Source organism: Ensifer sp. NPDC090286 (genome assembly GCF_044769565.1).
Taxonomy (GTDB): domain Bacteria; phylum Pseudomonadota; class Alphaproteobacteria; order Rhizobiales; family Rhizobiaceae; genus Ensifer.
Genome location: NZ_JBIVYF010000002.1, coordinates 913,246 through 1,026,865 on the forward strand (window position 1 = coordinate 913,246; position 113,620 = coordinate 1,026,865).

At 63.0% G+C, this 113,620-nt stretch carries 101 protein-coding genes (2 of these 101 running past the window's edge); 38 read left to right on the top strand and 63 right to left on the bottom strand.

The window, feature by feature from the left end:
• Positions 1-338: the 5' portion of a ribokinase gene (locus ACIQUG_RS14370; protein WP_402322670.1), read on the bottom strand. It extends 562 nt beyond the left edge of the window; 338 of the gene's 900 nt are visible here — the first part of the coding sequence; it begins with the start codon at positions 336-338; its stop codon lies off the left edge, out of view.
• A 25-nt stretch (positions 339-363) separates the two neighbouring features.
• Between ACIQUG_RS14370 and ACIQUG_RS14375 the strand changes: the two genes are divergently transcribed.
• From ACIQUG_RS14375 to ACIQUG_RS14410, 8 genes are all read left to right on the top strand, one after another.
• Positions 364-1,206, top strand: a complete 843-nt coding sequence (locus ACIQUG_RS14375) for a BtpA/SgcQ family protein (protein WP_043621188.1) — start codon at positions 364-366, stop codon at positions 1,204-1,206.
• 2 nt (positions 1,207-1,208) lie between these two features.
• Positions 1,209-1,856, top strand: coding sequence for a TenA family protein (locus ACIQUG_RS14380; protein ID WP_402322674.1), 648 nt, complete (start codon positions 1,209-1,211; stop codon positions 1,854-1,856).
• A gap of 24 nt (positions 1,857-1,880) precedes the next feature.
• Positions 1,881-3,131, top strand: coding sequence for a Zn-dependent hydrolase (locus tag ACIQUG_RS14385; protein ID WP_402322677.1), 1,251 nt, complete (start codon positions 1,881-1,883; stop codon positions 3,129-3,131).
• Between the two features lie 140 nt (positions 3,132-3,271).
• Positions 3,272-3,802 (top strand): sigma-70 family RNA polymerase sigma factor, encoded by a 531-nt coding sequence (locus ACIQUG_RS14390; protein ID WP_402322680.1) that lies wholly within the window; start codon positions 3,272-3,274, stop codon positions 3,800-3,802.
• Complete coding sequence (locus tag ACIQUG_RS14395) at positions 3,795-4,556, top strand: anti-sigma factor (RefSeq protein WP_043621197.1); 762 nt, start codon at positions 3,795-3,797, stop codon at positions 4,554-4,556. The genes ACIQUG_RS14390 and ACIQUG_RS14395 overlap by 8 nt, the downstream gene beginning before the upstream one ends.
• A gap of 10 nt (positions 4,557-4,566) precedes the next feature.
• The gene (locus ACIQUG_RS14400) at positions 4,567-5,283 is read left to right on the top strand and encodes a Bax inhibitor-1/YccA family protein (protein ID WP_043621199.1); all 717 of its coding nucleotides are present in this window, start codon (positions 4,567-4,569) and stop codon (positions 5,281-5,283) included.
• Between the two features lie 27 nt (positions 5,284-5,310).
• Positions 5,311-5,877, top strand: a complete 567-nt coding sequence (locus tag ACIQUG_RS14405) for a DUF2076 domain-containing protein (protein ID WP_402322684.1) — start codon at positions 5,311-5,313, stop codon at positions 5,875-5,877.
• A 398-nt stretch (positions 5,878-6,275) separates the two neighbouring features.
• Positions 6,276-7,856, top strand: a complete 1,581-nt coding sequence (locus tag ACIQUG_RS14410) for a TerC family protein (protein WP_402322687.1) — start codon at positions 6,276-6,278, stop codon at positions 7,854-7,856.
• Between the two features lie 69 nt (positions 7,857-7,925).
• Here the strand turns inward: ACIQUG_RS14410 and ACIQUG_RS14415 are convergent, their stop codons facing one another.
• A complete protein-coding gene (locus ACIQUG_RS14415) occupies positions 7,926-8,939 on the bottom strand; it encodes a 2Fe-2S iron-sulfur cluster-binding protein (RefSeq protein ID WP_402322690.1) in 1,014 nt (337 codons plus the stop codon).
• Between the two features lie 483 nt (positions 8,940-9,422).
• On the opposite strand from ACIQUG_RS14415, the gene ACIQUG_RS14420 reads away from it, so the two are divergent.
• Positions 9,423-10,685 (top strand): efflux RND transporter periplasmic adaptor subunit, encoded by a 1,263-nt coding sequence (locus ACIQUG_RS14420; RefSeq protein ID WP_402322693.1) that lies wholly within the window; start codon positions 9,423-9,425, stop codon positions 10,683-10,685.
• A complete protein-coding gene (locus tag ACIQUG_RS14425; protein ID WP_402322696.1) occupies positions 10,682-13,861 on the top strand; it encodes an efflux RND transporter permease subunit in 3,180 nt (1,059 codons plus the stop codon). Before ACIQUG_RS14420 ends, ACIQUG_RS14425 begins: the two co-directional genes overlap by 4 nt.
• Positions 13,862-14,353: 492 nt before the next feature.
• Here ACIQUG_RS14425 and ACIQUG_RS14430 read toward each other — a convergent pair whose 3' ends face one another.
• A complete protein-coding gene (locus tag ACIQUG_RS14430; RefSeq protein ID WP_402322700.1) occupies positions 14,354-14,887 on the bottom strand; it encodes a GNAT family N-acetyltransferase in 534 nt (177 codons plus the stop codon).
• A 392-nt stretch (positions 14,888-15,279) separates the two neighbouring features.
• Between ACIQUG_RS14430 and ACIQUG_RS14435 the strand changes: the two genes are divergently transcribed.
• Positions 15,280-15,402, top strand: coding sequence for a hypothetical protein (locus ACIQUG_RS14435; RefSeq protein ID WP_256364282.1), 123 nt, complete (start codon positions 15,280-15,282; stop codon positions 15,400-15,402).
• 57 nt (positions 15,403-15,459) lie between these two features.
• Here ACIQUG_RS14435 and ACIQUG_RS14440 read toward each other — a convergent pair whose 3' ends face one another.
• The gene (locus ACIQUG_RS14440) at positions 15,460-15,741 is read right to left on the bottom strand and encodes a hypothetical protein (RefSeq protein ID WP_043616973.1); all 282 of its coding nucleotides are present in this window, start codon (positions 15,739-15,741) and stop codon (positions 15,460-15,462) included.
• 273 nt (positions 15,742-16,014) lie between these two features.
• Positions 16,015-16,905 carry a LysR family transcriptional regulator gene (locus ACIQUG_RS14445; protein ID WP_402322704.1) on the bottom strand — a complete coding sequence of 297 codons (891 nt, stop codon included), beginning with the start codon at positions 16,903-16,905 and terminating at the stop codon, positions 16,015-16,017.
• Between the two features lie 80 nt (positions 16,906-16,985).
• Between ACIQUG_RS14445 and ACIQUG_RS14450 the strand changes: the two genes are divergently transcribed.
• Entirely contained in the window at positions 16,986-17,753 is a 768-nt protein-coding gene (locus tag ACIQUG_RS14450; protein ID WP_402322707.1) for a sulfite exporter TauE/SafE family protein, read from the top strand.
• Between the two features lie 169 nt (positions 17,754-17,922).
• Here ACIQUG_RS14450 and ACIQUG_RS14455 read toward each other — a convergent pair whose 3' ends face one another.
• Both ACIQUG_RS14455 and ACIQUG_RS14460 read right to left on the bottom strand, forming a co-directional pair.
• Entirely contained in the window at positions 17,923-18,255 is a 333-nt protein-coding gene (locus ACIQUG_RS14455; protein ID WP_402322710.1) for a DMT family transporter, read from the bottom strand.
• A gap of 42 nt (positions 18,256-18,297) precedes the next feature.
• Complete coding sequence (locus tag ACIQUG_RS14460) at positions 18,298-19,221, bottom strand: DMT family transporter (protein ID WP_402323036.1); 924 nt, start codon at positions 19,219-19,221, stop codon at positions 18,298-18,300.
• 394 nt (positions 19,222-19,615) lie between these two features.
• On the opposite strand from ACIQUG_RS14460, the gene ACIQUG_RS14465 reads away from it, so the two are divergent.
• Complete coding sequence (locus tag ACIQUG_RS14465) at positions 19,616-20,536, top strand: LysR family transcriptional regulator (protein ID WP_402322713.1); 921 nt, start codon at positions 19,616-19,618, stop codon at positions 20,534-20,536.
• 421 nt (positions 20,537-20,957) lie between these two features.
• Here the strand turns inward: ACIQUG_RS14465 and ACIQUG_RS14470 are convergent, their stop codons facing one another.
• From ACIQUG_RS14470 to nirK, 7 genes are all read right to left on the bottom strand, one after another.
• Positions 20,958-22,550, bottom strand: a complete 1,593-nt coding sequence (locus ACIQUG_RS14470) for a TolC family protein (protein WP_402322716.1) — start codon at positions 22,548-22,550, stop codon at positions 20,958-20,960.
• On the bottom strand, positions 22,547-24,607 hold the full coding sequence (locus ACIQUG_RS14475; protein WP_402322719.1) for an FUSC family protein: 2,061 nt from the start codon (positions 24,605-24,607) through the stop codon (positions 22,547-22,549). Before ACIQUG_RS14475 ends, ACIQUG_RS14470 begins: the two co-directional genes overlap by 4 nt.
• Positions 24,585-25,649 (bottom strand): multidrug transporter subunit MdtN, encoded by a 1,065-nt coding sequence (mdtN, locus tag ACIQUG_RS14480; RefSeq protein WP_402322722.1) that lies wholly within the window; start codon positions 25,647-25,649, stop codon positions 24,585-24,587. Before mdtN ends, ACIQUG_RS14475 begins: the two co-directional genes overlap by 23 nt.
• Positions 25,646-25,888, bottom strand: coding sequence for a YtcA family lipoprotein (locus tag ACIQUG_RS14485; protein ID WP_402322725.1), 243 nt, complete (start codon positions 25,886-25,888; stop codon positions 25,646-25,648). Before ACIQUG_RS14485 ends, mdtN begins: the two co-directional genes overlap by 4 nt.
• A gap of 263 nt (positions 25,889-26,151) precedes the next feature.
• Complete coding sequence (locus ACIQUG_RS14490; RefSeq protein WP_082006020.1) at positions 26,152-26,799, bottom strand: Crp/Fnr family transcriptional regulator; 648 nt, start codon at positions 26,797-26,799, stop codon at positions 26,152-26,154.
• Between the two features lie 175 nt (positions 26,800-26,974).
• Positions 26,975-27,892: an SUMF1/EgtB/PvdO family nonheme iron enzyme gene (locus ACIQUG_RS14495; RefSeq protein ID WP_402322728.1), complete on the bottom strand. Its 918-nt coding sequence runs from the start codon at positions 27,890-27,892 to the stop codon at positions 26,975-26,977.
• A 101-nt stretch (positions 27,893-27,993) separates the two neighbouring features.
• Complete coding sequence (gene nirK / locus ACIQUG_RS14500; protein WP_402322732.1) at positions 27,994-29,130, bottom strand: copper-containing nitrite reductase; 1,137 nt, start codon at positions 29,128-29,130, stop codon at positions 27,994-27,996.
• Between the two features lie 338 nt (positions 29,131-29,468).
• Here nirK and ACIQUG_RS14505 point away from each other — a divergent pair, with 338 nt between their 5' ends.
• On the top strand, positions 29,469-30,692 hold the full coding sequence (locus tag ACIQUG_RS14505; RefSeq protein ID WP_402322735.1) for an NnrS family protein: 1,224 nt from the start codon (positions 29,469-29,471) through the stop codon (positions 30,690-30,692).
• Between the two features lie 70 nt (positions 30,693-30,762).
• Here the strand turns inward: ACIQUG_RS14505 and ACIQUG_RS14510 are convergent, their stop codons facing one another.
• The 4 genes from ACIQUG_RS14510 to ACIQUG_RS14525 form a co-directional block, all read right to left on the bottom strand.
• Positions 30,763-31,089, bottom strand: a complete 327-nt coding sequence (locus ACIQUG_RS14510; RefSeq protein WP_402322738.1) for a metal-sulfur cluster assembly factor — start codon at positions 31,087-31,089, stop codon at positions 30,763-30,765.
• Positions 31,076-31,606 (bottom strand): DUF2249 domain-containing protein, encoded by a 531-nt coding sequence (locus ACIQUG_RS14515; RefSeq protein ID WP_043616941.1) that lies wholly within the window; start codon positions 31,604-31,606, stop codon positions 31,076-31,078. Before ACIQUG_RS14515 ends, ACIQUG_RS14510 begins: the two co-directional genes overlap by 14 nt.
• Positions 31,587-32,966, bottom strand: a complete 1,380-nt coding sequence (locus ACIQUG_RS14520) for a hypothetical protein (RefSeq protein ID WP_402322740.1) — start codon at positions 32,964-32,966, stop codon at positions 31,587-31,589. The genes ACIQUG_RS14515 and ACIQUG_RS14520 overlap by 20 nt, the downstream gene beginning before the upstream one ends.
• Before the next feature lie 135 nt (positions 32,967-33,101).
• Entirely contained in the window at positions 33,102-33,380 is a 279-nt protein-coding gene (locus tag ACIQUG_RS14525; protein ID WP_402322743.1) for a DUF2249 domain-containing protein, read from the bottom strand.
• Positions 33,381-33,603: 223 nt separating this feature from the next.
• Here ACIQUG_RS14525 and hemN point away from each other — a divergent pair, with 223 nt between their 5' ends.
• Positions 33,604-34,956 (top strand): oxygen-independent coproporphyrinogen III oxidase, encoded by a 1,353-nt coding sequence (gene hemN / locus ACIQUG_RS14530; protein ID WP_402322746.1) that lies wholly within the window; start codon positions 33,604-33,606, stop codon positions 34,954-34,956.
• A gap of 651 nt (positions 34,957-35,607) precedes the next feature.
• On the opposite strand, the gene ACIQUG_RS14535 is transcribed toward hemN, so the two are convergent.
• The 6 genes from ACIQUG_RS14535 to ACIQUG_RS14560 all read right to left on the bottom strand — a co-directional run bounded on the left by ACIQUG_RS14535 (position 35,608) and on the right by ACIQUG_RS14560 (position 41,231).
• On the bottom strand, positions 35,608-37,509 hold the full coding sequence (locus ACIQUG_RS14535; RefSeq protein ID WP_402322748.1) for a nitric oxide reductase activation protein NorD: 1,902 nt from the start codon (positions 37,507-37,509) through the stop codon (positions 35,608-35,610).
• Positions 37,510-37,517: 8 nt separating this feature from the next.
• Positions 37,518-38,330 (bottom strand): CbbQ/NirQ/NorQ/GpvN family protein, encoded by an 813-nt coding sequence (locus ACIQUG_RS14540; RefSeq protein ID WP_402322751.1) that lies wholly within the window; start codon positions 38,328-38,330, stop codon positions 37,518-37,520.
• A 66-nt stretch (positions 38,331-38,396) separates the two neighbouring features.
• Positions 38,397-39,743, bottom strand: coding sequence for a cbb3-type cytochrome c oxidase subunit I (locus tag ACIQUG_RS14545; protein ID WP_402322754.1), 1,347 nt, complete (start codon positions 39,741-39,743; stop codon positions 38,397-38,399).
• A 24-nt stretch (positions 39,744-39,767) separates the two neighbouring features.
• Positions 39,768-40,220, bottom strand: a complete 453-nt coding sequence (locus tag ACIQUG_RS14550) for a c-type cytochrome (RefSeq protein ID WP_402322757.1) — start codon at positions 40,218-40,220, stop codon at positions 39,768-39,770.
• Positions 40,221-40,389: 169 nt separating this feature from the next.
• A complete protein-coding gene (locus tag ACIQUG_RS14555; RefSeq protein ID WP_402322760.1) occupies positions 40,390-40,668 on the bottom strand; it encodes a cytochrome C oxidase subunit IV family protein in 279 nt (92 codons plus the stop codon).
• A 5-nt stretch (positions 40,669-40,673) separates the two neighbouring features.
• A complete protein-coding gene (locus ACIQUG_RS14560) occupies positions 40,674-41,231 on the bottom strand; it encodes a cytochrome c oxidase subunit 3 (protein ID WP_402322763.1) in 558 nt (185 codons plus the stop codon).
• A gap of 121 nt (positions 41,232-41,352) precedes the next feature.
• Between ACIQUG_RS14560 and ACIQUG_RS14565 the strand changes: the two genes are divergently transcribed.
• From ACIQUG_RS14565 to ACIQUG_RS14575, 3 genes are all read left to right on the top strand, one after another.
• On the top strand, positions 41,353-41,508 hold the full coding sequence (locus ACIQUG_RS14565; RefSeq protein ID WP_089044838.1) for a hypothetical protein: 156 nt from the start codon (positions 41,353-41,355) through the stop codon (positions 41,506-41,508).
• A 78-nt stretch (positions 41,509-41,586) separates the two neighbouring features.
• Positions 41,587-42,015, top strand: a complete 429-nt coding sequence (locus tag ACIQUG_RS14570) for a hemerythrin domain-containing protein (protein ID WP_402322767.1) — start codon at positions 41,587-41,589, stop codon at positions 42,013-42,015.
• A 10-nt stretch (positions 42,016-42,025) separates the two neighbouring features.
• Positions 42,026-42,715, top strand: coding sequence for an NnrU family protein (locus tag ACIQUG_RS14575; RefSeq protein WP_402322770.1), 690 nt, complete (start codon positions 42,026-42,028; stop codon positions 42,713-42,715).
• A gap of 1 nt (position 42,716) precedes the next feature.
• On the opposite strand, the gene ACIQUG_RS14580 is transcribed toward ACIQUG_RS14575, so the two are convergent.
• Entirely contained in the window at positions 42,717-43,307 is a 591-nt protein-coding gene (locus tag ACIQUG_RS14580; protein WP_402322773.1) for a UbiX family flavin prenyltransferase, read from the bottom strand.
• Positions 43,304-44,830 carry a UbiD family decarboxylase gene (locus tag ACIQUG_RS14585; RefSeq protein WP_402322776.1) on the bottom strand — a complete coding sequence of 509 codons (1,527 nt, stop codon included), beginning with the start codon at positions 44,828-44,830 and terminating at the stop codon, positions 43,304-43,306. Before ACIQUG_RS14585 ends, ACIQUG_RS14580 begins: the two co-directional genes overlap by 4 nt.
• A gap of 114 nt (positions 44,831-44,944) precedes the next feature.
• Between ACIQUG_RS14585 and ACIQUG_RS14590 the strand changes: the two genes are divergently transcribed.
• From ACIQUG_RS14590 to ACIQUG_RS14600, 3 genes are read left to right on the top strand one after another with little or no spacing between them, the layout of a single operon-like run.
• On the top strand, positions 44,945-45,463 hold the full coding sequence (locus ACIQUG_RS14590) for an SCP2 domain-containing protein (protein ID WP_402322779.1): 519 nt from the start codon (positions 44,945-44,947) through the stop codon (positions 45,461-45,463).
• Positions 45,454-46,431: a peptidase U32 family protein gene (locus ACIQUG_RS14595; RefSeq protein WP_402322782.1), complete on the top strand. Its 978-nt coding sequence runs from the start codon at positions 45,454-45,456 to the stop codon at positions 46,429-46,431. Before ACIQUG_RS14590 ends, ACIQUG_RS14595 begins: the two co-directional genes overlap by 10 nt.
• 7 nt (positions 46,432-46,438) lie before the next feature.
• The gene (locus ACIQUG_RS14600; RefSeq protein ID WP_402322785.1) at positions 46,439-47,389 is read left to right on the top strand and encodes a U32 family peptidase; all 951 of its coding nucleotides are present in this window, start codon (positions 46,439-46,441) and stop codon (positions 47,387-47,389) included.
• Positions 47,390-47,427: 38 nt separating this feature from the next.
• Here ACIQUG_RS14600 and ACIQUG_RS14605 read toward each other — a convergent pair whose 3' ends face one another.
• Both ACIQUG_RS14605 and ACIQUG_RS14610 read right to left on the bottom strand, forming a co-directional pair.
• Complete coding sequence (locus tag ACIQUG_RS14605) at positions 47,428-48,039, bottom strand: NUDIX domain-containing protein (protein WP_402322788.1); 612 nt, start codon at positions 48,037-48,039, stop codon at positions 47,428-47,430.
• 190 nt (positions 48,040-48,229) lie between these two features.
• Positions 48,230-49,216, bottom strand: a complete 987-nt coding sequence (locus ACIQUG_RS14610) for a cyclase family protein (protein WP_402322791.1) — start codon at positions 49,214-49,216, stop codon at positions 48,230-48,232.
• A gap of 116 nt (positions 49,217-49,332) precedes the next feature.
• Between ACIQUG_RS14610 and ACIQUG_RS14615 the strand changes: the two genes are divergently transcribed.
• The 6 genes from ACIQUG_RS14615 (at position 49,333) to ACIQUG_RS14640 (ending at position 56,274) form a co-directional block, all read left to right on the top strand.
• Complete coding sequence (locus ACIQUG_RS14615; RefSeq protein WP_402322794.1) at positions 49,333-50,229, top strand: LysR family transcriptional regulator; 897 nt, start codon at positions 49,333-49,335, stop codon at positions 50,227-50,229.
• A gap of 242 nt (positions 50,230-50,471) precedes the next feature.
• Entirely contained in the window at positions 50,472-51,674 is a 1,203-nt protein-coding gene (locus tag ACIQUG_RS14620) for an HlyD family secretion protein (protein WP_402322797.1), read from the top strand.
• Positions 51,675-51,744: 70 nt separating this feature from the next.
• Entirely contained in the window at positions 51,745-53,337 is a 1,593-nt protein-coding gene (locus ACIQUG_RS14625) for an MDR family MFS transporter (protein ID WP_402323037.1), read from the top strand.
• Positions 53,338-53,556: 219 nt separating this feature from the next.
• Complete coding sequence (locus tag ACIQUG_RS14630) at positions 53,557-55,098, top strand: sensor histidine kinase (RefSeq protein ID WP_402322800.1); 1,542 nt, start codon at positions 53,557-53,559, stop codon at positions 55,096-55,098.
• Positions 55,095-55,703, top strand: coding sequence for a response regulator transcription factor (locus tag ACIQUG_RS14635; RefSeq protein ID WP_402322802.1), 609 nt, complete (start codon positions 55,095-55,097; stop codon positions 55,701-55,703). The genes ACIQUG_RS14630 and ACIQUG_RS14635 overlap by 4 nt, the downstream gene beginning before the upstream one ends.
• Before the next feature lie 88 nt (positions 55,704-55,791).
• Positions 55,792-56,274 carry a heme-binding protein gene (locus ACIQUG_RS14640; protein WP_402322805.1) on the top strand — a complete coding sequence of 161 codons (483 nt, stop codon included), beginning with the start codon at positions 55,792-55,794 and terminating at the stop codon, positions 56,272-56,274.
• A gap of 197 nt (positions 56,275-56,471) precedes the next feature.
• On the opposite strand, the gene ACIQUG_RS14645 is transcribed toward ACIQUG_RS14640, so the two are convergent.
• The 8 genes from ACIQUG_RS14645 to cyoA all read right to left on the bottom strand — a co-directional run bounded on the left by ACIQUG_RS14645 (position 56,472) and on the right by cyoA (position 71,265).
• A complete protein-coding gene (locus ACIQUG_RS14645; protein ID WP_402322808.1) occupies positions 56,472-58,676 on the bottom strand; it encodes a TonB-dependent siderophore receptor in 2,205 nt (734 codons plus the stop codon).
• Between the two features lie 174 nt (positions 58,677-58,850).
• The gene (locus ACIQUG_RS14650; protein WP_402322811.1) at positions 58,851-59,735 is read right to left on the bottom strand and encodes a helix-turn-helix domain-containing protein; all 885 of its coding nucleotides are present in this window, start codon (positions 59,733-59,735) and stop codon (positions 58,851-58,853) included.
• A gap of 115 nt (positions 59,736-59,850) precedes the next feature.
• Positions 59,851-65,886 carry a putative Ig domain-containing protein gene (locus tag ACIQUG_RS14655; RefSeq protein WP_402322815.1) on the bottom strand — a complete coding sequence of 2,012 codons (6,036 nt, stop codon included), beginning with the start codon at positions 65,884-65,886 and terminating at the stop codon, positions 59,851-59,853.
• A gap of 402 nt (positions 65,887-66,288) precedes the next feature.
• On the bottom strand, positions 66,289-67,041 hold the full coding sequence (locus tag ACIQUG_RS14660) for an SURF1 family protein (RefSeq protein ID WP_402322818.1): 753 nt from the start codon (positions 67,039-67,041) through the stop codon (positions 66,289-66,291).
• Between the two features lie 22 nt (positions 67,042-67,063).
• Complete coding sequence (gene cyoD / locus ACIQUG_RS14665; protein ID WP_043621262.1) at positions 67,064-67,468, bottom strand: cytochrome o ubiquinol oxidase subunit IV; 405 nt, start codon at positions 67,466-67,468, stop codon at positions 67,064-67,066.
• Positions 67,465-68,085, bottom strand: a complete 621-nt coding sequence (gene cyoC, locus ACIQUG_RS14670) for a cytochrome o ubiquinol oxidase subunit III (protein WP_192449924.1) — start codon at positions 68,083-68,085, stop codon at positions 67,465-67,467. Before cyoC ends, cyoD begins: the two co-directional genes overlap by 4 nt.
• Before the next feature lie 4 nt (positions 68,086-68,089).
• Positions 68,090-70,093: a cytochrome o ubiquinol oxidase subunit I gene (cyoB, locus tag ACIQUG_RS14675; RefSeq protein ID WP_402322823.1), complete on the bottom strand. Its 2,004-nt coding sequence runs from the start codon at positions 70,091-70,093 to the stop codon at positions 68,090-68,092.
• A gap of 80 nt (positions 70,094-70,173) precedes the next feature.
• Positions 70,174-71,265 (bottom strand): ubiquinol oxidase subunit II, encoded by a 1,092-nt coding sequence (cyoA, locus tag ACIQUG_RS14680; protein WP_402322826.1) that lies wholly within the window; start codon positions 71,263-71,265, stop codon positions 70,174-70,176.
• Positions 71,266-71,592: 327 nt separating this feature from the next.
• Here cyoA and ACIQUG_RS14685 point away from each other — a divergent pair, with 327 nt between their 5' ends.
• Positions 71,593-72,918, top strand: a complete 1,326-nt coding sequence (locus ACIQUG_RS14685; protein ID WP_043621273.1) for an MFS transporter — start codon at positions 71,593-71,595, stop codon at positions 72,916-72,918.
• A 121-nt stretch (positions 72,919-73,039) separates the two neighbouring features.
• Here ACIQUG_RS14685 and ACIQUG_RS14690 read toward each other — a convergent pair whose 3' ends face one another.
• The 4 genes from ACIQUG_RS14690 to cmoA form a co-directional block, all read right to left on the bottom strand.
• The gene (locus ACIQUG_RS14690; RefSeq protein ID WP_402322830.1) at positions 73,040-74,356 is read right to left on the bottom strand and encodes a sensor histidine kinase; all 1,317 of its coding nucleotides are present in this window, start codon (positions 74,354-74,356) and stop codon (positions 73,040-73,042) included.
• 4 nt (positions 74,357-74,360) lie between these two features.
• The gene (locus ACIQUG_RS14695) at positions 74,361-75,014 is read right to left on the bottom strand and encodes a response regulator transcription factor (protein ID WP_402322833.1); all 654 of its coding nucleotides are present in this window, start codon (positions 75,012-75,014) and stop codon (positions 74,361-74,363) included.
• Between the two features lie 138 nt (positions 75,015-75,152).
• A complete protein-coding gene (locus ACIQUG_RS14700; protein ID WP_402322836.1) occupies positions 75,153-75,887 on the bottom strand; it encodes a methyltransferase family protein in 735 nt (244 codons plus the stop codon).
• Positions 75,888-75,899: 12 nt separating this feature from the next.
• Complete coding sequence (gene cmoA / locus ACIQUG_RS14705; protein WP_402322839.1) at positions 75,900-76,667, bottom strand: carboxy-S-adenosyl-L-methionine synthase CmoA; 768 nt, start codon at positions 76,665-76,667, stop codon at positions 75,900-75,902.
• 289 nt (positions 76,668-76,956) lie between these two features.
• On the opposite strand from cmoA, the gene ACIQUG_RS14710 reads away from it, so the two are divergent.
• Complete coding sequence (locus ACIQUG_RS14710; protein WP_402323038.1) at positions 76,957-78,204, top strand: S41 family peptidase; 1,248 nt, start codon at positions 76,957-76,959, stop codon at positions 78,202-78,204.
• A 26-nt stretch (positions 78,205-78,230) separates the two neighbouring features.
• Here ACIQUG_RS14710 and ACIQUG_RS14715 read toward each other — a convergent pair whose 3' ends face one another.
• Complete coding sequence (locus ACIQUG_RS14715) at positions 78,231-79,709, bottom strand: pyridoxal phosphate-dependent decarboxylase family protein (protein ID WP_402322841.1); 1,479 nt, start codon at positions 79,707-79,709, stop codon at positions 78,231-78,233.
• 31 nt (positions 79,710-79,740) lie between these two features.
• On the bottom strand, positions 79,741-80,589 hold the full coding sequence (locus ACIQUG_RS14720) for a class I SAM-dependent methyltransferase (protein WP_402322844.1): 849 nt from the start codon (positions 80,587-80,589) through the stop codon (positions 79,741-79,743).
• Between the two features lie 237 nt (positions 80,590-80,826).
• Between ACIQUG_RS14720 and ACIQUG_RS14725 the strand changes: the two genes are divergently transcribed.
• Positions 80,827-82,635 carry an ABC transporter ATP-binding protein/permease gene (locus ACIQUG_RS14725; RefSeq protein WP_402322847.1) on the top strand — a complete coding sequence of 603 codons (1,809 nt, stop codon included), beginning with the start codon at positions 80,827-80,829 and terminating at the stop codon, positions 82,633-82,635.
• Between the two features lie 121 nt (positions 82,636-82,756).
• Here the strand turns inward: ACIQUG_RS14725 and ACIQUG_RS14730 are convergent, their stop codons facing one another.
• Together ACIQUG_RS14730 and ACIQUG_RS14735 are read right to left on the bottom strand one after the other, a co-directional pair.
• A complete protein-coding gene (locus tag ACIQUG_RS14730; RefSeq protein ID WP_402322850.1) occupies positions 82,757-83,584 on the bottom strand; it encodes a bifunctional allantoicase/(S)-ureidoglycine aminohydrolase in 828 nt (275 codons plus the stop codon).
• 69 nt (positions 83,585-83,653) lie between these two features.
• Positions 83,654-84,340 (bottom strand): GntR family transcriptional regulator, encoded by a 687-nt coding sequence (locus tag ACIQUG_RS14735; RefSeq protein ID WP_052201955.1) that lies wholly within the window; start codon positions 84,338-84,340, stop codon positions 83,654-83,656.
• Between the two features lie 192 nt (positions 84,341-84,532).
• On the opposite strand from ACIQUG_RS14735, the gene ACIQUG_RS14740 reads away from it, so the two are divergent.
• Positions 84,533-85,177, top strand: coding sequence for a flavin reductase family protein (locus ACIQUG_RS14740; RefSeq protein ID WP_402322853.1), 645 nt, complete (start codon positions 84,533-84,535; stop codon positions 85,175-85,177).
• 3 nt (positions 85,178-85,180) lie between these two features.
• Positions 85,181-85,912 (top strand): aspartate/glutamate racemase family protein, encoded by a 732-nt coding sequence (locus ACIQUG_RS14745; protein ID WP_402322856.1) that lies wholly within the window; start codon positions 85,181-85,183, stop codon positions 85,910-85,912.
• A 69-nt stretch (positions 85,913-85,981) separates the two neighbouring features.
• Here ACIQUG_RS14745 and ACIQUG_RS14750 read toward each other — a convergent pair whose 3' ends face one another.
• From ACIQUG_RS14750 to ACIQUG_RS14785, 8 genes are all read right to left on the bottom strand, one after another.
• Positions 85,982-86,629: a YceH family protein gene (locus ACIQUG_RS14750; protein ID WP_402322859.1), complete on the bottom strand. Its 648-nt coding sequence runs from the start codon at positions 86,627-86,629 to the stop codon at positions 85,982-85,984.
• A 284-nt stretch (positions 86,630-86,913) separates the two neighbouring features.
• The gene (locus ACIQUG_RS14755; RefSeq protein WP_402322862.1) at positions 86,914-87,894 is read right to left on the bottom strand and encodes an ABC transporter ATP-binding protein; all 981 of its coding nucleotides are present in this window, start codon (positions 87,892-87,894) and stop codon (positions 86,914-86,916) included.
• Complete coding sequence (locus ACIQUG_RS14760; protein WP_043621306.1) at positions 87,891-88,877, bottom strand: ABC transporter ATP-binding protein; 987 nt, start codon at positions 88,875-88,877, stop codon at positions 87,891-87,893. The genes ACIQUG_RS14755 and ACIQUG_RS14760 overlap by 4 nt, the downstream gene beginning before the upstream one ends.
• Positions 88,874-90,358: an amidohydrolase family protein gene (locus tag ACIQUG_RS14765; RefSeq protein ID WP_402322866.1), complete on the bottom strand. Its 1,485-nt coding sequence runs from the start codon at positions 90,356-90,358 to the stop codon at positions 88,874-88,876. The genes ACIQUG_RS14760 and ACIQUG_RS14765 overlap by 4 nt, the downstream gene beginning before the upstream one ends.
• On the bottom strand, positions 90,355-91,548 hold the full coding sequence (locus ACIQUG_RS14770; RefSeq protein ID WP_402322869.1) for an amidohydrolase family protein: 1,194 nt from the start codon (positions 91,546-91,548) through the stop codon (positions 90,355-90,357). The genes ACIQUG_RS14765 and ACIQUG_RS14770 overlap by 4 nt, the downstream gene beginning before the upstream one ends.
• 3 nt (positions 91,549-91,551) lie before the next feature.
• Positions 91,552-92,502, bottom strand: coding sequence for an ABC transporter permease (locus ACIQUG_RS14775; protein ID WP_043621313.1), 951 nt, complete (start codon positions 92,500-92,502; stop codon positions 91,552-91,554).
• Positions 92,503-92,512: 10 nt separating this feature from the next.
• The gene (locus ACIQUG_RS14780; protein WP_043621316.1) at positions 92,513-93,484 is read right to left on the bottom strand and encodes an ABC transporter permease; all 972 of its coding nucleotides are present in this window, start codon (positions 93,482-93,484) and stop codon (positions 92,513-92,515) included.
• A 58-nt stretch (positions 93,485-93,542) separates the two neighbouring features.
• Positions 93,543-95,105 (bottom strand): ABC transporter substrate-binding protein, encoded by a 1,563-nt coding sequence (locus ACIQUG_RS14785; RefSeq protein WP_402322873.1) that lies wholly within the window; start codon positions 95,103-95,105, stop codon positions 93,543-93,545.
• Between the two features lie 655 nt (positions 95,106-95,760).
• On the opposite strand from ACIQUG_RS14785, the gene ACIQUG_RS14790 reads away from it, so the two are divergent.
• Entirely contained in the window at positions 95,761-96,336 is a 576-nt protein-coding gene (locus ACIQUG_RS14790; RefSeq protein ID WP_402322876.1) for a nucleoside 2-deoxyribosyltransferase, read from the top strand.
• 34 nt (positions 96,337-96,370) lie between these two features.
• Here the strand turns inward: ACIQUG_RS14790 and ACIQUG_RS14795 are convergent, their stop codons facing one another.
• Positions 96,371-97,063, bottom strand: a complete 693-nt coding sequence (locus tag ACIQUG_RS14795) for a pentapeptide repeat-containing protein (protein WP_402323039.1) — start codon at positions 97,061-97,063, stop codon at positions 96,371-96,373.
• Positions 97,064-97,304: 241 nt separating this feature from the next.
• On the bottom strand, positions 97,305-98,381 hold the full coding sequence (locus tag ACIQUG_RS14800; protein WP_402322879.1) for a LysR family transcriptional regulator: 1,077 nt from the start codon (positions 98,379-98,381) through the stop codon (positions 97,305-97,307).
• Between ACIQUG_RS14800 and ACIQUG_RS14805 the strand changes: the two genes are divergently transcribed.
• From ACIQUG_RS14805 to ACIQUG_RS14820, 4 genes are all read left to right on the top strand, one after another.
• Entirely contained in the window at positions 98,368-98,769 is a 402-nt protein-coding gene (locus ACIQUG_RS14805) for a LysE family transporter (protein ID WP_402322882.1), read from the top strand. The two genes, ACIQUG_RS14800 and ACIQUG_RS14805, sit on opposite strands and share 14 nt — an antisense overlap.
• Before the next feature lie 250 nt (positions 98,770-99,019).
• The gene (locus ACIQUG_RS14810; RefSeq protein WP_402322885.1) at positions 99,020-100,417 is read left to right on the top strand and encodes a PLP-dependent aminotransferase family protein; all 1,398 of its coding nucleotides are present in this window, start codon (positions 99,020-99,022) and stop codon (positions 100,415-100,417) included.
• Between the two features lie 175 nt (positions 100,418-100,592).
• A complete protein-coding gene (locus ACIQUG_RS14815; protein ID WP_402322888.1) occupies positions 100,593-101,006 on the top strand; it encodes a DUF983 domain-containing protein in 414 nt (137 codons plus the stop codon).
• Between the two features lie 506 nt (positions 101,007-101,512).
• Positions 101,513-102,541 (top strand): porin, encoded by a 1,029-nt coding sequence (locus ACIQUG_RS14820; RefSeq protein ID WP_402322891.1) that lies wholly within the window; start codon positions 101,513-101,515, stop codon positions 102,539-102,541.
• Between the two features lie 278 nt (positions 102,542-102,819).
• Here ACIQUG_RS14820 and ACIQUG_RS14825 read toward each other — a convergent pair whose 3' ends face one another.
• The 7 genes from ACIQUG_RS14825 to ACIQUG_RS14855 form a co-directional block, all read right to left on the bottom strand.
• Positions 102,820-103,422 (bottom strand): alkylhydroperoxidase domain protein, encoded by a 603-nt coding sequence (locus tag ACIQUG_RS14825; protein ID WP_402322894.1) that lies wholly within the window; start codon positions 103,420-103,422, stop codon positions 102,820-102,822.
• Between the two features lie 20 nt (positions 103,423-103,442).
• Entirely contained in the window at positions 103,443-104,060 is a 618-nt protein-coding gene (locus ACIQUG_RS14830; protein ID WP_402322897.1) for a CMD domain protein, read from the bottom strand.
• Between the two features lie 38 nt (positions 104,061-104,098).
• Complete coding sequence (locus tag ACIQUG_RS14835; RefSeq protein WP_402322900.1) at positions 104,099-105,145, bottom strand: putative FMN-dependent luciferase-like monooxygenase; 1,047 nt, start codon at positions 105,143-105,145, stop codon at positions 104,099-104,101.
• Positions 105,146-105,171: 26 nt separating this feature from the next.
• Positions 105,172-106,812 carry a dipeptide ABC transporter ATP-binding protein gene (locus ACIQUG_RS14840; protein ID WP_402322903.1) on the bottom strand — a complete coding sequence of 547 codons (1,641 nt, stop codon included), beginning with the start codon at positions 106,810-106,812 and terminating at the stop codon, positions 105,172-105,174.
• Positions 106,809-107,690, bottom strand: a complete 882-nt coding sequence (locus ACIQUG_RS14845; RefSeq protein ID WP_402322906.1) for an ABC transporter permease — start codon at positions 107,688-107,690, stop codon at positions 106,809-106,811. The genes ACIQUG_RS14840 and ACIQUG_RS14845 overlap by 4 nt, the downstream gene beginning before the upstream one ends.
• A complete protein-coding gene (locus tag ACIQUG_RS14850) occupies positions 107,687-108,631 on the bottom strand; it encodes an ABC transporter permease (RefSeq protein ID WP_402322909.1) in 945 nt (314 codons plus the stop codon). Before ACIQUG_RS14850 ends, ACIQUG_RS14845 begins: the two co-directional genes overlap by 4 nt.
• Positions 108,632-108,697: 66 nt before the next feature.
• The gene (locus ACIQUG_RS14855) at positions 108,698-110,335 is read right to left on the bottom strand and encodes a TIGR04028 family ABC transporter substrate-binding protein (RefSeq protein WP_402322912.1); all 1,638 of its coding nucleotides are present in this window, start codon (positions 110,333-110,335) and stop codon (positions 108,698-108,700) included.
• 331 nt (positions 110,336-110,666) lie between these two features.
• On the opposite strand from ACIQUG_RS14855, the gene galE reads away from it, so the two are divergent.
• Positions 110,667-111,653, top strand: coding sequence for a UDP-glucose 4-epimerase GalE (gene galE / locus ACIQUG_RS14860; RefSeq protein ID WP_043612698.1), 987 nt, complete (start codon positions 110,667-110,669; stop codon positions 111,651-111,653).
• A gap of 55 nt (positions 111,654-111,708) precedes the next feature.
• Here galE and ACIQUG_RS14865 read toward each other — a convergent pair whose 3' ends face one another.
• On the bottom strand, positions 111,709-112,725 hold the full coding sequence (locus ACIQUG_RS14865) for an acyltransferase family protein (protein ID WP_402322915.1): 1,017 nt from the start codon (positions 112,723-112,725) through the stop codon (positions 111,709-111,711).
• On the bottom strand, positions 112,722-113,620 hold the 3' portion of the coding sequence (locus ACIQUG_RS14870) for an O-antigen ligase family protein (protein ID WP_402322918.1). 385 nt of this gene lie beyond the right edge of the window; 899 of the gene's 1,284 nt are visible here — the last part of the coding sequence; its start codon lies off the right edge, out of view; it ends in the stop codon at positions 112,722-112,724. Before ACIQUG_RS14870 ends, ACIQUG_RS14865 begins: the two co-directional genes overlap by 4 nt.

A 113,620-nucleotide genomic window follows, 5' to 3' on the forward strand; every position in this document is an offset into this window, starting at 1 on the left:
TGGGCTGAATCCGTGGTCGTGATGTTGACGTTTTCGCCATCCGGCGTGGTCAGCACGATCGAGAAGTCGGTGGACTTCCCGAGGACCGGCACAAGCCTGCTGACGACCGGCTCGCTCGCCAGATGCTGGCGGATCATGTCGGCGCGAAAACCGTCGCCGAAGGCTGCGACAAGGCTCGTCGGCAGGCCCGTACGGGCCATGACGACAGCCTGGTTCGCGCCCTTGCCACCAAGGTCCCGGGACCGCTGGCTACCGTGGATCGATGCGCCCGCGGCCGGCATTTCCGACACGGCGATGGTCTCGTCCACCGTCACATTACCGATTACGTAAGCGTGCATGAACATACCTTCGAAAGGGAGAGAAATGCAGGAAATATCTGACAAGTCCTCAAGCGCCATAAGGGAAATATTCGGCACTGACAAGGTTCTGATCGGCATGATCCATTGCCCGGCCTTCCCCGGTGCGCCGCGTTATCGGGGCGCCGATATGTCCGCGATCTACGACGCCTGCATGCGTGATGCCGAGGCCTTGGTCGAGGGTGGGCTGCATGGCCTGATGATCGAAAATCACGGCGACGTGCCGTTCTCCAAACCGGAAGATATCGGCCACGAAACGGCGGCCTTCATGTCGGTCGTCACCGACCGGATCGCCCGGGCGACGGGTGTGCCGCTCGGCATCAACGTTCTTGCCAATGCGCCGATCCCGGCCTTTGCCATCGCCATGGCGGGCGGCGCCAAGTTCATTCGCGTCAACCAGTGGGCCAACGCCTATGTCGCCAACGAAGGCTTCATGGAAGGGCGGGCCGCAGAAGCGATGCGCTACCGCTCCCTGCTGCGCGCCGAGCACATCAAGGTCTTTGCCGACAGCCATGTGAAGCACGGCGCCCACGCGATCGTGGCCGATCGCTCGATCCAGGAACTGACGCGCGACCTCGCCTTCTTCGACGCCGATGGCGTGATCGCCACCGGTCAGCGCACCGGCAACACGGCAACCATCGAGGAAATCGAGGAGATCGGCTCGGCGACGAACCTGCCGCTTCTGGTCGGCTCGGGCGTGACCAAGGACAACATCGTCGAAATCCTCAAACGCACCAACGGCGTGATCGTCGCCTCGTCGCTGAAGCAGGGCGGGGTCTGGTGGAACCCGGTCGATATCGAGCGAGTGAAGGCTTTCCGCGCCGCTGCCGAACCCGCGCTGGAGGCGTGACTATGGCGGCTGAAACGCTTTCGCAACAGATCCTGCGGGAAAACGCTGCCGTCTTCGAAGCGATGGTGAACCATCGCTTCGTCGAGGACATCGTCATGGAGCGCCTGCCCACGCCGGTCTTCGAACGCTATCTTGTCTATGAGGGCGCCTTCGTGGAAACCGCGATCTCGATCTTCGCCTTCGCGACGGCTAAGGCCGAGACGATCGAACAGAAGCGCTGGCTGATTGCCGTTCTGGACGCGCTGGCCAACCAGCAGATCGCCTACTTCGAACGGATTTTTGCCGAGCGCAACATCGATCCCGGCGCCTATGATCTCGATGTCGCCGCGGTCGAGGCTTTCCGGGCGGGCATGCTGGAGATCGCCCGGAACGGGGGTTTCCTGGATACCGTCGCTGCCATGTTCGCGGCCGAGTGGATGTACTGGACCTGGTCGAAAAGGGCCGTCCGGTCATCGTTTGCCGATCCACATTTGAAGGAATGGGTGGAAATGCACGCCGATGATGAGTTCGCGGCCCAGGCGACGTGGCTGAAGCAAGAACTCGATGCGGCCGGCAGCACGCTCGACGCTTCCGAGCGCAAGCGTCTGAGCGCGATCTTCGGGCGAGCACAGCAACTGGAAATCGCCTTTCATGATGCAGCCTACGGCTGATCAAGGCGACATGTGAGAACGACCATGACCTCTCGAACAACGATCGACGGCAAACGCCTGCTCAAGCGTCTCGACGATTTCGCAAGGATCGGCGGGACGCCGGCCGGCGGCGTCAACCGGCAGGCTTTGTCGCCGGAAGATCGGGCCTCCCGCCTGATGCTGGCGGAGTTCGCGATTGCGCGCGGTTTTCGCGTCTTTCAGGATCCGATGGCAAACCTGTTCATCAGGCGGGAGGGCCGTTTTCCTCATCGCCCGCCGTTCGTCATCGGCAGCCACCTCGACAGCCAGCCGACCGGCGGGCGCTTTGACGGGGCACTCGGCACCCTGACGGCCTTTGAGGTGATGGAGAGCCTCGAAGATGCCGGCATCGAAACTGATCTTCCGGTTGAGGTCGTCGCCTGGACCAACGAGGAAGGAAGCCGCTTTGCCCCGGGCACGATGGGATCGATGGCTTTTGCCGCCGGCGCCATCCCCGAGGACTGGTCCGATCTTCGCGGGCGCGATGGCGCGTTGTTCGTCGACGAGTTGGAGGCAACACTGAAAGCCTTGCCGGACGCCGAAATGCGCCCGCTTGGCTTCCCGATCTCCGGATACCTGGAGCTTCATATCGAACAGGGCCCGTCGCTCGAGCGGGAAAACATACCGGTTGGTATCGTCTACGGCATCCAAGGCACGCGGTGGTTGGAGGTCACGATCGATGGACAGGTAGCGCATGCCGGCACGACGGCGCTCGAATTCCGTCGCGACCCGATGGCCGCCGCCGTTGCCGCGCTTGAACCACTTTACAAGAATGCCATGCCGAGCGACCCGCGCGCACGCTTCACCGTCGGCCGCTTCGCAGTCGAACCAGGTTCGGTGAACGCGATACCTGGTTCGGTCACGTTTACCGTCGATCTGCGCCACCCGGAGACCAAAGCCATCGACGACCTGGAGGCGCGGGTCCGGCAGGCATGTGACAGCGCCTCAAAAGCGAACGGTTGCCAGAGCGCAGCGCGGCAAATCTTCGACATGCCGCCCGCCCTCTTCTCCGACGGCCTGCTCGCCTGTCTCGATCGCGCCGCCGCCTCGCTTGGATTAAAGACCAAGCGCATGCTCTCCGGTGCCTTCCACGATGCCCTGTTCGTCAGTCGCGTTGCGCCGGCAGCCATGATCTTCGTGCCTTGCCGCGATGGGCTCAGCCACAACGAAGCGGAATATGTCGAGCCCGCGCATTCCATCGACGGTGCGCGTATGCTGCTTGCCGCGACCCTCGAAGCGCTAGCCGCGAGCACATAGGGCAGCGCCCGGGCGACCAAAGCGCACGTGCGCTCCGCTTGTGATGGCGAATATGCCATCCGAATGCGCCGCGTCCGGGTGGATGATATTTTTTTCGTCGACCATGGATGAGAAATCGCATCGGCTCCGTATATGCGGGTATGGATTCGAAAAAGGGTGCTTTCGACGTTATTGGGCAGCTGGCCGCGCTGCGGCGCTATGCGCGTTCGCTCGCGCGCAATTCGCCCGACGCTGAAGATCTCGTCCATGATGCCCTGGTGAGAGCCTACGAGCGGCGCTCGACATTCCGGTCAGGCGCGAACCTTCGGAACTGGCTCTTCTCCATCGTTCGCAACGCCCATATCGATCGCGTACGGTCGGCGATGTCGCGCGGCCAGCGTGACGGCCAGACGGCGCAGGAAGCGGCGTCGTCCTACCCGGCCCACCAGGAACACAGCGTCCGGCTCGCGCAGGTTCGCGAAGCGTTCATGCTGTTGCCGGAAGAGCAGCGCGAAGCCCTGCATCTCGTCGCGGTCGAAGACCTCTCCTACCAGGAGGCGGCCGACATACTCGACATTCCCGTCGGGACCTTGATGTCGCGCGTCTCGCGCGCACGGGCGGCGCTCAGAGATTTCGAAAGCGGTCGGAAGAAGCCCAACCATTTGAAGCTAGTCGGAGGCGACAATGACTGATGTCGATACGATTACCGATGGCGATCTCGACGCCTACATCGACAATCAGCTGGATGCGACCGGTCGGCTACGGGTCGAGACCTGGCTTGCCAGGAACCCGGATGCGGCGGCGCGCGTCATGGCCGACCTTGGCATGCGCACCACGCTCAAGCTGGCGATGACGTCGGACGCCGTTGCCGGCCGTCCGGAAACGCGCGAGGCGGCTCGGCGCCTTTCATCTGGCCTGGCCAATGCGCGCGTTTGGAACGCGCTGCAGAAGGTTGCTGCGGTCGGCTTGCTGGTGTCGGTCGGGTGGATTGCCCATTCGGCCGTCGGCCCGAGCGAAGTTAACGCCTCGGCCCATCCTCCGGCTTTCGTGGAGCACGCCATCCGCGCCCATCAGACCTCGCTCGTCCGGGCGGGAATGCCGTCGCAGCCGGAGGTCCAGACTTACGACCGGGACGACATTCGTGCCGCGACCGCCATCGTCATGCCGGAGCTCCCGAAGGGCTGGAACGTCGTCGATGTCCAGGTGTTCCCGTCGGAATTCGGCCCCAGCGTCGAGATGAGCGTCAAGACCGATGCGGGCACGGTCATTTCACTTTTCGCCGGCAGGCCCGGTCGCTTCGCGGTCGAACCCGTGAAGGACCTCAACCTATCCAATGCCGAGGCTGCCTGGTGGCAGGTCGGCGAGGTTGCCTATGCCGTCGTTTCAAGCACGCCGGGCATCGGCCTCAGCGACGAGGCCGAGCTTCTCAAGAACTCACTTTACTGAGGAAACCTTCATGTATCAGAACCAGAACCGCTTCGGCGGTATGAGCCAGGCTTCGGCCGCCGCCCTCGACGAGGGCCTTCGCCAGCACATGCTGCGCGTGTTCAACTATATGGGCCTCGGCCTCGTGGTGACGGGCCTTGTCGCCTTCGTCGTCGGCACAACGCCGGCGCTTTACGTGCCGATCTTCTCCACCCCGCTGAAGTGGGTGGTGATGCTGGCACCCCTCGCCTTCGTCTTTTTCTTCTCGTTCAAGATGCACTCGATGTCGGCATCTTCCGCGCAGATGACCTTCTGGGCTTTCTGCGCCGTCATGGGTCTGTCGCTCGCCTCGGTGTTCCTGGTCTTCACCGGCGCCAGCATCGCCCGCACCTTCTTCATCGCCGCCACCATGTTCGGCGCGACGAGCCTCTACGGCTATGTGACGAAACGGGACCTCGCGAAGTTCGGTTCGTTCATGATCATGGGCCTGATCGGCGTGATGATCGCTTCGATCGTCAACATCTTCCTCGGCTCCAGCGCTCTTCAGTTCGCTGTCTCGGTGATCGGCATCGTCGTCTTCGTCGGCCTGACCGCCTGGGACACGCAGAACATCAAGGAGCAATATGCCGACAACTTCGACCAGGAATCCCAGCAGAAGCTGGCGGTCTTTGGCGCCCTCTCCCTCTACCTGAACTTCGTCAACATCTTCCAGCTGCTGCTGAATTTCACCGGCCAGCGCGAAGAATAACTGTCGCCGATATCAAGGACATATCTCATGGATCGCAATGATCAGCAGGCCATCGACGGCCTGTTCTCCAAGCTCGCCCAGGCGGAGCGCCAATCCGCTCCGCGCGACGCGCAAGCGGACCGCTTCATTCAGGAGCGGATCGGCCAGCAGCCGGGCGCGCCCTATTACATGGCGCAGACGATCGTCGTTCAGGAACAGGCGCTGGAGGCGGCTCAACGCCGCATCGAAGAACTGGAAGCGCACGGCGCGCAGAGCCAGCAGCGCGGTGGCTTCTTCGCCTCGATGTTCGGCAGCAATGCTGCCCCTCCGCGCCCGGCGCCGCAACAGGCAGGGTATGGCCATGCCGCGCCGAGCTCGCCATGGGGCAACCAGCGCCAGGCTTACGGCCAGCCGATGCAACAGCGCGCCGGCGGCGGCTTCCTCGCGGGCGCCGCACAGACTGCGATGGGAGTTGCCGGTGGCGTCCTGCTCGGCAACGCGATCGCGGGCATGTTCGGCGGTAACGAGGCCCAGGCCGCTCAACCCGCTGCTCCTGCCCCGGAGCCGGAAGCGCCCGCTGACGACATGGATTTCGGCGGCGACGAAGATATTTGACGCCGCTTTTGGCTTCCGGGGATCATCCCCCTCCCCCGGAAGCCAGCCTCCCACCAGAACCAACCTCTCCTCATGACCCCAGCTGCACCAAGCCCATTGCCTGTCTCCCATCCGGTCACGGCGACCCGCCACCTCTCCGGTCGCGCAGGATGGGCCGCGTTCGGCTTGCTGCTTGCCGCCCGCTCACTGGCCCATCCGAGGCGGACCACGCGGCATGCCTGACGACGCCGACCCTGACCAACCTTTATCAGACCCTACAATCGCGGCGCCGCTGAAGCGGTTTCGCGGTCACTTCCGTTGCACTCGTAGCCGTCTGCCAGACGGGCGGGCGACGCATTTTCTTTTCCCCTTAACAATAGAAGGATTGGCCTTGCCTTGAGGGCTGGCCTTTAAACCCAATGATGTTCGAATGGATGTCTGACCCGGCCGCCTGGGCGGGTCTCGCCACCCTCATCGTTCTCGAGATCGTGCTCGGTATCGACAACCTCGTCTTCATCGCCATCCTCGCGGACAAGCTTCCAGAGCATCAACGGGAAAGAGCCCGACTGATCGGTCTCGGACTGGCGCTGGGCATGCGCCTCGTCCTCCTTGCCTCGATAGCGTGGATCGTGACACTGACCACGCCTCTGTTCACGGTGCTCGGCGCCGAGATCTCCGGGCGTGACCTGATCCTTCTGTTCGGCGGCCTGTTCCTTCTGTTCAAGGGGACGATGGAGCTGCACGAGCGCCTCGAGGGCCATGCCGGTCACAAGGAAGGCAAGGTGGAGCATGCGGTCTTCTGGCAGGTCCTCGTGCAGATCGTCGTCCTCGATGCCGTCTTCTCGCTGGACAGCGTCATCACCGCCGTCGGCATGGTGCAGCATCTTTCCGTGATGATGATCGCGGTTATCGTCGCCGTCGGCGTGATGCTGCTTGCGTCCAAGCCGCTGATGGCCTTCGTGTCGAAACACCCGACCGTTGTTATCCTCTGCCTCGGCTTTCTGATGATGATCGGCTTCTCCTTGATCGTTGAAGGCTTCGGTTTCCATATCCCCAAGGGCTACCTCTATGCGGCGATCGGCTTCTCGGTGCTGATCGAGGCCTTTAACCAGATCGGCCGCCGCAACCGCGAGCGGTTCATGACAACGGGTGACTTGCGCGAGCGCACCGCGAATGCCGTTCTTTCGCTCCTCGGTCGACGCAAGAGCGACACGTCGCTCGGCGAAACGGCCGACGTCATCGCGGAGCGGGCGACCGAGGACGAGCTGTTCACGCCGGTCGAGCACGAGATGATCGAAGGCGTGCTGACACTTGCGGAGCGCCCAGCGAAATCGGTCATGACCCCGAGGCTCGATGTCGAGTGGCTGGATATCGAGGAGAGCGATGACGAACTGCGCCGCAAGATCATCGAAACAGGCCATTCGCGTTTCCCGATCGGACGCGGCAATCTCGACGAGTTCCTGGGCGTCGCGCTCGCAAAAGACCTTTTGAGAGACCTGCTCGAAACCGGCAAGATCGACTTCAACCGATCGCTTCGCCAGCCACTGGTCGTGCATGAAACCGTGAGCGCCCTGCGCCTGCTCGAGCAGCTGCGACAGTCGCCCCTCCAGGTCGCGATCGTGCTTGACGAGTATGGCTCGATGGAAGGCCTCGTGACGCCGACCGACCTGCTCGAAGCCATCGCCGGCGACTTTGCCGACGATGATGACGACCAGTTGACGGTCGAGCACGAGGAAGACGGCGCGCTGCTCGTCGACGGGTGGATCGATATCCGCCATGTCTCAAAGCTGCTGGACGTCGATCTCGTGGATGAGGCGGACCGCTACTCCACGCTGGCGGGCCTCGTTCTCTGGCGCCTGGGGCATCTGCCGAACCAGGGTGAAAGCGTCAGCTTCGGTGGCTTGACCTATGAAGTCGTCGCCCTGGATGGCCGCAACGTCGACAAGGTCAGAATCAGAAGGCCGCAGCTGGAGGAGATGGCGGGCGCCCAGTTTCGCTGAACTTCCGCCAGGCTGCTTCCACATCGCGAGTTAAGCAGCCGCTCCGCCCGTTTTCACGCCCGACAGCGGCTATTCCGCCGGCTCGGGCGTGAAAAACACGTCGGCATGCATGTCCGAGCGGTTCAGGCCACGCGCAAAGGCGACCTCCATCGCCGCATCCACCATCAGCGGTGGGCCGGCGACATAGGCTTTCCATCCGTCGAGGTCAGACAGATCCTCGGCCACGGCCTCCGTCACAAACCCACGGCGGTATCCTGCCGAATCCGCTTCCGACAAGACGGCCCGGAAGACGAGATTGGCGTGCCACTCGGCGAGCGCATGGAAATGATCGACGAGATAGAGGTCGCGCTCGCTGCGTGCGCCGAAGTAGAGATGGATCGGCTGTTTCATGCCGTGGGCAAGGGCCGTTTCGACGATCGACTTGATCGGTGCGAGGCCGGAGCCGCCGGCGATGCAGAGGATCGGACCGGAATGGTTCTCCCGCAGATACGAAGATCCCATCGGGTATTCCAGCGCCACCCTGTCGCCTGCCTTCAGAGCGCCGTGCACATATTGCGAGGTCGCGCCGCCGACGACATGACGAATGTGGAACTCCACACCGCCATCGCCGTGTCGATTGGCCATGGAATAGCTGCGGGCCGGGACCCCTTCGAAGCGGACATCGGCATATTGGCCCGCGACGAAGCGCGAACTCGCCCCAGCCTCGGCATCGATACGCACCAGCTTGATGTCGTGCGTGAGGTCCTCCAGATGCGTCACGATGCCGTTTAGCCGTTGCGGCGACTGAGGTGCATCTTCTTCGCCGTTTCCAAGCCATGCCACGGCAGTGTCCGTTACGGGAAGCGCCCGACAGGCGAGGATAAGGCCGCCGGCTTTCTCCTCATCGGTGAGAGCGAAGGGCGAGTGCTGGAGCAGCTCCACCTCGCCTTCGATCAGCCGAGACTTGCAAGCGCCGCACCGCCCCGACCTGCAGCCATGGGGGTAAGGAAGCTTGGCCGCGAGCGCGGCGTCGAGAATGGTCTGGTCGGCATGCACCTCCAGGTTTGTCCGCGCCGATCGGATGTCTATGCGTTTGACGGTCATATCAAATGTTTCCTCATGAGAGTTCGAATCCGCTCGCCGACCGGCTTCTGACGGCGGCAAGCGGAAATGCCCGCAGGCTGCGGCTTCCAGCGCTGGTAAGGTCAAGGGGTGTCGGATTACGGCCGACGCTTTTGGGTTCGGATGCCGTAGGCTCTGAATACGACGGCGAACCTGCACCGATCGCCTGGCGGGACTTTCGGCGCGACCACACCAATGAGAGTGGCGTCGTGCCCCAGTGGAGAGCACGGCTCAATCGTAGGCGGCGGCTCCCCGACCGGAGTGCCGGAACCGGAGAACACACAAGACGAAAATCCAGATTTTCCAATCTCTTTCCTGCAGATCCTGATCATTCGCATCAGGAAGAGCGAAAGAAATTTCTGGAGGCCTTGACCTTTCCATCGTTGGAAACCGCACCTTCGCGAAGAACTGATCGCTGCCGTGGCCACTCCGGCCGGGCGCGTGAACAAATGAAGGTGAACGAGAATGAGTAAAAAGGCCGCCGCCCTGTTTCTAGCCGGTATCGCAACCGTTGGAGGGCTTGCCCTTGTCAACGACGATGGAGCGGGAACCTTCGCCAGACGCCTTCTTGCGCTTGCCTCCTCGACCAGTGCGTCCGAGGCAGTCGCGGCGACCGGGGCCACGGGTGCGCCCATGCCCAAGGTTCCGGTCGCCGAGGTCGTCACGCGCGAGGTCGCGCCGGCGGTGGAATTCACGGGCCATTTCGAGGCGGCAAAATCCGTTGAATTGCGTCCGCGCGTCGGCGGCGCCATCGACCGCGCCAGTGTTCCCGAAGGCGCTCTCGTGAAACCAGGACAGATCCTGTTCCAGATAGATCCGCGACCGTTCCGGGTCGCGTTGGACGCCGCCAAGGCGCGGTTGAAACAGGCGATCGTCCTGCTCGATCACGCCGACATCGCGTTCCAGCGCGCCAAAACCCTGGTTCCGAACGGAACCGTGTCGCGCAAGACCTATGACGATGCCGAAGCCGTCCAGCGCCAACGGCAGGCCGAGGTCGAAATTGCCAAGGCGGCAGTGGCTGCGGCAGAGCTCGATCTCTCCTTCACCCGCGTCGTGGCTCCGATCGGCGGGCGGGTCGATCGCGTGCGGGTGACCGAGGGCAACCTGGTTTCAGGCGGCAATGCCGGCGCCGCCACGCTCCTGACCACCATCGTTTCGACGGACCCGCTCTATGTCTACTTCGACATAGACGAGGCGACGTTTCTCGATTTTGTCGGGCGAGCGCGGCCTGACAAGGGAGAAGGCGCCACCGAGAAGCTGCCCGTCGGGATTGGCGTCATGACGGATACCGGTTTCCCCCATGCCGGCGTTCTCGACTTCATCAGCAACCAGGTCGAACGCAGCACCGGCACGATCCGGGCTCGAGCGATCGTCGCGAACCCGGATGGGCTGCTCGCGCCCGGTCTCTTTGCACGGGTAAAGCTTGTAACCGCGGAGCCGGCCCGCACAGTTCTCATCCACGATCAGGCGATCGGTACCGATCAGGGGCGCCGCTACGTGCTGGCGCTCGGGCCGGAGAACAAGGCCGAATACCGACCGATTGCGCTTGGGCCGATGATCGACGGCCTGCGTGTGGTGTCAAGCGGTCTCAAGCCGGGTGACAAGATCATTGTCAAGGGGCTCGTCCGCCCTGGTATGGAGGTGGACCCGCAGGCGGTTTCGATGGTGTCGGGCGAGGCGGCCGAAGGTGATGTGGCAGCGGCCGCTTCGCAGGAGGCGCGTCGATGAACATTCCACGCTTCTTCGTCGACCGCCCCATCTTCGCGGTCGTTCTTTCGGTGTTGATGCTGATCGGCGGTGGCCTGACCCTCCTGAAGCTGCCGCTCAGCGAATATCCCCAGGTGACGCCGCCGACCGTGCAGGTCACCGCAAGCTATCCGGGCGCGAGCCCCGAAGTGATCGCCGAAACGGTTGCCGCCCCGCTGGAGCAGGTGATCAACGGCGTCGAGAACATGCTCTACATGAGCTCGCAGGCCGCAACCGACGGACGCATGACGCTGACGGTGACCTTTCAGCAGGGCACCGACCCCGATATGGCGCAGATTCAGGTTCAAAACCGCGTTTCGCGCGCGCTTCCGCGCCTGCCACAGGAAGTTCAGCGCATCGGCGTCGTGACGCAGAAGACCTCGCCGGACATCCTGATGGTCGTGCATCTCGTCTCCCCCGACGACCGCTACGATCCGCTCTATCTGTCGAACTTTGCCACGCTGCAGGTTCGCGACCAGCTCGCGCGCCTGTCCGGCGTGGGGGATGTGCTTGTCTGGGGCGCCGGCGAATACTCCATGCGGGTCTGGCTCGACCCGGCCAAGGTCGCAGCGCGCGGATTGACCGCCTCCGATGTGGTTGCGGCAATCCAGGAACAGAACGCTCAGGTGGCCGCCGGCTCCGTCGGCCAGCAACCGGATGCGTCGGCAGCGCTGCAGGTCACGGTCAACACGCTCGGCAGGCTATCCAACGAGGAGCAGTTCGGCGCGATCGTCGTCAAGACTGGCGCCGATGGCCAGGTCACCCGGCTGCGCGACATTGCGCGTATCGAACTGGGCGCGGACTCCTACGCGCTGCGCAGTCTCCTTGACGGCAAGCCGGCGCTGGCGCTGCAGATCATCCAGAGCCCCGGCGCCAATGCACTCGACGTGGCAAGCGCCATTCGCGCCACCATGGAAGACCTGCAGAAAGGTTTTCCGGAGGGCATCGAGTATCGCATCGCCTACGACCCCACCGTCTTCGTGAAGGCCTCGCTGGAGGCCGTGGTGATGACCCTGCTCGAAGCGATCGTTCTGGTCGTCATCGTGGTCGTGCTCTTTCTTCAGACCTGGCGGGCGTCGATCATCCCGCTGGTTGCCGTGCCGATCTCGTTGGTCGGCACCTTCGCGCTGATGTACATGTTCGGCTTTTCTCTCAACACGCTGTCGCTGTTCGGCCTGGTGCTGTCGATCGGGATCGTGGTCGATGACGCCATTGTCGTCGTCGAAAACGTCGAGCGTCACATCGCGCTTGGCGAAACGCCGAAGGAAGCGGCGCGCAAGGCGATGGACGAAGTGACCGGACCGATCATAGCCATCACATCCGTGCTCTCGGCCGTATTCATTCCGTCCGCCTTCCTGTCCGGCCTGCAAGGCGAGTTCTATCGCCAGTTCGCCCTCACAATCGCCATCTCGACGATCCTGTCTGCTGTCAATTCGCTCACGCTTTCCCCGGCACTTGCAGGCGTACTTCTGAAGTCGCACCACGGCGCGGTGAAGCGCGATCTCTTGACCCGGGTGATCGACGGCCTGTTCGGCTGGTTCTTCCGGCTTTTCAACCGGTTCTTCGAGCGCGCTTCGGATGCCTATGTCTGGTCCGTCCGCCGTGCAGTCAGGCTCAGCGCGCTCGTGCTGCTCGTCTATGGCGGTCTGGTCGCCGTGACATGGCTGGGCTTCCAGACCGTGCCGGCCGGATTTGTGCCGGCGCAGGACAAATACTACCTCGTCGGCATCGCCCAATTGCCGACAGGCGCATCGCTAGACCGAACCGAGGCGGTCGTCAAAAAGATGTCGGAGATCGCGCTCGCCGAACCAGGCGTGGAGAGCGTCGTCGCCTTCCCGGGGCTTTCGGTCAACGGCATGGTTAATATCCCCAATGCCGCCGTCATGTTCACGATGCTGAAGCCGTTCGATGAACGCAAGGATCCCTCCTTGTCCGCATTCGCGATCGCCGGTCGCCTGATGGGCAAGTTCAGCCAGATACCGGACGGCTTCGCTGGCATCTTCCCGCCGCCACCCGTTCCGGGTCTCGGCACGACCGGCGGTTTTAAGATCCAGGTCGAGGACCGAGCGGGCCTCGGCTTCGAGGCGCTTGCCGAAGCGCAGGGCACGATCGTGGGCAAGGCGATGCAGACACCGGAACTTGCCGGCATGCTCGCAAGCTTTCAGGTCAACGCGCCACAGGTGCAGGTGGACATCGATCGGGTGAAAGCCAAGTCTCAAGGGGTACCGCTCAACACCATCTTCGAAACGCTACAGGTCAACCTCGGTTCGCTCTACGCCAACGATTTCAACCGTTTCGGCCGGACCTATCGCGTAGTGGTTCAGGCGGACGCGCCATTCCGAATGCAGCCGGAAGATATTGGCCGGTTGAAGGTGCGCAACGCGGCGGGCGCAATGATCCCGCTGTCGGCGCTGCTGACGGTCAAGCACAGTTCGGGGCCGGATCGCGTCATGCATTACAACAGCTTCCCGTCGGCCGATATCAGTGGCGGACCGGCGCCCGGTTATTCCTTCGGACAGGCGACCGCAGCCATAGAACGGATCGCCGCGGAGACGCTGCCACCCGGCATGGCCTTTGAATGGACGGAGCTCGCCTATCAGGAGAAGCAGGCCGGAAACACGGCGATGTATATTTTCCCGCTGTCGGTCCTGCTGGCGTTTCTCATTCTCGCTGCCCAGTACAACAGCTGGTCGTTGCCCTTCGCCGTCTTGCTGATCGCGCCGATGGCGCTGCTTTCCGCGATCGCAGGCGTCTGGCTTACCGGCGGCGACAACAACATCTTCACGCAGATCGGCTTCGTCGTTCTCGTGGGCCTCGCCGCCAAGAATGCGATCCTGATCGTCGAGTTTGCGCGAGCGAAGGAGGACGAAGGCGCCGATCCCCTGTCCGCCGTACTCGAGGCGGCCCGTCTTCGGCTGAGACCGATCCTGATGACGTCACTCGCTTTTATCGCCGGCGTCATTCCGCTGGTGATTGCAAAGGGCGCCGGCGCTGAGATGCGTCACGTCATGGGCATCGCCGTCTTCGCCGGCATGCTCGGCGTCACTGTGTTCGGCCTCGTGCTGACACCGGTGTTCTATGTCCTGGTGCGGAAACTCGCGATCCGACGTGAAAATCGCCAAGGCAAAGAGGCAGTGCGGCTCGAACAGCGCGCCTGAAAAACAACGGCGATCGCATGCCGGTTTGGCCCCACGGCCAATAGGCCGCCTGCGATCACCACCTCACCCATCGCCTGATCTCTTACGACCTTAGAACTCGCGGGTCGGCATCTCACATCCAGAGGATGAGGCTCGCGCAAATGAACGCCTGGCCGACACAACGCGCCGCCCAAAGACTGCCGCGTACGGCAACGGCCTCGTCCATCAGCTCGCCTTCTGCCAGTCGACCCGCCGTATCTCGACCGGATGGGGTGCGGCTACGCGAGGGGCAAAGACCATAAAACGTCGATGTCCGAAGTGCACACGGGCACCCGCCTTCGCGCCGATCGTCTGCTCGCCATCGGCTCTCTATTCCATATAGCAATGAGAAATCGAAATCCCAGGTGAGGTCGTTAGAGAGGCCGCCAGTCGCGTCGCGCCGAGCCTTGAAACAATCCGCCCTCACGAATGGTGTGACGGACAGAAGCTGGTCGCGCGTCGCCCGGGCGGCGTTCAATCAAGTTGCTTGGCCAAGACGATCATCCCGGCAAGGTCCGCTTTCACGGGTTTAGCGAAACGCGTCGCGCCCAGTTCGACAAAACCCCATTTGAGATACGCACGTCGTGCCTGTTCTGCCGACGCCATCACGTCCAGCCAGACATAACGGCTGCCTTCCTGCTTCGCCTGGGTGATGGCATATTCGACGAGTTTACGGCCAATGGCCTTCCCCTTGGCGGCCGGCAGGAGATAAATTCGTGGGATCTCAGTGCCGCCGGGCTTTGACCGGATGGGGTCGACGGCCCCAATGATCATGGTGAGAAAGCCGACAATTGCGTCGTCCACCTGCGCCACCCAGACGCGCGCCTCCGGACGTTCGAGCAGCTGCGAGAATGCGTCCGAACTGAACGTCGCCAGTTGACGCGCCAGGGCAGCGCTGTCGTCCCAGAGATACGCATATTCTGCGGCATAGGCCGCTGGTCCGACATAACCAAGCTCCTCGACATCCGCCGCCGTCGCGCGACGGATGCGTGGTTCCAGCCGATCCATAAGGCATTCCTCCCGGTGAACGCGCGGACTATTGCACCGCATTCCCCGGACTTCAAATCTCAAGCTGCAACGAGTGGCCAAGTGGGCGGTTGGCCGCCGGCTTGCAAGTTGGAGTTCGGGCGCGCGGTTCGGACGGCTCGGCAGCGGCGGCTCACGCAAACGTGCAAGGACGTGACCGGCAACGCATTGCATCGGGTCCAAACCCTGCTAACACCCGGCTCCTCAAGCACCGCGTTGGAAGATCAACAACCGGTCGACGTCGGAATCTCGCGTGGAGGACTGCCTTGCCTTGCGCCCTTCATTGATCCCGACCGACCTGTCTCCCATATGCGACGGGCCCGTCCCCTTCCTCCCGGCGGGCTCGACAACAACGACCAAGGAAGAACAAAAAAATGAACAATAATGGACGCCTATCGGGCAACTCCTTCGCTGCGCCGAACCTTCGTGATCGCCTGACCGCCGACGGTCTCGCCTATCTGGTCGCCCTTATGCCTGTGTTCCTGTTGCTCTGCTAGCTTCGGCTGCCGAGCTTCGGGCCGGCGCCTGGCCCGTGAGCGCGCTGGAAGCGAGCCTCAAAGCCACCTTCGGCGCAAGAAAGAACCCCATTCCGCTTCAATTCTCAGCTTTCGCAGGCGATCGCCGCTTGTGACGTGCGCGGCGTAAGAATTGGTGAAGGTGACGAGCAGGATGCGCGCCATCTTCGGATCTCCTCCGGTCCGCTCAAGTTCATCGGCGATCTCTTGGTGGAGAGATTGGCTCGACGCGGGCTCGGCGATACGCCGCTCCGCCATCTCCAGCATCCGCTCGACAAAGGCGAGATCGATCACATAGGCCGGCATCGATTTGCCGATCATGACGCTACCTCGCGGCCTGCGGAAAAGGTCCGGCATGGTGTCTCGTTCTTGGGAACGAGCGGGCGGTCCGTCTGAGAGAAGGTGGGCTTCCGAGCCTTCCTGGGCGTTTCCTGTCCTCTTCGGAAAAGCATCATGCTCCCTCTCCTTCTCACGCAATAGGCCCGGCAAGGATCGGGCCGAACGACATCCCTATGGGAGCCCAACCGCCAAAGGCGCGAAGAGTTCCAAAGGAAAATCAATTTTTGCGATTAAAGGCCGGCGCACGTTCCAAGATCAACGCGAACCGCGCGAGCCCAGATGTCCGAACAGGTCTCGTGCCGGCGGACTCAGTTCTTCTTCCGCCCGCACGCAAACGGACAGGCGGCGGGTCGCCCAGTCATCGGCAAGGCGCACGAACGCAGTCTTGGCGGCTTTGCCGCCGCGCCGCGCCGCCGTCTCCGGCATGATGGCAAGACCGACGCCTGCCGAAACCATCTGACACAGGCCGTCGAAGCTGCGCAGGCGCGTCCGGATCTTCAGCGTCTGACCCAATCGGCGCGCGTGCACGTCGATGTGACCCTGCAATGCGCCATCCGTCAGGCCGACGAACGACTGATCGACGATGTCGGCAAAGTCGACATGCCTGCTTGCCGCCAGTGCATGATCGCGCGGGATCACGACGACGAGGCGGTCGATCGCGAAGGGGCGCAGTTGCAGGCCGCCCGTATCGACCTGGTCCGAAAGAATGCCGATCTCCACGAGGTCGGCGGCGACGGCTCTCGCAATCTCGATGCTTTGGCGTTCCTTCAGATCGACGTCGATCCGCGGATGCGCCGCCATCCACGCGCCAAGCGGCTGCGGCAGAAACTCCGTGAGTGCGGCCGTATTCGCCGCAAGCCGGATCGTTGCTCGAAGACCATCGGCGTGTTCACCAAGCTCGCCGCGCATCCGCGCCATCTGCCGCAGGATCAGTCGGGCGTGATGCGCCAGCGCTTCTCCGGCCGGCGTCGGCCGCACCCCGCGGCGGCCACGTTCGAGCAGCTTGACCTTGCCGATCGCCTCCATGTCACGCAGGCGTTCGCTTGCCGCCGGCAAGGAAAGTCCGGCATCCGCTGCGCCATGGGTCATGCTGCCGGCATCCACCACGGCAAGAAACAGTCGAAGGTCGGTGAGGTCGAAACGCATGCAAACGAGGCTATCGGAAAAACAGCCTTCGGACCAGCCGAAGTCTGATTGCGGATGATCCGCATTGTGCCGGTGCGGGTATGCGCTATGCCGGTGGCATGCTCGATCTTGCTCCGTCCCTCGCCGTTGCGATTGCCGCAACTTTCTTCGCCGCCGGTATCCTCAAGGGTGTCACCGGCATGGGGTTGCCGACCCTGGCGATGGGCGTGCTCGGCACGCTCATCTCACCGCTTGCCGCCGCCAGCCTGTTGATTGCCCCGTCCTTCGTGACGAACGTCTGGCAGCTTCTTGCCGGCCCGAGCTTCGGCGCGCTCTCCCTCCGGCTTTGGCCGATGATGCTGGCGGTCGTCGTCGGCACGCTCAGTGGTTCATCGGTGCTTGCCGGTGGCAGCACCGCGTTGACGACGGGCGCGCTTGGTGCGGCGCTCGTTCTCTACGCGGCCTTCACACTCTTTGCGCGTCAGCTACACGTATCGGCAAAGTGGGAGCCGTGGCTGTCTCCAGTCGTCGGCGCGGCAACCGGGATCGTGACGGGCGCAACTGGCGTCTTCGTCATCCCGGCGGTGCCCTATCTGCAGGCGCTCGGTCTTGAACGGGACGAACTGGTGCAGGCGCTCGGCCTCTCCTTCACTGTCTCCACGGTCGCCCTCACCGCCGGGCTCGTCTGGCAAGGTGCCTTCGAGGCTGACAATCTGCTCGTCTCTGCCCTCGCCATTGCGCCGGCGCTTGCCGGCATGTGGGCAGGGCAAGTCGTTCGCAACCGTGTCAGCCCGTCCGCATTCCGGCGCGGGTTCCTCGTCTGCCTGCTCGTGCTCGGCGCCGAAATGCTTGCGCGGCCGCTTCTGTAAACGGGTCATCCAGTACCCCGTTTGGTCACGTTGGGACCGCGAACTCCCGCCACGGAAAGCTGCCCCGCCACACACGGCGGCGGCCGGCTGATTGTGACAACAGCATGGTTGAGAAAAATGGCTCAATCTATTGAAGAGACTGTGTTTTAAGGTCGCTCTTCCCTGGAACTCATGCTGGCACGATCTTCAGCGCGATGACGCCGCCGGCGATCACCAGCATTGCGGTTGCCCGCGCGAGAGTGATGGCTTCTCCGAAGAGCAGCACGCCGCAGAGAACGGATCCGACGGCGCCGATTCCGGTCCAGACCGCGTAAGCTGTGCCTAGCGGCAAGGTCTTGAGCGCTTGGGTAAGCAGGGAGAGAAAGACCACCAACGCGACGATCGAGACCAGCGTCCAGGACAGGCGGCTGTAGCCGTTCGAGAACTTGGTGCTGACAGCCCAGGCGACGTCTGCGACGCCGGAGAGAACGAGATAGATCCAGGCAAGCGATGTGGATGACATGGCAATTCTCCGGCGTTCGACAGATCGCGATCGGTTGCGGCTTCAGACGAGTTTGATGATGGCGACACCGGCCAAGAGCAGCACCACGCCGCCCAGGCGCAGCCCCGACACGGACCTCTGCGGCAGGCGGAACCAGCCGTAGCGATCGACGAAGACGCTTGCGACCTGCTGGCCGGCCACGGTGAGGCCGACAGCGGCGGCTGCGCCGATCGCCGGGATCGCGGTAAAGACCGTGGTGACATAGGTCGCTCCGGCGAGACCCCCGAGCCATCCCCACCAGGGCATCGTCTGCACGCCGGCGATGTCAGGACGGGATGTCTTTTGCCCGGCGAGCACCAGAAGCATCACCGCCGCCATGGCGAACGTGGCGACGAGAAACGAGATAGCGCCTACTGCGAACGGCGCATCGCCGAGATCATGGCGCAGGAGCGCATTGACGGCACCCTGGACCGGGAGCACGGCGCCGGCCATCAACGCAAGGGCGATCCAGCCGAGCCGGTCGGCTCTGAGATTGTCCTTTCCGCCTTGCCCGAACACCACCATGGCAACCCCGAGCAGCACGACGAGCGTGCCGACGACGGCCCCAAGCCGCAGTCCCGCCTGCGGGACGCCGAGCAAGCCGAAACTATCGAGCGTGAGAGAAGCGAGCATCTGCCCGGCGATGAACAATCCGACGGAAACGACGGCGCCAAGGCGGGGAAAGAGAACGATGGTCGAGACGACATAAACGGCCGAGGCGGTGCCTCCGATGAGGTGCCACCACTTGACCGCGGGAATTGCGCCAAGGGCAGCGATTGTCCCCGTCAGGAGGGTGACGAGAAACAATAGGCCCGTGCCAATCGCGAGCTGAAGCGTGGTCGCCGCGAAGGGCGATCCGACCGCTTTGGAAAGTTGGGCGTTGGCGCCAGCCTGAACGGCGAGCAGGCCACCCGCAAACAAAGCCAAGGGAACGAACAGGGTCTCCATCACGGGACCTCCTTGATGAGAATGACGTTGAAAATGGAGGAAGGGTTGATCAGGTGGACGCGCTCTAGTGCGGCGACGCCTGAGGACGGTGCGGGGCGGCCGAGTGAGCACCCGTCCTAAGCGCCCGATCGCCGAAGAATTGGATCATCTCGTGTCGCTCCACCGACCGGCCCATCCGATCGTGAGACCAACATTAGCCGGTGCTCCGTTGCAGAGCGATCTGTCGTTTTGCCTAGTGCCTCTGCGTATTTGCACAGCCGCATTCAATGACGGCCCCAGAGCGAATGGGTCGTGTGCCCGTGGAACTCGATTGCGAAAAGCGATTGACAATACGCGGTAATGGCAGTGCAAATTCGCCCGTCCGACGAACAACCTGTTTTAGGTTTGCGCAATCATGCACAGCCATCACCGTATCGACTGGGAAGACCTCCGCTTTGTTCTGGCGGTTGCCGAAGCAAACTCCCTTGCTGCCGCCGCCAGGGCGCTCGGCGTCAATCATACGACCGTGCTCCGGCGTGTCGGGTCGTTCGAGCAGAAGCTCGGGGTCCGGTTGTTTGACCGCCTCCCGTCCGGCTACACGCTCACTGCCGGCGGCGAGGAGCTCCTTGCGGTGGCCCGGCAGATGGCTGACACGGTCACGGAGCTCGAGCGCCGCTTGACGGGGCAGGATTTGCGGCTCGAGGGTAGCCTGAGGATCACCACCACCGATACGCTCATGGCGTCGATCCTGCCCTCGATCCTGGCCGATTTCCGTCAACGTCATCCCGGCGTCCTGCTCGAGGTCAGCACCTCGAATGCGCTTGCAAACCTCTCGCATCGCGACGCGGACGTCGCCATACGCCCGGCGGTCGATTCACCGGATGCTCTGGTCGGTCGGCGGATCGCCAAGGTCGCTTTCGCCGTCTATGCGGCGCCGTCCTATCTCGACATTCGGGGACTGGCCGCTGCCGATACGATCGATATCGCACGGGAACACTGGGTCGGGCTTGGCGACGCGCTCGCGTCCACGAGCGTGGCACGATGGATGCGTGCGACGCTCGCGGCGCCCGCGGTCCTGCGTTGCGATTCTCTGGTCACGGCGCGCGAGGCGGCAATGGCCGGCATCGGTCTTGCTGCCCTGCCCTGTTATCTCGGCGATACGACGGCCGGTCTCATCCGCATCGGTGTGCCAGTCGCCGAGATGACGCGGGAGCTTTGGCTTCTCACCCACGAGGATTTGCGACGCACGGCACGCGTCAGCGCCTTCACCGAATTTGTCGGCCAGGCGCTCGCAAAACATCGCCTGCTCATCGAAGGCCACAAGCCGTCCACTTAGGAGTTCCCCCGGGAACGGCCAACGGGGACGGAGCGCTTAAGATCCTCTCAAATCCAGTTGGTCAGGGACACGTCAGATGCCTAGCTCAGTTTGCGAAACCTATCCCGGAATATGCGAAAAAAGCCGCCTGAAATATCCGCGGCCGCGCCGTCTCTTGCGTGCCGCAAATGAGAACCTCCGGGGTGCGCCACGCCCAATACTATCCACGCCGGTCGCCATTCCGTTGACCCTTGGAAGCGAGCGTGTCTCGGCAATCCGGATCGGATCAGCCGTCTCTATGCTGGGATTGCTCATTCTTGCCGCTCATGTCGGAACGACGGCGGTGGCGGGCATCCTTTCTGGCGCGTTCGATGGACTGTTGATCGAGGCGTCGTCGATCCTCTGGTGAGTACTGCGGCGGAACATACATCGCGTCGGGTCGTCAGAAGCGATTGACCACATTGCGGTTGGTCAGCGTTCCCGTCGCAAAAGCAAGGCTGGCCGCGGCGACGAGCGTGTCGCTGTAGGCGGTCGCCTTTGCGACTTTCGCCTGCAGCAGCGCCGTCTGCGCGATGCTGACATCGGTGATCGTGCCCAGGCCCTGCTTGTAGTAGTCGACCGCAGCATCGTAGGTCGTCTGAGCGGCGGTCGTCAGCTCGCTTGCTGCCGCATAGCCGGCCAGGCTGGTTCGCAGCAGATCATAGGCGACGACGACTTCCCGCGCTGCGGTGGTTTGCAGCTGCGCCATCTCCTGCTCGGCAGCGCCGACTTGGGCCATCGCCGACTGCAGCCGCGCATCGCGCAGCCCGCCGTCGTAAATCGGGAAACTCAGGCCGATCATCAGGTTGGCGTTTGGCTGGTTGACCCGGATCGTCGAGCGCTGGTCGAAACGGGTGTCCTCGACGCTGAGCGAGCCGATGTTGCGGTTCACGTTGCCCACCAGTGCAACCTTCGGCATGAACTCCGCTCGGGCGGCCGCAATGCCGTTCTTGTCGGCCTGCAGGCGAGCAAAAGCCGCCTGCACATCCGGGCGACGCTGGAGCGATGTCGCAATCAACCGGTTGAGGTCTTCAGGTACGGCCTTCGGCAGAGCGCGATTGCTGCCGTCGGCGATGCGGATCTCAAGCGTAGGCGAGACCCCGACCGCTTCGAGAAGCGTCATATAGGCATTGCGCTCGTGCCCTTGCGATTGGGTCAGGTTGAAGCGCGCCTGCGCCACCTGCTGGTTTGCCTGAGCGACTTCGATCGACGTGGCGATGCCGCGGCCCATGCGTGCCTTGGCGGCCGCCTGAACAAGCTCGGCATTCTGCACCGTCTGGCGGGCGATCTTCAATTGAACGCGCGCCGCCGTCAGGACGAAATAGGCGTTGGAGACATCGAAGATCAGCTTCTGGTGCGTGCCGTTGAAGGTGACGTTTGCGGCAAACGCCAATTGCGTCGCCGCCGCTCTCCCCGCATCCCGCCCGCCGAAATCGAGGAGCAGCCACTTGACGGTCAGGGATGGAATGAACTGCGCGCCGGTTGTCGTCAGCGTGCCGGGCGCGATCGGTATGGGACCGCCGATACCGGGGGCCGTCGCCGACGTCTGCTCGAGACCAGCAAGAACATCTGCCGTGAGGAGAGGCAGGTACACCGCTTCGGTCATGCCGACGGCGATCGCTGCTTGTCGGGCGCGCTGCCAGGCGGCACGGGTAATCGGATTGGTCCGCTGGGCGATATCGACCAGTTCCGGCAGGGTATAGTCGTGCTTCGGATCGATCGTCGGCGCCGCGATCGTGATTGGGATTTCGGGATTTGGCGCGAGAGCGAAATCCGGCGTGCCCGCACTCGCCTTCGCGACATTCTTGTTGCCCGTTCCCGAAACGGCCGGCCGGTCGGCGCTCGGCGGCGCCAGATCATCGAGCGCTGCGGACGTGCAGGCTGCCGGGATCGACAATGCGCCAAGGAGAACAGCGCCTCGGGCGGCACGGCGCAAGATCCGGCAAAGGGCGATCGCCCCTCCCGAAACCCACCTCGCCCCCGCAGAAACCATCATCCCAAGGCATCCCCCGCTGCCAGCCGCCGAACCACAGTCTCGATCTTCTCGTAGAGTTCAAGCCTCCAGGCGAGCTCGTCGCGAATTCGCCGGGGAAAACCTCGCCCATCGTCGCTTGCCTGCCGGGCCCGGGCGAGACGCGCTTTCAGCCTCCGAAGCGCCAGGGACAGATCAGAATTTGGCTTCGGCCGGGGCCAAACCTCCAATCGCCCGGCCTGATCGTCCAGCCATTGCGCCACCGCGCGTTCATAGCCAAGGACGGCGCGTTTGAGCGGCGCGGACGCGCCACGCAACGGGCCGAAGGCGCGGTCGTGTTCGCGCAGTTCGATGATGGGTGCGGCCAGTTCCTGCAGGCCGAGGGCAATACGCTCCGTCGTCCGGGCGTCGATTTCTCCCCGTCGCACGTTTGCCGGCTCGAACCGCAGCAGTTCGCTCTGGCGCAGGGCGCCGGCGACGCCGCCGATCAGCTCGGCATAGTTGCCGGTGCGGCCGCCGCGGCGCGCCAAGAGGTCGGCAAGCGTGGCGCCGCTTGCCGCAAGGCTCTTGCGTATTCCCTGCCCGATGCTGACCGGCCAAATCGTCGAGAAGACGACCGAAACGGCGATGTTGCCGAAGACGATACCGATGATGCGATCGCGCGCCTCGTTGAGATCCAGGCTCGGGCCGAAACCGTGCAGCACGACGAGGAAGAAGCAGAGCGCCATCTGCCAACCGATGTAGGAAATGCGCTCCGAACCGACGGAAATCCATGCCGCAATGAGGCTGACCGCACCGACGAGGAAAGCGAGCTGGCCGATATCCGTCATGTGCGGCACGAGCCAGATCGTCGAGCCAATCGCAACGGCGCCGCCAAGCAGGCAGCCCGTCAGCCGCAGGGCCAGCTTGTGCATGGTCTCGCCCGTCGTCCCAAGCGCCACCATGAAACAAGTGATCAGCGCCGTGTGGATCGCAAACCAATCGAGGGCCGTATAGGTGATGTAGGTGATCATCACCGCAAGCAGCGCCTTCAGCGCGAACTGCGTGTAGAGCGGATTGCTGAAAGCATCCGGCAGGAAGAACCCTTCTTCAGCAGCGCCTGACGCGAGCGCGGGCTGGCCAACCCCCACGAGAATGTCGACGATCCTTTCGACCTGGCGCGCCGGGAGAGGATCAGCAGCTTTGAAGGCACGAAAATCAGGCGAGCCGAGCAAGCCCTGTTCGGGCGGCCTGTGACTACGGATCGCTCCGGCAATGCGGCGAAGAACCTCCTCCGCCGCAGCATTTTCCCGCGGCCTTCGTTCATCGAGCGATAGGGCGAGTGCCAGTGTCAGCAGATCATAGGATGCGTCCGTCGCCGCCTGCATGCGCGCCACGTCGCGCTTGCCCATCAAGGCCAGCAACTTTGCGAACCCGGCATATTTCTTGAGCTCTCCATTGCCTTTGGCCAGCAATGCCGCAGCCACAGGTTTCGCCGCGTCGTCTCCGCCGGCCAGAAGCCGAACTGCCACTTCCAACCGTTCGGCGATCGCCGAGCGAAGCTTACGCGCCGGGCTATGGCCGGCGATGACATGGATCGCGACCAGGTAGACGACCGGGAAGAACACCACCACCCACATCCAGGCGAGCCCTCGGACCAGCAGTTCCGGGATTGGCACGATGTCGTAAAGCGTCATGACGAAGGCAAAGACCATGGCGACCGTGCCGATCGGCGGCCCGGCGCGGCTTGCCTGTGTCAGGTACATGCCACCGAAGGTAAAGAAGGCGACCAGCGCCAGGCGCAAGGCCGGCTCGTCCGCCACGACCATGAGGCAGGCGATGGCCAGCAGAATCCCGATTGTCGCGCCGACCAGCAAGCCGATGGCGATCAGGATGCCGGAGCCGGCATCGGCTCTGAAAGCGAAGAAGACGAGATAACAGGAGATTGCCGCTTCGGGGACCTGCAGCGCCATCGCCGTCACCGCAACCAGCGTGGTGACCAGCGCCATGCGCAGGGAAAGGTCCAGCCGGCCCGGATAGGGCTGCAACTCGTCCCAGAGGATCGACGTGTAGCGGACGCTACTTCGCGGCTGGAACAGCATCGGCATCGTTGCGCGCGGGCCCGATGACGACGACGGCGGAGGCGCCGACGCGCATCAGGTCCTCCGGAGGGTTTTCAAGCCGCACATGTACGGGAAAGCGCTTGGCGACCCGCACCCAGTTCAGCGAGTTGGAAACGATCGGTATGCCGAGGATCGTGGCGGAATCTTCCGATCGCACGCCCCAGCCGACACCCTCGACCGTGCCGGAAATACGACGCTCCGGATCCGCCATGACGAAGACGTCGGCGCGGCTGCCGATGGCGATCGCCTTGAGTTCCGTTTCGCGGAAGAAGGCGACGGTCTCCCATTCGGCGGTATCGATCAGGGTAAACAGCGTTTCGGCAGGAACCACGACCTTGCCGACCGTCGTGCGCAAGCCGACGATCTTGCCGTCGAACGGCGCCCGAACGATTGTGTTCTCCAGGTCCCGCTCCGCAAGCGCGACCGTCGCCCGCGCGACATCCGCCTGGGCCTTGCGGGTATCGAGGGTGCCAATCACCCGGTTTGCGCCATGGGCCGACTGCAGCGCCTGAGCAAGGCTGACCTCGGCATCCTTGACGGCGGTACGCGCCTCATCGACCTGCTGCGCCGTCACGAACCGCTTCGGCAAGAGCGGCTCCAGCCGCTCCTGTGTCTGGCGCGCGAGCATGACATTGTTCTTTGCGCGGGCGATCTGCCGGTCCGCGACATTTGCATTGGCACGCTCGAGATCGAGATTGCGCTCTCCCTGCGCCACTTCCGACTGCGTCGCCTTCAGTTCGGCCCGCGCTTGCTCGAGACGCAGGCGATAGGGTTCCGGATCGAGGCGGAAGAGCACGTCGCCCTTCTTCACGCTGGAATTGTTGCGCACTTCGACGGCGACAACCCGGCCCGGCACGCTCGCGGCGATCGCGACCGTCGGCGCATCGATTTCGGCGACGTCCGTGCGCGGGCTGCGGTCAACCTGCCAGAAGGCGAAATAGACTGCGAAGGCCGCACTGGCGATGATGAGCGGGCCAAGCACACGCGCGACCGCGCGCCGGAAGATGTCACCGGCACTCAATGCGGCGCTCCGCCAAAAGCCAGATACCAGTAGACGATGCTGGTGGTGAGCGCGAGCGAGAGGTAGACGAGAAGCGGCGCCGGCAGGTGTTCGTCAATGCCGGCGTGCACGAGGATCAGCCGTGCGACGACCGTCGTGACGATACCGAGCCCGGCACAGAGCAGCCAGGCTGGAAAATACGAGCCGAACACCACGATCGAAGGCGCAAGCGGATCCCGGGCACACCCCGCGGCCGTCAACATCCCCACCGATAAAAGTGCGCGCCCGATCGTCCGCCGCCAGCGGCCGGCACGCATGCTACGTCGAACCACACCATCCCCCATGTCATGGCCATTGTCATGCAGTTGCCGATACTGGTGAATTACGCGAGCCGATTCAACCATTCATGGACCTGCATCACCAGGGTTCGGGAGACGACCGGTCGTTGAAGGGCTGATGATCAGTGGTTCCTGCGACGGACGGCCCCAACTCCTTGTAGAGGCAATCAAGGGCACAGGCGTTTTTAGCTGTCGGCCCGCTCCGCCAGGCGCCGCAGCCCGGGGATGTCCTTCAGCGTCAGCTTCTGCCGTCCGCCGACGACGAGGCCCCGCCCCTCCCAAGCGCTGAGAATGCGCGAGACCGTGTGCAGCGTCGTTCCGGTCATCTCGGCGATATCCTGGCGCGAGATCGGAAAATCGATGCGGATGCCGCCGCTTTCCGGTTTTCCGGCCTGTTCGGCCAGCCGAAGCACCGTGTGTGCGACGCGGCGCTCGACTTCTTCGGTCGACATTTCGCGGATACGGGTATGGGCCTCGTCGAGGCGCTGGCCGATCGTATGAAGGGCATTGACCGCAAGATGCGGATTTTTCTCGACGAAAATGTTCCAGAGTTCGGTCGGCCAGGCGAGGACCAGGCTTTCGGTCGCCGCCGTTGCCGTGCCCGGATAGTCGCTGCGCTGCAGTGCCCGGGCGAAACCGAAGAGATCGCCGGGATTGACGACCCGCACGATGATCTGTTGCCCGTCCTTGGTGACCTGGGTCACCTTCAGCCGGCCATTCAGCAGCAGGAAGAAGAAATCGGCCGTCGCACCTTGTTCGAACACGGCTTCGTTCTGCGGCACGCGCCGCACCGTGGCGCGCGTCAGCAGCGTGTCCAGTTCCGGGTCGCTCATCTTCTGAAACAGAGGGAGCGATTTGACGAGTGTGCGATCGAGTGCAGCCACGTTGGCCCTACATCCTGCCGATTTAAAATTGCCTCTGCTCTAGCATAGCGCCGGGTCCTACAAAAGGACCCGGCATTTATGCGCTAGAGAGGGTTCTCTCAGCAATTTCATCGGCCGTCCCATCTCAGCCCGCACCCTGAAACCGGCGTTCGAAGGCATAGAGATAGCCCGAATACCAGCGGCCGTCGCGCACGAGCCGGAAGCCGAGATTGTCAGGCGGGACGCCGACCGCACAGCCTCCGCTCTTCGGATCCCGGATGAAGAAGCTCATCGACGCCCGATGCTTGCCGTTGACGACGAAGATGCCGCAGGCGGGCGCTTCCTTCAGCACCTCGCCGTCGTCGCCGATCGTAACGCGGCGGTGGCAGGTCTCGGTCCATTCCCAGACGTTGCCGTCGAGATCGGCAACGCCGTACTCGTTCTCCCCGAAGGCACCCGAGGGCTGCGGCATCGGGTTCTTCGCCCGCTGCCGGCTGGATTCGCGCTCGTAGTCCGCAAGCCACCGCAGCGCCGGATTGTCCTTGGTACCGTCAATCCCCAGCGCATCGTCGGGGAATTTCGACCCGGCGGCAAAGGCCCATTGCTGGTCGGTCGGAAGGCGCCAGACTTCGCCCGTCTTCTTGGTCAGCCACGCCGCATAATCGGTCGCGTCTGTGTAGTTCACTCCAGTCATCGGCACACCCGACAGCCCGGCGCCATGACCGCCTTCCGGTTGCTGGCAACCGCCATCGGCGACGCAGCGCTCGTAGTCGTCGCGCGTCACCTGATACTTCATGATCTCGAGCGGCTGCTTGAGGGCGGCAACCACGATCGGCGCGTCGACCGCAAATCCGTTCTTCAGGAAGTGGCCCTCGGCGCGATAGCTCATCTGACGCGGCGAAATCGTCATGGTCACCGGCGGCCGGATCGACGGATCGATGCCGTCCTTGAGATCGTCGAACAGCCCCACCTTCGCCGAAAGCACGCCGCCGATTGCCGCCAAAAGGACGGCCGGGGCTGCAAGCGAGAGGAGCGAAACCGCAGTTTTCTTGGTGCTGGGCATGGGAGGTCTCCAGGGGAAGTAGCACGCGCCTGTTGGCGCGTACCTTTGTTCGCGCGTGGGGTCGCTGTCAGCGGACCCCACGATCATCCGCTGTCACCCGGCTACATCGACGCGGGCTTGACGACCGATGTCATCAGGTCGTCGTTCCATTCGCCGGTGACCTTGAAGTGGCCGGCGGCACCCAGCTCGAACGCCTCGATCAGGTTGTGGTTGACGTAGGCGTACACACCCGGCTGGCGGAAGGTGTAGAAGGCAGCGCCCGCGGTACCGCCCGGAATGAGCCAGGTTTCCTGGTCGAGGTCCGGCGGGTTGCGGAACTTGCCGGTCGCCCAGACATAGTCACCATGTCCGCCGATCAGGTGCGGCCGCGTATCGCGGTTGGCTTGCGAATGGACGACGAGCACGCGCTCGCCTACGGCCGCAGTCAAGGCATGGTCGCCGGTCAGCGCGCCGACCGCGCCGTTGAAGACGATGTGGGTCGGGGTCAGCGTACGCATCGCCTTGACCGCATCTTCATAGGCTTCGCCGGGGGTTTCATACTTCTTGTAGTTCCCGGCCTCGTCCTTCGGCACGTAGAAGTCCTGCTCGCCGACATAGTAGATCTTGTCATAGGTCAGCGGCTGGCCCTTCTCGTCCTTAAGGCCGTCGCGCGGCAGCACCATGATGGCGCCGTTCATGCCCGAGGTTACGTGCCAGGGCACCATGCCTTCAGGCGCGCAATGGTAGACGAAGACGCCGGGCTTGGTCGCCTTGAAGCGCAGCGTGGTTTCCTCGCCCGGGTTGACCTGGGTCAACGCCCCGCCACCGAGCGCGCCGGTCGCGGCGTGGAAGTCGATATTGTGCAGCAGGGTGTTGGTCTCGGGGTTGATCAGCCGCAGTTCGACATAGTCGTTCTCATGCACCACCATCAGCGGACCGGGCACCGAGCCGTTGAAGGTCATCGCATGGATCTCGGTGCCCTCGCGGTCGATCACCAGCTTCTTTTCCTCGATCGTCATGGTGAACTCGACGATGCGCGGTCCGGTCTTGGCGACCTGGTCATGGGCGTGGACGAAAGGAGGCTTGACGAGGTCGGCCTTTACGCGAGGCAAGGTCGAGATATCGACGGGGGCAGCGCCGGCTGCCGCGGCAGCGCCGGCAGCGTGTGCCTGGGCGGTATGGAGAAGCGGCGCAACCGCGCCCGCCAGGGCAGCGCCGGCAAGCATCGTCCGGCGGGTCATCTGAAGTTGTTCAGTCATCTTGCTCTCCTTCGGCGCGTTCCAGCGGCCGGGATTGGCCTTCTGCGAAACGCGCCTGTATTTAACGCGTTAGGGTGGGCGGCACCGACTTGGGCGGCCTCACCTCCGGTCTCGACCACCGGTCCCCCAGCAGTCACACAAGAAGTAGAACCACAGACGAATCGCGTCTTTGTCTTGGAACAAATCGTTTCGAGGAGATCGCTTTTCTTTACGCCTTGCGAAGCTGGTGGTCCGACCGGGCCGCGATACTTGCGTTTTCGCAAAGAGGGCCTTCGAACCCATTGATAGATCAAGCCTCATCCGCAAGTCCGGAAGGACGCACGACGAGGACCACGACCATGTTGGACAGACTGATAAGACCGAAACCAAGCGGCGGCATTCCGCGCGGGCTCTCGACCACCGGCCCGGTGCTCTTCTCCTATGGCTTCCGGCCGTTCTTTCTCGCAGCCGCCCTGTGGGCGATCGGCGCCATGGCGCTGTGGATCGCCGCACTGCTTCTCGGACTAGACCTAGCCGGCGACTACGGTGCCGCCCATTGGCACGCGCACGAGATGCTCTTCGGCTTTTCCTCCGCCGTTCTCGGCGGCTTTCTGTTGACGGCGATCCCGAACTGGACCGGAAGGCTGCCGGTTTCCGGCCGACCGCTCGCTGCCCTCTTCGGGCTCTGGGTCATTGGCCGGGTTGCTCTCTTGTCGAGTGGATTCATTGGCCTCCCTGTCGCAGCCGCTGTCGAAGCTCTTTTTCTGCCGGTGCTTCTCCTGATCTGCGCGCGCGAGGTGATCGTCGGTCGCAAGTGGAAGGACCTCAAGGTGATCGGGGGGCTCATAATTTTGTCCGCCGCCAATATCTGGTTCCACCTCTCGGTCCTCGGCAATCTCGATGTCGACGCCGCAGCGCGGCTGGCGATCGGGGCCTACACCATGCTGATCATGATCGTCGGCGGACGCATCGTGCCCAGCTTCACCCGCAACTGGCTGAACAAAGTCGGCCGCACCGATTTCCCGGTGCCCTACAACCGGTTCGACACCGCGGCGATCCTGATCGGCGTTGCGGCGCTCGCCGCCTGGACCTTCGCGCCCGTCCACATCGTTACCGCAGCGATTGCCGTGGTCGCGTGCGCCTTTCATGCGGTACGGTTGCTGCGCTGGCACGGATCGCCGACCTGGCCGGAGAAGCTGCTTTTCGTCCTGCACGTAGCTTACGCCTTCGTGCCGCTCGGCTTCCTGGCGATATCGGCGGGGGCAGTCGAGCTCCTCAGCGACTACCCGGTCATGCATGTGCTGACCGTCGGAGTGATCGCCTTCATGATGCTCGCCGTGATGACGCGCGCCACGCGCGGCCATACCGGACGGCCGCTGGTGGGATCGACAGTCACCAGCGCCTCCTATGTCGCGATTGCGGGCGCGGCGCTGATCCGGCCGCTGGCCGAGGTGCTGCCGGCTCACTACCACCATTTAATTGCGCTTTCGGGTATGTTGTGGATCGCCGCCTTCGCACTGTTCACGCTGGAATACGGACCGATGCTGGTGCGCGAACGCCGCGCGCCCCGCGCCTCGTCCTGACCGCACGCCCGAACCCCAATGCAAAAGGCGCCGCATCTGCGGCGCCTTTTCTTCGTTACAAGGCTGATCCTTAGAAGATGCTGCCATGCGCGAGTTCCATCGCGCCGTCTGCCATCATGTCAGGCGTCCACGACGGTTCGTAAGTCAGGCGGACCTCGGCATACTCGACGCCCGGCACGTACCAGACGCAGTTCTGCACCGCTTCCTTCAGGAAGGCGGTCGCCGGGCAGCCCTTGATCGTCGTCGTCATGGTGACGCGGGCAATGCCGCCCTCCTGAACGTCGATGTCATAGATCAGGCCGAGATCGACGACGTTTTTGCCCATTTCGGGGTCGATGATGATGCGCAAGGCATCGCGGATCTTGGCTTCGAGATCCAGATTTTCAGGCGCCGACATGGGAACGCCTCCCGCCGATGCGGATGAGGATCCGATAGGTCTCGCCGGTCGTATCGAAATTGCCCGCCCATTTGTGGCCGCGCTTGGCGAGTTCCGGATAGAGGAACAACGGCTCGCGCGCGAGCAACGCGAACAGAACCTCGCCTTCGGCCATCTTCTCGGCGGTCGCCAGGATGCGTACCATCGGTTCAGGCGGATCGAGCTCCGTCAGATCGAGCTGCCGGCTCGGGTCGGGCCAGGTGTCGAGTTCCGTTTCCCCTGCCGAAAGCCTGATCCCCTCGACCTCCCCTTCCGGCGTAAACAGAACCTCCCAGTCGCCATTGTCGAGCGGGCGGTCCTGATGGGTAAAGCCGCGACCTGCCATGACGCTGAAAAGCGGAACAGGCCGGAAGGTTGCGATCAGCTTCAACGCCTGGCCCGGAGCGAGGCTGTCGACTGCATTCATAATGGCCTGGAACGGATCGCTGCCGCCGCGCAGGTGCGGCCGCACGTCGAGTTCATAGGGATCTTGGCTCATGGGAACCTCCGTGAGGAATGGATGGCAGAAACAGGCCTGGCCGAACAACGCCGTCAGGCAATCGAAGCTCGGCCGGAACGTTGATCAGTCGCCGTGTTCGCACGAACTCGAGGATGAGCGCATTGACGGCAATCAACTGGCCGAGACTTGCAAAACGAAAGAGGGGCGCGCTGCCAATCAGGAGCGCGAGCGTGCCCACCGCGACCGTCAGATAAAAGAGCCGGAACCAGCGAAGGGCGGACGTTTCGCTGACGAGATCCTGAACCCTCGGGGTCGGCATGCGCCCAAGCGCCGGCCCGTAACATTCGAGCCAGGTCATGAACGGCACGATTTTGTAAAGCTGGGCGAGGCCCATTCCCGTCAGCCAGCCAAAAGCGACGAGATAGACGACAGCGCCGATAGCCTCACCGAGGCGGCCGACGGCCAGCAGGGCGACGAAGAGCAGGCTCGCGGCGACGAGCGACGCGAAGGCGCCGATACTGGCGCGGCTGTTGAGCTCGATCGCCTTGCGCCGGCGTTCGCGATAGATGCGCTGGATATCGCCGACATAGATCGCGACCATGGCCACGCCGGAACCGACGGCAAGGAGGAGAAGCGGCGAGCGGCCAATGGTGCCCAAGAGAATGACGGGCACAGCTGCGGCCAGAAGGCCGAGGGAAAGGGTGCCGAGCGCGAAGACCAGGCGGCTGCTCGTCCGTTCCTTGTCCGGCGACAGCATGAACATGGTCAAAAGCCGATAGCTAACACCCATCGTGGTGAAGCTCAACCAGCCGCAAAGGCCGAGCGAAGCATGTAGGGAGAGACCGTCGACCGTGAGGTCGATCGCACCCTCCGCGTCGATCAGGCCCGAGAGCACACCGGCATAGACGCCGCCGAGCAGCATTGTGCCGAAGAGCGCCGCAAGGCCGACCGCGACGAACCGGGCCGGTAGTGGCAGCGGGCGCGCATGCCAGAGCGTGACTGCGAAGGCAAAGCCCAGCACCGAAAAGCCGACGATCGAGAAAGCGGCTCCAAGAGGAAGCAGCATCACCGGAAGATCGATCGCGCCGGAAAGGCTGATGAAACCGAGCGTCAGGGTGGCGGTGCCTGTGATTAGGAACAGCAGCGCCGGCAGCGCGACGCTCGGCAACGATAGCGGCTGGCCGACGAGAACAGGCACGAACTGCAGCAATGCGCCGGTCATCAGCAAGCTCAGCCAACCCAGAACGACAACATGGACGAGCGCCAGCGTTTCGGGCGCCTCAAGCGCTGAGACCGGGTAGCCGAAGCCGAGGACCATCATGATCTCGGCAAGGACGAGGAAGATCAGCGCGGCCGCGAAATAGGACATGGTCCAGCGGGATAGCGTGGCTGCGAACATGGTGGTTCAACCCTTGGATCACGATGGCGCTGGTTGAGCCAAGCAAGCGCGATCGATTCTGGTAAGTGAGAGCGGGATGGGAGCGGAAAATGACTCGCGCTTTTTCTCACCCCGCTCTTGAAGGACACCAGGGGCTCAGTGCCCGCCGCAGCAGCAGTCACAGCCGGAGGACTGCTGCCGGCCGATTTCCACACGCCAGACATCCGGTCCCTGCTCGAGATATTCCCAGGTGAATTCGCCCGGATAGCGGGTTTCCAACTGGTAGTGCAGCGGGCGCGGATCGTGGTCGTTGACGATGATGAAGGCGCCGCCCTCGGCGAGCGCGTTCAACATGCCGAAGATTTTCGGATGGCGTTCTACCGGCGGGATCGTCCGCACATCGATAGAGGGCTTGTCGGTCTCTGCAATGGTCATGGTCATCCGCTTCTGAGCGCCGTCGTTTAATGATGATCCGGGAAACGCCGGCGCACACGCCCCGGATTTCCGCAACCTAGCGACAGCGCCGCCGCGACATTTTGTCGAAGCGCAAACAATTCTCGCTTTGGCCGAAAGCGTCCCGTCCTTGACTTTTCGCAAAGAGATACCGGCCCGCGCGGCCTAGAAAAGCGGCATCCATCGCCACCCAGATGAGGACGAAATGTTAGCTTCCGCGCTCCTGAAATATGGTGAAATGCGCCTCCCGCGCTACACGAGTTACCCGACCGCACCGCGCTTTGCCGCTGCTGTCGACGAGCATACCTATGGCGACTGGTTGAAGGCGATCCCGGATGGGCAGGACGTGTCGCTCTACCTGCACATCCCCTTCTGTCGTTCCATGTGCTGGTACTGCGGCTGCCACACGACGATCACCAAGAAGGACGATCCGATCCTCGATTATCTCGAGGTGCTCCGGGACGAGATCCGGATGGTCGCCGATACCATTGGTCGGCCGCTTCCGGTCGCAGAGGTACACTTTGGCGGCGGCACGCCGACGATCATCGAGCCGCGTGAATTCCTGGCGCTGATGACGCTGATGCGCGAGCGCTTTGCGCTGTCGCCATCGGCGAATGTCGCCGTCGAGATCGATCCGCGCCGGCTGACGCTCGCCATGGCCGAGGCGCTCGGCGAAGGCGGCGTCCGGCGCGCGAGCCTCGGCGTGCAGAGCTTCGATCCGATCGTGCAGAAGGCGATCAACCGCATCCAGAGCGAAGATCAGACGGCCGAAGCCGTCGACCACCTGCGCGGCGCCGGTGTCAGCGGGATCAATTTCGACCTGATCTACGGCCTGCCGCATCAGACGGTGCGCTCCTGCATCGAGACGGTCGAAGCGGCCGTTTCGATGCGGCCGGAGCGGTTCGCGGTTTTCGGGTACGCCCATGTGCCGAGCTTCAAGAAGCACCAGCGCATGATCGACGAGACGGCATTGCCCGACAGTACTGCGCGCGCCGAACAGGCGATGGCGATCAGCGAGGCGCTGGTCAAGGCCGGCTACCGCCAGATCGGCCTCGACCATTTTGCCTTGCCTGACGACGATCTCGTCACCGCCCAGGAGGCTGGGCAACTCCGCCGCAACTTCCAGGGCTACACGACCGACACCTGCGAAACCCTGATCGGTTTCGGCGCCTCGGCAATCGGCCGCTCGCGCGACGGGTATGTCCAGAACGAGGTGCCGCCCGGCGTCTATGCAAGCCGCATCGCCTCCGGTCGCCTTGCAACCACCAAGGGCTACCGCCTGACCGAGGAGGACCGCCTGCGCGCTGCGATCATCGAACGGTTGATGTGCGATTTCAGCGCGGATATTTCCGCAATCGCCGCAGCGCATGGCCGGGACTGGCAATCGTTCGTCGACGGCAATAGCAAACTGGCCGAGCTGCGAAAGGATAGCGTGATCGATATCGCCGATGGCGTCATCACTGTCCGCCCCGAACACCGCTTCGTCATCCGCGCGGTGGCCGCGACCTTCGATGCCTATATCGACGAGTCCCAGAGGGTTCATAGCAAGGCGGCGTGAGGGGGCTGATCGCTTCATGAGAGACATAATGGCTGCACCTGAAGATGGTGGCCTGCGAAGACTTGCGGCCCGAGGATAACGGCGTATATCTTCAGGCCGTCTTCAATAGATTGGCGTGCTCGCAGCCGTCTTCCGCACATCCCATGAGAAATCCTGACGAAACCGAAAGCTTGGAGGCTGTGCGCTTTCAAGGCCTGCGCTCCTCCCTGCAATTGACCATAGGGCAACACCAATTCCCCGACATCGAAGGGGATGAATGGGATTCGAACTGGCTGATCGTGGAAGGCAGAGTGGATATCAACGGGACGAAATGGACGTTCCGGGACCCGTGCCTGACAACCTTCGAAATGGAACAACTAGCCGACTGGCTTGAAGAGGTTTCAATCGGAAAGCCGTCGAAGAGCTACTGCTTCTTCACAGAGCCGAACCTTGAGTTCCGATATCAGAAGAATCGGCAGCTACGAATCCGCTTGGCACTTGAATCCGGACCACCGGGCCTCCACCCGCCAATTAGGTGGAACGAGCGAAGTTTTCTGGTGCGGGTCAATGCGGAGCTTGGAAATGCCGCAAGACAATTGCGACAGCAACTCGTTCGGTTCCCGCCAAGAGGGCCTCGCTCTCCTCCCGGTCGCTAATCCACCGCACGCACAGCTAACCGACCAGATTGCGGTAGATCGCCGGCAGCGCTGCCGGCAGCCGCGCGATGTTGCCGACTACGGAATAGCCGTTCTGGCCGAACATGGCCGGCACATAGGACTTCGCCTCCCGGTCCACGGTGACGGCAAAGGTGTTGATGCCGCTTCGCCGTGCCTCGGTGACCGCGCGGCGGCTGTCTTCAAGCGCGAAACGCCCCTCGTAGTGGTCGATATCATTGGGCTTGCCGTCGGTCAGCACCAGCAACAGCTTCTTGCGGTTCGGCTGCCGGCGAAGCTCGGCCGAGGCGTGCCGGATGGCGGCGCCGATACGTGTATAGTAGCCGGGCTTCAGTGCAGCGATGCGTGCTTCGACCAACGGTCCCATCGCCTCGTTGAAGGCCTTAACGGTTTCGACCCGCACCCAGTCGCGCCGCCTTGAGGTGAAGGTCAGGATCGAGTGGTTGTCGCCGCAGGCCGAGAGCCCGTGCGCAAGGATGAGCAGCGCCTCTTTCTCGACATCGAGCACCCGCCGGTTGTCGGACCAGGAATCGGTCGACAGCGAAACGTCGACGAGGATGGTCACCGCCAGATCATGCACCTGCGGCCGGCTCATCAGATGAATACGGTCGCTGCCCTGGCCGCCGGCGGCGAGATCTGTGCGGGCACGCACGACCGCATCGAGATCGAGATCGGCGCCGTCGAGTTGCGCACGTAGCATCTCGTGCCGCGGGCGCAGCACTTCGAACTGGCGCCGCACCCGGCGGACAAGGCTTCTGCTTTCCTCGGTAAGTTCCGTCCGCTCTTCCTGGGCGGAAGCCGGCATCGCCAGCACCCGGCAATGGTCCTTGAGGTACTGGCCGGTCCGGTAGTTCCATTCGGGATAGGTGAGCTCGGCCGTCAGCGGCGTCGGATCGACGGCTTCCGGCGGCAGGTCGAGATCGAAGCGGAACCGCGCCGAAGGTCGTCCCTTGCGCTCGCCGAGCGTCATGTCGTCGAGTTCCTCTGCGGCCTTGCTGTCGTGGTCGTCACTGTCATCGCCGGGGCGGTCGACATTGACCATCTCGGCCATAGCGAGGATCTTCTCGAAGCGGTTGAGGATGAAGGGGCTGCGTTCGCCCTTGCGGTTCTCCGGGTTCTCGCGCACGGCGACGTGTCGTTCGACTTCGGCGACCGCCCCCTGCGTGCCTGCCGTCGCGGCGACATCCTCGTCGCGCACGGTCGTGGTTTCGGTGCGCAACATCGTATCCGGCCAGAGCGGCATCGGCAGCATCGGCAGGTAGCCGGGCGGCGCGCGGTGCGGGAAAATGAACGGCAACGTGGTGTCTGCTTCCCCCGTCGTCTTGCGCAACAGGCGCAGGATACGGTTTTCGAGATGTTGCTCGACCGACGGCAACGCCCCCCTTTGCCGCTCGGCAAGTGTTGCCTCGGCGAGGCGCCGATAGCGCCGCCTAAGGCCCGGGAACCGCTGGAAGACCTCTTCGACCGTTTCCAGCGCGCGCGATACCAGCGCAAGGTCACGACGGAGTGGATCAGTTTCGCTGACGGGGTCGACCGGCATCGTCGCCATATAGGCGACGAGCCAGTGATAGAGGTCCCGGTTCAGGTCTTTCGTCGGAAAGATGTCGATCTCTCCCGGCAGCATCAAGGACGCGTGGTCGCGCGCCGGCTGGACGAGCTTCTCTTCGCCAAGCCCCATGCACTGCCGCCACCGCAGGCGATGGGTCGACGTGCGTCCGCGGGCGGGCACGATCTGCACCGCCGCCTCGCCGCCATGTCCGCGAAAGGAGACGCCGAGCACCGGCAGCATGTCGGCGAGCTTCACCGCCTCTTCCGGATACCGCCGCCAGGTTCTGGTGTTGCCGACGAAACGGTGCCAGGCCCGTCCGACGGTTTCTTCGAGCTCGAGGAAATCAAGCATGGTTCACCTCACGCGATCAGCGAACCGGCCACTTCGAGAAGGGCTGCGCGCACGTCCGGTTCGTCGGTGAGCGGCTCGATCATCGCGGCCCGCACTGCATCCTTGACCGGCATGCCGGCATCGATGAGCGATGCGCAGTAGACGAGCAGCCGGGTCGACACGCCTTCTTCAAGGTCATGCCCCTTCAGGGCGCGCAGGCGGTGCGCGAGATTGACGAGCGGCGCCACCTGGCTCTCCAGCAGTCCGCTCTCCTGCGAAACGACTGATATCTCCGCGCTGCGCGGCAGGAAATCGAACTCGATCGCCACGAAGCGCTGCCTTGTGCTTGGCTTCAGGCTCTTCAAAAGGTTCTGGTAGCCGGGATTGTAGGACACAATCAGCATGAAGCTCGACGGTGCTTCGAGCAGTTCGCCGGTGCGCTCCAGCGGCAGCATGCGGCGGTCGTCCGTCAGCGGATGCAGGACGACGGCCACGTCCTTGCGGGCTTCGACGATCTCGTCGAGATAGCAGACGCCACCGTTGCGCACGGCCCGGGTCAGGGGACCGTCGACCCAGACGGTGTCGCCGCCCTTGAGAAGATACCGTCCGGTGAGGTCGGCGGCGGCCAGATCGTCATGGCAGGAAACGGTCGAAAGCGGCAGGCCGAGCTTCGCCGCCATGTGGCTGACGAAGCGGGTCTTGCCGCATCCGGTCGGTCCCTTCAGGAGCAGCGGCAGCTGCCGCACCCAGGCGGTTTCGAACAGCGCGCATTCATTGCCGGAGGGACTATAGGTGGGGATATCGAGCGCCGCGCGACTGACGGCAGATTGGACAGGGCTCATGGCAAGTCTCCATGCTGGGAATTCTTGGGGGAGATGCCGGCGCGGCGAACCGCGCCGGCTGATCGGTCATTCGGCGGGCTGGACGACGCCGGCGAGCTTCTCGCTGCGCTCGCGGCCGGGCATCAAAACCGCCCAGATGAACATCAGCGCCGAGATCAGGACGACGGCACCCGAGCCGAGGCGGATCCAGTAGAACAGCGCCAGCTGGTCCTGGACGTCCATGTAGTTTTCGCCGAGCACGCGCTGCAGATGCGCCTGGAGGACACCGGCGAAGGTGAGCGCGAAGGTCATGACCGACATGGCGGTGCACATGATCCAGAAGCTCACCATCGACAGCCACTGGTTATAGGGCGCACGGCCGCGGATTTCCGGAATGGCGTAGGCCATGACCGCGAGGTTCAGCATCACATAGGCGCCGAAGAACGCGAGGTGTCCGTGGGCCGCGGTCACCTGGGTGCCGTGGGTGTAGTAGTTCACCGAGGACAGCGTGTGCAGGAAGCCCCAGACGCCGGCGCCGACGAAGGCCATGACCGAGCAGCCGATCGACCAGAGGAGGGCTGCGCGGTTCGGATGCTTGCGGCCGGCCTTCCAGGTCATCACGAAGGTGAAGACGACCATGGTGAAGAAGGGTGCCACTTCCAGCGTCGAGAACAGCGAACCGATCCACTGCCAGTAACCCGGGGCGCCGATCCAGTAATAGTGGTGGCCCGTACCGAGGATGCCGGAGAAGAGCGCCAAGCCGACGATGACATAGAGCCACTTTTCGACGACCTCACGGTCGATGCCGTTGAGCTTGATCATCAGGAAGGCGAGCACCGATGCCATGATCAGTTCCCAGACGCCTTCGACCCAGAGATGGACGACGTACCACCAGTACATCTTGTCGAGCGCCAGGTTGATCGGATTGTAGAAGGCGAAGAGGAAGAAGATCGCCACACCCCAGAGCCCGAAGATCAGGATGTTGGTGACGGTCGTCTTGCGGCCTTTCAGCACCGTCAGCGTGATGTTGTAGAGGAACATCAGCGCGACGATGACGATGCCCACCTTGATCGCGAAGGGCTGCTCAAGGAATTCGCGCCCCTCGTGGATGTGCAGGAGATAGCCGACGACGGCGACAGCCGCGGCGATCAGGAAGATCCAGAACTGCGCGACGGCGATCTTCGTACTGTAGAGCTCGGTTTCCGCCTCTTCCGGCAGCAGATAGTAGGTCGCACCCATGAAGCCCATCAGAAGCCAGACGATCAGCGCGTTGGTGTGGACCATGCGCACGATGTTGAAGGGCAGGAGTTCGGAGAGCGTGTTGGGCAGGACATAGATGGTGCCGGCAAGGACGCCGAACAGCACCTGGGCGAGAAACAGGCCGAGCGCTCCGTAGAAGTAGAGCATCGCGACCTTCTGGGTTTGGTATTTCATGGTGTCACACTCCAATCGGTTCGCTTAACCTGCCTCGTTCGGCGGCCAGTTCTGGGTCTTGATGCGGCTCGTCCATTCGAGGAAGTCGGCGAGGTCGTTGAGTTCCTGTTCGGTGAGATTGAACTGCGGCATCTGCCGCCGCCCCTCGATGCCGGTCGGCTGGGCGGCCATCCAGGCTTTGAACGTTTCGCGGGCGCCGTCGGGATCGGCCTCGCCGCCGAAGCGCTTCCAGACATTGCCGAGCTCGGGCGCGAAATAGGCGCCCTCGCCGAGAAGCGTGTGGCAGTTGATACAGGAGTTCTTTTCCCAGACGTGTTTGCCGCGCGCGACCGCATCGGTCAGCGTCGTTTCGTCCGTCGAGGTCGTTCGCATGTAGTAGTGGCTGTGGGCGGTCAGCCCGACAAAGATTGCGAAGAAAAAGAAGGACCCGCCGTAAAAGACGTTACGGGCCCCGGTTTTGGTGAGGCGTTCTGCCATCACGTGGTCCTTTCGATTTCAGATGGCCGCTGAGAGCGCGGCCGGCTGATCTGATCCCCTCCCCGTGCGGCGATGCATTTTCTGCGCTGGCAACAATCGGGGCGAACCCATGTCTAGGGAAATCGGCGGCGGCTTCTTTGCGTTTCGGCAAACAAATCCGCGGGTCGCCTCAGCTGAAGAGAGCAGTGCTCAGGACCAGCTTCGCTGCGGCGACGAGGACGAGCGCTACGGGCCAGATCAAGAGGCCAAGACGAAGGGCCGACGGCGCCTGCCGGAGCCCCATGAAATCGAGCGCGACGAACCGGCTTTTGACGATGGCGAGCCCGAGCAACACGGCGATGACGAGGGTGGCAGGCCCGGCGATCGCCATCAGCGCCATGCCCGAAATCACGGCTCCGGCAAGCAGCAGCCAGGTATTGAACAATTGTCTGGGATTGCGATCGGTCATGGCACTCACACGAGATAGACGAGCGGGAACATCACGATCCAGACCAGATCGATCACGTGCCAGAGCGTCGTTATCAGCTCGACATTGCCGGGTTTCGGTCGCCAGGCAACGATGAGGAGCACGAAGGCACCGAAGATGACGTGCAGCAGATGGAATCCGGTGACGAGAAAATAGAGCTCGAAGAAGGAGCCGAACTGAGGATCGCCGGCAACGCCAGCCTCGGCGCTATATTCGAACACCTTGATCGCCGCGAAGGCGAAGCCGAAAAGCGCCGCATTCACCAGCGCCCGCCTGCGCTGCTTAAGCGATGCCCTCGGCCTCGTCGCCAAGGCCGCCTGCCAGCCGCTTGTCAAAAGAACAAGCGTGTTGATACCGGCAAGGAGAGGATCGAGATGCGAGCGGGCGGCGGCAAACGCGTCCGGCTGGAGAAGGCCCACAATCAGGAAGCCGACAAGCAGAATGCCGAAGGCGGCAAGTTCGCTCCAGACGAGCACCCAGAGCAGCAAGGCGTCCGTCGTGTCCTCTTCCGCCGTTGCGGCAATCGGATGACTGCGGGCATCCATGTCAGCGCCTCCGTTCAAAAACATCGTTCGAGCTAGGCGCGGGCGAACAGCCTGTCTTTGCGATTGAGCAAAGAAGCGGCCAAGGGGCGGGGCTATTGGCTGACAACAAAGGAGCCTTCCGATGACAGACGCACAGATCGGCCTTTCCGTCGCTACCCCCATCATCATCGTCTTCGCCCTCGTGCTCTATCGCATGGGCGTACTTCAGCGCGGCGCGACGCTGTCGGCGATCCTCTCCTCCGTTGCTATCGCCATCGTTCTCTTTCTCGATCGCTGATCTGCAAACTTTGAGAAATGTCAAAGAGGATCATTGCCGTCGGGTGTAGTTCGAACCAACACTCAACGGAGCAGATCGATGCAGCAGCAATTTTCAGAACATCACGAGCTGGGGCAGGCTTATCGCGAGCTTTTGTCCCTGTGTGATCGCCTCGAGACGCTTGCCGATTCCATCCCGCGCCGCATCGACCTGCCGAGCTGCCGCGTGATCATGACGGAGCTGCCGGAAAAGCTCAGGCGCGTCCACGCGCTGGAGGAGATGATCCTGTTTCCAGCGGTCGAAATTCAGCGGGCGGACGACGGCCGCGACGCCTTGATCGCACGGCTGCGCGCCGAGCATGATGAGGACGATCGGGCAGCCGTCGAACTGGTGCGTGTGCTGAAGGCGGTTCTCGACAACAGGGCATCGCTCAGCTGGGATGCGATCGGCTACATGTTGCGGGGCTTCTTCGAAACGGTTCGCCGCCATGTGGCAACAGAGCGCCTGCTTCTCTGGCGCCATGCGTGAGACAACCGATATGACCTATTTTCTCCTCGCCTTCGCCGTCTTCCTGCTGCTTCATCTGGTGCCGGCCTGGCCGGCGCTACGCCAGGGCCTGATTGACCGCCTCGGCCGCTCGACCTATTTCGCGGTCTATTCGCTTCTGTCGGTGCTCGCTCTCGGTTTCGTCTTTCACGCGGCCCTTCAGCTCGATTTCATCCCGCTCTGGGAGCCGGCGGCCTGGCAGGCCTGGGTGACCTTCGTTCTGGCCCCGCTTGGCATCTTTCTCGTGCTGGCCGGCCTCTTCAGCGAGAACGCGCTGTCGATCTCGATCTATCAGGGAAACGAACGGCCGGGCGCCATCGTGACGATCACCCGCCACCCGGTGCTCTGGGGCTTCCTGCTCTGGGCTGCCGGTCACATCGTGCCCAATGGCGACCTGCGCGCGCTGGTGCTTTTCGGCGGTTTCGCGCTGTTTTCCGTCGGTGGTTTCTTCATGCTTGAAAAGCGTGCCCGCCGACGTTTGGGCCAGAGCTGGCAAGCGGCCTCGAAGGGCACGTCAGTCTGGCCCTTTGCAGCGATCATCCGGGGCGAAACCCGTTTGCGTGCCGACCCCGTGATGATCATCGCCGCCTTTGCCACCGTCGCGATTGCCGCGTGGCTGTTGCTTGGCGGTCACGAGGTGCTGTTCGGCGCTGATCCGCTGCTTCAGGCCACCCTCTTCTAGATCACGATGATTTTTGCTCCTCACCCTGCCAGGCCATGGCTTGCGGGCTGATCGGCAGCGCCAGCAGGTCGATCGCCCGGGCCGCCAGATGGTCGACGATAGCCGCGACGCTCTCAGGCCGATGATAGAAGGCAGGCACCGGCGGCATGACAATCGCCCCCATTTCCGTGACGGCGCACATGTTGCGCAGGTGACCGAGATGCAACGGCGTCTCGCGTGCCATCAGCACCAGCCGACGACGCTCCTTCAGATGCACGTCGGCGGCACGAACCACGAGATTATCGGCGATGCCGGCAGAGATCGCCGCAAGTGTGCGCATGGAGCACGGCGCCACGATCATGCCGGCCGTCGAAAACGACCCGCTCGCTATCGTCGCGCCGATATCGGTGTGGTCATATGTCCGCGCGGCCAGACGCAGCAGGTATGAGAGAGCGTCTGCACCGACCTCGTGTGCGAGTGTGCGATGCGCCGCCGGCGACAGGACCAGATGCAGCTCGACGGTTTCGATTTCGCTGAGCCGCTCGGCGATGCGAACGGCAATCGCCGCACCCGAAGCCCCGGTGACGCCGAGGACGATCTTCAACCGGTTCATCGCGCCAAACCTCCCGGCCCGGGGCCTCCAAGCCCGAGACCGGCCCAGATCGCATCGACCTGACCAATGACCTCGGGCGACATCTCCAGAACACGCCCCCATTCGCGGTCGGTTTCGGTGCCGATCTTGTTGGTGGCGTCGAGACCGAGCTTGCCGCCGAGGCCGGAGCGCGGGGACGCGAAGTCGAGATAGTCGATCGGCGTCCCCTCGATCACGGTCACGTCGCGGCTGGCATCAAAGCGGGTCGCAAGCGCCCACATCACGTCGGACCAGTTGCGCACGTCGATATCGGGATCGACGGCGATGATCAGCTTGGTGTAGCTGAACTGCGGCAGGACAGACCAAAGCCCCATCATCACGCGCCTGGCCTGCCCGGGATAGCGCTTGTCGATCGAAACGACCATGGCTCTGTAGGAGCAGGCTTCGGGCGGCAGCCAGAGATCGGATATCTCGGGAAACTGCTTGCGAACCAGCGGCACGAACAGCCTGTTCATCGCCTCTCCGAGCCGCGAAGGCTCATCCGGCGGCCGGCCGGTATAGGTGGAAAGATAGAGCGGATTTCGACGCATGGTGATCGCCGACAGACGCATGACCGGGAATGGCTCCACCGAATTGTAGTAGCCGGTATGGTCGCCATAGGGGCCCTCCTCCGAGGTTTCGCTCGCTGAGACCATCCCCTCCAGCACGATCTCCGCATTGGCCGGCACCGAAAGCGGCACGGTCTTCGCGTCGACGAGTTGCGTCCTGCCGCGCCGAAGCAGCCCTGCGAAATTCAGTTCGCTCAAGCCATCGGGCAGCGGCATGACCGCAGAAAGTATCGTCGCCGGGTCGGCACCGATAACGACCGCGATCGGCATGTCCTGCCCCAGGCGTTGCCACAGGCGATGGTGACGGGCGCCGCCGCGGTGGGCGAGCCAGCGCACGATGGCGCGATCGGGCCCCAGCACCTGCATGCGATAGATCCCGACATTGACATCCAGCGGATCATCCGGCGCGCGCGTGATCACCAGCGGCCAAGTGATGAGCGGCGCCGGCTCGCCCGGCCAGCACCATTGAACCGGCAGGCGCCCGAGGTCGATTTCGTGATCGCGCCAGACGACCTCCTGACAGAGTGCACGCGTTACCTTTCGCGGCCGCATATACATCGCCGATCGGAGCAGAGGGAGGCGATCCCAGGCGTCACGCAGCGACTGCGGCGCTCGCGGATCGCGCAGTTCTGCAAGTTCTGAGGCAAGGCCATCGAGCCCACCCGGCATCAGGCCGAAGCCACGCTCGATCCGGCGCTCCGACCCGAAGAGATTGGTCAGAAGCGGGATCGGCTGTGCGGCGCCCGTCGCATCGATCGGCCGCTCGAAGAGAAGCGCCGGCCCGTCGGCGGCAAGCACGCGGTGGTGGATTTCGGTCACCTCGTGCACCAGCGAAACCGGCTGCGAAATCCGCTTCAGATCGCCTTCGCGCTCGAGCGTATCGACAAAATCCTGAAACGTTGCAAAGCCCTTGGACGGGCGAAAGGTCCTGTTCATGGCCCTGTTTGTGGCGGCGAATGGCGCTTGTCTTTGACGTGGCGCAAACAGCCGATGGCAGCGGGCGACTAGCATGCGCCGCATCGTCCGATTCCGACGCTCCACAGGTAGCAAATGACACTTCCGCTCGCGATCACCGCGCCCCTCCGCTTCGTTCCTATCATCGCCATAGAAAGCGTGGTGCAACGCGTCTTTGCCCGCGTGATCGAGACCCATCCGGGCCTCTTCGACCGTCTCGCGGATCACGCAGCCAAGCGCTACGCCTTCCTGCCGTCGGACCTGCCGATCGGCTTTCTTGTTGAACCGGCCGTGCCGCGCATCTCCGTGCATCGCAAGGAGCGCGCGCCGGTTTCCGATGCCTGCATGGAAGGCGAACTCGTGCTGCTTCTGGCGCTGCTCGAGGGCCGCATCGACGGCGACGCCGTCTTCTTCTCGCGCGATCTTGCCGTCAGCGGCGACATGGAGGCGATGCTGGCGCTGCGCAACGCCCTCGACGACTGTGAGATCGACCTTCCAAGCGATCTCGCCGACATGGCGGGGCCTCTGGCGCCGCTCGTGCGCCGCGCGGGAGAACAGATCCGCGAGCGCGCGCTTGGCCGTGTTCTCAAGGAGGAGGCGCCCCAATGGAACTGATCTGCCCCGCCGGCACGCCGGCCGCCTTCCGCGAAGCCGTCGATGCCGGCGCCGACGCGGTCTATTGTGGCTTTCGCGACGAGACGAACGCCCGCAATTTTCCGGGCCTGAACTTCTCCCGAGACGAACTTCGGACGGCCATCGCCTATGCCAAACAGCGCAGGGTAATGACCTTCGTTGCGATCAACACCTTCATGCGCGCCGGCCAGGAGACGCTCTGGCATCAGGCGGTGGATGATGCCGCAGCACTTGGCGCCGATGCCGTCATCCTCGCCGATTTTGGCCTGATGGCCTACACGGTCGAACGCCATCCGCAGCAGCGGCTGCATGTTTCCGTCCAGGCCTCGGCCTCGAATGCCGATGCCGTGCGCTTCCTCGTCGAGGCCTTCGCGGCGAAACGCGTTGTGCTGCCGCGCACGCTGACGATCGCCGACATCGCCCGCCTTGCCAAGCAGATCGATTGCGAGATCGAAGTCTTTGCCTTCGGCGGCCTCTGCGTCATGGCCGAGGGGCGCTGTTCGCTCTCTTCCTACGCCACCGGCAAGTCGCCCAACATGAACGGTGTCTGCTCGCCCGCGAGCCATGTACGCTATCGCCAGGACGGACGCGAGCTGGTGTCCGAGCTCGGCGATTACACCATCAACCGCTTCCCGGCGGGCGAAGCGGCCGGCTATCCGACGCTCTGCAAGGGCCGTTTCGACATTGCCGAGGAGCGCGGCTATGCCTTCGAAGATCCGGTTTCGCTCGACGTCATGGACCATATCGATGCGCTGCGCGCTGCTGGCGTCAGCGCGTTGAAGATCGAGGGCCGGCAGCGCGGCAAGGCCTATGTCGCCGAGGTCGTCTCAGTCATGCGGCGGGCACTGACCGCCGGCGCCGCCGAGCGTCCTGGCTTGGTGTCGCGGCTGAAGGCGCTCAGCGAAGGCCAGAAGACAACGACGGGCGCCTATGAAAAGCGGTGGAGGTAACCGGACGATGACCACATCCACGAACCTTACCAACCCCGCCTTGAGCCTCGGTCCGGTCTACTATCTCTGGGACGGCCCCAAATGGCGCGACTTCTATTTTCGCATCGCCGACGAAGCGCCGATCGCCCATGTGACGATCGGCGAGGCCGTCTGCTCGAAGCGGCTGCATTTCATCGAACCCTATGTCGGCGAGGTCATCGAGCGGCTGGAGAATGCCGGCAAACAAGTGAGCCTCGCCTCGCTCGCGCTGGTGACGCTGGAACGCGAAAGCCAGTTGGTGCGCGGGCTGGTGCGCGACAGCGCCCATCCGATCGAGGTCAATGACCTATCCGCGCTGCACCTGCTTGCCGGCAAGCCGCATTCGATCGGGCCGCTGGTCAACGTCTATAACGGAGCGACCGCCCGGCTCCTGGCTTCGAGGGGCGCAATCAGCATCTGTCTGCCGCCGGAACTGCCAATGACGTCGGTGCGCGGCATCATTGCCGAGAACCCCACAGTGGATTTCGAGGTCTTCGCCTTCGGACGCGTGCCGCTGGCGATTTCGGCGCGCTGCGCCCATGCCCGCTCGAAGGGGCTGATCAAGGACAATTGCCAGTTCATCTGTGGCGAAGACCCGGATGGTCTGACCGTCGAGACCCTCGACAGCCAACCCTTCCTGGCGCTGAACGGCGTCCAGACCATGTCGCACACCTGCCAGGCACTGTTGCAGGAACTGCCGGAGCTCGTGGCCGCCGGCGTTTCCCGCATTCGGTTGTCGCCGCAGGATTGCGACATGGCAGCCGTGGCACATATCTTCGCCGATGTTATCTCCGGGCGACGCTCACCGCGTGAGGCACAGGCGGATCTTGCCGACGTCTATCCGAACAGACCGTTTTCGAATGGTTTCCACCACGGCCAAACAGGCGCGGCCTGGATCTCCATAGACGCTGGAGCGGCGGCACGCTCGCCGGTCGCCTAGCAGTGTTCCGACCGCCGGCTCGGGCGATTGCCTTCGCTTCAGCCGGCCACTGCACCGATCGGGGTTGAGCTGGGGAACAGGTTCAAGGCGGCATATTGCAACAGCATGATCGTCTTGCCGTCGCGAATGGCGCCAGAGCTGATCATCGCAAGCGCTTGATCGATGCCGATTTCAAGGACGGCGATATCCTCTCCTTCGTCTTCATTGCCGCCACCTTGCGACGTGCGGTCGCCGGGCTGATACTCGCCGACGAAGAAATGCAGGCGCTCCGTCACCGATCCGGGGCTCATGAAGGCGTCGAAAACCTGTCGCACGTCGCGCACGCGAAAGCCCGTCTCCTCCTCCGTTTCCGCGCGTATACGCGCTTCCGGTTCGGCATTGTCGAGAAGTCCCGCCGGAGCCTCGACGAGCAGATCGTCGTGGCCGTTGACGAAGGCCGGATAGCGAAACTGCCGGGTCAGGATCACGGTGCGGCGGACCGGATCGTAGAGCAGGATCGTCGCGCCGTTGCCGCGATCGTAGGTCTCCCGTGACTGCCGCTGCCAGCTCCCGTCGCCACGCAGAAAGGAAAAGGTGGTCTTCTTCAGGACGTACCAGTCATCCGAGAGAACGGTGACGTCTTCCACTTGAATCCGGTGCGCAATGCTCATCCTGCCCTCCATGACAAGGTTGTCGTTCGGTCGGGCAATTTCGTGCATTTTCGTGCAATGTCAAGATTTATCATGCATCGACGTCGCCGTGCGACAGGTGCCTCGGCGGCGCTTGTTTCTGGAATGGCGAGTGCCGCGGGACCGATCCCGCGGCACTCGCGCCAGCCGATTATGACCTAACGGCATCCGCCTATCGCAACGGGAAGGCGACCGGCCGGATCGGGGCTGCATCCGCACCGCGGAACTTCAGCGACGCGCCGACAAAGGCGAACTCGTAGACCCGGTCCTTGGACAGCTGTTCGAGATTGATGAGCTCGATGATCGGGGCGCCTTGCTGCGCAAGCAGGTAGGTGTGAACGGGAATGTAGTTGTTTTCGGTTTCGGCCGGGAAGGCTTCGAAGCTCAAGTTGTCGGCACCCACCACCATCGCGCCGCCTTCTTCGACGAGGAACTTTGCCGCGTCGATGCCGAGTCCCGGAGGATTGCTCATATAGGCGGACTTTTTTTCGTAGTTCTGCATCCGCCCCGTGCGGATCAAGGCGACATCGCCCTCCGCCAGCTTCACGCCCTGGCTTTTCAGCGCTTCTTCGAGATCCTTGCGGGTGATCCGGTAATTTTCGGGAAGCATCTGCATGCCCTTGGCGGCCGCAACGTCGATCATCACGCCGCGCGCGACGATCGGCGGCAGTTTTTCGGCGCCGGTGACGGTCCAGCCCTGGTCCCCGAGGTGGTCGGCGGCGGCATAGCCATTCCAGATCTTGCCGTTCAGGCCGAAGTGATTGAGCGCGTCGATGTGCGTGCCCATATGCGCATACATTGACACCGCCGAGCCGCTGTAGCTGACATGCGTGTTCATCTCCTTGCCGACCTTCATCGGATCGGAGACCAGGGTGCCATTCGGCGTGTGCGTCATCCACATCTGATAGGGCGGGTCGCCAGCTGCCTCCCAGCTGGGCATGCCGATGAAATACTCGACCGCGAGGTCGTAGGACTTGCTCCCTTCGATCCGCGACAGAATGGCAGCGCGGGATTCCGGGGTAATCAGGTTGAGCCGACCGATCTCGTCCTTCGGCCCCCACGGGCTCTTGCCGACCTCCTGCGCGAAGGCCGTGCCGCCAAAGAGGCCGGCGACGAGAGTAGCGACCAAGAGACGCTCCAGGGCTGTGGTGTTGAACATGATGAACTCCTTCTTCTGGTCTTCCCGCGACATCAGGAAGCTGGGTTCACCTTATTGCTGGCGCTGGCGCGAATAATCAGCGATGGATGGAAAATATAATTCACTCTGGAGAAAATATGGACCTGTTGGCTGCCATGCGTTCGTTCCGACGCGTCATAGAGCTTCAAAGCTTCAACAAGGCGGCCGAAGAACTCGGACAGTCGAACGCCTCGATCAGCAAGCAGGTCCGGCAACTGGAAGAGCGCCTGGGGGCTGTGCTCATCGTGCGCACGACCCGGCGGATGAGCCTGTCGGAAAACGGACGCGCCTACTTTTCCGAATGCTGCCGGCTCCTGGACGAGCTCGACCATCTGGAGCGCACCACGTCGGGTGAGGCGGGCGAAATCAACGGCCGGCTCCGGCTCAATGCGCCGCTGTCTTTCGGCCTGACGGTGCTTGCGCCCATGCTTGCGCGCTTCATGGCGCTGCATCCGGAGCTGAAAGTGGACATGACGCTCGACGACCACGTGCTCGACGTTGTTTCGGAAGGCTTCGACGTTTCCATCCGGGTGCGCGCGACGCTGACGGATTCGTCGCTGATCGCCCGGCGGCTCGGCGACATCGGCCAAGTTATCTGTGCCGCCCCGGCGTATCTCGCGGACAACGGCACGCCCGCAACCGTTGGCGACCTCAAGAGCCACCATTGCCTCACCTATCGCCTGGCCGACCAACCCGGCAGCTGGCGGCTGGAAGGGCCTGACGGCGCTGTCATGATCGACCTGCCCGCGCGTTTCGTCGCCGACAACAGCCTGATGCTCAGCGAAATGATCCAGGCGGGCATCGGCATTGGCGTGCTGCCCTCCTTCATCGCGAAGCCCTTGCTCGCCGAGGGCAGGCTCTGCCAGCTCCTGCCCGGCCACAGGTTGGCCGAGCGCGGCATCTACGTGGTCTATCCCACCAATCGGCTGTTGCTGCCCAAGGTGAAGGTCTTCACCAAGTTTCTGGCGAGCGAGATGCGACATGCCGGGCTTTAGGGGCCCGGCCTGTCGTTGCCTCGGAAACTCGGTCGCGCAGCATGTGCGCCCAGCAGGCACCCTCGATCCCGAACGCCTCATAATCATGTTACCTGGGTGACAGCCCAGCTTATGGAACATCCAAACTTTCCAAATTCGTTTGACAGCAATCGGCGGCGCGAATATTTTGGAAAGCATAAAGTTTCTTTATTTGGCCGGCCGTTCAATTCGACGCACGCCACACCGGTGAAAGGAACCGGAAAATGAGCCAGCAGTCTTTCAGCATCGAAAATGCCCAGCCCGTGGAAACGATGGAGGCCTTGCCCCGCATGGAGGCACAGCGGACGCTCACAGCCAACCCGACCGCGGTAGCCACAAACGCCGCGGGAACCCGTAAGCGCTGGCTCCGCAACCTGCTTTTCGCCTCCGTCGCCATCGCCGCAGTTGCCGGCGGGCTCGACTTCGGCTGGGCCTACTGGTCGACGGGTCGTTTCGAAGTGTCGACAGACGACGCCTATGTGAAGGCCGACAGCACGACGATTGCCCCGAAGGTCTCGGGCCATGTCGCTGAGGTCCTGGTCACCGACAACCAGCACGTCAAGGCCGGACAGGTTCTCGCCCGCATCGACGACCGCGACTTCAGGGTCAGCCTCGAACAGGCCAAGGCCGGGGTCGAAGCCGCGGAGGCCAACATCGCAAACAAGCAGTCGGCGCTCGTCGCGCAGCAATCCGAGATCGATTCGGCCAAGGCGACGGTCGAGGCCGACAAGGCCGACCAGACTTTCGCCGAACAGGACGACAAGCGCTACGCGGAACTCGCAAGGCAAGGGTTCGGCACAGTGCAGAACGCGCAACAGGCGGCGTCACGCATTGCCGCCGCAAGGGCTGCGGTGACGCGCGACACGGCAGCGCTCGCAAGCGCGGTCAAGCAGCTCGACGTGATCAAAGCCGAGGTCGCGCAGGCAAAGGCCGCACTCGACAGCGCGAAGGCGGCCGAGCATCAGGCCGAGCTCAACCTCTCCTACACCGCGCTCGCAGCGCCGATCGACGGCGTGATCGGCAACCGCACCTTACGCGTCGGCCAGTATGTGCAGGCCGGGACGCAGTTGATGGCAGTCGTGCCGACGCAAGCGGCCTATATCGTTGCCAACTACAAGGAAACGCAGCTTGCCGATGTCGTTCCCGGCCAGTCGGTGGCGATCGAGGTGGACACGTTTCCGGGCCAGGTCTTCGAGGGCCACGTCGACAGCATCTCGCCTGCAAGCGGCCAGGAATTTGCGCTGCTGCCGCCCGACAACGCGACCGGCAACTTCACCAAGGTGGTGCAGCGCATCCCCGTCAAGATCGTGCTCGACCGCGACAGTCCGCTCGACGTGGTGCTGCGACCCGGCATGTCCGTCTACCCGACGATCGACACCCGGACCGCAGGAACGACGGTGGCCGCCGTGCCGGCGAGCCTAAACTGAAGGACGCTCAGGCGCAGTTCCCAGCCTCAAGCGCTGCCAGGAGGATGCAATGTCCACCACCACGATGCCCATGGTTTCGCCCAGCGTGCCGGAACCCGCAGCGACGTCACCCGACAAGGCAAGCACGACGGCCTGGATTTCCGTGCTCGCCGGCCTGATCGGCGCCTTCATGGCGATCCTCAATATCCAGATCACCAACGCCTCCTTGCTCGATATCGAAGGCGGCATCGGGACCGGCGTCGACAACGGCGCGTGGATATCGACCTCCTATCTCATCGGCGAAATCGTCGTGATCCCGCTCACGGACTATTTGAGCCGCGTCTTTTCTTTCCGGCGCTACATGTTGGCGAACGCGATCCTGTTTCCGCTGTTTTCCGCGGCCTGTGCCTTTGCCCATGATCTTGGCTCGATGATCGCGCTGCGCGGTCTGCAGGGTTTTGCCGGCGGCGTGCTCATTCCAATGGGCTTCACCATGGTGCTGACCCGGCTCCCCAAGGCGCAACAGCCGTTCGGGCTGGCGCTGTTTGCGCTTTCGGTCACCTTCGCCCCGGCGATCGGCCCGACGATCGGCGGCTACCTCACCGAGAATTACGGCTGGCAGTCGATCTTCTTCGTCAACACCCCACCGAGCCTGGTGATGGTGATTGCGCTCTATTGCACCCTTGAGAAGAAGCCGATGCAATTGTCCCTTCTCAAGCAGGGCGATTGGGCCGGGATCGCCACCATGGCCATCGGCCTTTCGGCACTGCAGACGGTTCTTGAGGAGGGCAACAAGGAGGACTGGTTTCAGTCGCCGTTCATCGTCAAGCTCGCTTTGACGGCGGCCGTGTTCCTGATCGCCTTCATCGTCATCGAACTCAAGGTCGAAAAGCCGCTCGTACAGCTGCGCCTGCTCAAGCAGCGCAATTTCGGGGTCGGCGTTCTCGTCAACGTACTCGTCGGCGTCGCCCTGTTCGGTACGGTCTACATCCTGCCGCAGTATCTCGGCCAGGTGCAGCGCTACAATGCCGAACAGATCGGCCTCGTGCTTGCCTGGACCGGGCTACCGCAGCTTCTCATCATCCCGTTCGTACCGGCGCTGATGAAGCGCTTCGACGCGCGCCATATCGGCTTCGTCGGCATCAGCATCTTCGCAGCTAGCTGTTTCATGAACACGACGCTGTCGCTCGACAGCGCCGGCGACCAGTTCTTCGTTCCGAACATCGTGCGCGCCATCGGGCAGGCTCTGGTGCTGACGCCGATCACGGTGATCACCACGGCCCGTATCGCCCCGAGCGACGCGGCAGCCGCCTCTGGCCTGTCGAACATGCTGCGCAATCTTGGGGGCGCCATTGGCACGGCCACGCTTGCGACGGTGCTGACCAAGCGTGAGCAGTTTCACTCGAACATCATTGGCCAGTCCGTGACCGTCTACCGCGACGAAGTCCGCGATCGGATCGGCGATCTGACCCGGCACTTCATGACGCACGGCGTCACCGACGCCGCCGTCGCGCAGCAAAAGGCGATCGCCGCGATCGCTGCCACGGTTCGTCGGCAGGCGCTTATCCTGGGGTTCAGTGATACTTTTGCGGTGATCGGGATCGTGCTCGCGCTCGCAGCCATCGCGCTGCTCTTCACCCGCAAGATCCAGCTCGGCGGCGCCGGTGCAGGTGGAGCACACTAATCCGAAGACGCGGAACGAGGGACGTCAGCCGGAACGATCACTAGCACAGCGAGTTCGTGCAGACCTCAGGGCGAAACTTGTGGTCGCACGAGAGATGGGCTGAAGCGACTGGCTGGATTTTCTCTTGTTGCGGTCGTATTTTCTCGGCCGATGCCGTGCTCAGCCGGACAACAAAAGAGCAGGCTGCGCAAGCAAGCCTGCAAATGACAAGAATGATCGATGCTACCGAACAGTCGTCCGTTGCTTGAGCGGCCCTTTTACCTTGTTGCTCTCTGGTGTCTTATCCTGCTGGTCGGGGCGGCAGCCCTTGGCACCCGCGAGCGGCGGGCGCTGGTTGCCGAACTGGAGCGGGAAAGCACCGTGCTCCATGGCCTGGCCTCCCAGCGCGCCGATCAGCACGATGCCCACCTGACGGCGCTTTCGGCCGTCGCGGTTGCGTCAGAGGGGCGCAGGCACGACCTCTTCCTCGATGTCGCCCGCACCATCACCCGCTTCTACCCGCGCATCGACGAAGTGCAACTCGTCTCGCTCGATCCGGCAACGGAGACGATCGGGACCGGTCCGCTCGACGCAGCGACGGCCGAGCGCATTCGTGCGGCTGCCAAGGCTTCCGACGGCCGGATTGCCCTTCTGCCCCATCCGCAGCGCCCCGATCATTACATGATGGTCAAGCGCAGCCCCAACACGAACGAGGCGCGCTACGGATTGATGCTCGCCATCGATGCCGGCAAGCTGATCGGCGATGGCGGGCCTTTCTGGTCTCGGCCGAGCACCGCCGTCCGGCTTTCACTGCCCGACGGCGACAGCCTGCTTCAGCCGGCAGCACTCCCCGATGCCATCCGGTTCTCCAGGCCGCTCAGCAGCGCGTCGCAGCCGCTTGTGCTCGAAACCGGCATGGATATCGGCCTCTCCGATATGTTTCCGCCGGTCCAGACGGGTCTGACCTTCGTTGCCCTCACGCTGGCCTATCTCGCCGGATTGGCCGCCTTGCGTCAGCGGGCAAGGACCCGCACGGCGGAGCAGCAGGCGCGTCTGAGCGCGCTCGATTCACGGCTTAGCCACGCCTCGCGCGTCAACGCGCTTGGAGAGATGGCAAGCGGCATGGCCCACGAACTGACCCAGCCCCTGACCGCGATCCTTGCCCAGGCGCAGGCCGGGCGCCGCCTGCTCAACCAGGGAAACCACGCAGCCCTCGCCACCGTGCTCGACGATACCGTCAGCCAGGCGCGCCGGGCCTCCGGCATTCTGGAGCGGTTCCGCAACTGGTCGCAGCCGCACGCGACGCCGGTGACGACGTTTGACCTGCGCCGGGCGCTTGGCAATGTCGATGCACTGCTGGAGCAGGACGCCCGGTCGCGGCAGATCCAACTTGAATTCCGCTTTCCGGAAGCCCCCGTAATCGTGACGGGTGATCCCGTTGAAATAGAGCAGGTCGCCTTCAATCTGGTGCGCAATGCAATGGAAGCGCTTGACGGCCACGCGAGCGAAACGCCCCGCGTCGTCGTGACCTTGAGGCAAGAAAACACCGGGGTGGTTTTCGATGTCGTGGACAACGGTCCGGGTGTTCCCGAAGCGCTGCGCCCGCGCCTGTTCACCCCGTTCATGACGACGCGGGCGGGCGGCACGGGGCTTGGCCTCGCCCTCAGCCAACGCCTGGTGGAACGCGCCGGCGGCGAGATCTCGTTGGTGGCCGGCGATGAGGGGGCAACCTTCCGGGTGACACTGCCCAAAGCGCGGGCGCGACAGGAAGAGACACAATGACCGTTCCCGTCTATCTCGTCGACGACGACGATGCGGTCCGCCGCGCGCTAAGCCTGCTGCTCTCGACGGTCGGCATCAAGGTCATCGCCTTCGGCGATCCGCAGGCTTTTCTCGGGCAATTGTCGCGCCTCGAGCCGGGTTGCCTGATCCTTGACATCCGCATGCCGGCGATTTCCGGGCTGAAGCTGCAGGAAAAGCTCCGTGAAAGTGGCGTCGACTGGCCGACGATCGTCATTTCCGGCCATGGCGATATCGAGGCCTGCCGGCGCGCCTTCCGCAACGGTGCCATCGACTTTCTCTCCAAGCCCATCGACGAGCAGGATCTGATCGACGCGATCCACAAGGGGCAGGAAATGCTGGTGCGCACCCTGCAGGCGCGGGCGGAAAAGGCGGAAACGCTTGCCCTCTTGGCGGCACTCACGCAGCGCGAGCGCGAGGTTCTCGACCGCATTGCGGCAGGCTTCACCACCCGCCAGATCGCCGAGGGACTCGGCCTCTCGCCGCGAACGGTGGAAAGCCATCGCGCCGCGATCGGCGCCAAGCTCGGCAGCACCTCGCAGGCGGAGATGACCCGCATCTGGCTCGAAGGGACGCAAACTCCGTAGAACTACGGACCGTGACGGAAGAGCTACGAATACCGTCGGGCGGCGTTCCGCAATAACCTTTCCCTATCAACAGGAAAGGAACCCATTGATGATCCGCAATATCGTGCTTGCAGCCGCTCTTCTCGCTCCCGTTGCCGCCACCGCCCAGGAGCTTCCGACCGCTGCCTACCTGCCGCTCGACATGGCCCTCAAGGCTGCAGACGCGGCACTGAAGGCATGCGCCGCAGAAGGCCACAACGTCAGCGTCGCGGTCGTTGCACGTGACGGTTCGACCAAGGTACTGCTGAAGGCCGACAATGCCGGCCCGCACACCGGAAACAGCGCCCAGGGCAAGGCCTTCACCTCGGCGGCCATGGGTCGCGATACGGCTGGCCTCGGCGAGTTCATTGCTTCCAAGCCCGCCAACGAAGGCCTTCGCGACATGGACGCACGCATGGTCATCCAGGCCGGCGGCGTGCCGATCAAGTTCGGCAAGGCGCTTGTCGGCGGCATCGGTGTCGGCGGCGCGCCGTCGGGCGACGTTGACGCAAACTGCGCAACTGCAGGCCTTGCTGCAATCGGCGCGAAGTAATTTGCTCCAAGGGAGGCTCCCGCCCTTGAAAAGGCGGCAGGCCTCTCCATCTAAAGGCCACTACCCGTTTCGAGTGCTCTCAGTCGTCAGCGCCTTTGGCGTGCGATAGCGGCACTCCGGGTTGAAAACAGGGCGCTCCCCAACACGGGTTGAGCGCCCTGTTTGCTTTTGACAGATCGTCGATCAGCCGACCGGTCTCACCAGGTCTTGCTGAGCTTCAACGTGACCGTGCGCGCATCGCCGTATCCGCAAACAAGCAGGCCGCTGCAGCCGCTGACATAGTCCTTGTCGAACAGGTTGGTGACGTTGAGGGCAGCACCCCAGCCATCTTTCTCGTAGCGCAGGGCTGCGTCGAAGATAGTCGATGCGGGCACCTTCTTGGTGTTTTCCTTGTCCGCCCAGCTCTCGCCGCGATAGCGCACGCCGGCGCCGAGGCTGAGGCCTTCCAGCGCGCCTTGCTGCACCGTGTAGTCGAGCCACAGCGAGGCCTGTGTATCGGGCGCTAGATAGGGCGACTTGCCGATCAGCGCCCGGTTTGCGTCCTCGGTCACCTCGATATCCGTGAAATCGAGACCCGCAATCAGCTTCCAGCTTTCGTCAAGATTGACCTTGCCCTCGAACTCGATGCCGCGGGAACGGACTTCACCGGTCTGGGTGGAGATGCTGGTCAGCGGGTCGGTCACGAGAGCGTTGCGCTTGGTCAGCTGGTAGATGGACGCCGTCAGAACGCCGTCAAAGAAGGTCGGTTCGTACTTGATCCCGGCCTCGAACTGCTCGCCCTCTTCCGGCTTGGTGTTGCCGGTCGCCGTTACCGCCACGACCGGATTGAAGAAGGTCGCGGCGCTGACGTACGGGGTGAGGCCATTGTCGAATTCATAGGCAAGTCCGGCGCGGCCGCTGAGAGCGCCTTCGCTGTAGTCGAAGCTCGAATTCTGGGTCGGCGCCCAGAAGGTCGGTCCATTGTCGGTTTTTGTGTCGACATAGTCGTAGCGGCCGTTAAGCGTCACGAGCCAGCCATCGCCGAAGCGGATCTGGTCTTGCGCGTAAACGCCGAGCTGCTGCTGCGTGATCACCTGGTTGATGTAGATGGCGTTGGCGGGTTGCGGTGCGCCATAGACCGGGTCGGTGGCGCTGATCGGCGTTCCCGCCGACGACGCCTGGACGTGGTCCAGCCGGAAGAACTTGTAGTCGAGACCAACGAGGACTGTATGTTCAAGCGCTCCCGTCTCGAACTCGCCTTCAAGCCGGTTGTCGACGGCAAACGTATCCACCTTCGAGGTCGCCTCGAAGCCAAGGCGATAAAGCAGATTGCCCGGGGTCGCCGGCGTGTTCGAAACCGGGAAGGGAAGGCTTGGATCGTAGTAGCCGTAGGTGTAAGGCCCGTTTTCGTGCTTGTAGAGATGGCCGTAGCGCAGGTTCTGGCTGAACTGCCAGCCGCTGTCGAACTCGTGCTTGAATTCGTAGCCGAGCATCTGCTGCACGTAGGTTCCGGTATCGATGTCCGGTTCGCCGAAGAAGGCCTTGCGATCGATCTTGCCGAAGGATGCGTCGACGACGGAGCCGGTATACGGCAGGAAGCCGCCGCCGGTATGGACCTGATCGAGACCCTGCAGCAGGCCGTAGACGGTCAGGCTGGTCGCATCGTCGGGCTGGTAGGTGATCTGCGGCAGAATGAAGCCGCGCAGATCTTCCGAGTGGTCGACATAGTTGTTGCCGCCGGAAACCTTGCCGGTGACGCGGTAGTTGATCGCGTCGTCCAGCTGCCGGTTCACGTCGATGCCGAGAAAGGCATTGCCGTTGTTGTTGATGCCGGTCTCGACATAGGTCGAGTCCTCTGCCTGCGGCCGCTTGCTAATCAGGCTGATGATGCCGCCCGGATTGGCACCGCCATAAAGCACGGAGGCCGGGCCCTTGAGCACTTCGACACGCTCCAGCATGAAAGGGTCGATCTGGAACCCACCGAAACCGTAGGAGAAGAGGTTGAGACCGTCGAGGAAGACGCCCGTCTGCGACGCGTCGAAGCCACGAATGTAGAACCAATCGGTATCCGGGTCGACGCCGAAGGGCTCGGCCATCACGCCCGGCGTGTAGCGCAATGCCTCGTCGACCTTGTTGACGACGCCGCGGTCGTCAAGCTCCTCGCGTCCGATGACGGAAACGCTCTGCGGGATTTCGGCGATCGGCGTTGCGGATTTCGAACCGGTCGTCGTTGCCTTGGCGACATAGCCATCGACCGGCCCGGTTGCATCGCTCTCTGTCCTGGCGCTTGTCGCCTCGATCGTTTCCAACCTCGTCGCCGGTGCATCCTGCGCGATAGCTGCGCCCGCCGCCAGAACCGCAACGGCGGCGACCCCGCTCGCCAGCCATTCCGTCAGCCGTATTGCCTTGCCTCTTACCATCATCTGTCTGTCGTCTCACCCGATCGACCGCAGGGCCTTTCCAGGCGACGCGGCTTACACCCTCTAATAAGATGAGTGTTTATATCAACTATTCGGGCAACTCTTGTCGCGATCGGCGGAAATTGAACGTTCCTGGGCTCTTTACTGCGAACAACTGCTTTGGAAGATGGCACTTGCTCAGGCCGTTCGGTTGCGCTTCCACGCTGCCGGCGTGGCACCTACGACTTTGCGGAACACCCGGGTGAAGTGCGCCTGATCGGAGAAGCCGGTTTCGGCCGCAACCGTCGTCAACGACGCCTCGTTCTTCAGCAACAATTCCTTGGCTCTTTCGACCCGTGCATTGGTCTGCCACTGGTGCGGCGCCATGCCGGTCGACGCCTTGAACGCATGGCTGAAATGCGACTGCGACAGTCCGGCAAGGGACGCCAATTCCTCCAGGCGGATGTTGCGCCCCCAGTTCTCTTCGATGTACTCAACCGCACGGCGAAGCTGCCAGGCCGCAAGCGGGCTGCGTTTGCGGCCGTCGTTGCGGTTGAGTTTCATCAGGTCGATGAACAGGGCGACCGTGAGGCCATCGCCGTAGAGATCGTGCAAGGGCTGCGGGTTGACGCATTCGGCGGCGATCAATTGCGCGAGTTGCAGAAAGCGCTCGTCATGAAACATCAGCCGCGGCGTGTCGCAACGGCCAGCATCGAGATCTTCCGCCAGGCGCCGGCTGAGGACATCGAGATTGAAATGCAAATCGAGGTGACGGATGCGCCTGACATCGACCATGTCCGCCCAGATTTCCATGCCCGCTGGAATATAGGAAAGCGCCTGCTGGTGCGCGTTCGCGACCGCGCCGCGCCCGTCGGGCGAAAGCCTGACATTGCAGCGGCTACCGCCCTCGGCGTCGAGCACGATGAACATGCGCGGATCATCCGAGAGATAGTGGCCACCTGCCCTCGCCTCGCACTCGACGTCCCAGACATCGGCGATGATGCCGTTCCACTCTCGCCGATTGAGCCCGCCGACCACCTTGAACCCGGAAATCTTGTTCTGCATCCGCGGTTGAAACGACATCCAGGCTTATCCAATGCTCTAGGGACGAGGCGACGCCTCCGGCTAATTCCTTCCTCTATTACTCATCTTTAATGTTTTGCGGAAGCCCCGTCGATAGGCGACGGGGCTTCCGCCGTCAGAACCGGACGCGTGCGCCGACTTTGGCGCCGGCGGCTTGCGAACCGTCACCCTCGATGTTGAACAGTAGCGAGAAGTCGAGGTCCCAGTTGTCGTTGTTGGAAAGGGCAAGCCCGGCCGAGACCCGACCAAACAGGCCTTCGCCATCGAGCGAGGCAAAGCCGACATCGGCGCCGATCGTCGGCGACAGGATCAGGCCGTTTTCCAGTTCCAGCGTCCGCTCGACATCAAAGCCGATGCTGAAGCGCGCCTGTTCCTCGATGAAGCCCTTGAGGTCGATCGTCTCTCCAAGCGCGTTCTTGACGGTGTAGTCGTCGACCTCTTCGTTGAAGTAGACGGCTCTGAGCTTCGGTGTCAGCACGGTGATCTCGTCGAGCTGCCACTCGCCGGTCAGCTTGACGTCCGCCATCCAGCGGGTCGTGTCGAAGGTGCCGGTGAAGATGCCGGTGTCGATGTCGTTTGACGAGCCGCCATAGAGCAGGTTGGCATCGAGGAAGACGCCCTGGCCGATTTCGAACGAGGCATAGGGACCGGCGAGCCAGCCGTTGCCTTTAAGTTCGGCATCCTCGTCGGTCGGATCGCTCATGTAGTCGTAGTGGAACGACAGGCCGACCAGCGCCCGCTCGTTGACGAGATAGTCGGCGCCGATCGAGAACAGGGCGAAGTTGCCCCACTTGTCGCTCTCGTCATCCTTGTCCTTGTGGAACAGGAAGCTGCCGTCCATCCAGATGTCGAACGGCTGGTCGGTCGCAGCAAAGCTGCCGCCGGCCGCAGCCGCATCGGCGGCGTCGCGTGCCGCCTGGATCTGCGACAGGCTGGTGGAAAACCCGAGCCGCGCGCCTTTCTCCGACGGAGTGACAGTCGTCGTCACCGGATCTGTGCTTGCCGCCGCCCGACGGCGCTCGATCAGCCCCGGAACCTTGACCGTCGACGACAGCATGTTTTGCCGGTTGCGCACGAAATCGCGCACCAGGCCGTCGATCTCCTCGCCGGCTGCGACACGGTCGAGCGCAATCTTATAGGTGACGGAGCCGAGATTGGAGGCGCCGAGCGCGCTTCTCAAGGTGTAGCTGACCACCGCCGAGCCGGAATATGACGGGTTCGGCGTGAACTTCAGATAGAAGCCGACCGGCGTGAAGCTGCCGGCGGCCGCAAGCTCGCCTTCGATGATCTCGGCGCGGCCTGCAATCGGCGGCGAGACGGAGGCGACCGAGGCGTCGATGAAGGGACCACCGGTGGCGCCACCGTTCAGATAGACATCCTTCGGCGTCGAACCGGCCGGAACCTCGACGACGACATTGGGCACCGTCACCGCGCGGGCGTTCAGCTTCAGCGTATAGGCGGCCGAACCGCTGGCACCGCGGCTGTCGACGACGCCAATGGTGAAGCCGTAGGTGTCGGGCGCCGCATCGGCGGCAACCGGCCCGGTCAATTCGCCGGTCGAGATGTTGAGCACCATGCCCTTCGGCAAAGTACCGCTCTTGACGCTGTAGATCAGCGCGCCGGTGCCGCCGCTTGCGGAAATCGGCGCGGAATAGGTCTCACCGACCATGGCGTCCGGAAGGCTGCCGGGCGACGGGGTAAAGACGATGTTGGCGGAGGCAACAGCGATCCGGTAGCTGGCCTGGCCTGTCGCGCCATGGGCGTCCGTCGCCGTCACGGTGAAGCCGAAATCGCCGTCGGCCGAAGGCCGTCCTGAAATCGACCCGCTCGATGCATCGAGCGTGAGACCGCCCGGCAGCGCACCCGACGAGACCGTGTAGCTGTAGGGGGCCGTGCCGGCGCTGGCGGCAATGCTCTGGCTATAGGAAACGCCGGGCACGCCGTTGGCAAGCGCCCCGCCTGCCGGCGTCAACACCAGCACCGGCGGCGAGACCGTAACCGAAACGGTGGCCGGCGCCGACGTGCCGGTCGCATTCGTTGCCGTGTAGGTGAAGCTGTCCGCCCCCGAATAACCGGCCGCCGGCGTGTAGAGGATCGTTGTCCCCGTCACCGTCGCCATGCCATGCGCTGGCGCCGTGGCGATCGCAACCGACGTCGCCGCCCCGCCCGTCAGATTGAGGCTAATGGCATTTGCGCTGGAGTTCGCAGCGACAGTGGCGCCGACCGGGCCGGCCGATGGCGCCTCTACAGCGACCGCGAGACTATAGCTTGCCGTGCCCGTCGCATTGTTCGCGTCGGTCGCCGTCACCGTGAACGTTGCCGGTCCATCGCTGGTCGGCGTTCCGGACAGGCGGCCGTCGGCTGCCAGCGTCACCCCAGCCGGAAGTGCACCGCCGGTCACCGCATAGGTGTAGGGAGCGGTTCCGTTGGCAGCGGTGATCGTCAGATCATAAGCATCGGCAACCGTAGCACCAGCAAGCGCACCCGCAGCAGGCGTGAAGGCGAATGTCGGCGGCGACACCGTAACCGTAACCGTCGCCGGGGCGGATGTGCCGGTCGTATTGGTTGCCGTATAGGTGAAGCTGTCAGCGCCGGAGAAGCCGGCCGCCGGCGTGTAGCTGAACGTGTTTCCAGCCACCGTGGCCGTGCCATGCGATGGGGTCGCTACGATGGCGACCGAAGCGGCCGTGCCGCCCGTAAGATTGGGCGAAATCACGTTCGCCGACGAGTTGGCGGCAACGGTTGCCGTTGTCGCGTTGGCGATCGGCGCCTGGATGCGCACCGTCAGGCTATAGCTGCCGCTGGTTCCGGTGGCGCCATAGCTGTCGGTCGCTGCAACCGTGAAGGTGAAGCTGCCGTCTTCGGTCGGCGTGCCGGCAAGCGCACCCGACGGATCGAGCGTAAGCCCGGCCGGCAGGCTGCCGCTGGCGAGCGAATAGCTGTAGGGCCCCGTGCCGCCGCTGGCGTCGAAGCTCTCGCTATAGGCCGTCGCCACGGTTGCGACCGAAAGAGCCCCGGCGGCCGGCGTAAAGGCGAAGATCGGCGCCGAGACGGTGAACGACTGGCTGACGGTGGGGGCTGCCAGATAGGCGCTGTCGCCGGCCTGAGAGACCTCGATGGTGCAGGTGCCGCCGTTGCGGAAGCTCACGGCACCACCCGAAGTGACGACGCAGACATTGGGCGTCGAGGACTGCCAGGCGACCGGCAGTCCGGAGCTGGCGCTCGCGCTCAAGCTCACCGGTGTCGCATAATCCTGCGATCCCGGATTGGCAAAGCTGATCGTCTGCGGCCCCTTCGGCGTCACCGCAGTGGAGGCGGCCGAGACCGCGCCCGGGCCGACGCTATTGGTCGCGGTCACCGTGAACGTATAGCTGGTGCCGTTGCTCAGGCCCGAGACCGTCAGCGGGCTTGCCGGACCTGTCTTGCTCAGGCCGCCGGGGCTGGCGGTGACGGTGTAATCGGTGATCGCTGCGCCGCCGGTGTTGACCGGTGCTGCAAAGGCGACCTCGGCCGAGGCGTTGCCGGCCGTGGCGACAACGCCGGTCGGCGCATCCGGCACGACCGCGTTGACGACGAACGAGCGGCTGGTCTGCATCGCCGGCAGATAGGTGCTGTCACCCGCCTGGTCGGCAAGGACGGTGCAGGTGCCGGTCGATGCGAAGGCGAGCAGTCCGCCGGGCGAAATCGTGCAGACCGCCGGCGTTGACGACGTGAAGCTGACCGTCAGGCCGGAGTCTGACGTCGCCGTCAGGGTCGGGGTCGTACCGAAGTTCTGCGTGCCCGGATTGGCAAAGGTGATCGTCTGGATCGTGCGCGGCGTCACCGCGTTGGAGGCAGCCGAGGCCGGACCGGGCGTGCTGCCGTTCTCCGCGACCACCGTGAAGGTATAGCTCATGCCGTTGGTGAGGCCGGCGACGACCACCGGACTGGAGGTGGCGTCTCCGGTCAAACCGCCCGGGCTCGAGGTCACGACATAACGCGAGATCGGCGCGCCGCCGGTGTTAACAGGCGCGACAAAGGCAATGCTCGCCTGGCTGTCGCCCGCCGTCGCAACCGCCCCCGTTGGCGCACCTGGCGAAACCGCGTTCACCGTGAAGCTCTGCGTCACCGTCACCGCAGCAAGATAGGTGCCGTCACCCGTCTGGTCGGCACTGATCGTGCAGGTGCCGGCCGAACCGAAGGCCAGCAAACCACCAGAACCGACCGTGCACACAGCCGTCGTCGACGACGTGAAGCTCACCGGCAGGCTCGAACTCGCCGAAGCCGTCAACGTCGGAGACGTGCCGTAGTTCTGCGAACCGGGATTGGCGAACGTGATCGTCTGCGTCGCCTTCGGCGTCACCGCATTCGACGCGGCTGACGCCGGACCGATACCAATACCGTTCGTCGCTGTCACCGTGAACGTGTAGCTGGTGCCGTTCGTGAGGCCGGTAACATCGATCGGACTCGACGTCCCAGTCCCTATGAAACCGCCCGGATCGGACGTCACCGTATAGCTCGCGATCGCAGAGCCGCCATTCACAGGCGGGGCCGAAAAATGGACCTTCGCCGCGCGGTCACCTTCCACGGCGGTACCGATGACCGGTGCATCCGGTGCAACCGCTGCGACATTGAGCGTGAGGACCTGGCTGCCAGTCGATCCGTAGGCATCCGTGGCAGTAACCGTGAAGGTGAACCCACCGGCCGCCGTCGGCGTTCCCGACAGCGTGCCGTTGCTCGCCAATGTCAATCCAGCGGGAATCGCCCCTTGTGTGACGGCGAGGCGATACGGGCTAGCTCCGCCGGCCCCCGCCAACGCTTGAGAATAGGCTGCGCCGAATGTGGCGTCAGAAAGTGTGGTCGGGCCGATCGTGATCGCCGGGGCGGCGATGTTCACGGTATAGGCGCGTGACGCAGTCGATCCTTCGGCGTCCGTCGCGGTCACGGTAAAATTGAAGGAGCCGCTGGCGGACGGTATTCCCAAAAGATCGCCGTCATTCAGCAGGAACATCCCGGCAGGCAGTGCCCCGGAGGTCCGAGCGAAGGTCTTTGTACCAGACCCGCCGCTCGCTGAAATGTCCGCTGAAGTGTAGTTCTGGTTGTAGACCGGCGCCGGCAGCGTTGACGGTGATAGGACGATGGGCTCGTAGGTGATCGTATTGTCGCTGCTCGTCGAAGCGAGATTGAGGAAGCCCGCAACGCTCCGGGCTTTGCCAGCGGGTATGCTGGCTGTAACCGTGCCTGCCTGTGACATGCCGCTGACAGTAACGCGATAGTTGGCGCCCGAACCGGAAACGCTTGCCGTCGTGGCGCCTGCCGTTCCCGACAGTTGGACGTCGCTGCCGGTAAAGCCGGTTACGGACTTGTTGAACACCACATCGAACGCAATCGCCGTCTTGGCGCTGGGATCGGCCTGGCCCGTCGCCTGGTTGATCGTCACGGTGGGCTCGGTATCGACCCAATGGTTCGCGCCTGTTGCAGAGCCCGTGCTGCAGCCGCTGCCACCGCCATAGGTGACCGAAACCGGGTGTTCGCCGTTCGCCAAGGTCGTTGGATGGAACGTTGCCGACGAGGACGCGCTCACGGGCCCCGTCGGGGTCAGCCCGAGTGTTGCCGATTGCGAACCGATCGAAATCGTCACGTTGCCCGGCGGTGACTGGCCGGCATTGCAGCCCATCGACGAAACCGTGGCCGTTACAGATACGGGGTCTCCCGGACGCGACGGGTTCGGCGAGGAGGCGACGTCGAGCACAACAGGGCCGCCTGTTGCGGCACGCACGACGATCGTCGGGCTGGTGGCGCTGAACCTTCCATTGCCCCCGATGCGCGAGCCAGCGAATTGCACGAAGTCGGACAATTGCCCGGACATCACGTCGTTGGCATCAACCCGGTAGGAACCGGTGCAGGTTATCGGCGACGAACCGCTGCCGACCGGGCCGCACGAAACGGCAACGCCTTTGATCGCGCTGGTCGCGGCATCAACGCCGGTAATCGTGTAGGCACCGGGATTGATCACATAGGTGAAGTTGATCGTGTCGCCGAGCGCGTTGAAGGTCGTGGGGTTGGCCGATATCTCAACGGACTGCGCCGAAGCGCTCAATGCCGAAACCAACAGCATGATCGTCGCGAAGAACGACAGAAAAGCGCCACGCAAAAAAGCGGACGAAAACACTCGTCCGTTCGTGGCGTTGCCAGCCCACAGCCCCATAAGTACCCCCAAAATATACCGGGCCCCACCCGGCGGAGGCAGCTAATTAAGCAGTGGGGAAAGAGTCAATCTTGCAACTCACCATTGTTGCGGAAAGCCGCATCTCGAAAGCCTATGTGGCTTACTCGTCACACTTTTTGGCGCCGAAAGATGGAGCCGTTCGCCGATTCCGGGCACGGTGCGCCAGCATTTCAACCCAGGAGGGAATGCGGTTCCAATCCAATTCGTCGGGCGAGACTTTCGGCGTCAAGCAGCGAGAATCGCTGCCCGCCCATTGGAGGATCCCGATCATGGAGCGCAGAAACCAACCGGAGACGACGGCCATCATGCGTCGCCCGGATGCCCGTCGCGCGCTTTCTGCCGGGCCTAATCCGATCTGGTCGACTTGCGGTGGACTATGTAGACGCCGGCTACACTCATGATGGCCAGGGCGAACCAGGTCAGCGCGTAGACGAGGTGGCTGTTGCGAAAGCTGACGACGGTCAGACCGCCGATCGGCAGGCCGCCAGGGTTCTGCGTCGCGTCCGCATCGATGAAATAGGGGGCGACATCCGTCAGCCCTTTTGCCGTCGCGATTGCTGCGACATCGCGGGAAAACCAGCGATCGCCTGCGGGATCGTTGGATCGAAGAAAGGCGCCGCCCGGTTCGCTGATGCGCAAAAGCCCGGTGACCCCGGTCAACCCTAGTGCTTCGCCTTCCGCGCGATCAGCCCGATCACGCCGGTCGGCAGGCACGAAGCCGCGGTTGACGAGAACCATCGTGCCGTCTTCGCGGTGCAGCGGCGTTAGCAGCCAGAATCCGGCACCCCGCTCGGTTACGGCCTGCACCAGCACCGATTGGTCATGATTGAAGGTGCCCGTCGCCGTGACGCGAAGATATTCGTCCTTCTCCGGGGTGATGCTGTCCCAATCCGGCCGCACCGGGGCCGGCAGTGCTGCCGCATGCACGCGCGCATCGACGCGTGCGATCAGGTCCAGTTTCCAGAAGAGCCGCTGGATCTGCCAGGTCCCGAGCGCGACGAAGACGACGGCGAGAAGCAGGAGCGCGCCCGTCAAAAGGAAACGGGCGCGGGAGGACGCCTTCGCACCCTCCCCTTTCACGTCGTGGCCGCCGGTCATGTTCGCGTCTGCCCGCCCCCGATCAGGGCATGTTCTTCATCATCTCGTGGGTCATCGGCATCATGTTCGTATTGAGGTGATGCATGACCCAGAGCGAGCCGGCGAGCGCGATGCCGACGATGATGATCGTGAAGATCAGCGCCATCAGCGTCCAGCCGCCTTCCGAACGGGCGTTCATGTGCAGGAAGTAGATAACGTGCACGACGATCTGCACGACGCCGATGCCCATGACGAGCACGGCCGTCAGCAGCTTGCTGTCGAGCACGCCGCCCATGACCAGCCAGAACGGGATGGCCGTCAGGATCACCGACAGGATGAAGCCCGTCATGTAGCTCTTGAGCGAACCATGCCCGGCAGCGTCGCCCGGATGGCTGTGTGCGTGATGAGGCTCGAACGCGCTTTCGTGGCCAGGATGCTGCGAACTCATCCGAGTACTCCCAACAGATAGACGAAGGAGAAGACGCCGATCCAGATGACGTCGAGGAAGTGCCAGAACATGGAGAGGCACATCAGACGACGGCGGTTCTCCGGATTCAGTCCATGTTTCTTGACCTGCACCATCAGCGTGATCAACCAGATGATGCCGAAGGTGACGTGCAGGCCGTGCGTGCCGACCAGCGTGAAGAACGAGGACAGGAAGGCCGAACGCGTCGGACCGGCACCCTCGTGGATCAGGTGGTAGAACTCATAGAGCTCGAGCGCGAGGAAGATCGCGCCGAACACGCCGGTGACGCCGAGCCAGAACAGCGTCTCCATCTTGGCGTTGCGCTCCATCTGGAGCATGGCAAAGCCGTAGGTGATCGACGAGAACAGGAGCATCGCCGTGTTGATGGCGATGAGGTTGAGGTCGAACAGGTCGGCCGGCGCCGGACCTGCCGCATAGTTGCGGCCAACCACGCCGTGCGTGGCGAAGAGAACGGCGAAGATCAGGCAGTCGCTCATCAGGTAGAGCCAGAAACCCAGCATGGTGCTGTGCTCCGGGTGATGATCTTCCTTCAGGTAGAACTGCGGCTTTTCTGTTTCTTGGACTTGGGTTTGGCTCATCGTTTCAGATCCGTTCCGCAAGCAGCTTCGAGCGTGCGTCTTCGGTCGCCGCGACGGTTTCCGCGGGAATGAAGAAATCACGGTTGTAGTTGAAGGTGTGACCGATGGAGACGGCGATCAGAGCGACGAAGGATACCGCCGCCAGCCACCAGATGTACCAGATCAACGCGAAGGCGAGCACGACGCTGAGGCCGGAGAGAATGACGCCCGTGCCGGTGTTCTTCGGCATGTGGATCGGCTTGAAGCCTTTGAGCGGGCGCTCGTAACCGCGGCTCTTCATGTCGTACCAGCTGTCGTGGTCATGCACGACGGGCGTGAAGGCGAAGTTGTAGTCCGGCGGCGGCGACGAGGTCGACCATTCGAGCGTGCGGCCGTCCCAGGCATCCCCCGAGGTTTCGCGCAGCTGATCGCGGCGCAGATAGCTGACGACGAGCTGGATGATGAAGGACGCGATGCCGATGGCGATCAGGATCGCACCAAAGGCGGCGATGATGAACCAGATCTGCAGCGACGGGTCTTCGAACTGGCTGACGCGACGGGTAACGCCCATCAGGCCGAGCACATAGAGCGGCATGAAGGCAAAGAAGAAGCCGATCTGCCAGAACCAGAAGCTCATCGCGCCCCAGAAGTAATCGAGCTTGTAGCCGAAGGCCTTCGGCCACCAGTAGACGACGCCGGCCATCAACCCGAACAGCACGCCGCCGATGATGACGTTGTGGAAGTGGGCGATGAGGAACAGCGAGTTGTGCAGCACGAAGTCCGCCGGGGGAATGGCCAGCATGACACCGGTCATGCCGCCGATCACGAAGGTGACCATGAAGCCGATCGTCCACAGCATCGGCAGTTCGTAGCGGATGCGCCCGCGATACATGGTGAAGAGCCAGTTGAACATCTTCGCGCCCGTCGGGATCGAGATGATCATCGTGGTGATGCCGAAGAAGGCGTTGACCGAGGCACCCGAACCCATCGTGAAGAAGTGATGCAGCCACACAAGGTAGGACAGGATCATGATCACGCAGGTGGCGTAGACCATCGAGGTGTAGCCGAACAGACGTTTGCCGCAGAAGGTCGCGACGACCTCGGAGAAGATGCCGAAGGCCGGCAGGATCAGGATGTAGACTTCCGGGTGGCCCCAGATCCAGATGAGGTTGACGTACATCATCGGATTGCCACCAAGGTCATTGGTGAAGAAGTTGAAGCCGAGGTAGCGGTCGAGCGACAACAGCGCCAGTGTCGCCGTCAGGATCGGGAAGGTCGCGACGATCAGGATGTTGGTGCAGAGCGAGGTCCAGGTGAAGACCGGCATCTTCATGAAGGTCATGCCCGGAGCGCGCATCTTCACGATGGTCGCAATCAGGTTGATACCTGATAGCGTCGTGCCGACACCCGCGACCTGCAAGCCCCAGATGTAATAGTCGACACCGACGCCGGGACTGTAGTCCGCACCCGAGAGCGGCGGATAGGCGAGCCAGCCGGTGCGCGCGAATTCACCGACGAACAGCGACATCATGATGATGACCGCGCCGCCTGTCGTCATCCAGAACGAGAAATTGTTGAGGAAGGGGAACGAAACGTCACGCGCGCCGATCTGCAGCGGCACGACATAGTTCATGAAACCGGTGACGAAGGGCATCGCCACGAAGAAGATCATGATCACGCCGTGCGCCGTGAAGATCTGGTCGTAATGGTGCGGGTTGAGGTAGCCCTCGTTGCCGTTGAAGGCGATCGCCTGCTGCAGGCGCATCATGATCGCGTCGGCAAAGCCGCGCAGAAGCATGACGATCGCCAGGATGATGTACATGATGCCGATCTTCTTGTGATCGACCGATGTGAACCACTCGTGCCAGAGATAGCCCCAGAGCTTGTACTTCGTGATCAGCGCGACGATCGTCAGGCCACCGACGGCCACGGCCGCGAAGGTCGCGACAAGGATCGGCTCGTGATAGGGGATCGCTTCCCAGGTAAGCCGCCCGAAGATGAATTGCGTGAGGCTGGTGTCACCAAACATGGGTCTTCCAATATGTCTCGAATTGCGGCCCAAAAGGCCTTGGCGCTCGCTGGATCGAAGCCTGCGAGCGCGCGAAAGTCCTACTGCGTCTTGTGCATGTCGTGGTTCATCGGCTCTGCCGATGGTGCAGGCTGCTCTTCCTTGACGCCCTCGGCCGGTTCCTCGCTCTTGGCGGGATTGCCGGTTTCGGGGAAGGTCGCAGCCGGTGCGGCCGCTTCGGTCACACCACCCACATGGCGGTTGTCGTGCTCGAGCTTGGCCCGGTTCTCATGGCTTTCGACGCCGGCTCCGCCCATCATGTCGATGTGCATCATATCCTTCATGCACATCTGGCCTTCGCGCACGCACATGTTGAGAACGGCTTCATAGAGACTGTCGTCGACGGAAGCGTAGTAGCGCACCGGCTCCTTCACGCTCGGCTTTTCGAGCTTCAGGTAGGCGTCGCGATTGAGCATCGTGCCGTTCTGCTTGACCCGGGCAACCCAGGCGTCAAAGCCGGCCTGGTCCACACCGTGGAACTTGAAGCGCATGTGCGAGAAGCCGTCGCCGCTGTAGTTGGACGAAAGGCCCTCGTATTCGCCTGGCTTGTTGATCACGGCGTGCAGCTTGGTCTGCATGCCGGGCATGGCATAGATCATGCCGGCGAGCGCGGGAACATAGAACGAATTCATCACCGAGGAGGCGGTGATCTTGAAATTGATCGGCACGTCGACCGGCGCCGCCATCTCGTTCACCGTGGCGATGCCGTATTCCGGATAGAAGAACAGCCATTTCCAGTCGAGCGCGACGACTTCGACCGTGATCGGCTTCATCTCTTCGGTCACCGGGCGCGCCGCATCGATCCGATCGAGCGGTCGATAGGGGTCGAGCTTGTGGGTGCTGACCCAGGTGATCGCGCCGAGCGCGATGATGATGGCGAGCGGCGCCGACCAGATGATGACTTCGAGGCCGGTGGAATGGTGCCATTCCGGATCATACTTGGCGGCCGTGTTCGACTGGCGATAGCGCCAGGCAAAGAACAGCGTCAGGAAGAGGACGGGAACGATGATCAACAGCATCAGGACCGTCGAAATAACGATCAGATCCCGCTGCTGCGCGGCGATGTCACCGGAAGGCGACATCACCACCATGTTGCATCCCGAGAGAACGGAGAGCAACAGGACGGCAATCATCGATCGTCCGGCTAAACTATATGGCTTCGGCATTGCGGCCTCAACTTGCGTTTTGTCTAGTCGGCATTACTCGGGCATGATCGCGCATGGAAGTGAGGTCCATCGTCGCAGCGCAACATTTTGCCGCAGTGCAGTGAGGACCGTATCGCTCTATGCGCGTTTGTACGGGCGCAAAGGCTTATTGTCGGTTCGATGCCGGCTGTTCCAGCGAACGTTAGGCACGAACTCGAATGAGGCATGTGCGCATGTACGTGCACGGCATTCTTGATATCAGACGCCAATTGGTCAACACTCTAACGACAAGACGTTCGTTCGTCGGAGAAATTCATGGTTTCGGTCGCTAACCCAACATCGTCTGGTCTCGAACGGGACGCACGTCGCATTCACGAGGACGACAAGCCTCTGTCCCCCGGCAGCATCGCCATCGGCGTGGTCATTGGGCGAACCTCGGAGTTCTTCGACTTCTTCGTCTACGGCCTCGGCTCGATCCTCGTTTTCCCGAAGCTAATCTTCCCGTTCGCACCCAATGCGGTCACCGCGACGCTGATGTCCTTCGCGCTGTTCCCGCTTGCTTTCCTCGCTCGCCCGGTCGGCTCCTTCGTCTTCATGTGGGTCGACCGCAACTACGGGCGCGGCACGAAGCTGACGATCGCACTCGTCATTCTCGGTGGCTCGACGGCGTCGATCGCCTTCCTGCCCGGCTATGACACGATCGGATATTGGGCCGTCGCGCTCCTGGCGTTGTTCCGGCTCGGACAGGGCTTTGCGCTTGGCGGCGCCTGGGATGGCCTTGCATCGCTGCTGAACCTCAATGCGCCCCAGAATCACCGTGGCTGGTACGCGATGATCCCGCAGCTCGGCGCGCCGATCGGCTTTGCGCTTGCGAGCATCCTCTTCGGCTACTTCGTCAGCAACCTTTCGCAGGAAGATTTCCTCGCCTGGGGCTGGCGCTATCCCTTCTTCGTCGCCTTTGCGATCAACGTCGTGGCGCTCTTTGCCCGCCTTCGCATCGTCGCCAGCAAAGAGTTCGGCGCCGCCATGGAAGCCAAAGAGCTCGAGGCACGGCCGATCTTCGAGATGCTGAGCAAACACAGCATCGACGTTGTGCTCGGCGCCTTCGTGCCGCTTGCAAGCTTTGCGATGTTCCACCTCGTCACCATCTTCCCCTTAAGCTGGGTGACGCTCAATGGCGGCCAGTCGGCGGCTGAATTCCTGTGGGTTCAGGTGGCAGGTGCTGTCGTCGGTGCCATTGGCATCGTGCTTTCGGGCGTGATTGCCGACCGGGTCGGCCGCCGCAACCAGCTGATGATCGGTGCGATCCTGATCGCGATCTTCAGCTTCTCGGCCCCGTTCCTGCTCGATGCCGGCGGCAAGGGCCAGGACGCCTACATCCTGATCGGCTTCGCCATCCTCGGCCTTTCCTTCGGCCAGTCCTCGGGCGCTGTCTCCTCGCGCTTCACCCAGTATTACCGGTACACGGGTGCTGCTTTGACCTCGGATCTCGCCTGGCTCGTCGGTGCGGCCTTCGCGCCGCTCGTGGCGCTCGGCCTTGCCAGCAGCTTCGGCATCATCTTCATCGGCGGCTACCTGATTTCGGGTGCAATCTGCACGATCGCCGCGCTGAGCCTCACCCGGGCGCTCGACCAGCAGTAAGGTCTAGAGGCAACCGGGTTGCCGTTCCAGGCGCCCCGGTTACTCGTCCTTCCACCGCGTCGCCGTGATCGATAGCCACGAACCCCTTGGCTCAGACACCGCCGGGTTCACCGGCGAGCCATCAAAGGCGGACTTCCACCTCAAAACCCTGCGTTCTGCCCCGCGCTGGCGAAGCGATCCGCAATTCGCCCTGCATCTGCTCGACCAGCCGCTCAACGATGGCAAGGCCGAGCCCGGAACCGGAAGCCTCGGTCGCGCCGCGAACGAAGCGTTTGGTCAGGTTGGCGCGGACGTCGGCGGCGACGACAGCGCTTTCGTTGGTGACGCGGATACCCATCGGGTCGACATGGAGATCGACGCGGCTGCCCGGCGGGCTGTGGATCAGCGCGTTTTCGAGAAGATTGCGCAAAACGATCGCAAAGGCGTCCACCCGAATCGGGCGTTCGAGCACGGTGCCCTTGGCGACCTGAACATTCAGGCGGTTAGCCCCGAGCGCCGAGCGCTCCAGGTCCTGCATCACCACCATCAAGACCGGCAGCAAATCGTGCTGCTCGTCCGAAATGGCAATCTCGGCCTCGGCGCGCGACATCTGCAGCAGCTTCTCGGCAAGCCGGCTCAGATGCACGAGCGCCCGTTCGATCTGGGCGGTTCTCGGCTGGTATGCCGGCGGCACCTCGCGTGCCAGCCGTTGGGTCTGCGCGAGCGCCCCGGCAATCGGGGTCCGCAGTTCATGGGCGCTGTTCGATGTGAATTCCCGCTCCGCCTCCAGGCCTGCCTTCAGCCGCACCAAAAGCAGGTTCACGGAACGGGCGATCGCGCGCAATTCACGTGGCAGCGTCGCCTCGTCGATCGGCGCCAGGTTGCCGCTGTCCTTGGTCAGGATGTCGTCGCGCAGCTGCGAGACGGGCGACAGCGTGCTGCGGACGACGAAGACGATCGCAAGGATGCTTCCCGGTATCAGGACGAGCAACGGCAGAAGCAGCGCTGTTCCGCCTTCCATCAGCGCTTCTGTCCGATGCTCCATCGCATCGGCAACCTGCACGTAGAGCGATCCGTCGGTGTTGCCGGCCGTGTAGATCCGATGGGTGGCGGTCTGCGAGAAGCCTGTCGCAAGGGGAACGGCAAAGGGCTCCGGCGCGCCGTCGTCAAACAGGACACGGCCATCGCGGTCGCGCACCTGATAGGTGAGATATTGCGCATTGAGCGCCGGTGCCACGACGGAGGCTTTTGGCGCGCCGTCCGCCGCGTCTCTGGCGACGTCGTCGGCGACGATCTGCAGCAATCGCTCGGCCGTTTCCTGCACGCCGCTGTCGAAGATTTCGGTGAACTCGTCCTGCATCACGTAGACGCCAAGTCCGAGCGCAACGAACCAGAAGAGGGCAACGATGCCGGTAAGGGCAATCGCCAGTCTGCGGGTCATGCTCCTCTTGTCGGACATGCGATCACCTGAGGCAGTAGCCGAGGCCGCGCACGGTCTCGATCCGATCCGGCCCGATCTTCTTGCGCAGGCGGCTGATATAGACCTCGACCGTATTGCTTTCGATCTCGGCGCCAAAGGCGTAAAGCGCATCGTGCAGCTGCGCCTTGGAAACGAGCGCGCCGGGATGCGCGACCAGTTTGTCCAGCACGGCCCATTCGCGGGCGCTCAGGTTCTGGCTGTCGCCGTTGACGGCGATCTTGCGGCGAACCTGGTCGATCTCGATACCGGGCAGCTTGACCGTCGGCGCGGCGTTGCCGGAGTAGCGCCTGGAAACGGCCAGCATGCGGGCCGTCAGTTCATTGAGGTCGAAAGGCTTGACCAGATAGTCGTCCGCGCCGCTGTTGAGCCCCTCGATCCGGTCGGATATCTGGTCATGCGCCGTCAGGATGATCACCGGCGTGCCGTCGCCACGTGCGCGCAGCGAACGCAGAAGCATCAGTCCATCGCCGTCGGGCAGCCTGAGATCGAGCAGGATCAGTCCGTAGGTTACCGTGTCGGTCGCAGCCACCGCATCGAGCACGCGCTTGAACCAGTCCACCGCATGGCCGGCCGCGGCGACATGGTCGCGCAGCGCCTCCCCCAGAACCTGATCGTCTTCGACTAGTAGGACTCTCAAGATATCACCGGACACTTGTTCGTCCTTGCCTAGGGTCGATCGGGGATGGGCGTCAAGTCCTTGAGCCGCCAAGCGGAGAAATGCGATGACGGCGGCCCGTCTCGGCCGCCGCCCTCAAGGCGCAGAAAAGCGAGGATTTCAGGAGGCAACGGGATCGCGAAAGGCCCCGCGCCGCTTCTTGTAGCTGATGACAGCCGTCGCGATCCCGACCAGCGCCATCGCGCCGCCGAGAACAGCCAGCACGCCGGCATTTTGGCTAGACGACTCGTAGGTCGCGAACTTGTACATCTCTGTCGCCAGCACCGCGATCATAGCCGCCGAGACGGTCGAATAGTCCTTGCCGACGACACGCCTGATGTTGAACGTCATGCCTTCCGTCGACTGGCTGAAGTTGGAGAGGCGCAGCATCCAGCGCGGCACATCGCGGCAATAGGCGCGATAGGCGTCGCCGAAGGTGCGAAGCAGGAAGGCCTCCTCCGCATAAACGATGCACTGGTACATGAAGGCAAAGAGCCCGATACCGATCACGATGAGCATCGGGTTGCCGTGCAGCAGAAAGACGCCGGAGTAGAGCAGCATATTGCCGACATAGAGCGGGTTCCGACAAACGCCGAACATGCCCTCGGTCACCAGGTCCTTGGCGTAGACCTTCTTTTTCAGGCCACCACGCTGGATGTACTTGTAGCCGACGACCGTCGCGCGCAGTGCCAGGCCGGCCAGGATGACGAGAATCGCGACCGCGTCCTTGGCCAGCGTCAGCAGCGGATTGTCCAACACCAATGCCGGCGGCGGCATCAGCAGGAACAACACCACGATGATCGCGGGGAACAACTGGTTGCGGAAGCGGAAGAGAAAATTGCCGATCGCGATCATGGTCTGTCCGTCCTACTTGATCGCGATAATGCCGCAGAAATTGTACCAGCGGAAAAACACTTCGACGCTGCGGAAGCCCACCTCCTTCAGAAGCTGGAAATTTTCCTCCAGGCGATAGGGAATGAGGACGTTTTCAAGCGCCTCGCGCTTCTTGGCGATCTCGATCTCGGAATAGCCGTTGCGGCGCTTGTAGTCGTAGTAGTGCTCGATGAACAGGCGATTGAACGTCGAGTCCTCGCTGGTCAGCTTTTCGACGAGCAGCAGAGCGCCGCGCTCGTTGAGACCATCATAGATCGAGCGCATGACCCGCTCGCGATAGAGGGGGCGCACGAACTGCAGGGTCAGAAGCATCAGGACGGCGCTGGCATTGTGGATCTCGATGCCCTGGTGCAGGTCGCCTCCCCTGAGGTCGATCGCCCGGTTGGAGTTTGCCTGGGCGATCTTTTCCTTCGCCTTCTCGATCATGTCCGGCGCGTTGTCGATGCCGACGAAGCGCACGGCAGGATCGACCATGGCGTCCAGCCCGAGCAGCGTCGTCGCCGTCGAGCAGCCGATGTCGTAGAGGTTGGTGTCGGCTTCGGCAAAGTCGCTGGCGAGCTCGCAGACCATCCGCTGGATTTCGCCGTAATAGGGAACCGAGCGGCTGACCATGTCGTCGAAGACGGCAGCCACGGTGGCATTGAAGGCGAAGTCGCCGACATTCTGGTCCGGTGCCGCGAAAACCTCATCCCGGCGATGGCTGTTGTCGTGCACGTGTAGATGCGGGGCCTTGCCAACCATTCGCATTTTCCTTTCTTTTCCGGGGCACGCCAAAGGAGAGGGCAATCGCCTCTGTCCCCGGAGCGATCGATGCACCACACAAGCCACCCTAACCTGACACGAACCTGAAAGGTTTGGCCGCAGCGGGTTCGCCAGATCGGAGCACCGAGGCGCGGCATCACGGCGCGATCACGCGATTTTGCCGGCAGCCGCGCGCACTTTTGTCGATAATCGCCGGTACGGAACCGGAGGAAACCGCATGCGCGCGAGACCAAGTTGCACAGCGTTGATCGCCAGCCTCGTCCTATCGATGGCCGCTGCGGCATGGGCCGCAGAGCTGCCGCGCTCCGGCGCGCCGACATTCGACCGGGTGATCGAACTGGTGAATGCGAACTTCTATGACGGCAAGGCGCTCGACCGCTTCAATGCCGCGGCCGAAGCTGAGATCGCGGATCCCGTGACGGCACTATCGAGGACGAGCCCGGCTTCGCGCGTCGATTCGGCGATCATGTCCGTTCTTGCAAGTCTCAAGGTTTCGCACACCGGGCGCTTCAAGACCGACACGATCGACTATTTCGAGCTCGCCGACATTTTCCGCTTTGCCATCCGTGACGATATGCGGCGCCTCTTTCCGCCGGATGGCGCCGCGCGCTATCCCGGCATCGGCATGGTGACGACGGTTGAGAACGGCCAGCGGTTCGTCAGCGATGTCTATGACGGGTCGGCTGCGAAGAAGGCGGGCCTGCTCGTCGGCGACGAGATCCTGTCGGTCGACGGGCAGGCCTATCGCGAGATCGGCTCCTTCGAAGACAAGGTCGGCCGGTCCGTCGAAATCCGGCTCCGCCGCCACCGCGATGCGGAGCCATTGTCGGTGCAGGTTACGGTGGAGAGTTTGCGGCCACTCCCGATGTTCGAACGCGCGATCGAAGAGAGCATCGCACTGGTCGAGACCGCCGGACGGAAGATCGGCTATGTGCGGCTCTGGACCCTTTCCACGCGAGACGGGCTCGATCTCGTGGCCGAGGAGCTTTCGAGCGGCCGCTTGAAGGATGCGGACGGGCTCGTCGTCGATCTGCGCGGCCGCTGGGGCGGCGGCCCGGCGGACGCAGCCGAGTTCCTGGTCGGTGGCACGCCGACGTTCCGGCTGATACCGCGTCGGGGAGAGGCCACGCTGGCGAATTACCGTTGGCAAAAGCCTGTTGTCGCGCTGATCGACAGGGGAACCCGCAGCGGCCTCGAACTCTTCGCCTACACGCTGCGACAGCATGCGATCCCGCTTGTCGGCGAGAGGACGGCCGGTGCCCTGCTTGCCGGCCGAGCCTATGTCCTGCCGGACGACAGTCTCCTGGAAGTCGCGGTTTCGGATGCGGTCATCGGCGACGAGCTGCGGCTTGAGGGGGTTGGCATTGCGCCGGATGTACAGGTGGCGTTGCCGCTTGCCTATGCGGCCGGCAAGGATCCGCAGCGGGAGGCTGCGATCGCCGAGATGCTGCGACTGCTTCAAGCCACGTCGACGCCCCAAATTGCGCCGGCGCAAGAGCCGGCCGCAACGCGGTGACACTTGCAGTCATGCGTGACTACGCGTCAGCCGATGCCGCCGCCGGCGGCAATCTCCCGTCCGAGCCTGACGACTTCTTGCACGAAGAGGTCCAGATCCTCCCGTCGCGTCCGATGGTTGTTGATCGCCACGCGCAGGCAATGTTCCCCGTGCACCGTGGTGTCGGAGATGACGGCGGTGCCTTCGTCCTGGAGCCGGAGCATGATTTCCGTGTTCAACGCCTTCAATCCCTCGGCCGGCATATCCTCCGATCGGAAGCGAAAGCAGACGATGTTGATGTTGGTCGGCGCCACCAGCTCGAGCTGCGGCTCGGCCTCGATGAGGCTGCTTAGATAATGGCCTTGAGCAACGTTCTGGTCGACGAGGCGGCCAAACTTCTCGATGCCGTGCTCCATCAGCGACATCCAGATTTTCAGGGCACGAAAACCACGCGACGTCTGCAGGCCATAGTCATAGAGCCAGGGCGCCGAGGCGAGGCCGCGCACGGTGGACTCCAGGTATTCCGGCGTAACGGCGAAGGTGCCGCGGTGCGCGGCCGCATCACGAACGAGAACACAGCCCGCCTCGAAGGGCGCATGCAGCCACTTGTGCGGATCGAGCGCGATCGAATCGGCCCTTTCGATGCCGGCCACGCGCCAGGCATTCTCGGGCGCGATCCTTAGCAGAGCGCCGATACAGCCGTCGACATGGAGCCAGAGGCCAAACTCTTCGGCGAGATCCGCCAGAGCCTGGATGTCATCGATGGCGCCGGTATTCACCGTTCCGGCATTGGCGATGATGCAGACCGGCAGCCGGCCGGCCACGCGATCCTGCTCGATCGCGCGGCGCAAGGCGACGATATCGATGCGCAATTCCGCATCGGTCGCGATGCGCCTCAAGGCCTGGTCGCCGAGGCCAAGCAGTTCCACCGCCTTGCGATGGCAACTGTGGATCTGGTCGGAACCGTAAAAGCAAAGTGAGCGATCGCCGATGCCATGCGCGCGCACATCGACGCCGGCCTTAACGTTGCGGGCGACCGTCAGGCCGACAATGTTGGCGACGGAGCCACCGCTGACGAGCGTGCCACTGGCCGATGCCGGAAACCCCAACATTTCCTTGCACCAGTTGACGACCTGCTGGTCCATGAGCGCGGCGGCGTGATTGCCGCCGCCGACGTTCGATCCCTGGATGGCCGCAAGAAACTCGCCCAGCGCACCAGTGAAATTGCCCGATCCCATGTACCAGGCCCAGAAGCGCGGGTGGATGTTGCCCATGGGATAGCCGAGCACGTTTTTCGCGACCGACGCGTAGATCTCGTCAAGCGGCTTTGGCGTTCTGGGAAGCGGGGCCGAAAAGCTCTCCCGCACCGTGTCGGGCATGTTGCGCCACACCGGCCGTTCTCTGACCCCGCTCAGATAGTCGATCGCATCGTCGACCATGCGATGCGACAGAGCCCGCAATTCAGCCCAGTCTTTCGGGTCGAGCGTTTCCTCCACCCCGCTGGACGTTGCCGACCGCTTGTCCATGGAAACCTCCCCTCCCCGTCGTTCCCTTCTTCTATGGTCGCGCGCCGGCGATGATCGTTGCCGTCGAGCGCAGTTCCACCTTGCCCGCCCGCATCGCCTGGCTCGCCAGATCGAGAACTTCGCTGCGGATGCGCGTGCGGGTTTCGTCGTCCGCATTTGCCAGTCCGGCAACGACGGGAGCGGCGATCTCGGTCATGAAGGCCCAGTAGTCCTCCGGGGTCTCGTGGACCATCGTGGTGGTGACCTCCTCCTGACGGACGTCCCGCAGGCCTGCATCCTCGAAGACGGCCTTCATCAGGCCCTCGGGCGCGCAGCGAAACAGGCCGGGCGCGCCGGCGGGTGGCTTCGGCATGTCGACGTGGCGGGCAATCGTCGCCATGATCGTCGTAGCCCAGGCGTTCTTTTCCGGTGCGCCCCAGACGGCGGCGGAAACACGCGACCCGGGCTTTGCGACCCGCGTCAACTGCTGGGCAGCCGCTGCAACATCGGGAAAGAACATGAAGCCGAAGCGGCAGAGGACGGCGTCGAATGTTGCATCCGCAAACGGCAACGCACCCGCATCGCAGACCCTCGTTTCAAAATTCGTCAGACCGCGATGCCAGGCATTTTCCGTCGCCACCTGCAGCATGCGATCGGAAAGATCGGTAACGGTGACGCGACCCTTCGGGATCGACGCGGCCACCGTCAGACCCGGCTCGCCGGTTCCGGCGGCAACGTCCAGCACCTGGTCGCCGTCCTCGATCGCCGCCTGCCGGATCATTGCCTCGCCGAAGGGAGCAAGCCAGCCGAGCACAAGTGCGTCCCACTTCTTCCAGCCCGCGGAGAATCGGTCCCAGGTCTCTCTTTGTTGGTCGCGGATTTGATCGAGATGCGCCGACATGCAGGTTCCTCCCTCGGTGCCGTTTTCGACCTCGTTCACAAAACTATGAACTCTCTGCTCGCGGTTACAAATCAACTTTCTCAGTGCCGCGAAGGCAGAGCTTTTAAGAGCATATCGGGCTTTACGGGGCGCGCAGTGACCGTGGTTACATGTGGGCGCAGACAATCCGCGCTAGGGAGAGAGGGCAAGGCAGGCTATATTCTCATTGAGGAGACCGGGAAGGAGAGATTCGCACCGATGTCGAACCGGACGAACGGCGAAGTTAGTGGCCGGATAGAGCCTAGCGACGAACAATCCCTCGGTGATCAATTGCGGATGATGCATCGGGCCTTCATGGCCTCGCCACTGCGCAACAAGATCATCTGGCTGAGCATAAGCATCATCGTTGTCATCGTTGTGACAGCCTTTGGTCAGATCATCCTCAACCGATGGTACAAGCCGTTCTACGACACGCTCGAGCGACGCGACCTTCCGGCCTTTCTCCATCAACTCGTCGTCTTCGCCCAGATCGCCGGCGTCCTTCTCGTCCTCAACGTCCTGCAAACCTGGCTCGGCCAGGTCATCAAGCTGCGCCTGCGGGAAGGCCTGACCCAGGACCTGATTACCGAATGGATGCGCCCGACCCGGGCGTTCCGGCTGGCGAATGCCGGCGCCATCGGCATCAACCCGGACCAGCGCATCCATGAGGATGCACGCCACCTGACCGATCTCTCGGCCGGACTTTCGATCGGCCTCTTCCAGTCCGGCATCTTGCTGGTTAGCTTCATCGGCGTTCTGTGGTCGCTATCAGACGGCTTCGTCTTCCATATCTCGGGCTATTCTCTCGCCATTCCCGGCTACATGGTCTGGGCCGCGATCCTTTATGCCGGCACGGCCTCCTGGCTGAGCTGGCTCGTCGGCCGCCCGCTGGTGGCGCTCAACGGCGAGCATTACGCCCGGGAGGCGGCGCTGCGCTTTTCGCTCATGCGCGTCAACGAACATATCGAAGCCGTGTCGCTTTCGTCAGGCGAAGCCAACGAGAAAAAGCGGCTGCAGCGCGATCTCGCCTCGGTGCTCGAGATCAGCTACGGCCTGCTGCGCGCGGTAACGCGGCTTACCTGGGTGACCGGCGGCTATGGCTGGATCACCGTGGTTGCGCCGATCGTCATTGCCGCGCCGGTCTACTTCGCCGGCGACCTCAGCTTCGGTGGGCTGATGATGGCCGTCGGCGCCTTCAACCAGGTGCATGCGTCGCTGCGCTGGTTTGTCGACAATATCGGCGCGATCGCCGACTGGCGCGCCACGTTGCTGCGCGTCGCCGCCTTCCGCTCGGCGCTCCTGATGACCGACGAACGGCATGAGGGCGACAAGCGCATCGACTTCAAAACCTCCGATACGCCGCAGATGAGCTTCGACAACATCGAGATCGTCTCGCCGACCGGATGCATCAAGCTTCGCGAGCCGAGCGTCACCATCGATCCGGGCGAGCGTGTGCTCGTCACCGGCGCACCCGAGGTGGAAAAGGCGCCGTTCTTCCGCGCAATCGCCGGGCTCTGGCCCTGGGGGCACGGCCGCATCGCACTGCCTGTGGACGACGGCCTCGCCTTCGTGCCGAAATCTCCCTATTTCCCACCCGGAACGCTTGGAGAAGTGCTCGCCTATCCGAGCCCGCCCGATACCTACAGCAAGGGCGAACTTGCCGCCGTTCTCTCCAAGGTCGGCCTTGGGCGGCTCAGCGGCCGGCTCGAACAGGATGCGCGAAAGCAGATGAATCTCAGCGAGGCGGAGCAGCGACTTCTGGCCATCGCGAGGCTCAGCCTGCACAAGCCCCGCTGGCTGATCATCGACGAAGCACTCGACACGCTCGAGGACGACGCCTACCAACGCGTCCTGAAATTCATGGACGACGAGCTTCAGGGCGTGGCGATCGTCAACATCGGACGCACCGAGCGCGGCAGCGACTTCTTTACCCGCGTGCTGCACCTCGACAAGAACCCGACAGGAAACACGCTCAGGCGTCTCCAGCCACGCAGCTTGCAGCCGGCCGATCCGCAACTGGTGGACTGAACAGGCGGACGCGCCTTCCGTTGAACGAACGGATGCGGGCGGCGCCATAGTCATCTGATTGCAAAGAAAAACCGCGCGTTCCCTAGAACGCGCGGTTTTGTCCATCCGAGCGTAGGCTCGCTTAACGCGAGCGCAGCTTCATGTGGCGGTTCACGTCCTTGTAGAGCAGATAGCGGAACTTGCCCGGGCCGCCGGCGTAGCAGGCCTGCGGGCAGAAGGCGCGCAGCCACATATAGTCGCCGGCCTCGACCTCGACCCAATCCTGATTGAGCCGGTAGACCGCCTTGCCTTCGAGCACATAGAGGCCGTGCTCCATAACGTGCGTCTCGGCAAACGGGATGATCGCGCCGGGCTCGAAGGTGACGATCGTCATGTGCATGTCGTGACGCAGGTCGGTCGGATCGACGAAGCGGGTCGTTGCCCACTTGCCTTCGGTGCCGGGCATCGGCGACGGGGTGATATCCGCCTCGTTGGTGAAGAAGGCTTCCGGCGCGGGCAGGCCATCGACGTATTCGTAAGCTTTGCGCACCCAGTGGAAACGAACCGTCGCTTCGCTTCCGTTGCGAACGGTCCAGCTGCTCGCCGGCGGAATGAAGGCGAAACCGCCCGGCTGCATCTTGTGCGCCTTGCCGTCGAGCGTGATGGTCAATTCGCCCTCGACGACGAAGATCGCGCCTTCGGCGCCCTCGTCGAGTTCCGGCTTGTCACTACCGCCGCCCGGAGCGATTTCCATGATATATTGTGAAAATGTTTCAGCAAAACCGGAGAGCGGCCGGGACAGTATCCACAGCCGGGTCTTGTCCCAGAACGGCAGATAGCTGGTGACGATGTCCATCATCGTCCCCTTCGGAATCACCGCATAGGCTTCGGTGAAGATCGCGCGATCCGAAAGCAGTTGGGTTTGGGGCGGGTTGCCGCCATGCGGCGCATAGTAACTACGGTTGGTCATATCTTCCTTCAGTCTGCTGGCAGGCACCGCCTCCTCTAAAGTGCGGTGCAATAGGTCGCGCGCACAGCATCAAAGCAATGCAGTGCGAAGATCGCGGGGCTGGTCCTTCTCCTCGTCCAGATCCAGTTCCGCTTCCACATGGTTCAGGTGCTCGGCCATCTCCTTGATCGCGCTCGCCACATCGCGAGAAGCGATGAACTCGACCACGGCCAGGTGCTCGTCCGGCCCGCAATTGTGCAGGTGGTTCGACCGGTACATCGCTGTGATCAGGGATGTCCGGGACACGAGGTCTCGCAGGATGCCGAAGAGGAAGGCAGAACCCGAAAGCTCCGCGAGCAACAGGTGGAAACCGCCGGAAAGCCGAACGATATCAGAGAGATTGCCGGACCGGCCGGCAATGCGCTCCTCTTCGATATGGGCGCGCAACCGGACGATATCCTTGGGATTGGCGCGCTCGCAAAGCCGCTCGACGACGCGCTGCTCGATCGCCCTGCGGGCAACGAAGACATCGCGTGCCTCGTCCACCGAAGGCTCGGAGACGAAGGCGCCACGGTTCGGCATGATCGTCACAAGGCCATCGCGCTCGAGCGCGGTCAGTGCCTGGCGGATGCGCGCCCTGCTGACGGAGAATATTTCGGCAAGTTGCTCTTCTTTCAATCGCGTTCCCGGCCGTAGCCGACGCTCTGCAATCGCAAGCCAGATCTTCTCGCAAATGATCGCCGTCGGAGCACCGGCGACTTCGTCCGCGTTATACATGAAATCTCCCTTAGCCGTTCGCTTACTCTCGCCGTGCGGCGCTCAAAGTCAATTCCATCCGCTGCAGTTAGATATTGACTACAAAATTGTAGACAATATTGTGTACCGCAACTTGATGTGCAATGGCAACCGCTTAAACACGACCGTGCGACCGGCAAAAAACCCGGGCCGCGGCGCCAATTGAGAGCTCCGATGGACTTCGATTTCACAAAACTGCCGGCCCAGGACCGTTACCGCCTGCTGACGAACTTCATCGGCCCGCGACCGATCGCACTGGTCTCGACGCTCTCGCCGAGCGGACAGGACAATGCCGCGCCGATGAGCTTCTTCAACGTCTTCTCGCACGACCCGCCGATCGTCATCCTCGGTATCCAGACCCGCCCGAACGGGGAAGAGAAGGACACGGTCGCCAATATCCGGCGCACCAACGAATTCGTCGTCAACATGGTGGACATGGCGATCGCCGACCAGATGCTGGTCTGCGGGCTATCCTTCGAGCCGGATGTCGACGAAGTGGCAATCGCCGGACTGACAGCGGCTGACGGCCTCAAGGTCGGCGCCCGCCGTATCGTCGAGTCGCCCTGTTCGATGGAATGCCGTGTCGAACGGCTCATTGAATACGACCGCCGCGTCATCGTTCTCGGCGAGGTCGTGCATATGCACGTGCGCAAGGACTGCCTCGACGAGGAGGGCCGCTACGTCGACCCGTCCCGATACCAGCCGATCGCACGGCTGCACGCCAACAACTACATCACATCGGATCGTCAATTCGTCATGCCGACGCCCGACATTACCGCCTACGCCCCCCTAGCAAACGCCATGCGGAAGACGAGCTGATCCATGCGCATCCTGCTGATCAATCCAAACTCCACCCGCTCGATGACCGAACGGGCGCACCGCAGCGCCGAGCGCGTCTCGGCATCCGACACCCAGCTCGAATCGATCAACCCGACATCGAGCCCGGCCAGCATCGAAGGCCATGCGGACGAAGCGATGGCGGTGCCGGCGATGCTTGCGGAGATCCGCAAGGGCGAAGCGCGCGGCGTTGATGCCTATGTGATTGCCTGCTTCGACGATCCCGGCCTTGGCGCTGCACGCGAAATCGCCCGCGGTCCGGTCATCGGCATCTGTCAGGCGGCCGTGCAGGTGGCGATGAACATCGCGACCCGTTTCACGATCATCACCACCCTGCCCCGCTCCGTGCCGATCATCGAGGATCTCGCCGAGGCCTACGGTGCCGGCCATCGCTGCCGCAAGGTGCGCTCGGTCGACATGCCCGTGCTGGCACTGGAGGAGGATCTTGCCCACACCGAGGAGATGCTGGTTCAGGAAATCCTGAGAGCGCGCCAGGAGGATGGCGCGGAAGCGATCATCCTCGGCTGCGCCGGCATGTCCGAGCTCTGCGACCGGCTGAAGGCACGGACCGGCATGCCCGTGATCGACGGCGTGACGGCGGCCGTGAAGCTTGCCGAAGCGCTGGTCGGCGGCGGCTATGCCACATCGAAGGTGGGCGCCTACGACTATCCGCGCGCCAAGGAAACACCAGCCTGCCGGTTGGTCGACGCCGGCTGAACGCATCCCAATATATCACCGGGCGCACATGGCGCGTCCGGTGACATTATGTTCCGAAGCTTGACGCCTTCAGCGCGTCAGGGCGTCGAGTTGCTCCTCGAGCGTCGCCACCTTGCGCTCAAGCGCTTCCAGTCGTTCTTCGAGGGCCGATAAAGCCGAGCCGCTCGGTGCCGAAGACACGCCCACCCTCTCGGCAGGCTGCTCGACTTCACCGCACAACAGATGCGCGAAGCGGTCCTCGCGCTGGCCGGCCCCCCGGTTCAGTTGAACGATCAGCGGCGGCCGGCGGCCCATCATCAGATCCAGATTGTCCTTCAGTTCCTCTACCGACGAGAAGCGCGCCATGCGCTCGCTGCGCGCCCAAAGCTCGTAGGCCGTCTGGGGCCCGCGAAGAAGAAGCAGGCCGAGCACGACGATCTGCGGCGACGTTAGCGAAAAACGGTTGGCTGCGAGGTGCTCGTAGCGCTCGACCCGCGAGGCAAACGCCTGCCGGACCAATCCCTTCTGCGCCAGGGACGAGAGCGCGCGGTGGATCTCGACCTGTTCGAGCGCCATGACCGGATCGCGCGCCGTTTTCTGGTTGGCAGCCGAATGCGCCGAATTGAGCGTCAGCGGATAGACGTCGGGCGTCGTTTCCTTCTTCTCGATCAGGCATCCGAGAACGCGGGCTTCAACGGCATTGAGGATGGGGAAATCGGTGTCGGAGGTCGTGTTCATAGGCCAACTCTTCAAATCAACGCACTTCGATCCCGACCGGATGTCCCAAGCGGGATGCGGTCCGGCCATCGGCCCCTACCCTAACGTGAGTGTTGGAGCCCGGGAATGGTCATCGGTCTATTTCGTTGAATTCCGGTTAGCAGCCTAGCATTTGCCTGACGACAGCGGTGCGAAAGGCGTGTGCGATTTGCCCGGAGCAAAGACTGAAACTTGCCGGCGGCAAAAAAAGAGGCTCCGCGACTGGCACGACACGGAGCCCAAGGCTTCAGGGAAAGAGGTCGGCGTTACGCTGCGTTGATCGCCTTCACCGTTTCTTCGATGCGGTGGCAGGCGGCACGCGAACCGTCAGAAAAGCTGCGCATTTCCGGCCGCTCGCTCTTGCAGCGCTGGTCTGCAAACGGGCAACGCGGATGGAAGGTACAGCCGGACGGCGGGTTCAGCGGGCTCGGCACTTCGCTTGCGGCAATGGTGCGCCCGCGCTTCGGATGGGTGATGTCCGGGATCGTCTCCAGGAGCAGCTGGGTATAGGGATGCCGCGGATTGGCAAAGAGCGTCTCGGTGTCGGCCTCCTCGACGATGCGTCCGAGATACATGACGGCGATCCGATCCGACATGTGGCGCACCACGCTCATGTCGTGACTGATGAAGAGATAGGTCAGCCCCATCTCGTCCTGCAGCTTGCGCATGAGGTTGAGGATCTGCGCCTGGACCGATACGTCAAGCGCTGAGGTCGGCTCGTCGCAGACGAGGAACTCGGGCTCGCCGGCAAGCGCACGGGCAATCGAGATGCGCTGGCGCTGGCCGCCCGAAAACTCGTGCGGGAACTTGGCGCCATCAGAGGGAGCAAGGCCGACGATCGTCAGCAGCTCGCCCACCCGTTCCATGATCTCGGCTTCGGAGTTGCGCAGCTTCAACTCACGCAGTGGTTCGGCGATGATGTTGCGCACCCGCCAGCGCGGATTGAGGCTGGCATAGGGATCCTGGAAGATCATTTGAGCCGAGAGCGGCTCGCCGTTCTTGCTCGGTGCGAACCGCACTTCGCCTTCGCTGGCGCGATAGAGACCGGTGACCAGCCGCGCCACCGTCGACTTGCCGCAGCCGGATTCGCCGACGAGGCTCAGACAGCCGCCCATGGGTACGGTAAAGCTGATGTCGTCCACGGCGCGCACGAACTGCCGCGGTTTGCGCTCGATCACCCGGTTCAGCCAGGGTGCCGAAACGTCGAAATTGCAGGTCAGGTCGTTGACCGTCAGGGCATCACTCATAGCACTCCTCCTGCATTGAGCCAGCATGCGGCGACGCCGGTCCCGACCGGCGCCGGTTCGGGCCGATCCTTGCGGCAGCGCGGTCCGGCATCCGGGCAGCGCGGATTGAAGGCGCAGCCGGCGGGGATCGCGTTCAGCCGCGGCATGGAACCGTCGATCTGGTTCAGCCGCTCGACCCGGCGGCCAAGCGCCGGGATCGAGCCCATCAGGCCGCGCGTATAGGGATGGCGGGCATTTTTCAGTACCTCGGCCACAGGGCCGATCTCGACGAGACGCCCGGCATACATGACCGCGACGCGATCGGCCGTCTCGGCAATCACGCCCATGTCGTGGGTGACAAGCATGACCGCCGTTCCGTGATCGTCGCAAAGACGGCGAAGCAGCGAGGTGATCTGCGCCTGGATCGAAACGTCGAGCGCCGTCGTCGGCTCGTCGGCAATGATCAGCTTCGGTTCTGCGGCGAGCGCCAGAGCGATGACGACGCGCTGCCGCATGCCGCCCGAGAACTGATGCGGATAGTGATCGTAGCGTGCCTCGGGCGCCGGAATGCCGACTTCCTTCAGGAGCTGGATGGCACGCGCCTTGGCATCGGCCCTGGACAGCTTCAAGTGAAGACGGATCGTCTCGACAAGCTGCGCCCCGACGGTGAAGAGCGGGTTCAGCGACGTCAGCGGATCCTGGAAGATTGCGCCGATCTGCCGGCCGCGGACCTGCTGCATCTGCTTGTCGTCCAGCTGGTCGATGCGGCGGCCGCCGACCCAGACCTCGCCGCCGGAAATGCGGCCAGGCGGCTCCAGAAGTCCCTGGACGGCAAGACCGGTCATCGACTTTCCAGCGCCGGATTCACCGACGACGCCGAGGATTTCGCCGGGGCGAATGCTGAGCGAAACGTCGGACAGCGCCTGGACCGTTCCATGGCGGCCAGGGAATTCGACGCAGAGACCGCGCACGTCGAGCACGGCCGATGAGGCATGTTCAGTCATCGCTGTACCTCCAATGGGTAGCTCGGCGGGAAGATCTCGCTGACCGGCGGATGGCCGAAGCTCCGCTCCGGATACTTGGCGATCAGGCCATCGAACTGGACCTGCGCCTGCGCGCGTGCCGCGTTCATATCGAAGCCTGCCACCTCGCCATCGCGCATCGACAGACGGCCATCGACGAAGACCGCCTTGGTGACGCGTCCGGAACCACCGACGACGAGCGTCGTGATCGGATCGATCGCCGGCGCCATGTGATGGTCCATGAGATCGAAGACTGCGATGTCGGCACGGGCGCCCGCTTCCAGGCGACCGAGATCCGAGCGGCCGAGCGCCTTGGCGCCACCCAGTGTCGCGGCGTCGAAGAGATCGGCGCAGCTGACCGCGGACGGGTCGCCTTCGACGACGCGGGCCGCAATCAGGCCGACCAGCAGGTTCATCAGCATGTCGGGCGGCGTAGTGTCTGTGCCCATGGCAATGTTGACGCCGCGGGCCTTCACCGAGCGGAACGAGTTCAGCGTGCTGCCGCCGCGGGCCGAAACCAGTGGGCAGTGCACGATGCTCACGCCATTTTCGGCATAGAGACGCAGATCGTTGTCGGTCGCCTGCGTTGCGTGCGGCGCAATCAGCCGGTCGCTCAAGAAACCGAAGCTCGCCAGCCATTCCGGCGCCGTCTTGCCATGCAGACGTCGGACGGTGTCGACTTCCATCGTGCCCTGTGCGGCGTGGAGCCGGATCGAACAGTTAAGGTCGCGCGCGGCATCGGCGGTGCGCACCAGCAGTTTCTCGGTACAGGTTTCCACCCGGTCGGGAGCCAAGAGGCCCTTCACCAGACCACCATGGCGACCTTCATGCTCGCGGATGAAGCCGATCGCGTCGTCGAGGCCCTTCAGGCCCCTTGCCTCGTCGAAGATCGCTTCGAGTTGGCCCGGCGCCGTGACCATCATGCCGCCGGCGCGATAGGCCGGGCTCAGGTAGACGCGAAGACCGAGGTCACCTGCCGCGTCGGATGCGGCCGCGAATTCAGCAACCGTCTCGCCCCATTCGCGATAGAAGAGCGAGGCGATGGGCGCAGCGGTGGTGATGCCGTTCAGGAGAAGCTGCGCGAAGGCGAAGCGCTTCTGGAACGCCAGTTCCTCTTGCGTGTACATCTCATAGGGGCCGCGCTCGATGTAGCTCAGCGGCCAGACGCGACCCTTGGCCCAGCCGGGCTGATGGTCGATCGCAAGGATCGTCGTGTCGAGATCGGAGAGCGCGTCGAGGTCGATCAGCCCGGGGCTGATCATGGCAGCGCCGAGATCGATGCGGCGTGCCACTTCACCCTCGAAGCGGGGACCGACATAGAGCAGCGTGCCGCCTTCGATGACGACTTCGCCGTTCGGAATCAGCCGGTGCGACCCATCGCGGTGCCCGAGCACCCATTGCGCGGTCAGAAGCGTGCGTCCTTCGGCCCGCTGGCCGAGTGTCAGATCCTTGATGCTGGTCATGGTATTGCAACCTCCGCAACGCCGTTGCGGGCGACGACGCGGCCACGCTTGACGACCAGAGGCCGTGGCGCCACGTCGACGACGGCATGCGCCAGCGTCTCGCCAGTAAGCAGGGTGAAATCGGCGTCACAGCCGACCTCGAGGCCATAACCCTCGATATCCATGACGTCGGCGCCGCCCTTGGAGCAGACGTAGAGCGCATGTTCGAGATCGACGTCGCGGCGCAGGCCGTTCTTCATGCCGAGAATGCGGGCACGATCCATCATGTCGGGCTGGCCCCACGGACCCCAGGTGTCGCGGATACCGTCACAGCCGGCAGCAACCTTCACGCCGGCATCCTTCAGACGCAGGATCGACGGCACGGTCGAGGACGGCGAGCCGGTGGTGACGATACGAATGTCGAGTTCGGCTATCTGTTCGATCAGGCCGCCGACGCGCAGATAATCCGGCGCGCCGAGCGCAAAGGCATGGCTGATCGCCACCTTGCCCTGCATGCTGAGCGCGCGAATGCGTTCGAACATCATTTCCATGCTGAAGGCGCCGAGCTCGCCCTGCTCGTGCAGGTGAATGTCGATCGGCTTTCCATGTTTCTCGGCAAGACCGAAGATCGCGTCGAGATGGCCCTTCGGGTCGCGGTCGATACCGCAGGGATCAATGCCGCCAAGGACTTCGGCGCCATTGCTCAGAGCCTGGTCGAGCAGCTCGACAGTACCGGGCCGGGTGACGAGGCCCGACTGCGGGAAGGCGACGATCTCGATATCGATGACATCCTTCAGCGCCTGGCGGGTTTCGATGATGCCTTCCATCAGCCGGAGGCCATGGGTGGTGTCGATGTCGACATGGCTGCGGATGTGGCTTGCACCATTGGCGGCCAGCATGATCGCCTGGCGCATGGACTGGCGGTGTGGATCGATGCCGATTTCAAGCCGCTTCTCGCGTTCGAAATCGATGCGTTCGCGCAGCGTCGCGGTCTTGGCGTTGACGTGCCAGGGCATGCCCCAGACCGACTTGTCGAGATGGGTATGCGCCTCGATCAGACCGGAGATTGCGATATGGCCGCTGCCGTCTTCCACGGCCACGCCATCGGCGGCAAGCCCCTTGCCGAAGGCGGCGATCTTGCCGTCGCGCACCAGGATGTCGGTCGCTTCGCCGGCGTTGGGCCTGACGTTACGGATCAGGAGATTGGACATCATTCACCTCAATTTCGGATTGAGCGCATCGCGCAGCCAGTCACCGAGAAGGTTGACCGAGACGACGAGAAGGCAAAGCTGGACGACGGGGAAGAGTACCACCCACCATACGCCCGAAAACAGGAACTGGTTGCCGAGACGGATCAGCGTTCCAAGGCTTGGCTGGCTCGGCGGCATGCCGATACCAAGGAACGAAAGCGTCGCTTCCGTCAGGATCGCCATGCCGAAGTTCAGGGTCGCAGCGACCATGATCGGCGTCAGCGTGTTCGGCAGGATGTGCTTCAGCATGATCCGCCGCGCCGGCGTTTTCAGAAGACGCGCGGCCTGCACGTATTCCTTGCCGCGTTCGACGATCGTCTGGGCACGCACGGTACGAGCATATTGCACCCAGGCGCTGAGCGTGATCGCCAGCACCAGAACGGCGGCAGAGCCGACATCCCTGAGTTCCGGCGGCAGCATCTGGCGCGCGACGGCGCTGACGAGGATCGCGATCAGGATGGTCGGGATCGACAGAAGCACGTCGCCGATGCGCATCAGGAAGTTGTCGATGAAGCGACCGAAATAGCCGGCAACGAGGCCGAGGCTAAGGCCGACGGCGAGCGAAAGCACGACCGAGGCGACGCCGATCAGGATCGAGATGCGCGAGCCATAGAGAATGGCCGAGAGCATGTCGCGCCCTTGCGTGTCCGTGCCGAGCACGTAGGGCCATTGGCCGTCGGCTTCCCAGATCGGCGGCAGCTCGGAGTTCCAGAGCTCGAGCTGGGCCGGATCGAAGGGGTTCTGCGGCGCAATCAAAGGTGCTGCAAAGGCGGTCACGATCAGGAAAGTAAGGATGATCGCGCCGATAATTGCCGAAGGCTTGTGGGTGAAGGACCACCAGAGATCGCTCTGGCGCCAGCGGGCAAGCCGCGAAGGCTTGCGTGCCGGTGTGGTTTGCTGGACGTGATCTGTCATGGCAACGACCTCAGCGGGTTGCATCGCGCAACCGCGGATCGATGACCGCATAGGCGATATCGACGAGCGTGTTGAGCGTGACGAAGATGAAGGAGACGATGCAGAGATAGCCCGCCATGACCGGCATATCGAGGAAGGTCACCGCCTGGATGAAGAGCATGCCCATGCCCGGCCACTGGAACACGGTTTCTGTGATCAGCGCGAAGGCGATCAGCGAACCGAAATTCATCGCCGTCATGGTGACAACCGGCATCAGACAGTTCCGGAGCGCATGCCGGAAGTAGATCCGCCACCGCGGCACGCCACGCGCGCGAGCGAACTTAATGAAGTCCGAGCGCAGCACTTCCATCATTTCTGCGCGGACCAGGCGCATGACCAGGGTGATCTGGTAAAGCGCAAGCGCGAGAGACGGCAGGAGCAGCGATGCGCGGCCGGACGGCGTCAGCAGGCCCGTGCTCCACCAACCGAGCTGCACCACGTCGCCGCGCCCGAAGGCGGGAACGAGGCCGAACGTCACGGCAAAGACGAGGATCAAAAGGATGCCGACGACGAAGCTCGGCAAGGAGACGCCGATGATACTGACGAATTGCAGCCCCTCGGAATACCATCGCCCTCGGTGGATTGCAGTCAGGACGCCGAGTGGAAGACCGATCAGAAGCGACAGAACGGTCGCGACCAGCGCCAGTTCCATCGTTGCCGGGAAGCGCTCGGCAATGAGCTTCATCACGTCCTGGCCGTTGCGGTAGCTGATGCCGAAATCGCCCTGTGCGGCATTGCCGACGAAGCGGCCGAACTGGGTGAGGAAAGAATCGTTGAGCCCGAGCTTTTCGCGCAGCTCGATACGGTCGGCCTGCGACATCTGCTCGTTGGCCATCAGCTCGACCGGATCACCGGCGAAGCGGAAGATCAGGAAGGCGAGCAGCGCGACGGCGAGCATGACCAGCACGGCATTGGCCAGCCGCTTGATGAGAAAGACAATCATTGGGTTTCTCGCTGAATGAGGAGCCCCGGCAGAGCAATCTCCGCCGGGGCAAGAAAACTCAATCGCCGATACGGGTCAGCCAGTGACGCGGCTTGTTGTCGGCCCGAATGGTCACGTCCGTGACGGTCTTCGACATTGCCCAGGCCATCGGCTGCTGGTGCAACGGGATCATGATGACCTCATCCTTGGCGAACTTCAGCGCCTCGGTTTCGATCGCCAGACGCTTGTCGTGATCCATTTCGAGCGCGGCCTTCTTCACCATCGCGTCGAGTTCCGGATAGGACCAGCCGCCATAGTTGGCAACGCCGGCAGCACCTTCGCGGGTCGAGAGAACCTGAACCAGGATCGAATAGGCATCGAGCGTCGGCTCGTTGGCCCAGCCGATCATGTAGGCATCGGACTTGCCGCCGGCGCGCTTCGGCGCCTGTACGGCGCGCGGACCGATGTCGAGGGTCGGCTTCAGACCGACGCGCGACAGCATCGAGACGAGCGCGCTGCAGACGTCTTCCTCGTTGACGCTTTCGTCGTTCATGCAGACGAGCGTGAACTCCTTGCCGACAGCGCCGGCCTCTTCAAGCAGCTTCTTGGAGAGCTCCGGATCATAGGCGGTCGGCACGTCGAGTTCGGCGCTGTAGCCCGGGATTTCCGGAGCAACCATGGTGCCGGCGACATGCGACTTGCCGCGCATCACGCGCTTGAAGATCAGCTGGCGGTCGATTGCGTGGTCGATCGCCTGGCGGACCTTGATGTTGTTGAAGAAGTTTTCGCGACCGTCGGCAAAGGTCTCGTGGCGGTTGAAGACCATATGGACCGTCCGCAGGTCGGTGCGCTCGATGACCTTGATCTCCGGCGAGCTCTTCAGGCGCTCGAGATCCTGCACCGGCGCGCCGTCGGTCAGATCGATTTCGCCCGAAAGCAGCGCTGCAACGCGGGTTGCGGCCGAGGTGATCGGCATGAATTCGATGCGGTCGAGATTGTGCTTCGGCGTATCCCACCAGCCGTCGTTCTTGATGAGAACGGTCTTGCTGTCCGGCACGCGCGACTCGACCTTGAACGGGCCGGTGCCGTTGGTGTTGTAGGTGGCGTAGCCCTCGACCTTGGCGCCGACATCGGTCGGCAGTTCCGACTTGTTGTCGACCAGCCAGTCCTTATCGAACATGAAGATGTTGGTCATGTCGTTGAGGAACAGCGGGTTCGGCGAATTGACTTCGATGTCGACCGTGTAGTCGTCGACCTTCGTCGTCGAGACATAGGCCGGAATGTTGCCGCGCAGCGGCGAGGTCGGATGGCTGACGCGAGCCATGGAAGCGACGACGTCATCGGCGTTGAACTCGGCGCCGTTGTGGAACTTCACGCCCTTGCGCAGGTGGAAGCGCCAGACCTTGTCCTTGACCATCTCCCAGCTGGTGGCAAGCGCCGGCTCAACCTTGAACTCCGGCGTATAGCGGGTCAGGCCCTCGTACACGTGATTGAGGAAGGCCAGGTTCGAGGTGCTGCCGTAGGAGTAAGGGTCGAGCGAGAAGATATCCCGCGGGCTACCCCAACGCAGCGTTTCGGCGGAGGCCGAGGATGCGAGAAAGGCAAATGCCAACCCCGCGAGGAGATGCTTTCTCAGTTTCATGTCGTTCCCTCTGTTTTCTCATCAGTCGCCATATGCAGGCGCCCTCACCCACTCGTGAGCAAGTTGCCCTAGATTTGAAGCTGTCGGCGACAATGTCAACTATTTTGTCGACAATTTTGTATGCATGATTGTTTAAAGTCGCATACGACAGCGAAAACACCCGCTCGTCGACGAACGAAGGCATGGGGAAATTTCAGGGAACGCAGCAACTGTCGGGCGAATCGAAACCGCCGAGCCTCGGTAGGAAAGCCGCGCACCGACACGGTGAAAAATCGGCGCAAGAACCGGATTCGCCCGACAACACTGGCGTTTACGTGTGTTTCTGCAGGTAGCGGCGGCGCATACCGAGCCGGCAAACGGCGGGTGACCTTCTCAAACGGAGGTGCGCGCACTGGTGGCAGGGGTCGCGATCACCGCCGGCGCTGATACCGGCTGCAGATTTCGAGACACCTGGATCTCAAGTTCGCCCGCGGCATTCTCCACGTCCCGGGATTGGACGAAGGCGATCCGGGCCACCAGCGTCCCCGCCGGCGCAGAACATGTCAGCCGGCCCGCCAGCCTCCCCCGCTCCAAAAATCCGTGGGCAAGCTGACGTCCATGGCTAGGTTCTTGGCCGCAGCTCTCCTAGATTGACCGCTCGAAGACATGAGGAGGAATGCGCGTGAAAGTCTATCTCGCTGGCCCGGAAGTGTTTCTGCCCAATGCGGCTGAGATCCAGAAACTGAAGGCGGAACTGGCGCGCGCTGCCGGGTTTACGCCGCTGGTGCCGGGCGATCTCGAGATCCCGCCGGCTCCGACCAAGCATCAGCGCGGCCTTGCAATCTACGCCGTCGACGAAGGCATGATGCTTGCCGCCGACATGATCATCGCCAACCTGACACCGTTTCGCGGCATCAGCGCCGATGTCGGCACAGTGTTCGAACTCGGCTTCATGTGCGGTCACGGCAAGCACGTCTATGCCTATACGAACACCGCCCGCAGCTACTACGAGCGCATCCTGCATGACCACTACGGCGGAAAGGCCGCCTTGCGCCCCGACGGCCGCATGGCCGGTCCGGACGGGATCAGCATCGAAGACTTCGATATGACGGACAACCTGATGCTCGACGGCGGCGTTCTGCGACGGGAAGGCAGGCTCGTGCAGCGCGAAGTGCCCGAAGCCGATCGCCTGACCGACCTGCAAGCCTTCAAGGAATGCCTTGCGATTGCTGCCAAGCATCACCTGGCATAACGGCCGGCCGGAAGCCGGGGCTTTGTGACGGGAGTTAGTCGCTGGCGCAGGGCCAGCCAGCCGGCGTATTCATGCCGGCGGGAAGCTTGGTCGAGCTGTCGCCGCAGGTCATGTCGACCTGCTCCTGCTCAAGTCCGGTTGCCTCCGACAGGTCGACGCCCTCGATACGCGTCAGGAACATGAACGCGCCTTGGAAATCGATCGGGCCGGAAAAACTCGTGCTGGTCAGGTCCGCGCGCGAAAGGTTGGCGTGCGTAAACCGGGTTCCGGTGAGCTCCGCCTTGTCGAAATTGGCTCGGCCCAGTTCGGCTTTCTCAAAGCTTGCGCCCGTCAAGCGGGCGCCGCTGAAATTGGCCCGCTGCAGCTCGGAGTTCACGAACGATGCCTTCTCGGCGGAGACGCCGGCAAAGTTGCAGCGATAGGCTTCGATCTTGGAGAAGTTCGCGCCATTCGCCGTCGCTCCCGCAATCGAGGATCGAACCAGAGTTGCCTTTTCCAGATTGGCTTCCGTCAGGTTCGCGCCGCGCAAATCCGTCAAGGTGAAGTCGGTGTTGACGAGATTGGCACCCTGAAGGTCGCTGCCGCCGAGCATAAGCGCTTTCTTGTTGCAGTCGGTCCAGTCGGCTCCGGGCGTTGCCGAATCCTTGCAACTGGCCGCTTGCGCCATCGACGGCGCCGCGAACGCGACAAGGCCCAAAGCCGCCGCCGGAACGACCAGTCCTTTCATGACGTCGGCCACGATCCTCGATCCAGTTGCGCGGGCCGGGCGCAGCGTACCGCGCTCCTGGCCGAGATTGATTTTGAGGATGTTCATGGCGCCGCTCCAGGACCCGAAGGTCGAATCGATTGCATATCAGGTGCTTCGCGCGCCTTTCCGCCGACTGGCATCGCCGGTCATGCGCACGTCTTCGTTAAACGTATGACGTTGCTCGCCTTTATGCAAATGACAGAAATGAAAACGGTCCGTTTCAGATTGATACGTCCAGCAGCCAGTCGCGCAACGCCGCGCTCGGTCCGCGCGCGTCGATCGGTGCCGACGACAGCAGATGATAGGCCGAACCGTCTTCGAAAAAGCCGCACGGCGCGGCCAGGATGCCATTGTCGATATCGTCGCGGACAAGCTGCCAGGGCCCAATCGCGACGCCAATCCCGGCGATCGCCGCCTGAAGGCTGATGTAGAAATGCTCGAAGACATGGCCGCGCTGCTCCGGGGCGGTACAGCCGACCATTTTCGCCCAGGTCTCCCACGCTTCTGGTCGCGTTCGCGTATGCAAGGGGACCGCATCCTTCCGCAATTTGGGCGAGCAGGCGGCGTTGGCTGCGTCGAAAAACGCGGCGACTTTGTCTGCGCGGCAAACCGGACCTATTCGCTCCGGAAAAAGCCGCACCACATGTGTGCCCTCCGGCCAGGGAAAATCGTCGCGACGGATCGCCAGATCGATACCCCGTCCTAAGGGTACCGGCCCGCCACCCGCAACGAGGTGGATGGACACATCCGGGTGCAGTACCTGGAAATCCGGAAGGCGCGGTATCAGCCAGCGCATCAGAAGTGTCGGCTCGCAGGAGACCACCAGCGCCGGCGTTCCCGACACTTCCCTGATCTCCCGGACAGCATTCTCCACCAGACCGAAGCCTTCGCGCACGGCCGTCGCCAGCTTCCGCCCGGCCTCCGTCAGGAAGACACGCCGGCTGCGGCGCTCGAACAGCGCCACGCCGAGATCGTCCTCGATAAGGCGGACTGCGCGGCTGATGGCGCCATGTGTCAGATGCAGCGCGTCCGCCGCGCGACTGAAGCTCTCAAGTCTGGCCGCCGCCTCAAAACACCGTAGCGCCGCAAGCGGCGGAAGCCGGGGCGCTTTTATCTGTGAGTAGAACTCACCGAATTCGTCAGAATTCATCGTTAGTCGTTTCTCATCGATCAAACTATTGAAGCAGTAATGAAAGATACGAACGGGAAAGACAATGACCGAACTGTTAGCTGTAGTGACCATTACAATCTTTGCCGTCATCAGTCCTGGGCCTGATTTTGCAATGGTGACGCGCAACAGCCTGCTCTTGTCGCGACGGGCCGGCGTCCTGACGGCGCTCGGTATCGCCGTAGGCGTCTGGGTCCATGTCGCCTATACTCTGCTCGGCGTCGGGCTTCTCATCCGTCAGTCTCTCCTTCTCTTCACCCTGCTGAAACTCGTCGGCGCCGCCTACCTGATCTGGCTCGGCATCCAGATGCTGCGCGCGAAACAGGCCGAAGAGGCTGCCTTGGCCGCACCTCCTGCGCTCTCCGATCTCGGCGCGCTGCGTATGGGGTTTCTGACCAACGCGCTCAATCCGAAAACGACGATCTTTGTCGTCAGCCTTTTCATGCAGGTCGTCGAGCCGACCACGGCGCTGCCCGTCCAAATCGCTACGGAGCCTTCATCTCTGCCGCACATCTGATCTGGTTTACGATCGTCGCCCTGTTCTTTTCGTCAGGCACAGTACGACTTCGCCTGATTGCGCTTCGCCATTGGATCGATCGCACCTTCGGTGCCCTGCTCGTTGGCTTCGGCGTATTGCTGGCAACGGCGAGCGTGTCACGCTAGGTGACGCTTGGTCGCGGCGTGTCGCTTGCCTTCTCCGCTACGAGCACTTGCCTCAGCCGTCGAACACATGCAATATCCATACAATTCAGCATGAGGTATTCGCAATGGCGGACGAACGCCTGGGAATTTCGTGGCAACCGGCAATCCGCAAATCGGATGGGCCGCTCTATCTCGCCATCGCAGACGCCATCGCGGCCGATATCGGCGAAGGGCGCTTGTCCGAAGGGATGCGCCTGCCGCCGCAGCGCACGCTGGCCGAGGCCCTCGGGATCGACTTCACCACGGTCAGTCGCGCCTATAACGAGGCCCGACATCGCGGCCTCGTCGAAGGCCGGGTCGGCCAGGGCACCTACGTGAAAACGCGACGTGTAAGAGCCAGCGGCACGCCGACCGGCGGTCTCGTCGACATGAGCATGAACCTGCCGCCATTGTTCGACGATCGAATTCTCGCTGCTCGCCTCTGGGATGACATGGCGGCACTGCAGGCCGATCACGGGCTTGAACTGCTGATGCGATACCAGCCGCCGGGCGGCGCCCTGCACAATCGCGCGGCAGGGGCCGCGTGGCTAAAATCCAGGCTGGGCGAGGTTCCGGCGGAGCGCGTGCTGATTTCCGCCGGCGCGCAAGGGGCTCTGCTTGCGACTCTTGGCAGTCTCACCAAAGCCGGTGACATGATTTGCGCCGAGGCGATTACCTATCCCGGGGTGCGCGCGCTGGCAGCACATCTCGGCATCAGGCTGCACGGCCTCGCCATGGACCGCGAAGGCCTCTTGCCCGAAGCATTCGAAGACCTCTGCGCAAAGGAGACGCCGAAAGCGCTCTATTGCAATCCGACGCTTCACAATCCCACGACGACGACATTTTCGCTTGAGCGGCGTCAGGCGATCGTCACTATCGCCAGGCGGCACGACGTGGCGATCATCGAAGACGATGCCTATGGCGCCCTTCCCGTTTCCGCACCGCGCCCGCTGGCAGCGCTGGCGCCGGACCTCGTCTACTATGTTGGCGGCCTTGCAAAATGCCTGTCGCCCGCCTTGCGCATCGCCTATCTCGTCGTTCCGGACAGCCGAAGCTCGGTCCGCGTCGAGGGCGCGATCCGCGCCACGGTCGGCATGGCATCGCCTCTTGCGGCCGCAATCGCCACGCGCTGGATCGAGGACGGGACGGCTGGCGCCGTACTCGCAGCCATTCGCAGTGAGACCGCGGCGCGACAGCGCATCGTCTCCGAGCTTCTTCCTGCCAACGTCGCTCAAACGAACCCGGACGCCTTCCACGCCTGGCTGCACTTGCCATCCCCCTGGACACGCGGCGAACTGAGCGCGCGATTGCAGGCGGCCGGGATCAGCATCGTTGCGAGCGACGCCTTTGCGCTCGGCTCGCCACCCGAAGCCGTCCGACTCGGCCTCGGCGCTGCTACCAGCCACGCGGAGTTGCGACGTAGCCTTCTCGTCATCACTGAGCTTATCGGCCAGCCCCCGGCCGCTTCCAGCTTCGTGGTGTAAGCGCCAGCGGCGAAATTGTCGCACATATGTATGCATACAATAAATTGACAATGTATGTTTTTCGGCGCCTAATCTTCGCAAGCCTGAGACGGCCCCAAGAAGTGGCTGGCCGCCTATCCAGGCAATTTCGGCGCAAAACCCCAAGCGCCAGCAAGAACGCCTGAAAGGAACATACATGTCTTCCGATAGTGACTGGCCGCCAATCCCACCCATGCAGACCGGCTTGCGCGGTCGCTGCCCCCGCTGCGGGCAAGGGCACCTCTTCAACGGCTTCCTGAAGATGCGCAAGGAATGCGAAGTCTGCGGCCTGGATTACTCCTTCGCCGATCCGGCCGATGGCCCTGCATTCTTCGTCATCTGCTTTGCCTGCGTGCCGAGCGTCTTTCTTGGCGTCTGGCTCGAAGTTCAATACAGCGCGCCGCTCTGGATACACCTGTTGGTGACCGGCCCCTTCATGCTGCTGACCTGCATTCCGCCGCTTCGCCCCCTCAAGGGCTGGCTCGTCTCAAGTCAGTTTTTCTACAAAGCCGAGGAAGGCAAGGTCGTGAGGCGAAACAACGAGCCGTCCGCCGCGGCGACGACGCAGTAGATCTAGCAAGACCACTTCCTGGGCACTAGAAAAGCCCAAAAGCCTCCGAACACACCCCTAGAAAATAATTGCGCCGCCAACTGTTGATAGTTGACGGCGCTTTCACCGGAAGCCTCTCTTCTCAAAGGCCGGCTCTACGTAAAATAACAAAATCAAGACGTCAATCTGCAAACTGTGAAGTTTTTATGAGAGCATTTTGTCATATAAAGACTTCGGTTTTAATATAATTCGGATTCATTACTATCATTCTTAAGATAAACTTATTTTAGAAATATATGATAGTTGCTCATATGCAACAGTTTATAGTAATAGCTCTTAACAAACGTCCAAAACGCGTTTGTAGCATAACTGTCTTGTTTTTTGTGATAGCGGTGTCGCCGCTGCCCGCTGCGAGTCATCGCAGTGGTTCATTTCGTAGCAGCGCGAGCGAGGTAACCGATAAATCTCTGGGGGACACCAGGGGCCGGGCCTTGTTGACCTTGATAACCATTAGAGAGATCGATCGAATGACTATCAAAAGCCTTCTTCTCGGCTCCGCTGCTGCTCTCGCAGCAGTTTCCGGCGCCCAGGCTGCCGACGCAATCGTCGCAGCCGAGCCGGAGCCCATGGAATACGTTCGCGTTTGCGACGCTTTCGGCACTGGCTACTTCTACATCCCGGGCACCGAAACCTGCCTCAAGATCGGCGGCTTCATCCGTTTCCAGACCTCCTTCGGCCCGAACGAAGTCAACGGCCGTCAGGGCTGGGGCGACGCCGGCACGTCTGACTGGGATTCGTTCTCGCGCGCTTACATCTCGTTCGACGCCAAGAGCGACACCGAATTCGGCACGCTCACCGGCTTCTTCGCTGCTGAATTCAACGCCGACAACGACACCGACGCTGGCGACAGCCGCATCGACGTCGACGAAGCCTACATCCAGCTCGGCGGCCTCAAGGCCGGTTTCTTCTACAGCTGGTGGGATAAGGGCCTGAACGGCGAATCCGACTCGCTCGGCAACGTCACCGAGTTCAACTCGATCGCCTACCTCTATGATGGCGGTTCGTTCCAGGCTGGTATCGCCATCGACGAACTCGAAGGCGCAACGACCAAGAACAACGGCGTTGGCGTTGAAGCCATCGTTTCGGCGACGGTCGGTGGTGTTTCCTTCGACCTGCTCGGCGGCTACGACACCGAAGTTGAAGAAGGCGCGATCCGCGCTCTGCTTTCGGCTGACCTCGGCCCGGGCACGTTCCAGCTCGCTGGTATCTGGGCTTCCGACCCGAACGCTTACTGGAATGCTTCGGAGTGGACCGTTGCAGCTTCGTACGCCTTCAAGGCAACCGACAAGCTGAAGATCACCCCCGGCGCTCAGTACTGGGGCGACTACAAGTTCAACAGCGATCTCGACCGTTGGCGCGCTGGCGTGACCCTCGACTACGCGATCACCGAAGGTCTGGCGACCCGCGTGTCGGTTCAGTACAACAAGGAAGACCTGACGGCTACGACCGACCGCGACTACGTCTCGGGCTTCGTCCGTCTGCAGCGTAACTTCTAATCCGATTAAACTCGGATGAAAGAAGCCCGCAACTTCGTAAGAGGTTGCGGGCTTTTTCTATGGCGGAAGTAAAGTCGGCCAGTGTTTCTTGCGCCAGACTTCGGAAGGGTCGAATGACTTCGCTCGAAGCGAGCATGAGCAGTTTGCGCGATTGAAATCCTTCTGGATTGCCTGCCGCCTGACGCGTCAGGTGACGCGCACGCGAAAGCCCGCAAAATCTCTCGACCTTGCGGGCTCGCTTGCGTCTGGTGCCGGTTGCGGCAGGTCGCTTGCGCGGCTCAGTTTGCCGGTGTCGGCTCTCCAAGCGAGAGCATCAGCCGGTTTGCCCAGTTGAAGAAGGCAGCACCGTGGATGACGTCGGCGATCTCCAGTTCATTGAGGCCCGCTGCCGAAAGTCGGGAGATGTGCTCCTCTCCGAAGGCTGGCGGGGTCGCTGTAAGCGCCACCGAGGCGGCGACGATTGCATTCCAGCGTTCGCCGAGATCGGTTTCGACGCCTGCGTCGAGGAGCTTCTGCACATCCTCGCTGCGCTTGGAGTGATGCGAAGCGAAGCGCGAATGGACAGAAGCGCAGAAGATGCAGCCGTTGTATCGCGACGCCGCGGTCGCAGCCAGTTCGCGCTCGGCGCGTGGCAGGCCCGAGCGGGTGTTATAGAAGATGTCCTTGTCGGTTTTCGTGCGCGCTTCAAGCACTTCCGGATCGCGCACGAGCAGACGGAAGTAGGGCGACTTTGCGCGTCCAGCCTCGACCAGGCCTTTGAAGTGACGCTCCGTCAACTCTTCCTCCGGCAATGGCTGAAGCCACGGTGTCCAGCCGATCTCGGCCTGCGTGAACGTGACAGGCGGGTTTTCGACGATCGGGATGATGGCATGTTCGGTCATTCACACGTCCTCTCGAGTTCTTAAGCCGCAGCGCGTTTCGTGGCGGTCGACAGCAATGCAAGGCCGGCGATCACTCGGATCTGAAACGCGACGAATGAAACCAGCTGTGAAAGGGTCACGACAGCATTTGTCGTCCAGCCGGCGTCGAGCAAGGCTTGCAATGCCCGCGGGCTGGCATCACGCAAGTGGAAGACGAGCAGGTGGGCGTGCTCCAGCGCGGCGGACAGCTTGGGGCCGAGCGCGCCGCGGCTTGGCTGCGATACTCGGTAGAGCGGGCCGGTTACGTTCTCGTCCTTGAGCGGACCGTCGGGATAGTTGCCGTAGGGGCCCGTCGCCCGCCCTGCCCCGATCTCGGCCTTGATGACCTCGACCAACCAGCGATCAGCGCCACTTTCCTCGAACGGGCTGCTGTAAAACTCGAAAATGTCGGCCTGACGGTGCAGGCCGGCAACGAAACTTGCGATCGCATGCCGCTCCGCCGCCGACACGTCGCCGAAATCAACGGGCTGAAAGAGTGCGAGATAGCTCTTCTGTGCCTGTTCGCGGGTTTCCGGCCTTTGGGCGCGAATGCGGTCGAGCGCCGATCCGGCAGTGATGCCGGCCAGCAGATCGATGATATCCGGTGACGTAGTGGTCATGACGTCGTCTCCTTTGCGAGATGGGAAAGCAATCCGTTTCAACCGACGGCGCCGAAACGCCGGGCATGGAATTTCTCCTGTGGCGACCAGCCGAGCGCGGGTGCGACCTGGGTCGCGATGAGCTCGATCGAGCGTAGGATCAGCGGGTGCGGCGGATCGACGGAATGGACCTGGAACACCAGGTCGGTGACACGTTCCAGCGTCTCGTCAGCGCTAAGGCTCGCGATGACGTCATCGACGGAGCCGACGTGTACGTCGAAAGCCGCGATCAGATCGGCAAGTGAATTGCCTGGAACCGCGTGGCCGCTGGCGATCAGCCGTTCCGCGCCCCGCCTCAACCCAACCTCGGCAAGCCGCAACGCTTCGGCGCGGCTGTCGGCGACGAACAGGCTGCGAGAACCGAGGATACGCGGCGCGCGGCCGCAAGGAAGCGCATGCAGATAGGCATCGATGATCGGGTTTTGCAGCTCCGCCAGCGAAGCGTGCGGGTTGCCCTCCGGCCGCGGCTGGGTGCGCGACAACATCAGGCCGTCGCCAGCGCGGCCGGCCCGTTCGCCGCCCGCCACGGAAAAGGTTGCCTGCCAGATGCGGTCGAGCAGTTGCGGTGCTGCAGGATAGAGGCGATCGCCGCCGGGCAGCCCACGGCCTGCCCAAGCGTCCAGAACCGTTTGCAGATGCCTGCCGTAGATCGCGCCGCGATCGGCGCTTTCCAGGCCAAAGGCCGAGAATGAGGATGGCGTGCCGCCGGTCCCGAACCCGACCTCCAGTCGCCCGCCGGAGAGCAGATCGAAAACGGCGGCGTCCTCGGCCACGCGGATCGGATTTTCGAGCGGCAGGGTGATGACACCGGTCCCGAGACGGATACGCGTCGTCTCGGCTGCAACATGGGCGAGGAAGACCACAGGCGCCGGAAGGCCGCCTTCGTCCGCGTGGAAATGGTGCTGCGCCACCCAGGCCGTGTCGAAACCGAATCGCTCGGCCGTGACGATCTGCTCCTTTGCGTAGTAGTAGCGGGTGCCTGCCGGTACGTCATCGAGCAGTCGGGTGAAAAAGCCAAGGCGTTTGCGTGGCGTCGTCTCAATCATGGTCGGTCCTGTCTGTCGTCGGTTGTTCAGGCCGCGACCCGGCGCCTGCGTCCGGGGATGGCATTGATCAGTTCACGGGTGTAATCACTGCGCGGGTTTCCGAAGACGTCGGAAACGGTTCCGCCGTCGACCAGTCGCCCGTCCTTCAGAACCGAAACGGTATCGGAGATCTGGCGCACGACGGCGAGGTCGTGGGAAACGAAGAGATAGGTGAGCCCGAGGTCGCTCTGCAGTTCGTCCAAGAGGTCGAGTATCCGCGCCTGCACACTGACGTCGAGCGCGGAAACCGCTTCGTCGAGTACGACCAGCTGCGGATCGAGCACGAGCGCCCGGGCGATGGCAACGCGCTGACGCTGGCCGCCGGAAAGCGCATGGGGCCGCCGTGCAAATGCGTCCTCCGGCAACCCGACGCGACCAAGGATCGCCCTTGCCTTGCCCTCGCGATCAGAACGGCTGACTCCCGGATAATTCGTCAGCGGCTCGGTCACGATCTGCAGCACGCTTTGGCGTGGGTCGAGCGAACCGTAGGGATTCTGGTAGACAAGCTGGACCTTGCGCCGGAACTGCCGAAGGTCCTCTCCGGTCAACCCCGAAACTTCGGTTCCGTCGATCGAGATCCGGCCTGCAGTCGGCCTGTCAAAGCCGACGATGCTGCGGATCGTCGTCGTCTTCCCAGATCCGGATTCCCCGACGATCGCGTGGGTCGCTCCCCGCCGGACGCGGAAGCTCAGCTCGTCGACGGCTCGTAGGGGCGAACCGCCGTCCTTGCGGACGAACTCGCGGACAAGCCCCTCGACGATGACGATATCGTCCGGAGCCTCCGCAACGGATGGTCGAACGGTTGCCAACCTCGGGGGCGACGTAAAGGACGGCGCGTCTGAGAGCAGTTGCTTCGTATAGGGGCTGCGCGGTGCGGCAAGTATCGCGCCCGTTGCTCCCTGCTCCTGAATCCGCCCGCCCTGAAGGACGACGATCCGATCGGCGCGGTCGGCGGCAACACCGAGATCGTGGGTCACCAGAAGCACGGCCGTACCATATTCCGCTCGCAACTCGTCGATCAGATCGAGAATGCGCTTCTGGACAGTGACGTCGAGTGCGCTCGTCGGTTCATCGGCAATAATCAACTGTGGCTTCAACGCAATCGCAATCGCGATCAGCACCCTTTGGCGCATGCCACCCGACAGTTCATGCGGATATTGCCGCGCCCGGAGTGCTGGCTCGCTCAAGCCGACGCGGGCAAGAAGAGAGATCACACGGGCCTCGATGTCGTCTGAACGCAGCGCCCTGTGAATGCGAAAGATCTCGCCGAGTTGCGAGCCGATCGTCTTGACCGGGTTGAGCGAACTTCCCGGATCCTGCGGCACAAGGCTGATCCTCGCGCCGCGCACCGTGTCCAGTTGCCGATCCGTCCAGCGGGCGATATCGGTTCCATTCAGCTTGATGCTGCCTTGCTCCACCCGGCCATTCGCAGCGAGCAGACCGATGATCGACTGGGCCGTCGTCGTCTTGCCGGAACCGGATTCACCGACAAGCGCCACAACCTCGCCTGGATTGATGCGAAACGAAACGTCGTGAACGGCGCGGCGCTCGCCGCTGCCGTCACCATAGGCGATGCAGAGGCCCTCGACCTCGAGAACGGGCGGAAACGGTCCAGGTATGACGGTCATGCTGCGGCCCTTCCGAAAGATTGGCTGACGCGATTGGCAGCCAGCACGACGAGGACGACCACGATGCCGGGCGCGGTGGTCAGCCACCAGGCAGTCGAGATGTAATTGCGTCCCTCGGCGATCAGCAGTCCCCATTCCGGCGTCGGCGGAGGCGCGCCGTAACCGAGAAATCCGAGCGTCGAAATCTGCAGAACGGCCGATCCGAATTGCAGCGCGGCAAAGGCGACGACCGAGGTCAGGGAATTCGGCAGAATATGGCGCCACAGAACCGAGGCGAAGGTTCCGCCACTGCCGAAGGCCGCCTCGACATAATCGCTGCGGCGCACGCGCACGACTTCCGCACGCGCCAACCGGGCAAAGCCTGCGACCGAGGTAACGCCGACCGCGATTGCCGCGTTCACGGTTCCAAAGCCGAGCAGGATGATGATGCTGAGCGAAAGCAGCAGCGGAGGGATCGACAACAGCACGTCGACGACGCGCATGATCGCATCGTCGAAGCGACGCCGCACCGAGCCGGCGACGACGCCGAGACCGGTGCCAACAGCAAGGCCCAGCCCGACGGCGACAAAAGCACCGGTCAGCGAATGAACGGCCCCGTAGACGATGCGCGCATAGAGATCGCGCCCGAGCGCATCGGTTCCGAGCAGATGGTCAGCGCTCGGTCGCTGCAACTGCGCGCCACCGACGCCTTCAACTGGGTTGTAACCTGTGAAGAGCGAAGGGGCGACTGCCCAGAGAAAGACGGTGCCGAGAATAAGCCAGGAAAAAGCCAACCCTAGGGGTCCGCGGCGCCGCCGCGATGCCGCGCCATTGCGCCGTTCGCTCTTTGCCCTTGGCGCCGCAACGGCGTCATCGTGAAGCGTATCGAAGGTCGTCATGCAACGGCTCCCGTTTTGGTCCTGAGGCGTGGGTCGAGCACCGGATAGAGCAGGTCCACAGCGAGATTGATGATCACGAAGGCCAGTGCCGACACCACGACGATCGCCTGAAGCACGGCGGCGTCCTGGCTGCCGACGGCGCGTTCGGTGAGCCCGCCGATGCCGTTCAGCCCGAAGACGGTCTCCGTCACCACGGCCCCGGCGATCAGTTCGCCGAAGAGGACACCGGCGATCGTCAGCGTCGGCAGCAGGGCGTTCTTTGCGACGTGCCGCCAGAGAACCCAAAGGTGGGTGGCACCCTTTGCCCGCGCCACGGCGACGAAGGGGCGCGTTATTACCTCATCGATGTTGCGCACGAGCACCTGCGCCAGCGGCGCGGAAATCGGCACGGCAAGTGTCGCGACCGGCAGGATCAGTTCCTGCCAGGGACCAGGATTGATGACCGGCACGAGCTTCAGGCGGAAGGAGAAGATCTGGATGAGCATAATGCCGAGCCAGAAGGTCGGGACCGAAATGAAAAGCGAGGGAACCGACTGCAAGGCGCCACGCAGCCAGGCGAACGGCGCGAGACTGGCGAGGAAAGCGATGACGGTCGCCAGGACCGCAGCTAGCAGGAAGCCGAGCCCCGCGAGCTTTAGCGTTGCGGGCAGATGCGCGGCGAGCAGGCTTGAAACCGGAACGCCGGCCTGAACAGAGTAGCCGAAGTTGCCGGCCAGGAAGTTGCCGATGGTCCGCGCGTACTGCACCGGCACGGAGCTGTCGACGGCATAGGAAGCGCGGATTTCGGCAACCTGTTCGGCGGTCAGGCCGAGATCGGGGTTCTGGAACTTGATGAGGATCGCGTCGCCGGGCATGGCCTGCAGCAGCACGAACGAGATCGTGAATGCGGCCCAAAGCACAAACAGGGCCTGAGCGACACGGTTGAACAAATAGGCGGACATGATCCCATCCTCGCAGGCGGATTTCAGAGACGGCGGCCACCGGCCTTACGGCGGCCGCCGAACCAATCAATGTTCGGCAAGCCAGGTGCTGTAGAAGCTCGGTCGCCCGACGGCCTCGAAGGCCACGCCCTGGACGTAGGGCGCACCGGCATAGGCCTGCGGTTCCTCGAAGATCGGGATCGCATAGGCCTGATCGACGACGTAGTCCTGGACTTCGCCGGCGATCGCGAGGCGCTTCTCACGATCCGGCTCGGAGGCGAGCGCATCGAGCAGCCCGTTCAGTTTGGTATCGACGAAGCTCTGAACCTTGTCGCTGAGTCCGCCCTTCTGGCGCAGTACATCGCGGTTCTTCGGATAATACTGGCTCTTGATCACATCGGGGTCCGCGCGGCCGACCATGGCGGGCGATACCGGCGTCTTCAGCGGATCGAGATCATCCACCGTCTTGCTGCCGCTGTCGCCGGCAAGAACGCTCAGCTTCACGCCCACCTTGCCCCACTGCTGGGCGACCAGTTGCAGCGTTTCCTTGTTCTGCGGCTGTGGCAGCGATTCATAAGCCGTCAGCACCAGTTCCTTACCGTCCTTCTGGCGTAGGCCGTTGGCGCCGACCGACCAGCCGGCCTCATCGAGCAGAGCCTTGGCCTTTACGGGATCAAAAGTGAGCTTGGCCGAGATGTCCTTGTAGCCGAGCGCCGACGACGCGATGATCGAAGTGGCTTGCGGATAATTGGCCGAAAACAGCGTGGTGACGATTTCCTTGGTGTCGGTCGCGTGCAGCAGCGCCTGGCGTACCCGGATGTCGGCCACCAACGGGTTGTCCGGGCGGAAGACGACGCTGTTGTTCACGCCGCGGGTAGAAGGCGCGTAGATCTGATAGTCCTGCGCCTCGACTTGACCCTCGTCATAGGCCTGGACCTGCCGGATGAAATCCGCCTGACCTGCCAGCAGTGCACCGATGCGCACGCTGTCTTCGCCGGTGATGATGTACTTGATGCCGTCGAGATAGGTGCGGCCCTGGTGTTCGAGCTTGGCCGGCCCCCAGTTGTATTCCTCGCGGGCCTTCAGGTTCAGTTCCTTGCCGATCGTCTCGCTCTCGACGACGAACGGACCGGAGCCGATGATTTTCGTTGCGTCACCAAGCTCTTCGAAAGGCAACGCCAGCGTGCTTGCGGCCACCAGGCCCGAGCCGATAACGGACGTTCCCTGAAGGAATCCCGGCGACGGCTTCTTGAAGTAGAATTTGACCGTCAGCGGATCGACGACTTCGCTACGCTCGTAGTTGTTGATCACCTCTGAAACCGGCTGCTTCAACGCCTTGTTGCCGAGGCCGAAGACGTCGTAGTTCTTGGCAACGGCAGCCGCGTCGAGCGGCGAGCCATCGGAGAACGTCACGCCCGGACGAATCTTGAACGTGTATTCCGTCGCATCGGCGTTGACTGTCCAGGACTCGGCGATCCAGGGCTCGATCTCCAGCGTCTTCGGATTCTGATAGGTCAGCTTGTCGGTGATCTGGTTGAGGATGCCACCGTTCGGATAGAAGCCGCCGGCCGGCGGGTAGAGGTTCGTATGGGCCTGCTGCTCCAGATAGATCAACGTGCCGCCCTTGACCGGATCCGTCGTTTGCGCCTGGGCACCGCTCAGAGCCAGGCCAGAGGTCGCAAGTGTGGCGAGCGTCAGCGCCAGGCGTTTCAGTTTCGTCGTCATGAGAGCCTTCCTTCAGAAATCTGGAGGCTATGGTACGACCGCGGCAGGCATAATCAATTAAATCTAGTAAATTAATATGCTATATGTTTTGCCCGAACAGAAAGAAGCATCTAGCGTGCGAACGCCCGGGAGATAATTGTCCCTTCCCGTATTTTTCCCACCGATTTTGACGGGCCGGGATCGACAGAAGTGTGGAAAGAAGCACGCTGGTAACCACCGCCACATACGCGACATGGACACGTGCTTGATTGCGCGCGGCATTGACACCATTGTCATCATCCGTTGAAAAATCTTGGCAATTTCTCTGAACCTCCCAAGGATCGTAAGCATCATGGAAAGCAATAAAGTCCTCGTCGTCGGCGGTGCCGGCTACATCGGCTCGCATACGTGCCTCGAACTCGCCAACAAGGGTTTCGAGCCGGTCGTTTACGACAACCTTTCGAATGGCCACGAGGAATTCGTCAAATGGGGCGTGCTGGAAAAGGGTGATATCCGCGACCGCAAGCGGCTCGACGAGGTGCTTGCCCGTCACAAGCCACGCGCCATCCTGCATTTTGCCGCGATGATCGAGGTAGGTGAATCGGTAAAGGACCCGGTTTCCTTCTACGACAACAATGTCATCGGCACACTGACCTTGCTTTCGGCCGCCCTCGCGGCCGGCGTCGAAGCCTTCGTGTTCTCGTCCACCTGCGCCACCTATGGTCTGCCGGAGAGCGTGCCGATCGACGAACAGCACCGCCAGGCGCCGATCAACCCCTACGGCCGGACCAAGTGGGTGTGCGAGCAGGCGCTGAAGGACTACGGGCAGTACAAGGGCTTGCGCTCGGTCATCCTGCGCTACTTCAACGCCGCCGGCGCCGATCCGGAAGGCCGCATCGGCGAGTGGCACGAGCCGGAGACGCATGCCATCCCGCTCGCCATCGACGCCGCCCTCGGCCGTCGCCAGAGCTTCAAGATCTTCGGCACGGACTACGACACGCGCGACGGCACCTGCGTGCGCGACTACATCCACGTACTTGATCTTGCCGACGCCCATGTGCGCGCGGTCGAACACCTGCTTGCCGGCGGCGACAGCGTCGAGCTCAACCTCGGCACGGGCACCGGCACGACCGTCAAGGAACTGCTGACGGCGATTTCCGAGGTTTCCGGACGTGAATTCCAGGTTGATCTCGTCGACCGCCGCGAAGGAGATTCGACGACACTGGTCGCCAACAATGACAAGGCTCGCGACGTGCTGGGATGGGTTCCGAAATACGACCTCACCGACATAACCCGCACGGCTTGGAACTGGCATTCCCGCCGCAATCAGGGCGTTTGAGGCTTTGGTGGCGCTGGTGCGGCGGTCATCGCCGCACCAGGATCGCTCCGACGCGTCAGGCCGTGTGCTGCACCGGCCTTGAGGAAAAGCCCGAGCGCAGCCGTGTGGCCAACGGCTTTTCAATCACAAGATAGGCGAAAGCGCCAAGCGTCGTCCCCGCAACGACCGCCAGCAGGGCCGATGCGAGCGGCCCAATCCCCATCATTCCACAGGTCTTGACCACGACCGATATCGCAAAGGTGTGCCAGAGATAGATGGAATAGGATGCGTCGCCAAGCATCATCGGCAGCCTGCGCGGGCGGAACCAGCCCTGCGCCTCGAGCGCCAGCGTTCCCAAAACCAGCATGACGGCCAAGGGTCCGAGAATGAACTCGTCGAAAGGCAGGCGAAGCACGGCGACCGCCGCGAATCCTGAAAATGCGCCGGCGACAAGCACAAGGCCGGACGTTGCGCCCGGTCCCCTGCCCCTCAGCCAGAGTTCGGCGACGACCATACCGGCCACGAATTCGAGAATGATCGGCCGTGTATAGGTGACGAAGAGCGCGTTGTCGCTGTCGACGGCAAAGCCGATGGTCACCAGCGCCGAGAAACAGCCAGCGATTGCCAGCAGGCGCCTCGACCGCGGCAACAGCAGCGTCAGTGCGAAGACGGCATAAAAGAACATCTCGTAGTTCAGCGTCCAGCCCTGCACCAGAACCGGCCAGATTTCGCCGCTGCTGGGTGAGCGCGTGGGAATGAACAGCAGCGAGGAAAGCACATGTCCATTGCTCAAGACGAGATTGGGAAACAGTCCGGCGATGCCGCCGATTACCATTACCGCGGTCGCGAGCCAATAGATCGGCGCGATCCTTTGAACGCGATCGCGCAGGAATGCGAGTGGTGCCACCGGCCGCCGCTCGCTGATCACCCACATGATGAAGCCGCTGATGACGAAGAAGACATCGACGCCCGCAGCACCAATCGCGAAGTGGTGCCCGGTCCGTTCGGCAGCATGGAAGACGACGACACCAAGTGCTGCGATGGCACGCAGATACTGGATGCCGTAGATCGTCGTCGTCGGAGGGCTGATCATCGATACCTCAAGCGCAGCGGGATCTCCGATACGGACGGTGCGGGACGATCTTCGACGCTCTGCTGCGGGCGCGCTTCCGGCAATGTCAGCTTTCCGGCTGCGAAATAGAGCAGGAACGAACCGATATGATAGGGGTTCATGATGTCGATCTCGACGAAGGACCGCACCAGCAGCAGCAGCGCTATGCCGAAAAGCACCGAGGACGGCGTGTCGTGGTCCTGCGTCAACAGCCGCTTGGTGTGTCCGAGCACGGTTATCAGCAGGATACCGGACAGAAGCACGAGCCCGATCGCGCCGGTCTCCACCATCGCTTCGATAAAGGTGTTGTGAAAGTGGAAGCCGGAGCGCGTGGCGATATAGAACTCTTCCCAAAGACGCTCGGGCTCCGAGAATCCCTGGACCCAATAGGCCTGATAGCCGACACCGACCAACGGTGATGACATGGCGGCCTCGATGCCCTGCTGCCACAGATAGGTGCGCCCGGTCAGGGTGGAATCCTTGCCGAAAAGGCCGAGGACAAGATCGACGCCGCCGCCATAGATACCTGCAACGGCAACCATGACGGCACAAACGGTAGCTGCGAGGAAGAGACCCTTGCGGTGTGCCGGCGACAATAGGCCGACGACCCGCATGCCGAGCCAGAGCCCCAGGATGACCACGGTGGTCAACACCGATGTCGCCGATTGCGAGGCAAAAAGGGAATAGGCCGACAGCATCGCGACCAGGCCCGATGCCGCGAGCCACAGGCCGCGTTCGCCAAGCGCGATCGGCGCGACGAAGGCGAAATAGATGCCGAGCGAGGCGTAGAAGCCAAGCTGGTTCTTCGAGGCGAAGGCGCCGACAAAACTGTAGGTGCCGTCGAGCGGATCGAGATGATAGACGCCGAAGAGCAGCG

Bases quoted from the DNA above. Each gene is read 5' to 3' on its own strand.
- ACIQUG_RS14375 (WP_043621188.1), top strand. From the start codon at position 364: ATGCAGGAAATATCTGACAAGTCCTCAAGCGCCATAAGGGAAATATTC.
- ACIQUG_RS14380 (WP_402322674.1), top strand. From the start codon at position 1,209: ATGGCGGCTGAAACGCTTTCGCAACAGATCCTGCGGGAAAACGCTGCC.
- ACIQUG_RS14385 (WP_402322677.1), top strand. From the start codon at position 1,881: ATGACCTCTCGAACAACGATCGACGGCAAACGCCTGCTCAAGCGTCTC.
- ACIQUG_RS14390 (WP_402322680.1), top strand. From the start codon at position 3,272: ATGGATTCGAAAAAGGGTGCTTTCGACGTTATTGGGCAGCTGGCCGCG.
- ACIQUG_RS14395 (WP_043621197.1), top strand. From the start codon at position 3,795: ATGACTGATGTCGATACGATTACCGATGGCGATCTCGACGCCTACATC.
- ACIQUG_RS14400 (WP_043621199.1), top strand. From the start codon at position 4,567: ATGTATCAGAACCAGAACCGCTTCGGCGGTATGAGCCAGGCTTCGGCC.
- ACIQUG_RS14405 (WP_402322684.1), top strand. From the start codon at position 5,311: ATGGATCGCAATGATCAGCAGGCCATCGACGGCCTGTTCTCCAAGCTC.
- ACIQUG_RS14410 (WP_402322687.1), top strand. From the start codon at position 6,276: ATGATGTTCGAATGGATGTCTGACCCGGCCGCCTGGGCGGGTCTCGCC.
- ACIQUG_RS14415 (WP_402322690.1), bottom strand. From the start codon at position 8,939: ATGACCGTCAAACGCATAGACATCCGATCGGCGCGGACAAACCTGGAG.
- ACIQUG_RS14420 (WP_402322693.1), top strand. From the start codon at position 9,423: ATGAGTAAAAAGGCCGCCGCCCTGTTTCTAGCCGGTATCGCAACCGTT.
- ACIQUG_RS14425 (WP_402322696.1), top strand. From the start codon at position 10,682: ATGAACATTCCACGCTTCTTCGTCGACCGCCCCATCTTCGCGGTCGTT.
- ACIQUG_RS14430 (WP_402322700.1), bottom strand. From the start codon at position 14,887: ATGGATCGGCTGGAACCACGCATCCGTCGCGCGACGGCGGCGGATGTC.
- ACIQUG_RS14435 (WP_256364282.1), top strand. From the start codon at position 15,280: ATGAACAATAATGGACGCCTATCGGGCAACTCCTTCGCTGCGCCGAAC.
- ACIQUG_RS14440 (WP_043616973.1), bottom strand. From the start codon at position 15,741: ATGATCGGCAAATCGATGCCGGCCTATGTGATCGATCTCGCCTTTGTC.
- ACIQUG_RS14445 (WP_402322704.1), bottom strand. From the start codon at position 16,905: ATGCGTTTCGACCTCACCGACCTTCGACTGTTTCTTGCCGTGGTGGAT.
- ACIQUG_RS14450 (WP_402322707.1), top strand. From the start codon at position 16,986: ATGCGCTATGCCGGTGGCATGCTCGATCTTGCTCCGTCCCTCGCCGTT.
- ACIQUG_RS14455 (WP_402322710.1), bottom strand. From the start codon at position 18,255: ATGTCATCCACATCGCTTGCCTGGATCTATCTCGTTCTCTCCGGCGTC.
- ACIQUG_RS14460 (WP_402323036.1), bottom strand. From the start codon at position 19,221: ATGGAGACCCTGTTCGTTCCCTTGGCTTTGTTTGCGGGTGGCCTGCTC.
- ACIQUG_RS14465 (WP_402322713.1), top strand. From the start codon at position 19,616: ATGCACAGCCATCACCGTATCGACTGGGAAGACCTCCGCTTTGTTCTG.
- ACIQUG_RS14470 (WP_402322716.1), bottom strand. From the start codon at position 22,550: ATGATGGTTTCTGCGGGGGCGAGGTGGGTTTCGGGAGGGGCGATCGCC.
- ACIQUG_RS14475 (WP_402322719.1), bottom strand. From the start codon at position 24,607: ATGCTGTTCCAGCCGCGAAGTAGCGTCCGCTACACGTCGATCCTCTGG.
- ACIQUG_RS14490 (WP_082006020.1), bottom strand. From the start codon at position 26,799: ATGAGCGACCCGGAACTGGACACGCTGCTGACGCGCGCCACGGTGCGG.
- ACIQUG_RS14495 (WP_402322728.1), bottom strand. From the start codon at position 27,892: ATGCCCAGCACCAAGAAAACTGCGGTTTCGCTCCTCTCGCTTGCAGCC.
- nirK (WP_402322732.1), bottom strand. From the start codon at position 29,130: ATGACTGAACAACTTCAGATGACCCGCCGGACGATGCTTGCCGGCGCT.
- ACIQUG_RS14505 (WP_402322735.1), top strand. From the start codon at position 29,469: ATGTTGGACAGACTGATAAGACCGAAACCAAGCGGCGGCATTCCGCGC.
- ACIQUG_RS14510 (WP_402322738.1), bottom strand. From the start codon at position 31,089: ATGTCGGCGCCTGAAAATCTGGATCTCGAAGCCAAGATCCGCGATGCC.
- ACIQUG_RS14515 (WP_043616941.1), bottom strand. From the start codon at position 31,606: ATGAGCCAAGATCCCTATGAACTCGACGTGCGGCCGCACCTGCGCGGC.
- ACIQUG_RS14520 (WP_402322740.1), bottom strand. From the start codon at position 32,966: ATGTTCGCAGCCACGCTATCCCGCTGGACCATGTCCTATTTCGCGGCC.
- ACIQUG_RS14525 (WP_402322743.1), bottom strand. From the start codon at position 33,380: ATGACCATTGCAGAGACCGACAAGCCCTCTATCGATGTGCGGACGATC.
- hemN (WP_402322746.1), top strand. From the start codon at position 33,604: ATGTTAGCTTCCGCGCTCCTGAAATATGGTGAAATGCGCCTCCCGCGC.
- ACIQUG_RS14535 (WP_402322748.1), bottom strand. From the start codon at position 37,509: ATGCTTGATTTCCTCGAGCTCGAAGAAACCGTCGGACGGGCCTGGCAC.
- ACIQUG_RS14540 (WP_402322751.1), bottom strand. From the start codon at position 38,330: ATGAGCCCTGTCCAATCTGCCGTCAGTCGCGCGGCGCTCGATATCCCC.
- ACIQUG_RS14545 (WP_402322754.1), bottom strand. From the start codon at position 39,743: ATGAAATACCAAACCCAGAAGGTCGCGATGCTCTACTTCTACGGAGCG.
- ACIQUG_RS14550 (WP_402322757.1), bottom strand. From the start codon at position 40,220: ATGGCAGAACGCCTCACCAAAACCGGGGCCCGTAACGTCTTTTACGGC.
- ACIQUG_RS14555 (WP_402322760.1), bottom strand. From the start codon at position 40,668: ATGACCGATCGCAATCCCAGACAATTGTTCAATACCTGGCTGCTGCTT.
- ACIQUG_RS14560 (WP_402322763.1), bottom strand. From the start codon at position 41,231: ATGGATGCCCGCAGTCATCCGATTGCCGCAACGGCGGAAGAGGACACG.
- ACIQUG_RS14565 (WP_089044838.1), top strand. From the start codon at position 41,353: ATGACAGACGCACAGATCGGCCTTTCCGTCGCTACCCCCATCATCATC.
- ACIQUG_RS14570 (WP_402322767.1), top strand. From the start codon at position 41,587: ATGCAGCAGCAATTTTCAGAACATCACGAGCTGGGGCAGGCTTATCGC.
- ACIQUG_RS14575 (WP_402322770.1), top strand. From the start codon at position 42,026: ATGACCTATTTTCTCCTCGCCTTCGCCGTCTTCCTGCTGCTTCATCTG.
- ACIQUG_RS14580 (WP_402322773.1), bottom strand. From the start codon at position 43,307: ATGAACCGGTTGAAGATCGTCCTCGGCGTCACCGGGGCTTCGGGTGCG.
- ACIQUG_RS14585 (WP_402322776.1), bottom strand. From the start codon at position 44,830: ATGAACAGGACCTTTCGCCCGTCCAAGGGCTTTGCAACGTTTCAGGAT.
- ACIQUG_RS14590 (WP_402322779.1), top strand. From the start codon at position 44,945: ATGACACTTCCGCTCGCGATCACCGCGCCCCTCCGCTTCGTTCCTATC.
- ACIQUG_RS14595 (WP_402322782.1), top strand. From the start codon at position 45,454: ATGGAACTGATCTGCCCCGCCGGCACGCCGGCCGCCTTCCGCGAAGCC.
- ACIQUG_RS14600 (WP_402322785.1), top strand. From the start codon at position 46,439: ATGACCACATCCACGAACCTTACCAACCCCGCCTTGAGCCTCGGTCCG.
- ACIQUG_RS14605 (WP_402322788.1), bottom strand. From the start codon at position 48,039: ATGAGCATTGCGCACCGGATTCAAGTGGAAGACGTCACCGTTCTCTCG.
- ACIQUG_RS14610 (WP_402322791.1), bottom strand. From the start codon at position 49,216: ATGTTCAACACCACAGCCCTGGAGCGTCTCTTGGTCGCTACTCTCGTC.
- ACIQUG_RS14615 (WP_402322794.1), top strand. From the start codon at position 49,333: ATGGACCTGTTGGCTGCCATGCGTTCGTTCCGACGCGTCATAGAGCTT.
- ACIQUG_RS14620 (WP_402322797.1), top strand. From the start codon at position 50,472: ATGAGCCAGCAGTCTTTCAGCATCGAAAATGCCCAGCCCGTGGAAACG.
- ACIQUG_RS14625 (WP_402323037.1), top strand. From the start codon at position 51,745: ATGGTTTCGCCCAGCGTGCCGGAACCCGCAGCGACGTCACCCGACAAG.
- ACIQUG_RS14630 (WP_402322800.1), top strand. From the start codon at position 53,557: ATGCTACCGAACAGTCGTCCGTTGCTTGAGCGGCCCTTTTACCTTGTT.
- ACIQUG_RS14635 (WP_402322802.1), top strand. From the start codon at position 55,095: ATGACCGTTCCCGTCTATCTCGTCGACGACGACGATGCGGTCCGCCGC.
- ACIQUG_RS14640 (WP_402322805.1), top strand. From the start codon at position 55,792: ATGATCCGCAATATCGTGCTTGCAGCCGCTCTTCTCGCTCCCGTTGCC.
- ACIQUG_RS14645 (WP_402322808.1), bottom strand. From the start codon at position 58,676: ATGATGGTAAGAGGCAAGGCAATACGGCTGACGGAATGGCTGGCGAGC.
- ACIQUG_RS14650 (WP_402322811.1), bottom strand. From the start codon at position 59,735: ATGTCGTTTCAACCGCGGATGCAGAACAAGATTTCCGGGTTCAAGGTG.
- ACIQUG_RS14660 (WP_402322818.1), bottom strand. From the start codon at position 67,041: ATGACCGGCGGCCACGACGTGAAAGGGGAGGGTGCGAAGGCGTCCTCC.
- cyoD (WP_043621262.1), bottom strand. From the start codon at position 67,468: ATGAGTTCGCAGCATCCTGGCCACGAAAGCGCGTTCGAGCCTCATCAC.
- cyoC (WP_192449924.1), bottom strand. From the start codon at position 68,085: ATGAGCCAAACCCAAGTCCAAGAAACAGAAAAGCCGCAGTTCTACCTG.
- cyoB (WP_402322823.1), bottom strand. From the start codon at position 70,093: ATGTTTGGTGACACCAGCCTCACGCAATTCATCTTCGGGCGGCTTACC.
- cyoA (WP_402322826.1), bottom strand. From the start codon at position 71,265: ATGATTGCCGTCCTGTTGCTCTCCGTTCTCTCGGGATGCAACATGGTG.
- ACIQUG_RS14685 (WP_043621273.1), top strand. From the start codon at position 71,593: ATGGTTTCGGTCGCTAACCCAACATCGTCTGGTCTCGAACGGGACGCA.
- ACIQUG_RS14690 (WP_402322830.1), bottom strand. From the start codon at position 74,356: ATGTCCGACAAGAGGAGCATGACCCGCAGACTGGCGATTGCCCTTACC.
- ACIQUG_RS14700 (WP_402322836.1), bottom strand. From the start codon at position 75,887: ATGATCGCGATCGGCAATTTTCTCTTCCGCTTCCGCAACCAGTTGTTC.
- cmoA (WP_402322839.1), bottom strand. From the start codon at position 76,667: ATGGTTGGCAAGGCCCCGCATCTACACGTGCACGACAACAGCCATCGC.
- ACIQUG_RS14710 (WP_402323038.1), top strand. From the start codon at position 76,957: ATGGCCGCTGCGGCATGGGCCGCAGAGCTGCCGCGCTCCGGCGCGCCG.
- ACIQUG_RS14715 (WP_402322841.1), bottom strand. From the start codon at position 79,709: ATGGACAAGCGGTCGGCAACGTCCAGCGGGGTGGAGGAAACGCTCGAC.
- ACIQUG_RS14720 (WP_402322844.1), bottom strand. From the start codon at position 80,589: ATGTCGGCGCATCTCGATCAAATCCGCGACCAACAAAGAGAGACCTGG.
- ACIQUG_RS14725 (WP_402322847.1), top strand. From the start codon at position 80,827: ATGTCGAACCGGACGAACGGCGAAGTTAGTGGCCGGATAGAGCCTAGC.
- ACIQUG_RS14730 (WP_402322850.1), bottom strand. From the start codon at position 83,584: ATGACCAACCGTAGTTACTATGCGCCGCATGGCGGCAACCCGCCCCAA.
- ACIQUG_RS14735 (WP_052201955.1), bottom strand. From the start codon at position 84,340: ATGTATAACGCGGACGAAGTCGCCGGTGCTCCGACGGCGATCATTTGC.
- ACIQUG_RS14740 (WP_402322853.1), top strand. From the start codon at position 84,533: ATGGACTTCGATTTCACAAAACTGCCGGCCCAGGACCGTTACCGCCTG.
- ACIQUG_RS14745 (WP_402322856.1), top strand. From the start codon at position 85,181: ATGCGCATCCTGCTGATCAATCCAAACTCCACCCGCTCGATGACCGAA.
- ACIQUG_RS14750 (WP_402322859.1), bottom strand. From the start codon at position 86,629: ATGAACACGACCTCCGACACCGATTTCCCCATCCTCAATGCCGTTGAA.
- ACIQUG_RS14755 (WP_402322862.1), bottom strand. From the start codon at position 87,894: ATGAGTGATGCCCTGACGGTCAACGACCTGACCTGCAATTTCGACGTT.
- ACIQUG_RS14760 (WP_043621306.1), bottom strand. From the start codon at position 88,877: ATGACTGAACATGCCTCATCGGCCGTGCTCGACGTGCGCGGTCTCTGC.
- ACIQUG_RS14765 (WP_402322866.1), bottom strand. From the start codon at position 90,358: ATGACCAGCATCAAGGATCTGACACTCGGCCAGCGGGCCGAAGGACGC.
- ACIQUG_RS14770 (WP_402322869.1), bottom strand. From the start codon at position 91,548: ATGTCCAATCTCCTGATCCGTAACGTCAGGCCCAACGCCGGCGAAGCG.
- ACIQUG_RS14775 (WP_043621313.1), bottom strand. From the start codon at position 92,502: ATGACAGATCACGTCCAGCAAACCACACCGGCACGCAAGCCTTCGCGG.
- ACIQUG_RS14780 (WP_043621316.1), bottom strand. From the start codon at position 93,484: ATGATTGTCTTTCTCATCAAGCGGCTGGCCAATGCCGTGCTGGTCATG.
- ACIQUG_RS14785 (WP_402322873.1), bottom strand. From the start codon at position 95,105: ATGAAACTGAGAAAGCATCTCCTCGCGGGGTTGGCATTTGCCTTTCTC.
- ACIQUG_RS14790 (WP_402322876.1), top strand. From the start codon at position 95,761: ATGCGCGTGAAAGTCTATCTCGCTGGCCCGGAAGTGTTTCTGCCCAAT.
- ACIQUG_RS14795 (WP_402323039.1), bottom strand. From the start codon at position 97,063: ATGAAAGGACTGGTCGTTCCGGCGGCGGCTTTGGGCCTTGTCGCGTTC.
- ACIQUG_RS14805 (WP_402322882.1), top strand. From the start codon at position 98,368: ATGGTGACGCGCAACAGCCTGCTCTTGTCGCGACGGGCCGGCGTCCTG.
- ACIQUG_RS14810 (WP_402322885.1), top strand. From the start codon at position 99,020: ATGGCGGACGAACGCCTGGGAATTTCGTGGCAACCGGCAATCCGCAAA.
- ACIQUG_RS14815 (WP_402322888.1), top strand. From the start codon at position 100,593: ATGTCTTCCGATAGTGACTGGCCGCCAATCCCACCCATGCAGACCGGC.
- ACIQUG_RS14820 (WP_402322891.1), top strand. From the start codon at position 101,513: ATGACTATCAAAAGCCTTCTTCTCGGCTCCGCTGCTGCTCTCGCAGCA.
- ACIQUG_RS14825 (WP_402322894.1), bottom strand. From the start codon at position 103,422: ATGACCGAACATGCCATCATCCCGATCGTCGAAAACCCGCCTGTCACG.
- ACIQUG_RS14830 (WP_402322897.1), bottom strand. From the start codon at position 104,060: ATGACCACTACGTCACCGGATATCATCGATCTGCTGGCCGGCATCACT.
- ACIQUG_RS14835 (WP_402322900.1), bottom strand. From the start codon at position 105,145: ATGATTGAGACGACGCCACGCAAACGCCTTGGCTTTTTCACCCGACTG.
- ACIQUG_RS14840 (WP_402322903.1), bottom strand. From the start codon at position 106,812: ATGACCGTCATACCTGGACCGTTTCCGCCCGTTCTCGAGGTCGAGGGC.
- ACIQUG_RS14845 (WP_402322906.1), bottom strand. From the start codon at position 107,690: ATGACGACCTTCGATACGCTTCACGATGACGCCGTTGCGGCGCCAAGG.
- ACIQUG_RS14850 (WP_402322909.1), bottom strand. From the start codon at position 108,631: ATGTCCGCCTATTTGTTCAACCGTGTCGCTCAGGCCCTGTTTGTGCTT.
- ACIQUG_RS14855 (WP_402322912.1), bottom strand. From the start codon at position 110,335: ATGACGACGAAACTGAAACGCCTGGCGCTGACGCTCGCCACACTTGCG.
- galE (WP_043612698.1), top strand. From the start codon at position 110,667: ATGGAAAGCAATAAAGTCCTCGTCGTCGGCGGTGCCGGCTACATCGGC.
- ACIQUG_RS14865 (WP_402322915.1), bottom strand. From the start codon at position 112,725: ATGATCAGCCCTCCGACGACGACGATCTACGGCATCCAGTATCTGCGT.